The sequence below is a fragment of the Curtobacterium subtropicum genome (assembly GCF_030362975.1).
Lineage (GTDB): Bacteria > Actinomycetota > Actinomycetes > Actinomycetales > Microbacteriaceae > Curtobacterium > Curtobacterium subtropicum.
In genome coordinates, this window is record NZ_JAUCMM010000001.1 from 399,925 (window position 1) to 515,267 (window position 115,343).

96 protein-coding genes and 1 tRNA gene (1 of these 97 running past the window's edge) are annotated in these 115,343 nt (G+C 72.3%); 34 read left to right on the forward strand and 63 right to left on the reverse strand.

The genetic code is table 11. The features are described 5' to 3' along the window. Window positions 1-87: 87 nt before the first annotated feature. From phoH2 to QUG98_RS01845, 3 genes are all read right to left on the reverse strand, one after another. Window positions 88-1,449, reverse strand: a complete 1,362-nt coding sequence (gene phoH2, locus QUG98_RS01835; RefSeq protein WP_209442861.1) for an RNA 5'-3' helicase PhoH2 — start codon at window positions 1,447-1,449, stop codon at window positions 88-90. A gap of 320 nt (window positions 1,450-1,769) precedes the next feature. Next, complete coding sequence (locus QUG98_RS01840; RefSeq protein ID WP_289468929.1) at window positions 1,770-2,879, reverse strand: aminotransferase class V-fold PLP-dependent enzyme; 1,110 nt, start codon at window positions 2,877-2,879, stop codon at window positions 1,770-1,772. A 173-nt stretch (window positions 2,880-3,052) separates the two neighbouring features. Further along, window positions 3,053-3,838, reverse strand: coding sequence for an isoprenyl transferase (locus QUG98_RS01845; RefSeq protein WP_289468930.1), 786 nt, complete (start codon window positions 3,836-3,838; stop codon window positions 3,053-3,055). 86 nt (window positions 3,839-3,924) lie between these two features. Here QUG98_RS01845 and trhA point away from each other — a divergent pair, with 86 nt between their 5' ends. Beyond that, the gene (trhA, locus tag QUG98_RS01850) at window positions 3,925-4,623 is read left to right on the forward strand and encodes a PAQR family membrane homeostasis protein TrhA (protein WP_289468931.1); all 699 of its coding nucleotides are present in this window, start codon (window positions 3,925-3,927) and stop codon (window positions 4,621-4,623) included. Window positions 4,624-4,754: 131 nt separating this feature from the next. Here trhA and QUG98_RS01855 read toward each other — a convergent pair whose 3' ends face one another. Further along, window positions 4,755-5,045 carry a hypothetical protein gene (locus QUG98_RS01855; protein ID WP_289468932.1) on the reverse strand — a complete coding sequence of 97 codons (291 nt, stop codon included), beginning with the start codon at window positions 5,043-5,045 and terminating at the stop codon, window positions 4,755-4,757. After that, window positions 5,042-5,932 (reverse strand): mycothiol conjugate amidase Mca, encoded by an 891-nt coding sequence (mca, locus tag QUG98_RS01860; RefSeq protein ID WP_289468933.1) that lies wholly within the window; start codon window positions 5,930-5,932, stop codon window positions 5,042-5,044. The genes QUG98_RS01855 and mca overlap by 4 nt, the downstream gene beginning before the upstream one ends. A gap of 251 nt (window positions 5,933-6,183) precedes the next feature. Here mca and QUG98_RS01865 point away from each other — a divergent pair, with 251 nt between their 5' ends. After that, window positions 6,184-6,498 carry a DUF4307 domain-containing protein gene (locus QUG98_RS01865; protein ID WP_289469183.1) on the forward strand — a complete coding sequence of 105 codons (315 nt, stop codon included), beginning with the start codon at window positions 6,184-6,186 and terminating at the stop codon, window positions 6,496-6,498. 67 nt (window positions 6,499-6,565) lie between these two features. Beyond that, the gene (gene greA, locus QUG98_RS01870; protein WP_289468934.1) at window positions 6,566-7,054 is read left to right on the forward strand and encodes a transcription elongation factor GreA; all 489 of its coding nucleotides are present in this window, start codon (window positions 6,566-6,568) and stop codon (window positions 7,052-7,054) included. Between the two features lie 124 nt (window positions 7,055-7,178). On the opposite strand, the gene QUG98_RS01875 is transcribed toward greA, so the two are convergent. From QUG98_RS01875 to QUG98_RS01885, 3 genes are all read right to left on the reverse strand, one after another. Then, window positions 7,179-7,670, reverse strand: a complete 492-nt coding sequence (locus QUG98_RS01875) for a hypothetical protein (protein WP_289468935.1) — start codon at window positions 7,668-7,670, stop codon at window positions 7,179-7,181. A gap of 167 nt (window positions 7,671-7,837) precedes the next feature. Next, entirely contained in the window at window positions 7,838-9,097 is a 1,260-nt protein-coding gene (ilvA, locus tag QUG98_RS01880) for a threonine ammonia-lyase (protein ID WP_289468936.1), read from the reverse strand. Between the two features lie 65 nt (window positions 9,098-9,162). Further along, the gene (locus QUG98_RS01885) at window positions 9,163-10,401 is read right to left on the reverse strand and encodes an AI-2E family transporter (RefSeq protein ID WP_289468937.1); all 1,239 of its coding nucleotides are present in this window, start codon (window positions 10,399-10,401) and stop codon (window positions 9,163-9,165) included. 93 nt (window positions 10,402-10,494) lie between these two features. Between QUG98_RS01885 and QUG98_RS01890 the strand changes: the two genes are divergently transcribed. Next, entirely contained in the window at window positions 10,495-11,763 is a 1,269-nt protein-coding gene (locus tag QUG98_RS01890) for a winged helix-turn-helix domain-containing protein (protein WP_289468938.1), read from the forward strand. Between the two features lie 266 nt (window positions 11,764-12,029). Here the strand turns inward: QUG98_RS01890 and QUG98_RS01895 are convergent, their stop codons facing one another. Together QUG98_RS01895 and QUG98_RS01900 are read right to left on the reverse strand one after the other, a co-directional pair. Continuing rightward, entirely contained in the window at window positions 12,030-12,929 is a 900-nt protein-coding gene (locus QUG98_RS01895) for a M48 family metalloprotease (protein WP_289468939.1), read from the reverse strand. Window positions 12,930-12,952: 23 nt separating this feature from the next. Then, on the reverse strand, window positions 12,953-13,534 hold the full coding sequence (locus QUG98_RS01900; protein WP_137766643.1) for a LemA family protein: 582 nt from the start codon (window positions 13,532-13,534) through the stop codon (window positions 12,953-12,955). A gap of 249 nt (window positions 13,535-13,783) precedes the next feature. Here QUG98_RS01900 and QUG98_RS01905 point away from each other — a divergent pair, with 249 nt between their 5' ends. Next, window positions 13,784-16,228 carry an Ig-like domain-containing protein gene (locus QUG98_RS01905; protein ID WP_289468940.1) on the forward strand — a complete coding sequence of 815 codons (2,445 nt, stop codon included), beginning with the start codon at window positions 13,784-13,786 and terminating at the stop codon, window positions 16,226-16,228. 449 nt (window positions 16,229-16,677) lie between these two features. On the opposite strand, the gene QUG98_RS01910 is transcribed toward QUG98_RS01905, so the two are convergent. The 8 genes from QUG98_RS01910 to QUG98_RS01945 all read right to left on the reverse strand — a co-directional run bounded on the left by QUG98_RS01910 (window position 16,678) and on the right by QUG98_RS01945 (window position 25,022). Continuing rightward, window positions 16,678-18,006 (reverse strand): threonine/serine exporter family protein, encoded by a 1,329-nt coding sequence (locus QUG98_RS01910; RefSeq protein WP_289468941.1) that lies wholly within the window; start codon window positions 18,004-18,006, stop codon window positions 16,678-16,680. Window positions 18,007-18,110: 104 nt separating this feature from the next. Next, window positions 18,111-18,184, reverse strand: a tRNA-Leu gene (locus tag QUG98_RS01915). A gap of 85 nt (window positions 18,185-18,269) precedes the next feature. Continuing rightward, window positions 18,270-19,745: an NAD(P)/FAD-dependent oxidoreductase gene (locus tag QUG98_RS01920; protein ID WP_289468942.1), complete on the reverse strand. Its 1,476-nt coding sequence runs from the start codon at window positions 19,743-19,745 to the stop codon at window positions 18,270-18,272. 47 nt (window positions 19,746-19,792) lie between these two features. Further along, window positions 19,793-20,341 carry a DUF501 domain-containing protein gene (locus QUG98_RS01925; protein WP_126890965.1) on the reverse strand — a complete coding sequence of 183 codons (549 nt, stop codon included), beginning with the start codon at window positions 20,339-20,341 and terminating at the stop codon, window positions 19,793-19,795. A gap of 85 nt (window positions 20,342-20,426) precedes the next feature. After that, window positions 20,427-20,984 (reverse strand): FtsB family cell division protein, encoded by a 558-nt coding sequence (locus QUG98_RS01930; RefSeq protein WP_289468943.1) that lies wholly within the window; start codon window positions 20,982-20,984, stop codon window positions 20,427-20,429. Window positions 20,985-21,421: 437 nt separating this feature from the next. Beyond that, window positions 21,422-22,705 (reverse strand): phosphopyruvate hydratase, encoded by a 1,284-nt coding sequence (gene eno / locus QUG98_RS01935; protein ID WP_289468944.1) that lies wholly within the window; start codon window positions 22,703-22,705, stop codon window positions 21,422-21,424. A gap of 98 nt (window positions 22,706-22,803) precedes the next feature. Next, window positions 22,804-24,048 carry a histidine--tRNA ligase gene (hisS, locus tag QUG98_RS01940; RefSeq protein WP_289468945.1) on the reverse strand — a complete coding sequence of 415 codons (1,245 nt, stop codon included), beginning with the start codon at window positions 24,046-24,048 and terminating at the stop codon, window positions 22,804-22,806. A gap of 278 nt (window positions 24,049-24,326) precedes the next feature. Continuing rightward, entirely contained in the window at window positions 24,327-25,022 is a 696-nt protein-coding gene (locus QUG98_RS01945; RefSeq protein WP_289468946.1) for a MazG family protein, read from the reverse strand. Window positions 25,023-25,125: 103 nt separating this feature from the next. Here QUG98_RS01945 and nhaA point away from each other — a divergent pair, with 103 nt between their 5' ends. Further along, the gene (gene nhaA / locus QUG98_RS01950) at window positions 25,126-26,304 is read left to right on the forward strand and encodes a Na+/H+ antiporter NhaA (protein ID WP_289468947.1); all 1,179 of its coding nucleotides are present in this window, start codon (window positions 25,126-25,128) and stop codon (window positions 26,302-26,304) included. Window positions 26,305-26,457: 153 nt separating this feature from the next. On the opposite strand, the gene mfd is transcribed toward nhaA, so the two are convergent. The 13 genes from mfd to QUG98_RS02015 all read right to left on the reverse strand — a co-directional run bounded on the left by mfd (window position 26,458) and on the right by QUG98_RS02015 (window position 43,003). Continuing rightward, window positions 26,458-30,069, reverse strand: coding sequence for a transcription-repair coupling factor (gene mfd / locus QUG98_RS01955; protein ID WP_289468948.1), 3,612 nt, complete (start codon window positions 30,067-30,069; stop codon window positions 26,458-26,460). Window positions 30,070-30,131: 62 nt separating this feature from the next. Next, a complete protein-coding gene (locus tag QUG98_RS01960) occupies window positions 30,132-31,523 on the reverse strand; it encodes a PT domain-containing protein (RefSeq protein WP_289468949.1) in 1,392 nt (463 codons plus the stop codon). A 177-nt stretch (window positions 31,524-31,700) separates the two neighbouring features. Then, window positions 31,701-32,285, reverse strand: coding sequence for an aminoacyl-tRNA hydrolase (pth, locus tag QUG98_RS01965; RefSeq protein ID WP_058730119.1), 585 nt, complete (start codon window positions 32,283-32,285; stop codon window positions 31,701-31,703). 32 nt (window positions 32,286-32,317) lie between these two features. Beyond that, a complete protein-coding gene (locus QUG98_RS01970) occupies window positions 32,318-32,950 on the reverse strand; it encodes a 50S ribosomal protein L25/general stress protein Ctc (protein WP_289468951.1) in 633 nt (210 codons plus the stop codon). A 205-nt stretch (window positions 32,951-33,155) separates the two neighbouring features. Beyond that, the gene (locus QUG98_RS01975) at window positions 33,156-34,046 is read right to left on the reverse strand and encodes a hypothetical protein (RefSeq protein WP_289468952.1); all 891 of its coding nucleotides are present in this window, start codon (window positions 34,044-34,046) and stop codon (window positions 33,156-33,158) included. Between the two features lie 31 nt (window positions 34,047-34,077). Further along, a complete protein-coding gene (gene manD / locus QUG98_RS01980) occupies window positions 34,078-35,433 on the reverse strand; it encodes a D-mannonate dehydratase ManD (RefSeq protein ID WP_289468953.1) in 1,356 nt (451 codons plus the stop codon). Continuing rightward, window positions 35,430-36,710 carry a mannitol dehydrogenase family protein gene (locus QUG98_RS01985; protein WP_289468954.1) on the reverse strand — a complete coding sequence of 427 codons (1,281 nt, stop codon included), beginning with the start codon at window positions 36,708-36,710 and terminating at the stop codon, window positions 35,430-35,432. Before QUG98_RS01985 ends, manD begins: the two co-directional genes overlap by 4 nt. Beyond that, on the reverse strand, window positions 36,707-37,579 hold the full coding sequence (locus QUG98_RS01990) for a sugar phosphate isomerase/epimerase family protein (protein ID WP_289468955.1): 873 nt from the start codon (window positions 37,577-37,579) through the stop codon (window positions 36,707-36,709). The genes QUG98_RS01985 and QUG98_RS01990 overlap by 4 nt, the downstream gene beginning before the upstream one ends. Further along, a complete protein-coding gene (locus tag QUG98_RS01995; RefSeq protein WP_289468956.1) occupies window positions 37,576-38,778 on the reverse strand; it encodes a Gfo/Idh/MocA family protein in 1,203 nt (400 codons plus the stop codon). The genes QUG98_RS01990 and QUG98_RS01995 overlap by 4 nt, the downstream gene beginning before the upstream one ends. After that, window positions 38,775-39,614, reverse strand: a complete 840-nt coding sequence (locus QUG98_RS02000) for a sugar phosphate isomerase/epimerase family protein (RefSeq protein ID WP_289468957.1) — start codon at window positions 39,612-39,614, stop codon at window positions 38,775-38,777. The genes QUG98_RS01995 and QUG98_RS02000 overlap by 4 nt, the downstream gene beginning before the upstream one ends. Before the next feature lie 79 nt (window positions 39,615-39,693). Further along, a complete protein-coding gene (locus tag QUG98_RS02005; protein ID WP_058728941.1) occupies window positions 39,694-40,641 on the reverse strand; it encodes a carbohydrate ABC transporter permease in 948 nt (315 codons plus the stop codon). After that, window positions 40,638-41,651 carry a carbohydrate ABC transporter permease gene (locus QUG98_RS02010; RefSeq protein ID WP_289468958.1) on the reverse strand — a complete coding sequence of 338 codons (1,014 nt, stop codon included), beginning with the start codon at window positions 41,649-41,651 and terminating at the stop codon, window positions 40,638-40,640. The genes QUG98_RS02005 and QUG98_RS02010 overlap by 4 nt, the downstream gene beginning before the upstream one ends. Next, a complete protein-coding gene (locus QUG98_RS02015) occupies window positions 41,651-43,003 on the reverse strand; it encodes an ABC transporter substrate-binding protein (RefSeq protein ID WP_289468959.1) in 1,353 nt (450 codons plus the stop codon). The genes QUG98_RS02010 and QUG98_RS02015 overlap by 1 nt, the downstream gene beginning before the upstream one ends. A 143-nt stretch (window positions 43,004-43,146) precedes the next feature. Between QUG98_RS02015 and QUG98_RS02020 the strand changes: the two genes are divergently transcribed. From QUG98_RS02020 to QUG98_RS02035, 4 genes are all read left to right on the forward strand, one after another. After that, window positions 43,147-44,187 carry a LacI family DNA-binding transcriptional regulator gene (locus QUG98_RS02020; RefSeq protein WP_289468960.1) on the forward strand — a complete coding sequence of 347 codons (1,041 nt, stop codon included), beginning with the start codon at window positions 43,147-43,149 and terminating at the stop codon, window positions 44,185-44,187. A gap of 55 nt (window positions 44,188-44,242) precedes the next feature. Next, window positions 44,243-45,682, forward strand: a complete 1,440-nt coding sequence (gene uxaC / locus QUG98_RS02025; RefSeq protein WP_289468961.1) for a glucuronate isomerase — start codon at window positions 44,243-44,245, stop codon at window positions 45,680-45,682. 294 nt (window positions 45,683-45,976) lie between these two features. Beyond that, window positions 45,977-49,327: an SdrD B-like domain-containing protein gene (locus tag QUG98_RS02030; protein WP_289468962.1), complete on the forward strand. Its 3,351-nt coding sequence runs from the start codon at window positions 45,977-45,979 to the stop codon at window positions 49,325-49,327. A gap of 562 nt (window positions 49,328-49,889) precedes the next feature. Continuing rightward, complete coding sequence (locus QUG98_RS02035) at window positions 49,890-50,471, forward strand: class I SAM-dependent methyltransferase (RefSeq protein ID WP_289468963.1); 582 nt, start codon at window positions 49,890-49,892, stop codon at window positions 50,469-50,471. Here QUG98_RS02035 and QUG98_RS02040 read toward each other — a convergent pair whose 3' ends face one another. Both QUG98_RS02040 and QUG98_RS02045 read right to left on the reverse strand, forming a co-directional pair. After that, window positions 50,472-51,155 (reverse strand): response regulator, encoded by a 684-nt coding sequence (locus QUG98_RS02040; RefSeq protein ID WP_289468964.1) that lies wholly within the window; start codon window positions 51,153-51,155, stop codon window positions 50,472-50,474. It abuts the gene before it with no gap. Further along, window positions 51,152-52,612: a sensor histidine kinase gene (locus QUG98_RS02045; protein ID WP_289468965.1), complete on the reverse strand. Its 1,461-nt coding sequence runs from the start codon at window positions 52,610-52,612 to the stop codon at window positions 51,152-51,154. The genes QUG98_RS02040 and QUG98_RS02045 overlap by 4 nt, the downstream gene beginning before the upstream one ends. Window positions 52,613-52,828: 216 nt before the next feature. Here QUG98_RS02045 and QUG98_RS02050 point away from each other — a divergent pair, with 216 nt between their 5' ends. Next, window positions 52,829-53,074 (forward strand): SHOCT domain-containing protein, encoded by a 246-nt coding sequence (locus QUG98_RS02050; protein WP_289468966.1) that lies wholly within the window; start codon window positions 52,829-52,831, stop codon window positions 53,072-53,074. Here QUG98_RS02050 and QUG98_RS02055 read toward each other — a convergent pair. Next, entirely contained in the window at window positions 53,061-53,600 is a 540-nt protein-coding gene (locus QUG98_RS02055) for a gluconokinase (RefSeq protein ID WP_289468967.1), read from the reverse strand. The two genes, QUG98_RS02050 and QUG98_RS02055, sit on opposite strands and share 14 nt — an antisense overlap. A 113-nt stretch (window positions 53,601-53,713) precedes the next feature. On the opposite strand from QUG98_RS02055, the gene gnd reads away from it, so the two are divergent. After that, on the forward strand, window positions 53,714-55,183 hold the full coding sequence (gnd, locus tag QUG98_RS02060; RefSeq protein ID WP_289468968.1) for an NADP-dependent phosphogluconate dehydrogenase: 1,470 nt from the start codon (window positions 53,714-53,716) through the stop codon (window positions 55,181-55,183). A gap of 128 nt (window positions 55,184-55,311) precedes the next feature. Here gnd and QUG98_RS02065 read toward each other — a convergent pair whose 3' ends face one another. Next, window positions 55,312-55,998: a hypothetical protein gene (locus QUG98_RS02065; RefSeq protein ID WP_289468969.1), complete on the reverse strand. Its 687-nt coding sequence runs from the start codon at window positions 55,996-55,998 to the stop codon at window positions 55,312-55,314. A gap of 167 nt (window positions 55,999-56,165) precedes the next feature. Between QUG98_RS02065 and QUG98_RS02070 the strand changes: the two genes are divergently transcribed. After that, the gene (locus QUG98_RS02070) at window positions 56,166-57,767 is read left to right on the forward strand and encodes a molybdopterin-dependent oxidoreductase (RefSeq protein ID WP_289468970.1); all 1,602 of its coding nucleotides are present in this window, start codon (window positions 56,166-56,168) and stop codon (window positions 57,765-57,767) included. Here the strand turns inward: QUG98_RS02070 and QUG98_RS02075 are convergent. The 11 genes from QUG98_RS02075 to QUG98_RS02125 all read right to left on the reverse strand — a co-directional run bounded on the left by QUG98_RS02075 (window position 57,754) and on the right by QUG98_RS02125 (window position 69,951). Then, on the reverse strand, window positions 57,754-58,260 hold the full coding sequence (locus QUG98_RS02075) for a GNAT family N-acetyltransferase (protein WP_289468971.1): 507 nt from the start codon (window positions 58,258-58,260) through the stop codon (window positions 57,754-57,756). The two genes, QUG98_RS02070 and QUG98_RS02075, sit on opposite strands and share 14 nt — an antisense overlap. Window positions 58,261-58,286: 26 nt before the next feature. Beyond that, a complete protein-coding gene (locus QUG98_RS02080) occupies window positions 58,287-59,072 on the reverse strand; it encodes a putative protein N(5)-glutamine methyltransferase (RefSeq protein WP_289468972.1) in 786 nt (261 codons plus the stop codon). A gap of 46 nt (window positions 59,073-59,118) precedes the next feature. Next, the gene (locus QUG98_RS02085; RefSeq protein WP_137766617.1) at window positions 59,119-60,096 is read right to left on the reverse strand and encodes a ribose-phosphate diphosphokinase; all 978 of its coding nucleotides are present in this window, start codon (window positions 60,094-60,096) and stop codon (window positions 59,119-59,121) included. Between the two features lie 55 nt (window positions 60,097-60,151). Beyond that, on the reverse strand, window positions 60,152-61,579 hold the full coding sequence (gene glmU / locus QUG98_RS02090) for a bifunctional UDP-N-acetylglucosamine diphosphorylase/glucosamine-1-phosphate N-acetyltransferase GlmU (RefSeq protein ID WP_289468973.1): 1,428 nt from the start codon (window positions 61,577-61,579) through the stop codon (window positions 60,152-60,154). Between the two features lie 90 nt (window positions 61,580-61,669). Next, a complete protein-coding gene (locus QUG98_RS02095) occupies window positions 61,670-63,049 on the reverse strand; it encodes an MFS transporter (protein WP_289468974.1) in 1,380 nt (459 codons plus the stop codon). Between the two features lie 225 nt (window positions 63,050-63,274). Further along, the gene (locus QUG98_RS02100) at window positions 63,275-64,321 is read right to left on the reverse strand and encodes an NAD(P)-dependent alcohol dehydrogenase (protein WP_289468975.1); all 1,047 of its coding nucleotides are present in this window, start codon (window positions 64,319-64,321) and stop codon (window positions 63,275-63,277) included. After that, complete coding sequence (locus QUG98_RS02105; protein WP_289468976.1) at window positions 64,318-65,646, reverse strand: ROK family transcriptional regulator; 1,329 nt, start codon at window positions 65,644-65,646, stop codon at window positions 64,318-64,320. Before QUG98_RS02105 ends, QUG98_RS02100 begins: the two co-directional genes overlap by 4 nt. Before the next feature lie 130 nt (window positions 65,647-65,776). Continuing rightward, window positions 65,777-66,853: a sugar phosphate isomerase/epimerase family protein gene (locus QUG98_RS02110; protein ID WP_289468977.1), complete on the reverse strand. Its 1,077-nt coding sequence runs from the start codon at window positions 66,851-66,853 to the stop codon at window positions 65,777-65,779. A 109-nt stretch (window positions 66,854-66,962) separates the two neighbouring features. Further along, entirely contained in the window at window positions 66,963-68,075 is a 1,113-nt protein-coding gene (locus tag QUG98_RS02115; protein ID WP_289468978.1) for a Gfo/Idh/MocA family protein, read from the reverse strand. After that, window positions 68,060-68,758 (reverse strand): ThuA domain-containing protein, encoded by a 699-nt coding sequence (locus tag QUG98_RS02120; RefSeq protein WP_289468979.1) that lies wholly within the window; start codon window positions 68,756-68,758, stop codon window positions 68,060-68,062. Before QUG98_RS02120 ends, QUG98_RS02115 begins: the two co-directional genes overlap by 16 nt. Next, window positions 68,758-69,951, reverse strand: a complete 1,194-nt coding sequence (locus tag QUG98_RS02125) for a Gfo/Idh/MocA family protein (protein WP_289468980.1) — start codon at window positions 69,949-69,951, stop codon at window positions 68,758-68,760. The genes QUG98_RS02120 and QUG98_RS02125 overlap by 1 nt, the downstream gene beginning before the upstream one ends. A gap of 97 nt (window positions 69,952-70,048) precedes the next feature. On the opposite strand from QUG98_RS02125, the gene xylA reads away from it, so the two are divergent. The 5 genes from xylA to QUG98_RS02150 all read left to right on the forward strand — a co-directional run bounded on the left by xylA (window position 70,049) and on the right by QUG98_RS02150 (window position 76,326). Then, window positions 70,049-71,242, forward strand: coding sequence for a xylose isomerase (gene xylA, locus QUG98_RS02130; RefSeq protein WP_289468981.1), 1,194 nt, complete (start codon window positions 70,049-70,051; stop codon window positions 71,240-71,242). Window positions 71,243-71,274: 32 nt separating this feature from the next. Continuing rightward, window positions 71,275-72,840 carry a xylulokinase gene (locus QUG98_RS02135; protein ID WP_289469184.1) on the forward strand — a complete coding sequence of 522 codons (1,566 nt, stop codon included), beginning with the start codon at window positions 71,275-71,277 and terminating at the stop codon, window positions 72,838-72,840. A gap of 118 nt (window positions 72,841-72,958) precedes the next feature. Continuing rightward, window positions 72,959-73,948: an acetylxylan esterase gene (locus QUG98_RS02140; protein WP_289468982.1), complete on the forward strand. Its 990-nt coding sequence runs from the start codon at window positions 72,959-72,961 to the stop codon at window positions 73,946-73,948. A 54-nt stretch (window positions 73,949-74,002) separates the two neighbouring features. Further along, window positions 74,003-75,235, forward strand: a complete 1,233-nt coding sequence (locus QUG98_RS02145) for an ATP-binding protein (RefSeq protein WP_289468983.1) — start codon at window positions 74,003-74,005, stop codon at window positions 75,233-75,235. Between the two features lie 77 nt (window positions 75,236-75,312). Further along, window positions 75,313-76,326: a helix-turn-helix domain-containing protein gene (locus QUG98_RS02150; RefSeq protein ID WP_289468984.1), complete on the forward strand. Its 1,014-nt coding sequence runs from the start codon at window positions 75,313-75,315 to the stop codon at window positions 76,324-76,326. Here the strand turns inward: QUG98_RS02150 and QUG98_RS02155 are convergent. Together QUG98_RS02155 and QUG98_RS02160 are read right to left on the reverse strand one after the other, a co-directional pair. Further along, on the reverse strand, window positions 76,284-76,856 hold the full coding sequence (locus QUG98_RS02155) for a TetR/AcrR family transcriptional regulator (protein ID WP_289468985.1): 573 nt from the start codon (window positions 76,854-76,856) through the stop codon (window positions 76,284-76,286). The two genes, QUG98_RS02150 and QUG98_RS02155, sit on opposite strands and share 43 nt — an antisense overlap. Before the next feature lie 116 nt (window positions 76,857-76,972). Further along, window positions 76,973-77,146 carry a hypothetical protein gene (locus QUG98_RS02160; RefSeq protein WP_289468986.1) on the reverse strand — a complete coding sequence of 58 codons (174 nt, stop codon included), beginning with the start codon at window positions 77,144-77,146 and terminating at the stop codon, window positions 76,973-76,975. Between the two features lie 138 nt (window positions 77,147-77,284). Between QUG98_RS02160 and QUG98_RS02165 the strand changes: the two genes are divergently transcribed. The 3 genes from QUG98_RS02165 to katG all read left to right on the forward strand — a co-directional run bounded on the left by QUG98_RS02165 (window position 77,285) and on the right by katG (window position 80,639). After that, a complete protein-coding gene (locus QUG98_RS02165; RefSeq protein ID WP_289468987.1) occupies window positions 77,285-77,479 on the forward strand; it encodes a hypothetical protein in 195 nt (64 codons plus the stop codon). Between the two features lie 174 nt (window positions 77,480-77,653). Beyond that, on the forward strand, window positions 77,654-78,118 hold the full coding sequence (locus QUG98_RS02170) for a DUF2231 domain-containing protein (RefSeq protein ID WP_289468988.1): 465 nt from the start codon (window positions 77,654-77,656) through the stop codon (window positions 78,116-78,118). A gap of 109 nt (window positions 78,119-78,227) precedes the next feature. Next, window positions 78,228-80,639, forward strand: coding sequence for a catalase/peroxidase HPI (gene katG, locus QUG98_RS02175; protein ID WP_289468989.1), 2,412 nt, complete (start codon window positions 78,228-78,230; stop codon window positions 80,637-80,639). A gap of 21 nt (window positions 80,640-80,660) precedes the next feature. On the opposite strand, the gene QUG98_RS02180 is transcribed toward katG, so the two are convergent. The 5 genes from QUG98_RS02180 to QUG98_RS02200 all read right to left on the reverse strand — a co-directional run bounded on the left by QUG98_RS02180 (window position 80,661) and on the right by QUG98_RS02200 (window position 87,895). Then, the gene (locus QUG98_RS02180; RefSeq protein WP_289468990.1) at window positions 80,661-81,818 is read right to left on the reverse strand and encodes a PP2C family protein-serine/threonine phosphatase; all 1,158 of its coding nucleotides are present in this window, start codon (window positions 81,816-81,818) and stop codon (window positions 80,661-80,663) included. A 255-nt stretch (window positions 81,819-82,073) separates the two neighbouring features. After that, complete coding sequence (locus tag QUG98_RS02185; RefSeq protein WP_289469185.1) at window positions 82,074-84,509, reverse strand: beta-glucosidase family protein; 2,436 nt, start codon at window positions 84,507-84,509, stop codon at window positions 82,074-82,076. Between the two features lie 173 nt (window positions 84,510-84,682). Further along, window positions 84,683-85,561: a carbohydrate ABC transporter permease gene (locus QUG98_RS02190; protein WP_058748956.1), complete on the reverse strand. Its 879-nt coding sequence runs from the start codon at window positions 85,559-85,561 to the stop codon at window positions 84,683-84,685. Then, window positions 85,558-86,586 carry a carbohydrate ABC transporter permease gene (locus QUG98_RS02195; protein ID WP_058748955.1) on the reverse strand — a complete coding sequence of 343 codons (1,029 nt, stop codon included), beginning with the start codon at window positions 86,584-86,586 and terminating at the stop codon, window positions 85,558-85,560. Before QUG98_RS02195 ends, QUG98_RS02190 begins: the two co-directional genes overlap by 4 nt. Window positions 86,587-86,593: 7 nt before the next feature. Further along, on the reverse strand, window positions 86,594-87,895 hold the full coding sequence (locus QUG98_RS02200) for an ABC transporter substrate-binding protein (RefSeq protein ID WP_224442503.1): 1,302 nt from the start codon (window positions 87,893-87,895) through the stop codon (window positions 86,594-86,596). Window positions 87,896-88,053: 158 nt separating this feature from the next. Between QUG98_RS02200 and QUG98_RS02205 the strand changes: the two genes are divergently transcribed. Continuing rightward, window positions 88,054-89,082: a LacI family DNA-binding transcriptional regulator gene (locus QUG98_RS02205; protein ID WP_289468991.1), complete on the forward strand. Its 1,029-nt coding sequence runs from the start codon at window positions 88,054-88,056 to the stop codon at window positions 89,080-89,082. A 176-nt stretch (window positions 89,083-89,258) separates the two neighbouring features. On the opposite strand, the gene QUG98_RS02210 is transcribed toward QUG98_RS02205, so the two are convergent. Next, entirely contained in the window at window positions 89,259-90,245 is a 987-nt protein-coding gene (locus tag QUG98_RS02210) for an AraC family transcriptional regulator (protein WP_289468992.1), read from the reverse strand. Between the two features lie 121 nt (window positions 90,246-90,366). Here QUG98_RS02210 and QUG98_RS02215 point away from each other — a divergent pair, with 121 nt between their 5' ends. After that, the gene (locus QUG98_RS02215; RefSeq protein WP_289468993.1) at window positions 90,367-90,813 is read left to right on the forward strand and encodes a MarR family winged helix-turn-helix transcriptional regulator; all 447 of its coding nucleotides are present in this window, start codon (window positions 90,367-90,369) and stop codon (window positions 90,811-90,813) included. Window positions 90,814-90,973: 160 nt separating this feature from the next. Next, the gene (locus tag QUG98_RS02220) at window positions 90,974-91,126 is read left to right on the forward strand and encodes a hypothetical protein (RefSeq protein ID WP_175415895.1); all 153 of its coding nucleotides are present in this window, start codon (window positions 90,974-90,976) and stop codon (window positions 91,124-91,126) included. Window positions 91,127-91,270: 144 nt separating this feature from the next. Here the strand turns inward: QUG98_RS02220 and QUG98_RS02225 are convergent, their stop codons facing one another. The 4 genes from QUG98_RS02225 to QUG98_RS02240 form a co-directional block, all read right to left on the reverse strand. Continuing rightward, window positions 91,271-92,119 carry a carbohydrate ABC transporter permease gene (locus QUG98_RS02225; RefSeq protein ID WP_289468994.1) on the reverse strand — a complete coding sequence of 283 codons (849 nt, stop codon included), beginning with the start codon at window positions 92,117-92,119 and terminating at the stop codon, window positions 91,271-91,273. After that, the gene (locus QUG98_RS02230) at window positions 92,119-93,090 is read right to left on the reverse strand and encodes a carbohydrate ABC transporter permease (protein ID WP_289468995.1); all 972 of its coding nucleotides are present in this window, start codon (window positions 93,088-93,090) and stop codon (window positions 92,119-92,121) included. Before QUG98_RS02230 ends, QUG98_RS02225 begins: the two co-directional genes overlap by 1 nt. Continuing rightward, window positions 93,087-94,406 carry an ABC transporter substrate-binding protein gene (locus QUG98_RS02235; protein ID WP_289468996.1) on the reverse strand — a complete coding sequence of 440 codons (1,320 nt, stop codon included), beginning with the start codon at window positions 94,404-94,406 and terminating at the stop codon, window positions 93,087-93,089. Before QUG98_RS02235 ends, QUG98_RS02230 begins: the two co-directional genes overlap by 4 nt. 252 nt (window positions 94,407-94,658) lie before the next feature. Further along, window positions 94,659-95,678, reverse strand: a complete 1,020-nt coding sequence (locus QUG98_RS02240; RefSeq protein ID WP_289468997.1) for a LacI family DNA-binding transcriptional regulator — start codon at window positions 95,676-95,678, stop codon at window positions 94,659-94,661. A gap of 249 nt (window positions 95,679-95,927) precedes the next feature. On the opposite strand from QUG98_RS02240, the gene QUG98_RS02245 reads away from it, so the two are divergent. The 8 genes from QUG98_RS02245 to QUG98_RS02280 all read left to right on the forward strand — a co-directional run bounded on the left by QUG98_RS02245 (window position 95,928) and on the right by QUG98_RS02280 (window position 104,362). Continuing rightward, window positions 95,928-97,166 (forward strand): sugar ABC transporter substrate-binding protein, encoded by a 1,239-nt coding sequence (locus QUG98_RS02245; protein WP_289468998.1) that lies wholly within the window; start codon window positions 95,928-95,930, stop codon window positions 97,164-97,166. Window positions 97,167-97,223: 57 nt separating this feature from the next. Next, window positions 97,224-98,174 carry a carbohydrate ABC transporter permease gene (locus tag QUG98_RS02250; RefSeq protein WP_289468999.1) on the forward strand — a complete coding sequence of 317 codons (951 nt, stop codon included), beginning with the start codon at window positions 97,224-97,226 and terminating at the stop codon, window positions 98,172-98,174. Beyond that, window positions 98,171-99,061 carry a carbohydrate ABC transporter permease gene (locus tag QUG98_RS02255; protein ID WP_289469000.1) on the forward strand — a complete coding sequence of 297 codons (891 nt, stop codon included), beginning with the start codon at window positions 98,171-98,173 and terminating at the stop codon, window positions 99,059-99,061. The genes QUG98_RS02250 and QUG98_RS02255 overlap by 4 nt, the downstream gene beginning before the upstream one ends. 49 nt (window positions 99,062-99,110) lie before the next feature. Next, window positions 99,111-99,950, forward strand: coding sequence for a ThuA domain-containing protein (locus tag QUG98_RS02260; RefSeq protein WP_289469001.1), 840 nt, complete (start codon window positions 99,111-99,113; stop codon window positions 99,948-99,950). Continuing rightward, a complete protein-coding gene (locus QUG98_RS02265; RefSeq protein ID WP_289469002.1) occupies window positions 99,947-101,068 on the forward strand; it encodes a Gfo/Idh/MocA family protein in 1,122 nt (373 codons plus the stop codon). Before QUG98_RS02260 ends, QUG98_RS02265 begins: the two co-directional genes overlap by 4 nt. A 298-nt stretch (window positions 101,069-101,366) precedes the next feature. Next, the gene (locus tag QUG98_RS02270) at window positions 101,367-102,731 is read left to right on the forward strand and encodes a sensor histidine kinase (RefSeq protein ID WP_289469003.1); all 1,365 of its coding nucleotides are present in this window, start codon (window positions 101,367-101,369) and stop codon (window positions 102,729-102,731) included. Beyond that, complete coding sequence (locus QUG98_RS02275; RefSeq protein WP_289469004.1) at window positions 102,728-103,348, forward strand: response regulator; 621 nt, start codon at window positions 102,728-102,730, stop codon at window positions 103,346-103,348. The genes QUG98_RS02270 and QUG98_RS02275 overlap by 4 nt, the downstream gene beginning before the upstream one ends. Before the next feature lie 135 nt (window positions 103,349-103,483). Then, entirely contained in the window at window positions 103,484-104,362 is an 879-nt protein-coding gene (locus tag QUG98_RS02280) for a hypothetical protein (RefSeq protein WP_289469005.1), read from the forward strand. A 204-nt stretch (window positions 104,363-104,566) separates the two neighbouring features. On the opposite strand, the gene opgC is transcribed toward QUG98_RS02280, so the two are convergent. The 4 genes from opgC to QUG98_RS02300 form a co-directional block, all read right to left on the reverse strand. Beyond that, window positions 104,567-107,083, reverse strand: a complete 2,517-nt coding sequence (gene opgC / locus QUG98_RS02285; protein ID WP_289469006.1) for an OpgC domain-containing protein — start codon at window positions 107,081-107,083, stop codon at window positions 104,567-104,569. Continuing rightward, a complete protein-coding gene (locus tag QUG98_RS02290; protein WP_289469007.1) occupies window positions 107,071-107,481 on the reverse strand; it encodes an ATP-binding protein in 411 nt (136 codons plus the stop codon). Before QUG98_RS02290 ends, opgC begins: the two co-directional genes overlap by 13 nt. Beyond that, window positions 107,478-109,505, reverse strand: a complete 2,028-nt coding sequence (locus QUG98_RS02295; protein WP_289469008.1) for a glycosyltransferase — start codon at window positions 109,503-109,505, stop codon at window positions 107,478-107,480. The genes QUG98_RS02290 and QUG98_RS02295 overlap by 4 nt, the downstream gene beginning before the upstream one ends. Before the next feature lie 114 nt (window positions 109,506-109,619). Next, on the reverse strand, window positions 109,620-110,369 hold the full coding sequence (locus QUG98_RS02300; protein WP_289469009.1) for a TetR/AcrR family transcriptional regulator: 750 nt from the start codon (window positions 110,367-110,369) through the stop codon (window positions 109,620-109,622). A gap of 119 nt (window positions 110,370-110,488) precedes the next feature. Here QUG98_RS02300 and QUG98_RS02305 point away from each other — a divergent pair, with 119 nt between their 5' ends. Continuing rightward, entirely contained in the window at window positions 110,489-111,418 is a 930-nt protein-coding gene (locus QUG98_RS02305; RefSeq protein WP_289469010.1) for an NAD-dependent epimerase/dehydratase family protein, read from the forward strand. Between the two features lie 245 nt (window positions 111,419-111,663). On the opposite strand, the gene QUG98_RS02310 is transcribed toward QUG98_RS02305, so the two are convergent. Continuing rightward, complete coding sequence (locus QUG98_RS02310; protein ID WP_289469011.1) at window positions 111,664-113,550, reverse strand: DEAD/DEAH box helicase; 1,887 nt, start codon at window positions 113,548-113,550, stop codon at window positions 111,664-111,666. 183 nt (window positions 113,551-113,733) lie between these two features. Between QUG98_RS02310 and QUG98_RS02315 the strand changes: the two genes are divergently transcribed. Beyond that, on the forward strand, window positions 113,734-115,343 hold the 5' portion of the coding sequence (locus QUG98_RS02315) for an MDR family MFS transporter (protein WP_434533407.1). It continues 598 nt past the right edge of the window; 1,610 of the gene's 2,208 nt are visible here — the first part of the coding sequence; its start codon is at window positions 113,734-113,736; its stop codon lies beyond the right edge, outside the window.

The following is a 115,343-nucleotide window of genomic DNA, read 5'->3' on the forward strand; positions in this document are numbered from 1 at the left end:
GACCGGCCCTCGCCCGCGCCCCGCGCCCGCGCAGGCGCGCCCGCGCGCCCGCGCCCGGGCGCAGGCGCGCCCGCGCAGGCGCGCGCGCTACCCCAGGTCGGGCGAGTCGAGCAGCTCGGTCACGAGCGCCGCGATCGCGGACCGCTCCGAGCGGGTCAGCGTCACGTGGGCGAACAGCGGGTGCCCCTTGAGCCGCTCGATCACCGAGGCGACCCCGTCGTGCCGCCCCACCCGCAGGTTGTCCCGCTGCGCGACGTCGTGCGTGAGCACCACGCGCGAGTTCTGCCCGATGCGCGACAGCATGGTGAGCAGGACGTTCCGTTCGAGGGACTGCGCCTCGTCGACGATGACGAAGGCGTCGTGCAGGGAACGCCCGCGGATGTGCGTCAACGGCAGGACCTCGAGCATCCCGCGTTCGACCACCTCGTCGAGGACGTTGTCGGACACCAGCGCACCGAGGGTGTCGAACACGGCCTGTGCCCACGGGTTCATCTTCTCGGAAGCGTCACCCGGCAGGTACCCGAGCTCCTGACCGCCCACGGCGTAGAGCGGTCGGAACACCATGATCTTCTTGTGCTGCTGCCGTTCGAGCACCGCCTCGAGGCCGGCGCACAGCGCGAGCGCCGACTTGCCGGTCCCCGCGGAGCCCCCGAGCGACACGATGCCGATCTCGGGGTCGAGCAGGGCGTCGATGGCGAGCCGCTGCTCGGCGGAGCGGCCGCGCAGACCGAAGACCTCGCGGTCACCGCGGACGAGCGACACGGCACCCGCTTCGTGCACGCGTCCGAGGGCCGAACCGCGCTCCGAGTGGATGACGACACCGGTGTTCACCGGGACGCCGTCGAGCCGCGACGACCGGATCTCCTCGTGCTCGTACAGGTCGCTCATCTGCTCGCCGGACACCTGCAGGTCGGTGATGCCCGTGTAGCCCGAGTCGACGGCGAGTTCGGCGCGGTACTCCTCGGCCGCCATGCCGATCGACGAGGCCTTCACCCGCAGGGGCAGGTCCTTCGACACGACGACGACGTCGAGCCCGTCGTTCGCCAGGTTCGACGCGACCGCCAGGATGCGCGAGTCGTTGTCGCCGAGCTGCAGCCCGGACGGCAGGACGGACTGGTTCGAGTGGTTCAGTTCGACGCGGAACGACCCGCCGTCGTCGAGTGCGATGGGGAAGTCGAGTCGCTCGTGCTCGATGCGCAGTTCGTCGAGCAGCCGCAGGGCCTGCCGCGCGAAGTACCCGATCTCCGGGTCGTTGCGCTTGGACTCGAGCTCGCTGACGACGACCACGGGCAGCACGACGGCGTGCTCGGCGAAGCGGAACAGTGCCCGCGGATCGCTGAGGAGCACCGAGGTGTCGAGCACGTACGTGCGTTGGGCGACCGATGTGGACGAGTCCGCGGTGGGCCGCTGGGCGGGTTCGCGAGAGACGTTACGAGAGGTCACGACCACTCCATCCCCGGGCCGCGCTCGGCCCGGTCACTGTCCTCGACGCGGCCGTTGAGCGGTCCCGAAGCACCGTTGCCTGGCCGCTTCGACCGGGCACTGTGCCCGATGGGGCCAAGGTACGACCGGCCCCCGACAGGCGTGCCGCGACACGCGGTTCCGCAGGTTACGGTCGCGTGAACGCGCACCGGCCGTCACGCAGTGCCGAGTCTCGCGCTGACGGACACTTCTCGGGCTCCCGACCGCGAGTACTGTCGCTCGACCCGAGACTCGCCGCGCGCTGCGCGGCGCGGCCCACGCGGCCAGCGGTGCAGGGCGCGCGGGCGCTACTGCATCGTGGCGTACGACAGGCAGGCGTCGCGGAACATGTCGAGCGTCGCGTCCGTGGTGGAGGCGAACACCGACACCCGTGCGACCCCGAGCCGCGTCGTCGCGGTGACCCCGTGGTTGTGCAGCGCGGCGGACAGCGCGGTGAGCCGGCCCTGCGGCGGACGCAGCACGACGATGCCGGCCCGCTCGCGCGGGTCGCGGCTCGACTCGACCGACAGCCCGAACTCGTCCGCGATGTCGAGCACCCGCTCGACCCGGTCGGCGACCCGCTCCTGCACGGCCCCGACCCCGACGGACACGAGGCGTTCGAGCGACACGGCCATCCGGGCCTGTGCGACCGGGTCGACGCGGGTCATCTGGTAGCCCGCGGCTCCCGGCTTCACCGACGGCACCTCGGTCGGCCACCCGGTCGTGCCGTGCGGGCCGGACAGCGCCGGACGCAGGCGGTTCAGGGCCCGGTCGCTGAACGCGACGAAGCCCGTGCCCCACCCCGCGTGCAGCCACTTCTGCCCGCCGGTGGCGACGACGTCGGCGACCTCGTACGGGGCATCGACGACCCCGAAGCCCTGGATGGCGTCGACGACGAGCAGGCGGTCGCCGATGACCTCGCGGATCGCGGCGAGGTCGGCGAGGTACCCGGTCTGCCAGTCGACCAGCGACACGGCGACCGCGGTGACGTCGTCGGTCAGGCGCTCCCGGACGAGCGACGGCGTCATCCAGCCGGCACCGGACTCGACCACGACGGGCTGCACGCGACCGCCGGTGGCCGATGCGGCGCTCGCGAGTGCGAGCGGCAGGGACGGGTACTCGTCGGCGGCGACGAGGACGCCGCCGGTCAGGCCGAACGCGGTGTGCAGCAGACCGGGGGTCGTCGCGGTCTGCGAGACGACCTGGTCCTCGCGGCGGCCGACGAGCCGCGCGGCGACGGTGCGCACCCGGGCGTCCTGCTCGTCGAGCGTCTCCATGGCGCCGAAGCGCATGCGCTCCTGGATCGTGCCGAGGACGCGCTGTTCCTCGAGCACGGCGGTCTGCACCGGCCCGAAGGCGGCGTGGTCGAGGTAGCCGGACTCCTCGTCGAAGCCCGCCGTGTACTCGGCGATGTTCACAGGCGCAACCTTCCGTGGGACGAAAACCCTGTGAGCCTACTGGGACCGACCCTGCGCGAGCGAACCTGGGCCACTCGACGCACTCCCGGGGGCCATCCGCGGCAGCCCGACACGAGGTGAGCCGACACCGAACGACCCGACACGACGCGCTGCAGTGTCGGAGCGGGTGACGATCAGCCGCCGAAGCGCCGTGACCGCAGCCCGAAGTCGCGGACGGCGCGGAGGAAGTCGACCTCGCGCAGGTCCGGGTAGAAGGCCTCGACGAAGTAGAACTCGCTGTGCGCGCTCTGCCACAGCATGAAGTCCGAGAGCCGCTGCTCCCCCGAGGTCCGGATCACCAGGTCGGGGTCCGGCTGGCCCTGCGTGTACAGGTGGTCCCCGATGAGCTCGGGCGTCAGCACCTCGGCCAGGGTGTCGAGCGTGCCGCCGCCCTCGCCGTGCGCCCGGACGATGCTGCGCATGGCGTCCGCGATCTCCCGTCGGCCGCCGTAGCCCACCGCGAGGTTGACGTGCAGGCCGGTGTGGGCCGCGCTCCGTGCCTCGGCCTCGGCGAGTGCGCCGAGCAGCCCCGCGGGCAGCCCCTCGTCGGAACCGACGTGCTGCACCCGCCAGTCGCGGTGCCCGGCGAGCGTCCCGGCGAGGTCGCCGATGATCCCGACGAGCTGCTCGAGCTCCTCGCCCCCGCGTCCGGTCAGGTTGTCGGCGGACAGCAGGTACAGCGTCACGACCTCGATGCCGAGGTCGTCGCACCAGTCGAGGAACTCCGGGATCTTCGCGGCGCCCGCCCGGTGCCCGTGGGCGGCCGACTCGAGCCCGAGCTGCTTCGCCCAGCGACGGTTGCCGTCCACGATCATCGCGACGTGCTTCGGGATCGCCTGGCCGTCGATCTGCCGGCGGATACGACGCTGGTAGGCACGGTAGAGGACGCCGCGCCCTGCCCATCCCACCCTGCCGGTCACGCCACGACTGTAGTGCACCGCAGCCCCGAGGGTGCCGACCCGTGCACTCCCTGCTCCCGTTCGGCCAGGGCCCCTACTGTCACCCCATGCAGGACGAGACCGCCACGCTCCCCCACGTCCCGTTCACCGAGGAAGCCGCCACCACCGAGCCGCCGCGCCCCGCCTGGCGCGGGTGGATCCACCTCGGCACGTTCCCGTTCGCCGTCGCCATGGGCGTCGTGCTGATCTGCCTCGCCGACAGCGCGGCCGCGAAGGCCGGCAGCGCCGTGTTCATGGCGTCCTCACTGCTGTTGTTCGGGGTCTCGGCGACCTACCACCGCTTCCCGTGGGGCCCGACGGTCAAGAGGATCCTCAAGCGGATCGACCACACGAACATCCTGCTGCTCATCGCCGGCACCTACACGCCGATCGCGATCTGTGCCCTGCCGCACACGCTCATGGTCGTCGTGCTCTGGGTGATGTGGTCGGGTGCCGCGCTCGGCATCGCCTTCCGCGTCCTGTGGATCGGCGCGCCGCGCTGGCTCTACGTGCCGATCTACCTGGTGCTCGGCTGCGCCGCGCTCGGCCTGCTCCCGCAGTTCTTCGCCGCGAGCATCCCGATGACGGTCCTCGTGCTCTCCGGCGGGCTGGCGTACATCCTCGGCGCGCTGGTCTACGGCTTCAAGCGCCCGGACCCCGCCCCCTCGGTGTTCGGCTTCCACGAGGTCTTCCACGCCCTGACCGTCGTCGCGTTCGCCGCGCAGTGGGTCGGCGTGCTCATCGTGGCGCTGCACCCGGTGCGCTGACCGCGGCTGCCGCGGACGGCCGCACCGGACGGTCGACGTGACCGGACGACGGACGGGAGGCCCGTGGCGCGCTCGCCACGGGCCTCCCGTCCGTCTGCTGGTTCCGTCTCGGCGCTGGTGCCGTCCGGCCGTCAGCCGCGTTCGGTGTCGTCGCCCACGTCGGTCCGGCCGTCCTCGTCGGCGCGACGCGCCGGCACGTCCGTCGTCGCGCCGCCGGCGTCGGACTCGAGCCGCTGGCGGATCTCCGCGCGGTAGCGGGTGCGACGGATGCGTCGGGTCATGTCGACCACGAGCAGGATCGTCACGACCGCGACCACCGCGATCGCCACGAAGCCGGCGACCCCGGGGGTGACGTCGACGTCGGGCACGACGGACGGGCTCGGGCTGGGGGCGGCGGCGATGGCCGTCAGGATGGTGCTCACGCGGTGGTGTCCTCGTCGTCAGGGAGCCCCGCGAACAGGTCGGACTCCGGCAGGTCGGTGGGCACGCGGGCCTCGACGAGCTGGTAGTCCTCGGTGGGCCACACCGTCGCGAGGAGGTCGTTCGGCCAGGAGAAGAAGAAGCTGTCCGGCGGCACCTGACTCGCGTGCGCGTGCAGGGCGGCGTCGCGCGCGTCGAAGTACGCGCTGACGTCGACGTGCGTCGTCGCGAGGTCGGGTCGGTCGGAGAACCGCTCGACCCACTCTCGGAGCTGCTCGATCGCCGGGCTGTCCGGGTCGCGCTCACGCAGTGCCTCGTAGATCGTGCGGAAGCGGCGGGGGTTCATGGTCCGCTCGTAGTAGAGCTTGCTGACCGCCCACGGCTCCCCCGCGGCCGGGTACTTCGTCGGGTCGGCGGCGTCGCGCCACGCGGCCACGGAGACCTCGTGCGTGCGGATGTGGTCGGGGTGCGGGTAGCCGCCGTTCTCGTCGTAGGTGACGAGCACGTGCGGGCGGAAGCGGCGGACCACGCGGACGAGCGCCTCGGTCGAGTACTCCAGCGGGACGGTCGAGAACGTGCCCGGCCGGACCGTCTCGCCCTGCTCGGCGTCCGGCAGCCCGGAGTCGTGGTAGCCGAGCCACACGTGCTCGATGCCGAGTGCCGCCTGCGCCGCGGCCATCTCGGACCGGCGGTAGCCCGCCATGTCGCGGTGCGCGCGGCTCGTCGCGGGCTCGCCGAGCTGGTCGTTGAGGATGTCCCCGGCCTCGCCGCCCGTGCACGAGACGACCATGACCTGGTGGCCCTCGGCGACGTACCGGGCGGAGGTCCCGGCACCCTTGCTCGACTCGTCGTCGGGGTGGGCGTGGACGGCCAGCAGGCGGAACGGCACGAGGATCCTCACGGGAGCGGGTCGAGCGGGCGCGCACGCGTCGACCGCGTGCGTGGGGGCAGCGCACAGCGGGGCGTGAACTACCCTGGGACCAGGATAATCACCCCGGGAGCCCCCAACTGTCCGAACCGCTGCACCCCACCGTCACCGCTCCGACCGCTGCCCCGGGCACGGCCGCGTCGCTGGACGACCGGTACGGGCGCACCCCGGACCGCCGGCGCCGCAGCAGGCTGTTCGGCATCGTCGCCGCGATCGCCGTCGTGCTGGTCTTCGTCGCGTGGGTGGTCTGGGCCGGGCTCGACCAGGAGTCGCACGGCCTCGACAACACCGAGCTCGGCTACACCGTGGTGTCCGACCACCGCACGGTCGTGCACTCGCAGGTCTCGGCCGACCCGGGCACCGAGGTCCGCTGCGCCGTGCAGGTGCTCGACAAGTCGTACTCGATCGTCGGGTGGAAGGAGGTGACGCTGCCGGCATCCGAGCAGCGCACCCGCTCGATCTCGACCGCGGTGAACACCACGACCCGCGGCGTGACCGGCTTGATCCACGACTGCTGGGTTCCCTAGACTCGACTGATCCGCGGACGAGACCGGCCACACCGGCCGGTCTCGTCCGTTGTCGAAAGGGAGACCGATGAGCAACGACACGCAGACCACCTGGCTGACCCAGGAGGCGCACGACCGTCTCACGGCCGAGCTCGAGCAGCTGTCGGGCCCGGCCCGCAAGGAGATCGCGGACCGCATCGAGGCGGCGCGTGAAGAGGGCGACCTCAAGGAGAACGGCGGCTACCACGCCGCGAAGGACGAGCAGGGCAAGATCGAGGCCCGCATCCGCCAGCTCACCGAGCTGCTCAAGCACGCCACGGTGGGCGAGGCGGACTTCGACGGCACCGTCGAGCCGGGCACCGTCGTGACGGCGGTCATCGCCGGCGACGAGTCGACGTTCCTCGTGGGCAACCGCGAGATCGTGGCCGAGGGCTCGGACCTGACCGTGTACAGCCCGGTCAGCCCGGTCGGTGCCGCGATCCTCGGGCTGCGCGAGGGCGAGGAGACGACCTACACGGCGCCGAACGGCAAGGAGATCAGCGTCACGGTGACGAAGGTCGAGCGCTACCAGCCGTAGGCGCTGCGCCGCGCTGCGCTGCCGGGCTGCGCGCTGGATCGAACCACGAAGCCGACGTGGAACCAGGCACCGCTCCTGGTTCCACGTCGGTTTCCTGGTTCCACGACGACGGCTGCGGGCAGCGTCAGCGCGGGACGACGTCGCGGTGCGCGAGCGGCCGGACGCACGGGAAGCACACGAGGTCCCCGACCCGGACGTCTCCGGGCAGCAGCACCTCGTGCCCGGCCGTCCCGGTGGTGTTCGTCGCGAGCGTCACCTCGGCCACGGGAGCGACGCTGCGTCGGCCGATCAGGCGCACCTCGGTGAGCACGGCGCAGTCGGGCACCGCTGCGTCGAGCTCGACGAAGACGACCCCCCACGGTCGTCGGACACGCGTGACCGCGGCCACGGTGACGCAGACGTCGGCGGGGTGCCAGTCGCGCGGACGGTACCGCGGGGGTGCCTGCTCCGCGGTGTGCACGCACGGGGTCCCGGCCACTGCGGCCAAGCGCTGCATCGACACCGCGCGGACCCGGACGTCGTCGACGGTCGCCTCGGTGCGGGCTGGCCAGACGGTCGGGTCGAGCGGGTCGGGCAGCGAGGCGCGGAGCGAGGGCAGGATCGACGTGAGGGTCATGACGGGAGCATCACGCGCCTCCCGGCCGTCGTCGGTCTCGCTCACGCGACCCTGACGCCCGGGCGACGTTCCCGTGCGCCGCGCTGACACCAGCGGTCCGTGGATCGCGTCCGCGTTCGGCGGCGACGGCGTCCCCGACGGCACCGACGCGCGCCGGTGCACCCGGGTCAGTTCTCGAGCAGCTCCGGGCGGAAGCCGACCTCGTGGAGGCGCTGGATGACCTCCTGCGCGTGCTCCGGACCGCGGGCCTCGATCGACAGGTCGAGGGCGACCTCGTTGATGACGAGCCCCTGCCCGTGCCGGGTGTGCAGCACCTCGACGACGTTGGCGCCGGCGTCCGAGATGACCTGTGCGACGCGGGCGAGCTGGCCCGGGCGGTCGGGCAGCATGATCCGGATGCCGATGTAGCGCGACGCGGCGACGAGACCACGGGTGATGATGCGCTCCATCATCAGCGGGTCGATGTTCCCGCCGCTCAGCAGCACGACCGTCCGACCGGTGTCGCGGACGGCGCCGGACATGATCGCGGCGACACCGACGGCGCCGGCGGCCTCGACCACGAGCTTCGCGCGCTCGAGCAGCACGAGCAGGGCGCGGGCCGTGTCGTCGTCCGAGACGGTGACGATGTCGTCGACCAGGTCGCGGATGATCGGGAAGTTGAGGTCACCGGGTCGGGCGACGGCGATGCCGTCCGAGATCGTCGGCTTCGTCGTGATCGTGACCGGCTCGCCGGCGGTGATCGACGACGGGTAGGCCGCCGCGTTCTCCGCCTGCACCCCGATCACCCGGATCGGGCGGCCCAGGCGCTCGGCCATCCCCTTCACCGCGAGGGCGATGCCGGAGATGACCCCGCCGCCGCCGATCGGCACGACCACGGTGTCGACGTCCGGCACCTGGTCGATGATCTCGAGCCCGAGCGTGCCCTGTCCGGCGATGACGTCGGGGTGGTCGAAGGGCGGGATGAACACCGCTCCGGTGTGGGCGGCGAAGTCCTTGGCGGCACTCAGGGCCTCTTCCACGGAGTGGCCGCGCAGGACCACGTCGGCGCCGTAGTGGCGCGTCGCCTGGAGCTTCGGCAGCGCCACCCCCACGGGGGTGAAGATCGTCGCCGGGATGCCGAGCTCGCGGGCCGCCAGGGCGACACCCTGCGCGTGGTTGCCGGCGCTCGCTGCGACGACACCGGCCGCGCGCTGCTCGGGGCTCAGCGCGGCCAGGCGGTTGTAGGCGCCGCGCACCTTGTACGCGCCCGTGCGCTGCAGGTTCTCGCACTTCAGGTGCACCGGCGAGCCGAGCAGTTCGGCGAGGAACTGCGAGGTCTCCATCGGGGTGACGCGCGCGACGCCCGCGATGGTCCGCTGCGCGGCCTCGATGTCCGCCAGCGAGGGGAACGCCGCGGTCTGCTGCTGGGGCACGGAGGTGTCGGTCACGGTCCCATCATCGTCCGTCAGGGCCGCCACGGCGAACTCGTGACGATCTGTCGGTGAGCACCCGCTCAGCCCGCGGTGCCCCTGGTGGCGGTGGGCTGCTCGTCGCTGCCGGGTGCCGGTACGCCCTCGGGGTGGCGCTTCCGCCAGCGGCGGCGCTTCTTGGCCTCGACACTCGCGTGGTGGTCACGCTGCTTCGCCTCGAGCACGTGGTCGGAGTCGAGCCCCTTCCACCGGCCGCTGGCGATCGTCGTCACCATCGAGTTCACGGTCGCGATGAGCGGCACGGCGAAGAACGCTCCGGCGATGCCCGCGAGCCCGGACGCCGCGGTGACACCGAGCACGACCGCGAGCGGGTGCACCTTGACGGCGCTGCCCATGACCAGGGGCTGGAGGATGTGCCCCTCGACCTGCTGCACGACCAGGATCACGCCGAGCATGATGAGCGCGGCGACCCAGCCGTTGAAGATGAGCGCGATGAACACCGCGAGGAAGCCCGTCACGATGGCGCCGACGACCGGGATGAACGCGCCGAGGAAGACGAACACGGCGATCGGGATGACGAGCGGGAGCTGGAGCGCGGCAGCCCCGATGCCGATGCCAACGGCGTCGACGAAGGCCACGAAGATCTGCACGCGGATGAAGCTCGTCAGCGTCGTCCACCCGGCGACCCCGGCACCGTCGATGGCCGGCCGGGCCTTCTTCGGGAAGAGTCGGACCGTCCAGCGCCAGACGTTCTTGCCGTCGATGAGCAGGAAGATCACCGTGAAGATGACGACGAACAGCCCGGTGAGCAGGTGGGTCAGCGACGAGCCCGCGCTCGCGACGCCGGACAGGATCGAGCCGGAGTTGCTCGACAGCCAGTCGGTCGCCTGGTTCAGGTAGTTGTTGAGGTCGGACTGACTGATGCCGAGACCGGAGTTGAGCACGAAGTCCCGGATCGTGTCGTACTGCGAGAGCGTCCGGTCGCGCAGTGAGGGGTAGGCCGCCGCGATCTGGTCGACCACGAGCCAGATGAGTCCACCGACGGCCGCGAGCCCCCCGACCAGGCTGACCACGACGGCGATCCACTTCGGCACGTGGTGGCGCTGCATCCAGTTCGACAGCGGCACGAGCAGGGCGGCCACGACGATCCCGATGAGGAACGGGATGAGCACCTCGCTGAAGAGCGTGACGAGGTAGATGAACACCGCGACGACGCCGATGACGACGAGCACGCGCCACGACCAGGCACCCGCGATCCGCATCCCCGTCGGCACGACCTGCTCGACGACGGGATCCGGATGCGTCTTCTTTCCCCAGGCCATGCGGCGAGTGTACCGACGGGCACCGGAGCGTGTTCCAGATGCGGCATACGTCCGTCCGACGTCGGTGTCGGCGCGGATCGGTAGCGTCGTGCCATGGTCAGGTCCACGCTCTCCGCCGCCGAGGCCCGCCGCGTCACCCTGGCGGCCCAGGGCTTCGGCGCTCCCGCCCGTGACATCGTCGGTACCCGGACGCTGACGAGCACGATCGGCCGGCTCGGGCTGCTGCAGATCGACTCGGTGAACGTCTTCGAGCGGAGCCACTACCTGCCGCTCTTCGCCCGCCTCGGGTCCTACGACAAGCCCGCGCTGGACCGACTCACGATGCGGCGGGCCGGCCCGTACGCCGAGTACTGGGCGCACGAGGCCGCGTTCCTGCCGCGCGCCGACCTCCCCCTGTTCCGCTGGCGCATGGACGCGTACCGCGACCGCGACGCCCGACCGAACCGGATCGCGGGGGTCGAACGCACCGCGGGCGTCCGCCGGGAGCTCCGCGCCCTGCTCGCCGCCGAGGGTCCCCTGCCCGCGAGCGCCGTCGAGCACGAGGCGAACGTGCGCCGCGGGCCGTGGTGGGGCTGGAGCGACGTGAAGGCGGGGCTCGAGCAGATGTTCCGCTGGGGCGAGGTCGTCAGCGCCGGCCGCGCCGGGTTCGAGCGCGTGTACGCCCTGCCCGACCAGGTGCTGCCGCCGGGAACGCTCGAGGGCGCTCCGGACCGGCACACCGCCGTCACGGAGCTGGTCCGGCGCGCCGCACGCGCGTCCGGTGTCGGGACCCGCGCGGACCTCGCCGACTACTTCCGACTGCGCGCGGACGACACCGCTGCCGCGATCGCCGAGCTCGAGGAGCGCGGCGAGGTCGTTCCGGTCCGCGTGGAGGGGTGGCGCGACCGCGCGTGGATGCACGTCGACGCCCGGGTCCCGCGGCGGGTGACGGCCGACGCGGTGCTCAGTCCGTTCGACCCGGTCGTGTGGTTCCGTCGCCGCGCGGAGCGCATGTACGACTTCCACTACCGGATCGAGATCTACACGCCGGCGCCGAAGCGGGTGTTCGGCTACTACGTGCTGCCCGTGCTGCAGGACGACCGCCTGACCGGACGCGTCGACCTGAAGAGCGACCGGCAGCGGGGTGTGCTCCGGGTGCGGACCGCGTGGCAGGAGCCGGGCGAGCGCCTGGACGCGGAGCGCCTCGCCGAGACGCTGCGGCGGGCGGCGGCGTGGCAGGGACTCGACGGTGTCGAGGTCACCGACCGTGGCACCGCGGCCGCAGCGGTCGCCGCGGCGCTCAGGGTCGCGCTCGTTCCGCACGAGGCGGCGGACGACGCCGATGCGCCCGAGGCGGCTCCGGCCGACGACGCGGTCGCCTGAGGCCCGGCCGGGAGGCCCGGTGCACCTCCGCCGCGCAGGCCCGGCCCGGTGGTCGCGCTGGCACGCCGTGCTCGCGAAGCGCCGCGACGCAGGCGAGACGCCGCGATCCGCGCGAGACGCCGCGACTCCTGGGCACGTCTCGCCGCGACGCGGCCGTCCCGCACCGACACCGGCGTCTCGACGCGACGAGGTCGTTCGTCCGGACGCCGGCGTCTCGCCGCGACGAGGCCGTCCCGCACCGACGCCGGCGTCTCGACGCCCGCGGGTCAGAAGCGGTCCAGGCTCCCCCGCAGTCGAGCGACCCGGTCCGGCAGCGGCGGGTGCGTGGAGAACAGCCGGTCCATCACACCCGGACGCATCGGGTCGGCGATCCACAGGTGCGCCATGGACGAGTTCTGCGTGCGGGTCGGTCGCCCGTACGCCTGGAGCTTCTCGAGCGCACGCGCGAGGCCCTCGGGGTACCGCGTCGTCATCGCACCCGTGGCGTCCGCGAGGTACTCGCGCTGCCGGGAGACCGCTGCCTGCACCGCTGCGGCCGCGATCGGCGCGACGAGCACCGCCACGATCCCGGCGATGATCAGGATCGGGTTGCCGCCACCGCCGTTGTCGTTGTTCCGTCCGCGCCCGCTCAACCCGCTGAAGATCGAGATGCGCAGGAGCACGTCCGCCAGGAACCCGACCGCGACCACCAGGCCGAACACGATCGTCGAGACGCGGATGTCGTAGTTCTTGACGTGTCCGAGCTCGTGCGCCATGACGCCCTGCAGTTCGCTGTCGTCCATGATCGCCAGCAGCCCGGTCGTCGCCGCGACGATGGCGTGCTCCGGGTCACGGCCGGTGGCGAAGGCGTTGGGCGCGGGGTCCTCGATGACGAACACCCGGGGCATCGGCATGCCGTTCGTGATCGCCAGGTTCTCGACCGTCCGCCAGAGCCGCGGTTCCGTCGTGCGGTCGATCTCGATGCCGCCCGCGATCGCCGTCGCCTGTCGACCAGCGAGGAAGTACTGGAGCAGCGCGTACCCGAGCGCGACGACGAGGACGATCACCCCGACCGAGACGTTGCCCGCGAGGTAGCCGCCCAGGAACCCGAGCGCCCCGACGATGAGCAGGAAGACCAGGATGATGACGACGGTGTTGCGCTTGTTCCGCGCGATGGCGCTGTACACGGGTCAGGCCGCCCCCGCCACGGTCAGAACTGGACGCGCGGCGGTTCGGCGATCGCCGCGGGTTCTGCCGTCTCGAAGAACGACGCCTCGGTGAACCCCTTGCTCTTCGCGAAGGTCGAGTTCGGGAAGACGCGGATCTTGGTGTTCAGCTCGCGCACGCCGCCGTTGTAGAAGCGTCGCGCGGCCTGGATCTTGTCCTCGGTGTCGACGAGCTCGGACTGCAGCTGCAGGAAGTTCTGGCTCGACTGCAGCTGTGGGTAGCCCTCGGCGACGGCGAACACGCTCTTCAGGGCCTTCTGCATGTGCCCTTCGGCCACCGAGGCGCTCGAGGCGTCACCGGCACCGAGCGTCTCGGCCCGGGCACGCGTCACCGACTCGAACACGGACTTCTCGTGCGCGGCGTACCCCTTGACGGTGTCGACGATGGTGGGGATGAGGTCTGCGCGGCGCTTCAGCTGCACCGTGATGTCGCTCCACGCCTCGTCCACGCGCAGCTTCAGCGTGACGAGCGAGTTGTAGGTCACCCAGAGGTAGATCCCGATCACGACGAGCAGGACCACCACCACTCCGACGACGATGAGCGTCGTGACGAGTCCGGTGTCCATCTGGGCGTACTCCTTTGCGCGTCGGGTCCGGCGCGGTGGGACTGCGACCGGTGCGTGGCCGTGTGACGACCGTCCACGAGTGTACCGAGGCGCACCGGGACGACCCGTTCCCGCAGTGTGGTTCACGGGTGATTCCCGAGTGGCGTACACCCGCCGTGCGGTGACCGCTGCGGCAGGGAGACTGCGAACGCACGTCGTGGGACACATCATCCGGGTGGCGGATTGACCCAGGGCGGATCATCACGTGTGATGGAACCGGTGGACACGCTCGGGGACAACGTGGAGCAGGGGACCGTCGGCGACGGCGGTCCCGTCGGTCGACCCCGAACCCGCTCCGGACTGCTGACCGCGGGCGTGGCGATCGTGATGACGGCCGGAGCGTTCCTCCTGGGGGCGCCGCCGGCATCGGCGACGACGAGCACGACCACGACCACGACCACGACGAGCACCACCACGGCAGCTCCCCCCGAGCACATCGTCGAGACCCGGAGCGCGAGCGCCGCCGGCACCGCGAGCGCGACGACCGCCAGCACCGGCGGCGAGCCGCAGCAGGACGACGACGCGGCCCGGACGGCCTCCCCGACGCCCTTCCCCCAGTTCAGCACGCTGCCACCGGACACCGGTTCCCCCTCGCCGTCGCCGACCGAGCGCCCCGCCGTCCGTCCGACCATCGCCGACCCGGGCGACGTGACGACCGCGACCGTCCGGCTCCACGGCAGCGGCACCCCCGGGCACCGGGTGCGTGTCGCCGGACCCGCGGTGACCGGCTCGACCGGGTGCACGGCGACCGTGGCCGACGACGGGTCGTGGGCGTGCATCGCCACCGTCCGCTCGGGCCCGCAGCAGGTCTTCACGGTGGTCGACGAGACGGACACCACGCTCGGGTCGTCCCGCGCGCCGGCGTCCGACGTCGTCGTCCCCCCGGTCATCACCACCGACCGCCCGACCTCGGGCCCCGTGTCCGGCACCGGTCTGCCCGGTGCGACCGTCGCCGTGTCCGTCTCCGGCACGCCGGTCGACCGGACCGCGCGGGTGGACGCCAGCGGCCACTGGTCGGTCGCGCTCCCCGGCAGCACCCGGGACGGTCGCGCCACGGTCTCCGCGGCCCAGACCGCGAGCACCGGCAACGGCTTCCGCTCCGACCTCCGGAGTGCCCCCTCCGCCCCACGCACGGTCGTCGTCGACCGGACCGCCCCGGCAGCGCCGGTCGTCACGGCACCGGGAGCCGACGAGCGCGTGCGCTCCCAGCCGTTCACGGTGCGCGGCACCGGCGAGGCCGGCGCGGTCCTGACGGTGTACCTCGACCGCTCACCGGTGTGCCGGACCGACGTGGGTGCCGACGGCCGGTGGTCCTGCACGACGACCGGCACGACCGCGGCCGCCGGGACCCGGACCGTGAGCGCGATGCAGCAGGACGCCGCGGGCAACTCGTCGCCGTCGTCGACCGGCGTCCGGGTGGCGCTGTCCGGCTCGACGCCCAGCACCAGCTCGAGCACCTCCGGTCCGGCGGTCGGACCGACGTCGTCGTCCGCCACGCCGGGCTCGCCCGACGCAGCACCGGGGACGACCGCGGGTGGCGGCGGCGGTCCGACCGGCACCGACCCGACGGGCACCGGCGCGTCCGGCCCCGGCGCGGGTGGTGGCACGACCGGCGCGGCAGGAGACGGCCCGGCCAGCACCACGTCCGGCGTGCCCGACTGGTCCGGACCGGCCGGCGACTGGACCGCCGGCACGGCCTACGACCGCGGCGTGCGGCCCGTCCAGGCGTCGTTCTCGTGGGGCACCGTCCTGCTCGCGACGGGAGTGGCGGCCGGCTTCCTCGTGCTCGTCGCCGTCCCGCTCGCCGTGGTCGGCGCCGCCGTCCGCGGTCGCCTCCGGAACCCCTTCACCGCCCTGCTCGGTCGGAACCGCTCGCGGCGGGACCGCCGGCTCGGTGACGAGGTCCTGCCGACCTGGGCAGCGGCGGCCCTCGGCGTCGGGATCGTCGTCGTGACGACGCTCCTCGGGGTCGGCACCTCGCTCGAGGCCCGCTACGTCCGCCTCGCGCTCGCGGTGCTGCTCGGCTCCGCCGTCACGACCGCCGCCGTCGTCCTGGCCACCCGCTGGGCCGCAGGTCGGGACCGCACCGCCGTCGGCTTCCGCGTCTCGCCCTGGCTCGTGCTCGCCGCCGTCACGGGGTGCGCCCTGACCCGGGTCGCCGACCTCTCCCCCGCCCTGGTCGTCGGCGCCGTCCTCGTGCCCGTCGGACGACCGGGTGCCGACACCGCCGCCCTGCGGCTCGGGTCGAGCGTCGCCCGCGGGGTGCGGAGCGCCACCGCCCGCTCGGGCGCGCTGCTCGGGGTCGCTGCCACCGGCTGGATCCTGCACTCGCTCGTCGGCGGCTCGGGGTTCTGGACGACGCTCACGGCCGAGTTCGCCACCACACTGTGCGTCGGGGCGGTCGGCGCGCTCGTGGTCACCCTGCTGCCGTTCCCCGGGTCGGCGGGCGCCGCGCTCGTCACCGGGGCACGAGTCCGCTGGGTCGCGCTCACGGCCGGTGCGGTCGCGCTCGCTGCACTCACCACGGGCGCACCCGCCCCGGCTGTCCCGTCGCCGACGGAGACCGCGGTCGCCGCCGGCCTCTGTGCCCTCGCGGTCGCCTGCTGCTGGGTCTGGGTCCGCGGGACGCGCGCGGCGGCCGCGCCGCAGCGCTGACGGACGCGGACCCGCCGCCCGCACGGAACGCCCGGGACACGCGCGGTGCGCCCGTCACGCACCGCCGCGCTCGACACTCACCTGTCGGGAGCCCCGCGCCGGCCCGCGACGCTCTGCCAGCTCCGTGCACGCCGGACGGGAGGCACGTGACCGGCCCCGCCACGCGCGTCCCGGTCCACGCCCACCGGGGCCGGAGGCGCACGTCGGCCCGCCACGCGCCCGCCGGAGGGGAGGCTCGTCACCGGGCCACCCACGCGCCTCCCGGCTCACGCGTGTCGGACGGGAGGCACGTGCCCGGGCCCGCCATGCGCTTCACGGCCCGCACGTGCCGGACGGGAGGCACCCGACCGGGCTCGCCACGCGCCTCCCGGCCCGCACGTGCCGGAGACGGCGCGCACGACCGGCCCCAGCCTGTCTCCCGGCCGCCAGCCCCGGCCCGCCGGGCCGGATCAGGCCGCGTGGTGCGGGGCGTTCCGCCGGAACAGCCCGGGCAGCAGCCCGCCGATCTTCGTCCCGATGCAGAGGCTGACGAACGTCGCGAGCGGCGTACCGAGCGCGACCGGGTCGAAGGTGGTGACCGCGACGAGCCCCACGGTGCCGGGCACGAGGAGCAGGAACGCGGGGAAGAACGACACCGTCGCCGGGATGACCGGCACGAGGCGCTCGAGCAGGCGCGTCGCGACGAACAGCAGTGCGGCCGCAGCGCCCGTGGCGACGACGCTCCCCCAGAGGGGCGTGGTACCGCTGACGACCGCGTAGGCGCTCGTCATGACGGCGACGGACACCAGCGTGAGCCGCCAACCGGAGCGGAACACCAGTCCGAGCCCGACGGCCAGGCCGACGACCGCGACCCAGGACACCCAGTAGGACGGCACGGCCTCCCACCCACCACGGAGGGTACCCACGCCGGCGACCTCACCGACGAGCGCCGCAGACGACGGGTCCACCCGCAGCCCGGTCAGTGCGCTGCCCGCTGCGATGCCCGCGGCCATGAACCCGAGCGTGATGAGTCCTTGCACGAGCCGCGAGGCACCCGTCACGATGTCGGCCGCAGTGAGCTCGAGCAGCGCGTTGGTGATGAGCGCACCGGGCACGAACACCGCCACGGGTGCGCAGACGGCGAACAGCGGCACGTGGTCGAACCCGGTCCCGGCGGCGACGAGGCCGACGACGCTCGTCGACATGAAGGCGGCGAGGAACGGGATGATCGCGACGGCCTCGCGGAAGCGGCGGAGCACCAGGCTGAGCACGCCGACCAGGGCGCCGACGACGAGCGCCAGCACGATCGCCCACCAGGGGCAGCGGAACACGACCGCCAGCCCGACCGACGTCAGGGCGTTGCCGGCGATCCAGGGCAGCGCCGGCGGCGGGACGGTACCAGCACGGATGGCGCGCACCCGGGCGGGGATCTCGGCGAGGGCGATGGACCCGCGCTCCAGGCCGAGCACCAGGCGGTTCGCGCGTGCTGCCTGGCGGGAGGAGAGCTCGACGCCCTCGGCGTTCACGATCGTGGCGGCGCCGGTGGCGACCTCGCTGACCATGACGAGCGCGGGCAGGACCCCCACGGCGAGCGTCGGGCCGACCCCGGCGGCGTCGCGGGCCTTCTCGAGTGCGGAGCGGACGTCGGTCACGGAGCTGCCGGCGTCGAGCAGCAGCGCGCCGAGCGTGCCGAGCAGCATGCCGGTGGGGACCGTCTCGCCGTCGACGACCTCGACGTGCGCCTCGGGTCGGTTGAGTGCGTTGCGCAGGTTCGCGAGAGCGCTTCCGAGTCCGGCCACGGGACGATCGTAGGGGCCTCGCGAGGGGTCCGCGAAAGCGACAGGTTGCCCCCGACTGTCGGGCGGACACTGTCGCTCTGGGAGAACGATCGCACCGCCGTCGGTACCCCCGGTGGGACTCGAACCCACAACTCGGCGATTTTAAGTCGCGTGCCTCTACCGATTGGGCCACGGGGGCGGGCCGCAACAGCCTACCGATGCGACGACGGCCGCCACCCCACGCTGGGGCGACGGCCGTCGGTCGTCCGGTGCCGGTTCCGGTTCTACTTGGCGTCCGCCGGAGCGGCGACGGGCTCGGCGTCCTTCGAGACGTCCTCGGCGGGAGTGGCGTACGCGGGGCCGGCGGCGTCGGCGGGCTTGCCCTCCTCGGGAGCCGGGGCTGCGACGACCTTCGGCTCCTCGGCAGCAGCGGGCTTCGGACGCGACGCGAAGGCCTCGAACGCGGCACGCGGGGTCTCGCGGTCGTCGAGCGACGCGATGTCACGGCCCAGGAAGAAGCCGCCCACCCAGTCGCCGATGACGCGCCACTTGCGCTCCCACGACGGCATCGCGAGACCGTGGTAGCCACGGTGCGAACCCCAGGCCAGGAAGCCCTTCATTGCGAACTTGCCGGACTGGAAGACACCGGTACCGAGACCGAGGCCCGCGACGGCGCCGAGGTTCTCGTGCTTGTAGTCGTTCGTCGCCTCGCCGCGGATCACCGCGACCAGGTTCTTCGCGAGCTGCTTGGCCTGGCGCACGGCGTGCTGGGCGTTCGGCACGCAGAAGCCGCCGACACCGCCGCCGGTCAGGTCCGGCACGGCCGCGACGTCGCCGCAGGCCCACGCATCGGCGATCACGCCGTTGTCGTCGACCACGCGGAGGTCGGGCTGCACGCGGATGCGCCCGCGCTGCTCGAGCGGGAAGTCGGTGCCCTTGACCATCGGGTTCGCCATGACGCCGGCGGTCCAGATGATGAGGTCGGACTCGATCGTCTGGATCGACTCGTCCTTGGCCTTGAGCTGGCAGACGCCGCCCTCGGCCGAGGCCAGCTGGGTCTCGAGGTGCACCGTGGCACCGCGGGAAGCGAGGTTCTCGAGCACCCAGTGCGAGGTCTCGAGCGACACCTCGGGCATGATCCGGCCCATCGCCTCGACCAGGTGGAAGTGCGTGTCGTCGAAGGACAGCTGCGGGAAGCTCTTCAGCAGGTCGGACGCGAAGGAGCGGAGCTCGGCGAAGACCTCGATGCCGGCGAAGCCGCCGCCGACCACGACGACGGTGAGCAGGCGGTCACGCTCGGGACCGGCCGGCAGGTTCGCCGCCTTGTGGAAGTTCGTGAGGATCTTGTCGCGGATCGCCGCGGCCTCCTCGATGGTCTTCAGGCCGATGGCCTCGTCCGCGACACCCGGGATCGGGAAGGTGCGCGAGACGGCACCGGCGGTCATCACGATCTGGTCGTAGGACTCCTCCCACGCCTCGCCCTCGGCCGGGGTGATCGTCGCGGTCTTCGTGGCGTGGTCGACCTTCGTGACCTTCGCCGTGACGACGCGGGTCTTCTTCAGGTGACGACGGTGCGAGACGATCGCGTGACGCGGCTCGATCGAACCGGCCGCGACCTCGGGCAGGAACGGCTGGTACGTCATGTACGGGAGCGGGTCCACCATGGTGACCTCGGCTTCACCCTGACGCAGGTGCTTCTCGAGCTTCCAGGCGGTGTAGAAACCGGCGTAGCCGCCGCCGACGACGAGGATCTTGGGCACGGGGGATGATCTCCTTGGAGTGGGGTGGTTGCTTGCCGGGAGGCTGGTCAGACTTCGCCGCCACCCGCCCCGACTCCAGCGTCTGCGATGCCATCATACGCCCGGCACTCGCACCGGGAGGGCGACCAGTCCACGCGCTCGAGCGCGAGGTCGCCGATGGGGTTGACGCCGGGTCCGGCAGCGAGGGCGTGGCCGACGAGGGCGTGCAGGCACTTCACGCGGGTGGGCATGCCACCGGCGCTGATGCCGTCGATCTCGTCGACGTGCTCGATCGACTCGCGGTCCGCCAGGTAGGACTCGTGGGCCGCGCGGTACTGCGCCGCGACGGTCTCGTCCTCGAGCAGGGCGGCGAGCTCGGGCATGACGTGGTTCGCCTCGAGCGTGCTCACGGCCGCGGTGGCGGCGGGGTGGCACAAGTAGTAGAACGTCGGGAACGGGGTGCCGTTCGCGAGTCGGGGCTTCGTCGACACGACGGTGGGGTTGCCGCACACGCACCGCGCCGCGATCCCGACGACGTCGCGGGCCGGTCGCCCGAGCTGCGCCGAGACGACCTGGATGTCGCGGTCGGACGGCGGGTCGAAGGGAGGGGTCGTCACGGGCACGTGAGCCTACCCGAGTCCCGCTCGCCGTCCTACTCCGTGACGACGGCGGTGCCGGGCCTGCGCCGTGTCGGCGGTGGGCCTACTTCGTGTCGGCGGTGGCGGCGCCGGTCGGGTCCCCGGTGCCGGAGACGTCGGGAGCGACGAGCTCCTCGGTGGTCTTCTCCGTCAGGCCGGACTGCAGCACGCTGGAGAGCATCGCCTGCACCCAGTCGACCTTCGGGGTCTGCACGGTCGAGCTGACCGGGCTGCCGGAGTCCGTCTCGGCACGGTCGGACCCCTTCGCCTGCTCGGCGCCCATCACGAGGTAGCTCTCCTCGCCCGGGTAGACGTAGAGCAGCCGGTCACGGGCCTGCGCCTCGATGTAGGCCGGGTCGTCCCACCGGGCGACGTCCTGCTTCTTCTGGCTGACGTCCGCCTTCTGCGCCGCCACCTCGCGCTGCTGCTGCGCGATCTGCTCCTGCTGCTGGATCAGCGTGCGGAGCGAGGGCGCGAGCACGACGACGAACAACACGATGATCGCCAGCATGAGCAGGCTGAACCCCGAGAACCGGATCGAGCGGTACCAGGGCTGCTCGTGCGCGCCGGACTCCGGCACGGCCACGGGGATGCGGCGGACGCGGGGCTTCTGGCTGGGCACGGCTCGACGATAACCCGGCCCGCGTCGGTCGCGTGGCCCGGCACGCGGGCCGGCACGCGTCGCTCGGTACCCTCCCAGCGGACGGGAGGCGCGGCGCACGGCCGCCACGCGTCGCTCGGTACCCTCCCAGCGGACGGGAGGCGCGGCGCACGGCCGCCACGCGCCTCCCGTCCGCCGGTCGGTCCGGCCGCAGCGCCGTCCCGACCCCGTCGTCCCCGACCCCGACGGTTCGCGTCGCAGGACTCGCCGCCGGCTCACGCTCTTGTCGCACGACTTGCCGTCGCCGCCGGAGTCGAGCGGCAAGTCGTGCGACCGGAACCCGGGCCGCCGACCCCGGCGGCGACGGTGACTCGGCACCGGCGGCTGCAGTGCCCGGGAACGACGAGACGCCGCCCTTCCGCAAGGAGGACGGCGTCTCGAGCCGTTCGGTGTCCGACCTAGAGCGCGGCGGCGCGGGGGAACGCGGTGCGGCCGGCGTAGACGGCGGCGTCGCCCAGTTCCTCCTCGATGCGGAGCAGCTGGTTGTACTTCGCGACGCGGTCCGAACGGGCCGGGGCGCCGGTCTTGATCTGGCCACCGTCGACGGCCACCGCGATGTCGGCGATGGTGGTGTCCTCGGTCTCGCCCGAACGGTGCGACAGGATCGCGGTCATGCCGTGGCGGTGTGCCAGGGAGACGGCGTCGAGGGTCTCGGTCAGCGTGCCGATCTGGTTCACCTTGACCAGGATCGAGTTGCCGGCCTGCTCGTCGATGCCCCGCTGCAGACGCTTCGGGTTCGTGACGTACAGGTCGTCGCCGACGAGCTGGAGCTTCGAGCCGAGCTCGGCGGTGAGGTGCTTCCAGCCCTCCCAGTCGTCCTCGGCCAGGGCGTCCTCGATGGTGACGAGCGGGTAGTTCGCGACGAGGTCCGAGAAGTACCCGGTGAACTCCTCGCTCGAGAGCTGCTTGCCCTCGAACGCGTACTTGCCGTCGTGGAAGAACTCGGTCGCGGCGACGTCGAGGCCGAGCGCGATGTCCTTGCCGGGGGTGAAGCCGGCCTTCTCGATGGCGGCGAGCAGGAAGTCGAGCGCCGCGCGGTTCGAGGCGAGCTCGGGTGCGAAGCCACCCTCGTCGCCGAGGCCGGTCGCGAGACCCTGCTTCTTCAGCTCGCCCTTGAGGGCGTGGTAGGTCTCGACGCCCCAGCGCAGGGCCTCCGAGAAGCTCTCGGCGCCGTAGGGCACCAGGAAGAACTCCTGGATGTCGACGTTGGTGTCGGCGTGCGCGCCACCGTTGACGACGTTCATGAGCGGGACGGGCAGCGTGTGCGCGTTCGGGCCACCGAGGTAGCGGAACAGCGGCAGGTCGGCCGAGTCTGCAGCGGCGCGGGCGACGGCGAGGGACGCACCGAGGATCGCGTTGGCGCCCAGGCGGGACTTGTTCTCGGTGCCGTCGAGCTCGATGAGCGCGGCGTCGACGAGACGCTGGTCGGTGGCGTCGAAGCCCCCGAGTGCCGGGCCGATCTCATCGAGGACGGCGTCGACGGCCTTCAGGACACCCTTGCCGCCGTAGCGGTTCGCGTCGCCGTCGCGGAGCTCGTACGCCTCGAACGCACCGGTGGATGCACCGGACGGGACGAGCGCGCGCGAGACCACGCCGTCGTCGAGGAGGACCTCGACCTCGACCGTCGGGTTGCCTCGGGAATCGAGGACTTCGCGTGCGCCTACGGCATCGATCTGGGCCACGGGGTACTCCCTACGAGTTCGGTTGTGGTGGACAGCGGGTCGATCCTACCGAGGCGCGGTGGACGCCTCGCCGCGGATGACGTCGGGTGTGGAGGAGCTCACGCCAGCGGGCGGAACTCGACACCTTCCAGGGTCTCGGTGTCGGCCCGCACGCTGGCGAAGGCCGCGAAGCCCTGCTCGGCGAGTCCGGCGAGCAGGTTCTTGGTGTTCTTCGGCCGGCGCTCGAGGCGCACGCGGCGGTGCGACACCAGGGCCTCGGACTTGAGCGCCGCGAGACGGACCGGGTCGACGTCCTTGTCGTACAGGAGCACGACCGCATCGGACTCGGCCGACTCGGGCAGCGTGACGAGGTCGACGAGCCGCTCGAACCCGAGCGAGAAGCCGACTGCGGGGACGTCCTGCCCGAGGAAGCGCCCGATCATGCCGTCGTAGCGACCGCCGCCGCCCAGGCTGTAGCCGAAGTCCGGGTGGGCGACCTCGAAGATCGTCCCGGTGTAGTAGCCCATGCCGCGCACGAGCGTCGGGTCGAAGCGCAGGTCGACGCCCGGCAGGGCCTCGCGCAGCCGGAGCAGGTCGGCAAAGGCCTGGGCGTCGAGCCACTGAGCGCCCTCGACCGAGGTCCAGTTCGCTGCCTCGAGCGCGCGGATGGTGTCCTCGAGGCCGGGCAGGTCGGCACCGATCGTCGACCGGAGTTCGGCGGCCACACCGTCGGCACCGATCTTGTCGAGCTTGTCGACCGTGATCAGGGCCCGGTCCGCGGTGCCGGGGTCGGTGATCCCCCACGAGGCGAGCAGCGCCAGCAGGATCCGCCGGTCGTTGATGCGGATCGTGGTGTCCGCGATGCCGAGCGCGTCGAGCGCCGCGGTGGTCGCGCGGATGAGCTCGATCTCCGCGAGCTGCCCCGACTCCCCGAGGATGTCGATGTCGCACTGGACGAACTGACGGTAGCGCCCCTTCTGCGGACGCTCGGCACGCCAGACCGGAGCGATCTGCACGGCACGGAACACCGACGGCAGCTCGGCGCGGTGCGAGGCGTAGAAGCGCGCGAGCGGGACGGTCAGGTCGAAGCGGAGCCCGAGGTCCGCGAGGTCGAGCGGTGCACCGGCCTGCTGCAGGTCCTCGGTCGTGAGCCCGCGGCGCATCACCGCGAACGCGAGCTTCTCGTTGTCGCCACCCAGGCCCGAGTGCAGCCGTGCGGCGTCCTCGACGACGGGGGTCTCGATCTCGTCGAACCCGTGACGCGCGTAGACGTCACGGACGACCCCGAGGACGTGCTCGCGACGGGCCTTCTCCGCCGGGAGGAAGTCACGCATGCCACGGGGAGCCGTCACGGTCGTTGCCATGCGCCAATCCTGCCAGAGCGGGCGGAGGCGCTTGCACGCACTGTGGCCTACTGATACGCTACATCCAGAACCTCGGTCTGGTGGTCTCCTGATCCGACCACCAGATCGTTCGCGGGGACGGTGTGCTGCAACGGCGCCCCGCGGTTCGGGCGGGTGTCCCTGTCGACGCAACTTCCCTGGTGCGTCGTACCCGCTCGCGGGCACCCTCCTTTTTCGGGTTGGGAGGGTGCCCGCTCTCTCACTCGTCTGCCCGACCCGGTCCGGCCGGGAGGCACGACTCATTCCCCGACGCGCGCCTCGGCTTCCAGCCGGGTCACCGCTGCCCGCAGGCTCGCCACCACGTCGATGCCCGCCTCCCGTGCCGCCGCGACCTCGGCGAGCATCCCCGCACCCCACCGGTCGTCCACCACGTCTCCCGACCCGCTCGCACTCGCCGCGCCGTCCGCACCGTCCGCGCCGGTGCTCGCCTGCTCCGGCGCGCGCACGACGGCGGCGACGACCGCCGCGGCGTCCCCACGCTCCTCCAGGCGTTCGAGCAGCTTCACGGCGCGCTCCAGCGGCGGCATCGCCCGCGGGACCCCGTCGACCACGCTCGTCCGCGCAGCCTTCTCCGCTGCCTTCGCCGCCCGCCACACGCGGACGACCTCCGCCTCGGTGACCGCCCGCTCCGCACCGAACACGTGGGGGTGCCGGCGGACCATCTTGTCCCGGGCGCCCGCGGCGACGTCCTCGAGGTCGAACCGTCCCGCCGCCGCAGCGAGACCCGCGTGCAGGACGACCTGGTAGAGCACGTCGCCGAGCTCCTCGCGCAGTTCGACGTCGTCCCCGGAGTCGATCGCGTCGACGAGCTCGTACGACTCCTCGACGGCGTACCGCGCGAGCGAGGCATGGGTCTGCGCACGGTTCCACACGCAGCCACCCTCGGGTGCGAGCAGGCGGTCGACGACTTCGACGAGGTCCGAGACGGCGGTCATGGCGCCATGCTCGCACGCAGGGCACTCCGGTACGATCGGTCCTGGTGTGTCGGGAAGTCTGGTCGACGGTCACCCGCCCGTACCCGCACACCGTCGGAGATCCATGTCGGCACTCGTCCGCTCCCCCCGCTTCAGCGCCATCGCGCTCCTGACCGCCGCCGTGCTCGGCCTGCTCGTGGCGAACTCACCGCTCGGCCCCGGCCTCGAACGCGCCCTCGACGCGCACTCGCCGTGGGGAGCGATCGGCCTCGACCTGTCGGTGTCGCACTGGATCAGCGACGGGCTGCTGGCGGTCTTCTTCCTGCTCGTCGCGATCGAGCTGAAGCAGGAGCTCCTCGACGGCGAGCTCTCGAACCCGAAGACCGCGGTCATCCCGGCGATCGCGGCGGTCGGCGGTGTGCTCGTGCCGGCCGGGATCTTCCTCCTCGTCACCTCCGGAACGCCCTACCAGCACGGCTGGCCCATCCCGACGGCGACCGACATCGCCTTCGCGCTCGGCGTCCTCGCGATGTTCGGTCGGGGGCTGCCGTCGACGATCCGCGTGTTCCTGCTCGCGCTCGCGGTGCTCGACGACCTCATCGCGATCGTCATCATCGCCGTCGTCTTCGCGCACGGTACGGACTTCGTCGCACTGGCCGGCGCCGTCGTCGCGCTCGCGGTCTTCGCCGTGCTCGGTCGTCTGCTGCGCCCCGGCCGGACCGGTCAGGCGTGGATCATCGCCGCGATGGTGCTGGTCGGGCTCGTCACGTGGTGGCTCGTGTACCACTCGGGCGTGCACGCCACGATCGCCGGCGTCGCGCTCGGTCTCGTGCTGCCCCGTCGTCCGGGGCACACGCTGCACGAGGGTGTGGAGCCGTGGTCGAACGCGATCGTCCTGCCGGTGTTCGCGTTCGCGTCGGCCGCGGTCGTGATCCCGGCTGTCGGCATCGGCGAGCTCTCCCCCACGTTCTGGGCCGTCGTCCTGGCGCTGCCGGTGGGCAAGGTGATCGGCATCACGCTCTTCGGAGCCGTCGCGACGCGGATCTTCCGCGCGCCGGGTCGCTCGACGCTGTCGTTCTGGTCGATCGTGACGGTCGGTGTGCTCGGCGGCATCGGTTTCACGGTCTCGCTCCTCATGAACGAACTGGCGTTCGCCCGGAACGAGGAGATCCTCGACGAGGGCGTCCTCGCCGTGCTCGTCGGCTCGGGCATCGCGATCCTGGCCTCGGCCGTCGTCGCCAGTCTGCGTGCGCGTCGCTACCGTGCGCGGCGCGAGCTCTCCGAGGCCGAGGCGACCGAGTAGCGCGCGACGCCGCGCCGGTCGAACGACAGGTGCGATGTCGGACGACAGCGGTTCTGTCGTTCCGCAGCGACGCGGACGGGACCGCACCACGGCACGGACGGGAGGCGCGGTGCCAGCCGACACCGCGCCTCCAGACCGACAGCCCGTTGCGACTCAGCCCGCGGGCGTCTCCGCAGGCGCCTTCGAGGCCCCGTAGACCGCCGTCAGGATGCTCTCCACCCACTGGATGAGCCCGTCGTCGGGCAGTGTCTCGCCGTGCGGCTTCGGCAGCGGGATGCTCGCGGCGTCCTGCTGGGGGAACCAGCGCGCGCCGGGGAACATGCGCTTCAGCCGGACCTGGGCCGAGTCGGCGAGCTCCTTGCCCGCGATCCGGAGGTTCGAGCCCATCACGACGACGTCGGACAGACCGACCTGCTGCGCCATGCGGCGGAGGCGCGAGACCTCGACCAGGGTGAGCACCGGCTGCGGCGGCTGGCCGTAGCGGTCGGTCAGCTCGTCGAGCACCATGTCGATCGCCTCGGGCTGCGCCGCCGGGGCCGACGCCGCCGAGAGCTTCTGGTACGCCTCGAGCCGGAGCCGCTCGGACTCGACGTAGTCCTCCGGGATGTGCGCGTCGACCGGGATCTCGAGCCGGAGCTCGGTCTGTCCCTCGGCGACGTCACCGCGGAACTGGGACACGGCCTCGCCGATCATGCGCAGGTACAGGTCGAACCCGACGCCGGCGATGTGACCGGACTGCTCGCCTCCGAGCAGGTTGCCGGCGCCGCGGATCTCGAGGTCCTTCATCGCGACCTGCATGCCCGCGCCGAGCTCGTTGTTCGCGGCGATGGTCTCGAGGCGGTCCTGCGCGGTCTCGGACAGCGGCTTGTCGGCGTCGTAGAGGAAGTACGCGTACCCGCGCTCGCGCCCGCGCCCGACCCGACCGCGGAGCTGGTGGAGCTGCGACAGCCCGTACTTGTCGGCCTTGTCGATGATGAGCGTGTTGGCGTTCGCGATGTCGAGGCCGGTCTCGACGATGGTCGTCGACACGAGCACGTCGAACTTGCGCTCCCAGAAGTCGACCATGACCTGCTCGAGGGTGCCCTCGGACATCTGCCCGTGCGCGACCTGGATCCGGGCCTCGGGCACGATCTCGGCGAGGTGCGACGCCACCGACTGGATGTCCTTCACGCGGTTGTGCACGTAGAACACCTGACCCTCGCGCAGGAGCTCCCGCCGGATCGCGGCGGCGACCTGCAGGTCGGACTGCGGCCCGACGAACGTCAGGATCGGGTGGCGGTCCTCCGGCGGAGTCGCGAGCGTGGACATCTCGCGGATGCCCGTGACCGCCATCTCGAGGGAACGCGGGATCGGCGTCGCGGACATCGCCAGGACGTCGACGTTCGTCTTGAGCTTCTTGAGCTGGTCCTTGTGCTCGACGCCGAAGCGCTGCTCCTCGTCGATGATGACGAGCCCGACGTCCTTGAACTGGATGTTCTGCGACAGGATGCGGTGCGTCCCGATGACGATGTCGACCGTGCCGTCGGCCAGGCCGGCGATGGTCTCCTTCGACTCCTTCTCGGTCTGGAACCGGCTCAGGGCGCGCAGGTGGACGGGGAAGCCGGCGAAGCGCTCCTGGAACGTCTCCATGTGCTGGCGCACGAGCAGTGTCGTCGGCACGAGCACGGCGACCTGCTTGCCGTCCTGCACCGCCTTGAACGCCGCACGGATCGCGACCTCGGTCTTGCCGTAGCCGACGTCACCGGAGAGCAACCGGTCCATCGGGATCGGGCTCTCCATGTCGCGCTTGATCTCGTCGATCGTGGTGAGCTGGTCGGCGGTCTCCGCGAACGGGAAGGCCTCTTCCAGCTCACGCTGCCACGGGGTGTCCGGGCCGAACGCGTGCCCCTTCGACGCCATGCGCGCCGAGTACAGCTTCACCAGGTCGACGGCGATGTCGCGGACGGCCTTGCGGGCCTTGGACTTCGCCGCGGACCAGTCCGAGCCGCCCATCTTCGACAGCGTCGGGTTCTCGCCGCCGACGTACCGCGACAGCTGGTCGAGCTGGTCGGTGGGCACGAAGAGCTTGTCGCCCGGGTAGTTCCGCTTCGACGGCGCGTACTCGAGCACGAGGTACTCGCGCTGCGTCTTCACGGCGTTGCGACCGCCGGAGCTGACCTCGCGCGAGACGAGCTCGACGAACTTGCCGATGCCGTGGGTGTTGTGCACGACGACGTCGCCCGGCTTGAGCTGCAGCGGGTCGACGACGTTCTTGCGGCGCCCGGCCAGCTTCTTCACGGTGCGCGCACCCTGCTGCACGCTGCGGCCGTAGAACTCGGCTTCGCTCAGGACGGCGATCCGCGGGTCGGCGATCGCGAAGCCGGCCTCGACGGTGGCGGTCGTGACGATCGTCATCCCCGGTTCCGGCGGGGCGGTGAGGTCGTCAGACCGAGCGGCGACCCCGGCGTCGGCCAGGACCTGCACCGCGCGCTCCACGAGGCCCTTGCCCTGCGCGGTGACGACCACGGCCCAGCCGTCGTCGACCAGCTGCTTGACGTGCGCCACGGCACCGTCGGCGCTGCCCGCGAAGCTCGGGATCGACTCGGCTCGGACGCGGATGTACTCGCCGGCCTCGGCAGCTGCCTCGGCGTCGGTGAGGACACGCTCGCGGTCGCCCTCGTCGAGCCCGGAGTCGAACGGCGTGACGGTCCACCACGTGCGCTGGCCGCGACCGTTCTTCAGCTGCTGCACGGTCAGGAAGTTGCCGGCGTCGAGGTCGATCGGCGCCTGGGCTCCGGCGACCGCGGCGCTCCAGGCTGCCTGCAGGAACTCGGTGTTCGTCTCGGCCAGGCTGTGCGCGCGGCCGGCGACCCGCTCCGGGGAGAGCACGGCGATCGTCGCGGCGTCGGGCAGGTAGCTCGTGATCGGGACGAGGTCCTGCACGAGGGCCGGTGCGAGGGACTCCATGCCCTCGACCGGGATGCCCTCGGCGATCTTCGCGAGCATCTGCGAGAGGTTCGGGAACTCGTGCAGCATCTCGCGCGCACGCTGCCGCACGTCGTCGCTCAGCAGGAGTTCACGCGAGGCCGTGAGCTCGATCGACCCGAGGTCGTCGTCGGTGGTGCGCTGGTCGGCGACCGAGAAGGCCTTGATCGCCTCGATCTCGTCGCCGAAGAAGTCGACGCGCACCGGGTGATCGGCCCCTGGCGGGAAGACGTCGAGGATGCCACCGCGCACCGCGAACTCGCCGCGGCGGGTGACGAGGTCCACCCGGGCGTACGCCAGGTCGACGAGTTGCGACGCGATGGCCGCGAGGTCGTTGCCCCGCGAGCCGGTGACGAGCGTGACCGGTGCGAGCGAGGTCAGGTTCCCCGCGATCGGCTGCAGCGCGGCGCGGACGCTCGCCACGACGACGGTCGTGCGACGGTCGGCAGGGTCGGCGTCCTGCCACGCCGCGAGCTTCCGGAGCGTCGCGATGCGGGTGCCGACCGTCTGGGCGCTCGGGCTCAGGCGCTCGTGCGGCAGGGTCTCCCACGCGGGGAACTCGAGCACCTCGGCGTCGGGCACGGTGCAGGTGAAGGCACCGCGGACCGCCTCGGCCTCGCGCCCGGTGGCGGTGACGACGAAGAGGCACTGGGGACCGTTGCGCTCGGCGAGCAGGGCACCGAGCAGCGGGACGCGCAGGCCGTCGACGACGGAGAAGTCCGCGTCACGCCCGGCAGCGCGGAGGACGCGATCGAACGCGGAGGCGCGCGAGAGCGCAGGGATGATGCCCGAGATCGTCACTCAGACGATGGTACCGGCGGCGTCCGACACCCGCCCCGGCGTGCGCGGGCGGCGAACACGGGTCAGCTCCGGCGACGACCCGCGTGACCGCTGAGGAGCAGTCCGCCCGCGACGAGGGCCGCGGCGGTGAGGAGCGCGGGCAGGACCGGACCGGCACCGGTCCATGCGAGGGTCCGCTGCCGCCCCGCGGCCCGAGCGTCGGACAGCGGCGGGTCGGTCAGCGGCGCGTCGGTCAGCGACGCGTCGGTCAACGACGGGCCGGGAGGCGCGGTGCCGTCACCCGGTACCGCCGCTGTCATCGAGGGGGTCGCCTTCGCCCCCGGGGCCGTCGTCGGCACAGCCGTCGGCTCGGACGTCGGCGGACTCGTCGGCTCGACGGTCGGTTCGGCTGTCGGCTCGGCGGTCGGTTCGACGGTCGGCTCGACGGTCGGCTCGCTCGTCGGCTCGCTCGTCGGCTCGACGGTGGGTTCGACTGTCGGCTCGCTCGTCGGCGTCGGTCCGGGGACGACCACCGCACGTCCCGACGACGCGGCCGTCACGACACGCTGACGGTTGTAGTCCGCCACGACGAGGCTCCGCCCGGGCCCGACCGACACCGCCGTCGGGTTCACCAGGGGCGAGCCGTCCGGAGCGCTCGAGAAGGCCTCCGTCCATGCACCTCCGGTCAGCGCCCAGACCGCTCCGCGCCCGTTGTCCACCACGAAGACGTCCCCGTCGTCGACGGCGACTCCCCGGGGCCGGGTCTGCGCATCGCCCGGGAACCCGAGCGACGTCACCGCCCCCGAGGAGCGGTCGACCTGCCACACCTGGTCGGCGCCGGCGTCGGACACCGTGAGCGTCCCGCCGTCGGCGGACAGCGCGACACCGCTCGGGTCCGTCCAGGGGCCGGGCACCGCCGTCCAGTCCCCGCTCCCGAGCTCGGTCGTGAACAGCGCGCCGCTACCCGGGACCGCCGCGTAGACGGTCGAACCGGCGACGGCGAGCTCGGACACCGCGCGTCGTGCCGGCGGAGCGGTGCGCGAGAGGACGGTGCCGTCCGCGTCGAGGACGGTGACGGACGGGCGACCCGCCTCGGCCACCAGGATCCGGCCGTCGCCGGTGGTGGTCACCGCCGACGGGTTCCACACGTCGCCGGGCCCGGTACCGAACGGTGCGACCACGCTCCAGCGACCGTCGACCGCCCGCCGCAGCAGACCGTTCGCCGAGAAGTCGGCCACGAGCAGCGCACCGTCGGACTCGTGGTGGACATCGTTCGGCGCGCCGAAGGTCGAGGCGACCGGAGGCGCGGAGGACTCGGCGGCCGTCGGCGTCCACGTCTCGGTCGCGGCGACGGCGCCGTCCTGCGTGAGGAGCGACCCGAGCCCCACCGCGATCACCACGACCGCTGCGGGGACGACGGCGACCGCCGTCCGGAGCCCACCCGTCCGTCGTGCTCGGTGTGCTGCTCGTCCCACGGTCGTCCCCCTCGTCGTCGGGGATGGTCACCCCGTGGCGAACGTACCCGCGACCGGGGGACGTGATGGTCCCCCAGTTCGGGGACCGGACGCCTTCCGGACAGCGACGAGGCGGACGCGGGTCGCGCCTCCAGGCCGGGGCCGAGGCCGGAGCGCCCGCGCGACGCGCTCGACGGGTCAGGACGGAGCGTGCACGCGCTGCTGCGCGGCGAGGAGCCCGAGCTCCGCGATCGCCTCGACCGCGTCGGCGCCGTCGGCGAGCAGGTTCGGCAGCGTCTTCTTCTCGGTCGGCGAGAAGTCACGCAGCACGTAGTCGGCGGGGTCCTGGCGTCCCGGGGGTCGGCCGATGCCGATCCGCACCCGGGTGAACTCGTTCGTGCCGGTCGCCTTGATGATGTCGCGGAGGCCGTTGTGGCCGCCGTGCCCGCCGCTGCCCTTGAGCCGGACGGTGTCGTACGGCAGATCGAGCTCGTCGTGCACGACGATGAGGTCCTCCGGCGTCGCACTGTAGAACCCGAGCACGCTCGAGACCGGGCCACCGGAGGTGTTCATGAAGGATCCCGGCTTCGCCAGGACCAGCTTCGGTCCGCCGGGCACCAGGCGCCCCTCGGCGACCTGGTTCGGCGTCTTGTGCTTCTTGAACGTCGCGCCCATGCGGGCGGCGAGTTCGTCGAGGACCATCTGGCCGACGTTGTGACGGTTGCCCGCGTAGCCGGGCCCGGGGTTCCCGAGCCCGACCACGACGAGGGTCGTCCCTGTCATCAGCGTCGGCCAGACGATCCGCGAGCGGGGTGTTACTCGGAGTCGACCGGGGCGGAGCCGCCCTCGGTGCCGGCCTCGGCGCCCGCCTCGGCAGCGGCCTCGTCGGCGGCGTCGTCGTCAGCCGTGCCACGCGGGGTGACGATCTGGACGACGAGCGCCTCACCGTCGGTCTCGAGCTCGGCACCGGCCGGCAGCTCGAGCTGCGAGGCCAGGACCTGTGCGCCGTCCTCGAGGCCCTCGACGTCGACGGTCACGTGCTCCGGGATGTCGGTCGCCTCGACGAGGAGCGAGACGGACGCGAGGTCCTGGACGTGGATCGTGCCGGAGAAGGACTCGCCCTCGACGACGACGGGGACGTCGACGGTGACCTTCTCGCCACGGCGCACGACGACGAGGTCGATGTGCTCGATGATCTGGCGCACCGGGTCGCGCTGGACGTCCTTGACGAGGGCGAGCTGGGCCGCACCCTCGATGTCGAGGTCGACGACCGCGTTGGCGGTACGGACGAGCAGCATCGTCTCGTGGCCCGGGAGGGTGATGTGCTGCGGCTCGGTGCCGTGACCGTAGACGACCGCGGGGATCTTGTCGGCGGCGCGGAGCTTGCGCGCAGCGCCCTTGCCGAACTTGGTGCGGGTCTCCGCTGCGAGCTTGGTGTAGTCGGCCATGGTGCCTCCTGGTGTCGGGGTCGACGCCGGGGTGCCGGCATCGGGGGGTCTGTGGTGTTGCAACTCGAACGCGTGCACGCGTGAGGAACGCTCCCAGGACTGGGCCGGGTCTCCCTACCGCGTCGATCACGGCCGCGCGCAGCGCGGCCCTCGCCGAAGTCGGTTTGTGAGTCTAGCAGGGGTGGTCGGGCGTGTTGCACCGGCCTCAGCGACCGACGTCGCGGCGGTGGTGCTGTGCGGCGCGCAGGAGGTCCCGTGCGCGGTCGCTCGCCTCCTCTGCCTGGTCGCGCGCGTACTCTGCCCGCTCGACCGCGGCGCTGGCCTCGGCGAGCTGCCGTTCGAGGTCGGCTCGGCGGCCCTCGGCGGCCTCGAGGTCCTGCTCCGCGGTGTCCAGTGCCGCGTCGGCGTCGCGTGATCCGGCGCGCGCCGCGGCCTCCGCCTCGCGAGCGGTACGGCGCTCGGCAGCCGGGTCGACGCGAGGCTCAGGCTCCTGCTCCGGCTCCGGCTCCGGCCTGGAGGCGCGGCGCCCCTTCCGCGATCGGCGCGCGCTGGTGATCGGGATGGGTTCTGCGTCGGTGCCGGACCACGCGTCCGGCACGGCATCGGGGTCTGCCAGCGCTCCGTCGAGGTCGACGGTGTCGAACCCGGCGCTCTCCAGTGGTCGGACGAGCAGCCCCGATCGGACGGCGGCGCCAGCGTGCTCGTCCGCCATCGCGGCCTCGATCGTCGCGCGGACCTGGTCGAGCGCCGCCGGCGTCACCGGGTGCCCGGCATCGGAGGCGAGGTCCGCTCCGGCCTGCGCCAGCGCCGCGACCACCTCCGACCGCTGGCGGCGCAGTCGCTTGATCTCGTCCGGGTCCGCGTCCGCCTGGGCCCGACGGATCGCCGGCCCGAGGTCGACCGCCTCGTCCAGGGCACCCTCGTGCGCGAGCAGGTCGACCACCCACGCGGCGGGCGCGGGCTTCCGCAGACCGCCGATCCGGGTCGCGAGCGCTCGGTCGTCCTTCCGGACCGACCGCTGCCGCGCGGTGCGTTCCCGCACGAAGTCCGGGGGCGCGACGAGGAGCAGTTCCCTCGCCACGTCCGCGAACTCCACGCCCCCAGCATGCCCGTGCTGCGACGCGGGCCTACCAGTCGTGGACGGTGCCGTCGGCCAGGCGGTTGAACGGCAGGTACGCCTGCTCGTACGGGTACTTCCCCGCCTCGTCGAGGTCGAGCGTCACGCCGAGGCCCGGCTCGTCGCCCGGGTGCAGGTAGCCGTCCGTGAAGGTGAAGGTCTGCCGGAACACCTGGTTCGTCCGCGGTCCGTGCTGCATGTACTCCTGGATGCCGAAGTTGTGGATCGCCAAGCCGAGGTGCATCTGCGCCGCGAGGCCGACGGGCGAGATGTCGGTCGGCCCGTGGAACCCGGACTTGATCTGGTACATCGCCGCGTAGTCCATCGTCTTCCGCAGCGGGGTGACGCCACCCATGTGGGTCACGGCTCCACGCACGTAGTCGATGAGCTGGTCGCGGATGATGTCCTTGAAGTCCCAGATCGTGTTGAAGACCTCGCCGATCGCGAGCGGCGTGGTGGTGTGCTGCCGGACGAGCTTCAGCGCCTCTTGGTTCTCGGCGGGGGTGCAGTCCTCGAGCCAGAACAGGTCGTAGGGCTCCAGGCTCTTGCCGAGCTTGGCGGCCTGCAGCGGGGTCATCCGGTGGTGGCCGTCGTGCAGGAGCGGCAGCTCGGGGCCGAACTCGTTGCGGACGGCCTCGAACACGGTGGGCACGTGCCGCAGGTAGGCCCGGGTGTCCCAGTCCTCCATCGCCGGGAACGCTCCGCGCTGCGCGGGCTCGAAGTCGTACCGGACGCCGGCGTTGCCCTCGGTCGTCTTGTTCGACGCGATGCCGTAGATGCTCTCGAGCCCGGGCACGCCGGTCTGCACGCGGATCGACCGGTACCCCTCGGCCTGGTGCTCGCGGATCGAGTCGAACAGCTCGGGCAACTCCTTGCCGGAGGCGTGCCCGTACGCCATCAGTCCGGTGCGCGACGCCCCGCCGAGCAGCTGGTAGAGCGGCATCCCGGCAACCTTGGCCTTGATGTCCCACAGCGCCATGTCGACGGCGGCAATCGCGGCCATCGTGACCGGTCCGCGGCGCCAGTACGACGACCGGTAGAGGAACTGCCAGGCGTCCTCGATGCGGCTGGCGTCGCGCCCTGCGAGCAACGGGACGACGTGCTCGGACAGGAACGCGGCGACGGCGAGCTCGCGGCCGTTGAGCGTGGCGTCGCCGAGCCCCGTGACGCCGTCCACGGTGGTGATCCTCAGGGTGACGAAGTTCCGGTCCGGGCTCGTGACGACGACCTCGGCCCGGTCGATGAGCTGCCCGCGGTCCGCCGACGCCCAGGTGTCCGGGCGGCCGGCGGTCGGGTCCGTCGCCGCGCCGCCGTCGGCCGCGCCGGGGACGGGCGCTGCCAGGTTCGTGGTGTCGGTGTCGGTCATGCGTGGACTCCTTCGTCGACGGTGCCGCGTGCGGATGCCACAGCGGCGCGGATGCGGTCGGCGGCCGCGGTGACGGCGGCCACCACGGGGGTGGTGTCGAGGTCGGGCGCGACGAACCCCAGGACGTCGTGCACGTCCGAGTCTGGCCCGGGCGCTCCGGCGTCGTCCACCAGCTCGGGCTGCGTGGTGCAGTGCAGCCACCAGGCGGCGAGCAGGGTCGCGGCTCCCGGACCGACGCCGGCACCCGGGTCGCGCTCGAGTCGCCGACGCAGGACGTCGACGACGCGGACGGGCAGCTTCTGCGAGCCGCCGGACGCGATCTGGCGCAGCGTGTGCCGGATGCGCGGGTTCGCGAACCGCTCGACGAGTGCGGCCCGGGAGGCGGCGACCTCGTCGTCGGGCAGCGGGAGCTCGGCGGCGGCCTCGTCCCAGAGCTGCTCGACGGCGCTCCGGCACCGGGGGTCGTCCATCGCAGCGGCGACGGTCTCGTGGCCGAGGAGCAGCCCGAGGTACGCCAGGAGCGAGTGCGAGCCGTTGAGCAGCCAGAGCTTCCGCCGCTCGTACGGGGTGACGTCGGGCACCAGTCGGACGCCGGCGGTCTCCCACGCAGGCCGGTCGATGCCGTCGAAGGCGTCCTCGAGCACCCACTCGGCGAAGGGCTCGGTGACGACGGGGACGCGGTCCCCAGCCAGTGCACCGGGCAGGTCGGCGAGCTCCTCGACGTCGTCGTCCGTGGTGGCGGGGGTGATCCGGTCGACCATCGACGACGGGAACGCGACCGTCGACCCGATCCACGCCGCGAGCTCCGGGTCCTCCGTCGCCCCGAGCACGGCATCGCGGAGCACCTCGCCGTTGTGCGTCAGGTTGTCGAGCGACGCCAGGGCGATCCGGCCGCCGCCGGCGGCCCGTCGGGCGGCGAGCCCGTCGACCAGCCGGGCCGGCACGTCCGAGCCGGCGCGGTAGCCGGCCTCGGTGACCGTCAGCGTGACGACGGTCGTCCCCGGGGACGCGACCAGGTGCCTCCAGGCCGTGTCGTCGCTGCCGGGGTGGGCCGCCACGATCGTGTCGACCACCTCGGCGGTGTCGCCGTCGGCCGCGCGGGTCACCAGCGTGTACCGGCAGTCCTGCGCCGACAGGGCCTCGGCCGCCGACGGCGACCGACCGGTGAAGGCCGTGATGCCCCAGGTCTCGCCGTCGACGCGGTGGGTGTACCAGGCGAGGTGGGCGCGCGCGAACGCCCCGATGCCGAGGTGCACGATCCCGGGACGACGGCTCATGCCGCCACCGGGGCCAGCGAGCGCAGGTAGGCGAGGTTGTCGGCGGTGCGCTCGGCGAGCGGCAGGTCGGTGGAGAAGTCCTCGATGGTGACCCAGCCGTCGTAGCCGTGCTGCCGCAGGGCGTCGAGGTACTCGGACACTGATGCCTGACCGTCACGGAGCGGTGCCCACTCGTTCCGCCAGATCCGGCTGCCGTCGGCACGGGTCTCGCCGGTGTCGACCCAGCGGGCGTTCTTGACGTGCGCGTGGGCGAGGTACGGGCCGAGGAGCTCGAAGGCGGCCAGGTGGTCCTCCTGCCCCTCGATCACGAGGTTGCCGAGGTCGTGGATGACGCCGACGTGCTCGGGGTCGAGGCCGTCCACCAGCCGGAGCGCGGCCGACGCCGACGGGGTGATCGTCATGTGGTGCAGCTCGACGAGCGCCTTGACCCCGAGGTCGGCAGCGCGTCCGGCGGCCCACTCGAGGTCGGCGCGCGTGCGGTCTAAGAGCTCGCCGTACGTGGCTCCCGTCCGCTCCCGCTCGCGCCGGTACCAGGGCATGGTGACCCGCACCTGGCGGGCCCCCAGCTCGCTCGTCACGCGGAGCATCGTCTCGACGCCCGCTCGGTCGGACACCGGCTGGTACCCGCCGACGCCGGAGTACTCGAGACCGGCCGCCTCGGTGGTGCGGGCGATCTCGCCGACCCGGTCCGCGATGCCGGTGTACTGCCAGGTCGACCGGTTGCCGGCCCAGAAGCCGGATGAACCGTCCTCGGTGCGGTCGTCGACGATCCGCCACTCGATGCCGTCCCAGCCCTGCTCGGCGAGCGTGGATGCTGCCTGTGACGGGGTCCAGTCGGGTGTGGACGCGGTGAACACGGAGAACTTCATCGGGTGGCTCCTTCGGTGACGGCGGCGGTGGACGGGGCCGCGACGACCGGTTCGACGTCGTCGTACTCCCCCGCGATGACGTCGTCGATCCGGACCGGACGCCCGAGCGTCGCGCTGACGTAGAGCCCGCGCACGGTGGCGAGCGACACGAGGGCGTCGTCGACGGTCACGCCGGGGTCGCGGCCCTGCCGGATCGCGGCGACGACGTCCGTGTACTGACGTGCGTGCCCGGCGGCGAAGTGGTCGGGCTCCGCCGGGCCGCCGACGACGTGCTCCGGTGGGACGACGTCGTGCTTCTGGTCGACGGCGTCGGCGACCGCGGTGGCGTTGGCCGTCGTCGAGGCCGACTCGAGCGTCGTGGCGTCCGGCGCGACGTGGAAGTACGCGAGCCGGTCGTCGTCGACGATCGCCGAGCCGTGCGTGCCGTACACCGCGTAGCGCGCCGAGAGTCCCGGGTACGCGGCGGTCGTGCAGTGGATCACCCCGAGGGCGCCGTTCCGGAACCGGACCGTCGCGACGGCGGTGTCCTCGACCTCGATGCGGTCGTGCGCCAGGAGCCCGACCTGCGCCGAGATCTCCTCCGGACGGCCGAGCGCCCAGACGAGCAGGTCGACGGTGTGCACGCCCTGGTTCATCACCGCGCCGCCGCCGTCGAGCGCCCAGGTGCCGCGCCAGTCACCCGAGTCGTAGTAGCCCTGCGAGCGGTACCAGGCGACGCTCGCGACACCGGAGGTCACCGTGCCGAAGTCGCCCCCGTGCGCAGCCCCCGCGACGGCGACCGACGCCGGGTCGAAACGGTGCTGGCTGATCACGCTCGTGACGAGCCCCCGCGATCGGGCGGCCGCGGCGAGCGCCGCGATCTGGCGGGCCCGGGGCATCGTGGTGTCGAGCGGCTTCTCGATGACGACGTGCTTGCCGGCGGCGAGCGCCGCCTCGGCCAGCTGGACGTGCATGCCGGACGGGGAGCAGATCGCGACGACGTCGATGTCGGTCTGCGCGATGGCTTCCTCGATGGTCGCGGTGGTGATCGGGCGGTCGGCGCCCGCGGCCTCGAGCTCGTCGGCGGCGCCGGTGGCGGCCGCAGGGACGGCGTCGACGAGGGCGACGACCCGCAGGTCCGGGTGCTGCAGCGCGACGCGGGCGTGGTGGCGTCCGATGACGCCGGCGCCGACGACCGCCAACTTCAGTGGGGTGCTCATCGCAGGGTGACTCCGATCTGGTCGGTGAGGGAGCGGAGGGCCCGTCCGGCACGGCCGAAGGCCGCGGGACCGGAGAACCCGCCGAGGGAGGTGAAGTCGCTGAGGTGCGGTTCGAGGGAGGCGTACCCGGAGTACCCGGCATCGCGCAGCGCGGTGAGGGTCTCGAGGAGTTCGCCGTCGCCCTCCCCCGCCGGGACCACCGAGGCGTCCGCGGTGAGGGCGTCCTTGACCTGCAGGTAGTCGACGTACGGTGCGAGCTGCGCCCATCCGTCGGTGAAGGGTCGGACGCCGCACTGCACGTAGTTCGCGTTGTCCCAGGCGAGCCGGAGCGCGCTCGACCCGACGCTCTCGACGATGTCGAGCACACGCTCGGGCACGTCGCCGTAGATGTCCTTCTCGTTCTCGTGCAGCAGCGTGACGCCCTCACGCTCGGCGAGGTCGGCGAGCGCCCGCATCCGGACCATGACGTCGTCGCGCACCTCGTCGGCGGTGCGGCCGTCGAAGTAGAACGAGAAGATCCGGATGTTCGTCGTGCCGAGGGCGTGGGCGGCGGCGATCGCGCGGCCGAGCCGCTCGACCTCGTGCTCGACGGGCCGGTCGACGACGACCTTGCCGATCGGCGAGGCGATGGCGGAGACGGTCTGTCCGCGCTCCTCGAACAGGCGGTGCAGCCCGGCGAGCTGGTCGTCGTCGAGGTCGACGACGTTCGTCCCCCAGGCGCTCCGCACCTCGATCGCGCTGGCGCCGAGCGCCTGCAGCACCGCGACCTGGACGACCGGGTCGGCGTCGATCTCGTCGCCGAAGCCGGAGAGCTCCCACGTTGGCTGGTCGGTCATGGCATCCCCTTCGTGGGACGGACTGGAGGCGCGGGGCGGGCTGGCACCGCGCCTCCCGTCCGTCGTCTGGTTGCGATCGCTACTTGACGGAACCGGCGGTGAGCCCGCCGACCAGGTAGCGCTGGAAGATCAGGTAGAGCGCGACGACGGGGACGGCGCAGACGATCGAGGCGGCCATCATCTGGCCGTAGATCGGGACGGCGCCGCCCTCCTGGGCGGTGCCGAGCACCTGCAGCACCACGGCGACCGTGCGGGTGTTCGGGGTCGTCATGATCGTGCTGAAGAGCACGTCGTTCCAGCCGAGCAGGAAGGCGAAGATCGCCGAGACGACGATGCCCGGCCACGAGAGCGGCAGCACGACGCTCCGCAGGATGCGGGTGCTCGACGCGCCGTCGATGCGGGCCGCCTCCTCGAGCTCCTTCGGGAGACCGCGCAGGTACGTGACCATCACCCACGTCGAGAAGGGCAGGGCGAAGGTCAGGTAGGTGACGAAGAGGCCCCAGCGGGTCCCGATCACCTGCACGCCGGTGGCGCTGGCGATGTTGGCGAACACGACGAAGACGGGCAGGAGCAGCAGGGTGCCGGGGATGGACTGCAGGGCGAGGAGCCCCCGGAGGATCGTCAGGCGGCCGAGGAACCGGAACCGGACGAGCACGTAGGCGGTGGACACGGCGAGCGCGGCACTCGCGACGGCGACCGCACCGGCGGTGAGCAACGAGTTCACCAGCCCCTGCCCGAGCGCCACCGTGTCCCAGATCGCCACGTAGTTCGACAGCGTGAACTCGGAGGGGAAGTACTCGCCGCGGGCGACCGCGACGTCGGAGTTCACCGAGCCGAACAGGATGTACAGCACCGGGACGGCGATGAACGCGACGAGGAGCACGATCACGGTGACCAGCAGCCACCGGGGCAGCAGCCGGGTGACGTCGGTGTCGTACGGACGCTTCGGGCGCTTCGCGCCGCCGGCGGTGATGCTCTCGGTGAGCGTCGCGGTGGGGCGGGTGCGGGTCTGGCTGAAGGCGCTCATGCGCGGGCTCCCTCGATGTCGGCGGCGGCCGGAGCGGCGAGTACGGCGCGGTCGGCGCGGCGCTGCTTCCGGGTGGGGCCCGCGTCGTCACCGGTGTCGAGCCGGACGGCCCGCAGGTAGACGAAGAGCGGGATCGCGACGATCACCAGCGAGCAGATCGCCATCGCCGCGGACAGGCCGAAGCGGAACGACTGGAAGCTCGCGATGTACGTCAGGACGGGCATCACCTCGACGCTCGACGGCAGGGGGTTCCCGAACAGCACGAACGGCAGCGTGAAGTTGTTGATGTTGTGCAGGATCGAGATGATGACCGCCAGGCTGAGCGGGCCGCGCAGGTACGGGAACACGATGTAGCGGAGCTTCGCCCACCACGTCACGCCGTCCAGTGCTGCGGCCTCGTGCACCTCGTTGTCGACCGCCTGCAGCCCGGCGAGCGAGAGCAGGTAGACGAACGGCCAGCTCGTCCAGACCATGACACCGGCGAGTGCCCAGTAGGACGCGGAGCCGTTCAACCAGAGGACGTCGGTGCCGAGCACGGTGTTCACCACGCCCTGCGGCTGGAGCATCGTCCGGAAGAACGTCCCGACGACGAAGGCCGGCAGCACGTAGGGCACCAGGTAGATCGACCGGACGAGCCCGCGACCGGGGAACCGGTTCTGCGTGGACACCGCCGCGGCGACCCCGATCGGCACGGTGACCGCGGTGACGAGCACGGACAGCGACACCGAGATCCAGATCGAGTGCAGGAGCGGCGAGTCGGTGAAGGCCTCTGCGAAGTTCGCGAACCCGACGAAGGGGGCGCTGAACCACTGGCGGAGGGTGTACTGGTCGAGGTCGAGCATCGCGATGTACACGCCGACGAGCAGCGGGACGACGATGACGGCGAGCATGAGGACGCCGCCGGGCAGGAGCATCCACAGCGGACGCTCGCGCTTGACCAGCGGGGTCGTCCCGTGCGGGCGGACCGCGCGCGGGGTCTCCCGGGGGGGCCGGGCCTGCGTGGTGGTCATCACAGCCCTCCGTTCTTCTGGCGGTCGAGCGTTGCCTGGGCGTCCCGCTGCGCCGCTGCGAGGCGCTTCCGGAGCTGGTCGTCGCTGACCTCGCCGCTCTTCAGCGACGGGATCGACTGCACGACGACGTCGACGAGCGAGAGCTGCACGTCCGACCACGCGCCGGTGAAGGCGGTGGGCTTCGACAGTTCGCCGGCGCGGACGATGGGGGCGAGGTCGGGGTTCTGCTCGGCGATGCGGTCGGCGGCGACGGAGTTCGTCGGCAGCTGCCCGAAGAGCTCGAAGTAGCGTTCCTGCGCCTGGGGCGACGACACCTGCTTGACGAACGCGAACGACAGGTCCTGCTTGGAGCCGTAGTCGGCGACGACGAGGTTGTCCCCGGACAGGATGCTCGCCGCCTCGATGCCGTCGGCGGGGCGCTCGGATGCACCCGGCGGCACGGTCGGCAGCAGGGCGTACTCGTACTTGCCGTCCACCGCGGAGCCCTTCAGCGAGTTGAGCGACGTCGTCGTCGTCATCGGGAAGAACGCGGCCTTGCCGTCGGCGAACTGCGCGAGGGCCTGCGGGTTGTTCCAGCCGATCGCCGCGGGGTCGACCACGCCGTCCTTCGTCACCCAGTCGAAGTAGGTGCGGTAGGCCTGCTCGACCGCGGGGGCGTCGATCTCGGCCGTGCCACCGTCGACGATCGTGTTGCCGGCGTTCTGCGCCATGCCCCACACGAACTTCCACGGGTCGAACCCGTCGGCGTAGGCGATCGCCATGCCGTAGGTCCCGTCACCGGTGGTCTTCCGGGCGTCCTCGGTGAGCTGGTCCCATGACGTCGGCAGGTCCGTGATCCCGGCGCGAGCGAGGAGCTCGGTGTTCACCGCCATCACGAACGGCCGACTGGCGAACGGGATCCCGATCTGCTTCGACGTGCTCGGTCCGGAGATGCCGAGCGACGCCGGCGCGAACTGGTCCTTGCCGCCGACCGCCTCCCACTGCTCCGCACCCATCTCGACGAAGGCGCCGGTGGCGTAGGCCGTCGGGGTGAAGGTCGTCCCGATCGCGTACACGTCGGGACCCTGTCCGGAGATGACGCTGGTCTGGATCGCGGTGAGTTCCTCCTGCGGGGTCGAGTAGGTCTCCCACTGGATGTCGGCGCCCGTGGTCCGCTCGAACTCGGCGGCGGTCTCCCGCTGCCACTGCGCCCGTTCCTTCGGGTAGGTCGTGTCCGCGCCCATCATCACGCGGAGGGTGTCCGGGTCGTCGCCGCTGCCGTCCACGATCGCGCAGCCCTGCAGCGAGAGGGCGGCGACGGCGACGACGGCGGCACCGACCAGGACGCGGGTCCTGCGTCTTCCTGTGCTCATGCGGGGGTGTCCTCCTCGACATCTCCCCCGGGCGACGGTGCCCGGGACGGCGGCTGCGCTGCCGACGTGCCACCACTGTCCCGTTCGTGGCAACAAACGGCAACCGGTTGCCACTTGTTGCCAACCCGGCCTAGCTTCGCCTCGTGAGCAGCGCAGACACGGACACCTCGCGGCGGGTGACCATCCGGGACATCGCCGATGCGACCGGGGTGGCACCGTCCACCGTGTCGCGCGCGCTGTCGCTGCCGGACCGCGTGAACCACGCGACGCAGCAGCGGATCCAGCAGGCGGCGCGGGAGCTCGGCTACGTCCCGAACTCGCAGGCCCGGGCGCTCACGTCCGGCCGGACCCGGGCGGTCGCCGTCCTGGTGTCGGACATCACGAACCCGTTCTACTTCGACGTCATCCGGGGCACGCAGCACCAGCTCGCCGCCGCCGGCTGGACGCAGCTGCTCGTCGACACCGAGGAGTCCGCCGAGGCCGAGGTCGCCGCGCTGAGCGCCGTCGCCGGCAAGGCCGACGGTGCCGTACTCACCGCCTCCCGCCTGTCCGACGCGCAGATCGCCCGGTTCGCCGAGCGCACGCCGCTCGTCGTCGTGAACCGACGTCCGGCCGGGGTGCCGTCGGTGCTCATCGACACCCCTGGCGGGGTCGAGCAGGCCGTGCAGCACCTCGTCTCCCTCGGGCACCGCGACGTGCTGTACGTCGCCGGGCCGGACAGCTCGTGGTCGAACGAGCGCCGCTGGCGTGCACTCGTGCGCGTCGCGAAGCATCTCGGGGTGCGGGTCGCACGGATCGGTCCGCACGCGCCGTTCGTGGACTCGGGAGCAGCGGCCGCCGACGCCGCCGTGCACGCCGGAGCGACCGCCTGCATCGCGTTCAACGACCTCATCGCGATCGGGATGCTCACCCGGCTCCGGGAGCGCGGCATCCGGGTGCCGGAGGACATGAGCGTCGTCGGCTGCGACGACATCTTCGGCGCCGACTTCTGCAACCCGCCGCTCACGACGATGACCTCGCCGATCGAGCGTGCCGGACGGGTGGCGATCCGGATGCTGCTCGGACGGCTGGATGCCCTGCCCGCCGACGAGCTGCCGGGCGAGCACGCCTCCGGCGCCGTCGCACTGCCCACCCACCTGACCGTCCGGGGGTCCACGGGTCCGGCACCCGCGCGTCCCCGCTGACCTCGACCGGTCCCGTCCCGTCCCGCCCAGCCCGCCTCGCCCGAAGGAGCCGATGATGTCCTCCACCAGCACCACCACGCCGCTCGCGCCGCACCCCGACCGGCTGTTCCCGGCCGACCCGGGCGCCCGTGCCGTCGCGCGCACGGTGTACGACGCGGTCCGCGACCTGCCGATCATCTCGCCGCACGGGCACGTCGACGCGGCGCTCATCGCGGACGACCAACCGTTCCCGGACCCCGCTGCGCTGCTGGTGACACCCGACCACTACGTCCTGCGCCTCCTGCACGCCAACGGCGTCGGGCTGCAGGACCTCGGACGCCCCGACCACTCGGGCGCGCACCCGCTCCCCGACGGCCGCGAGGTCTGGCGCCGCCTCGCCGAGCACTGGGACGACTTCACCGGCACGCCGGTCCGCTACTGGTTCGAGACGGAGCTCCACGACGTCTTCGGCCTGACCGAGCACCCGTCGGCCACCAACGCCGACGAGCAGTACGACCGCATCGCAGCGGCGCTGGCGACGCCAGCACTCCGCCCTCGCGCACTGTTCGACTCCTTCGGCATCGAGGTCCTCGCCACCACCGACGGTCCCGCCGACGACCTCGCCGCGCACGCGCGGCTCGCTGCCGACCCGTCCTTCACCGGGCGGGTGCTCCCCACGTTCCGCGCCGACGCCGTGTTCGACCCGTCGCGTCCGGACTGGAGGCACGTGGTCGCGTCGATCGGCGAGGCGTCCGGCATCGACACGGGTACCCACGACGGGCTGCTGGCGGCACTGCGGGACCGGCGTCGGTACTTCATCGAGCACGGTGCGACCGCGACCGACACGGGGGTGCTCGACGCGGGGTCGACGCCGCTGTCCGCGGCGGAGCGCGCGCGCATCCACGCGGCGGCGCAGCAAGGGCCGTCGGGTGTCACCGCGGCCGAGGCCGTCGCCTACCGTCACGACATGCTCTTCCGGTGGGCCGAGATGAGCGTCGAGGACGGCCTCGTCATGCAGCTGCACCCGGGGGTGGTCCGGAACCACCACGCGCCCACGCTCGAGCGCTTCGGCCCGGACACCGGACACGACCTGCCCGCGGTGGGCGCGTTCACCGAGCCGCTCCGCCCGTTGCTCGAGGCGTTCGGGACCACACCGGGCTTCCACCTCGTGCTCTTCACGGTGGACGAGACGGTGTTCTCGCGGGAGATCGGGCCGCTCGCCGGCTTCTACCCGGCGGTGTACGCGGGAGCCCCGTGGTGGTTCATCGACACCCCGGCGGCGATCGGACGCTACCGGGCGGCGGTGACGGACTCGGCCGGGTTCACGAAGACCTCGGGGTTCATCGACGACACCAGGGCCTACTGCTCGATCCCGGCCCGGCACGACATGGCCCGTCGGGCGGACGCGGCGTACCTGGCGTCGCTCGTGGTGACGCACCAGCTCAGCGAGGAGGACGCGGTGCACACCGCGCGGCGGATCGTGTCGGACGTCCCGAGGGCGACCTTCAAGCTCTGATCGGAGTCAGGTTCGTATGTGACATGCAGAGTGTTCGGCGCTGCGGTCCTCGCCGTCACAGGGTGGGGCGTCCGTCGTCCACCCTGATCCCGATCGAGGAGCGCCATGTCCCGTCGCCCGTCGCCCGAACGTCACCCTTCGCCGACCCCTCGCCCTCCGACCCCTCGCCCTCCGTCCGCTCGTCGTGTCCCGTCGGTCCGTCACGACCGAACCCGCCGCGCGGGCGGTGCGCTGGGCGCGGTCGCCCTGGCGGTCCCCGCCGTCCTGCTCGGGCCGACCGGTGCTGTCGCTGCGGTGCCCGCGCCGGAGTCGGTGGTCGGCCTGGCCGTCGAGGTCGCCGCCGACGGCCACGGCCCCTTCACCCCCGGGGACGGTCCCGGCGCCGACCGGGGTCCCGCGAACGGCGTGGTCCGGACCCGTGACGCCGTGACCTACCGCGTCACCGTGAACGCCGGCGACGGCACCGCGCACCACGAGCGCTTCGTGCTCGACGCCCCGGCGGGCACGAGCTGGGCAGGCGTACCGCTCGCGTGCAGCGGCTCCGGGTCCGGGTCCGGGGTCGAGGGCCAGCGGCTCACCTGTGACCTCGGCGACGTCGCCTCCGGGCACGCCGTCGCCGTCCCCGCCGTGCTCGACGTCTCCGGTGACCTGCGGGACGGCGACCGGATCGCCGTGACCGGCACCGCCTCCGCGGACGACGCCGGACCGACCGCACCGGTCACCTCGGCGACGACCGTGGTGTCGGCAGCACCGCGGTACAACCTCAGCAAGGCCGTGGTCGGCTCGACCCTGCGCACCGACGTCCCCGGCCCGGACGGCAGCCCAGGGGTGCAGCTGATCTACCCGATGACCGTCGACTGGCAGTCCCCCGTCCCCGGACAGGGCCTGCTCGGCTTCGAACGGAGCACCGGCGCCATGCACTTCACCGACGACCTGTCCCGCCTGCTCGGTGACCGCCCCTCGCACGCGGTGCTGTGGAACGGCGGTCGACCCGCCTGCGGTCGGAACGGCGAGGACGGTGTGCGGTTCGGCGGCCTGCCGGGTGGCCGCGGCGGGGGCGACCGTGCCGTGGTCGACTCCGGCACCGTCACGTGCACGCAGGCGGAGCCGGGCGGGGACGTCGACGTGACGATCGACGGCGCCGTGACGGACGCCGCGCGGATGCCCGGGCGGAACATCGGCGGCGGTCCGATCAGCGGCGGCGCGAAGCCGTACGTCGTGAGCGGGTGGATCGCGCTGTGGATGCCCACGCCGTCCGCGCCGACGTCCGTCGAGTCGGTGAACACCTTCACGCCGCTGCAGACGACGTCCGTCGGCGGGACGCCGAACTTCCCGGGCGCCACGGAACCGACGGCTGACAACAGCGCGCGACGGAACCTCGTCGAGCTCGGACCGGGCACCGCGGGGAAGCGACTGTGGCGTCTCGGCAGCGACGGCACGAGCGTGGTCGCGGGATCGGCGAAGGACGGCGACCCCTGGGCCACAGCCGGCACGCGGCTCCGCAGCGACGTCACGATGTCGAACCCCGGGCTCGCACCCTTCCGCAACGCGGCCCTGTGCGACACGTTCGACCGTCGCACGCAGCACCTGACGGCGATCGACGGGCGGGCACCCGCCTGGACGAGCGGCTTCGCAGACGCCCACGTGCAGTACGCCGCCTACGACATGGTGTCGCCCGCCGCGGGACAGGTGCGCACGTGCGACGACGGCGACGGCCCCTGGTACGACGACCCGACGGACGTCCCGGGCGGAGCCGCCGCGGTCGGTGCGGTCCGCGTGACCGGTGACCTGGCCGGCGGGGCCTCCGCCGGGCTGTACTCCACCGTGACGACCGAGCGGGCTCCCGACGGCACCCGGGCGCGGGACTTCGGACACGCCCGCTTCGGAGACCACCAGCCCGGGTGGGTGCACGACCAGCAGGACCCCGAGCTCGCCGCCGGCGGGCTGGCCGACAGCGTGGTGCTCACCGAGGACCTGGTCCGTGTCGGCAAGGTGGTCGTCGACCCTGGACACGACGCCGCGGACACCCCCGACCGGACGAGTTCCGTCGTGCCCGGCAACACCGTCGACTACGCACTCCGCCCGACCCTGACCAACGGCTTCGCCGACGGACGTCCGACCACCGTCACGGTCCGCGACGTCCTGCCGGCGCACACGTCCTACGTCGAGGACAGCGCATCCGTGACGCCGGAGGTCGACACCGTGCAGGGCGACGACGGCCAGCAGCACCAGCGCCTGACCTGGACCCTGCACGACGTCGACCCCAACAGCCGCATCGCCCCGATCACCTACTCGGCGCGGGTCGACCGCTCAGCTCCAGGAGGGCGCATCACCAACACCGTGACCGTCGCGTCACCGGCCGACCGGTCGGACGGACGCTGGCGCACCGCCCAGCGCGGACTCGAGGTCGTGACCACCGGTGGTGTCGGGGTCGAGAAGCGCACACCGGCTCCGGTCGTCGTGACCGGCGACCACCCCGAGTGGGACCTCGACGTCACGAACACCGACGACACCCCGATCAGCGACCTCGACCTGATCGACGTGCTGCCGCACCGGGGTGACACACGGGGCTCGGACTTCCACGGCAGCGTCGGTCTCGCAGAGCCGGTCGCCACCGACACCGCCGGGGACGAGGTCGTGCGGTACACCGGCGCCGATCCCGCCGATGTCTCCCTGGACGGCGCAGACCCGAGCAACCAGCCAGGCGGAGCGACCCGCTGGTGCGCCGAGGACGAGTTCGGCGCGGACGGCTGCCCGGACGCACTCGCGCAGGTGACCGCGGTCCGGGTCGAACGGCGCACCCCGGTCGCGGCCGGTGACACGGTCACGCACCGGCTCACCCTCGCGACGAGCGGCGAGCAGGACGGCGACCGCTACATGAACCGCTTCGGGCTCAGGACGGCCGACCTGGCGCTGCCGGTGCAGTCCAACCCCTCGACCGTCCGCGTGGTCGCCGGGGCGATCGGTGACCGGGTGTGGGACGACCGGAACGACGATGGTCTGCAGGACGACGACGAGCCCGGTGTCGGCGGTGTGCCCGTCGCGCTCACCGGAACGGACGACCGCGGCGACGAGGTCGAACGCCGGACGACCACCGACGAGCAGGGCGGGTACCGGTTCGACGGGCTGCGGCCGGGCGACTACCGCGTGCACTTCACGGCGCCCGACGGCACGCACTTCACCGAGGAGCACGTCGGGGACGATCCGGCGCTCGACTCCGACGCCGGACCGGACGGCGAGACCGCGCCGGTCGCGATCGACCGGGTCTCGAGCGCGACCGGTGCACTCGAAGGGGTGCGCCGGGACACGACCGTCGACGCCGGACTGGTCGCAGCAGGTCCCGGGGACGGGGGCGACGACGGGGGCGATGACGGAGGCGACGGCGGGACGGACCCCGGACCCGGCGGTGACCCGGGCGGTCCGGGCAGTCCGGACGACGGTGCCGGCGGCAGCCCCGGAAGCGGAGGCGACACGTCGACGGGCAGTGGAGACGCACCTCACGCAGCGGCGGACGCCCCGACGGCCGAGCGACTCGCCTGGACGGGCACGACCATCGGCGCCGCAGTGGCCCTGGCTCTCGCGCTCCTCGTACCCGGGCTGACCCTGCTCGTGGGTCGTCGTCGGCCCCGGGATTCGTCCGACTGACATCGGTCGGACACCCCGTGCGGTGGGGTCGGGTCGCTGCCGGGCGGCCCGACCCCACCGTCCCGCGTCCGGCCCGCGTCCGGCCCGAGGTCGAGCGCAGTCTCGACAGGTCGGGACGGACCGGACGGCGCGGCCTCGTCGGTGCGGTCATGTCGGTGCGGCCACGTCGGTGCGGCCTCGTCGGTGCGGCCACGTCGGTGCGGCCACGTCGGTGCGGCCACGTCGGTGCGGTCACGTCGGTGCGGTCACGTCGGTGCGGTCACGTCGGTGCGGTCACGCGAGTGGGGCCTCGTCACGACGTTCGCGGCGGTGCGCTCACGTCACTGCGTGCACGTCGCGCGATCATGTCGGTGCGGCCACGTCGGTGCGGCCACGTCGGTGCGGCCACGTCGGTGCCCGTCGGTACCGTCGAGCTGTGCAGCACCCCCGGAAGACCGCGGCAAGCGCAGCGAACGCGGCGAGCGCGGAAGGTACCCCGAGCGCGGGAAGTGTCCCCGGCGCGGTGAGTGCAACGAACGCGGCCAGCGCAACGGGCGCACCGCCCCACGGCGTCGATCACGTCGTGGCCGCCTACGGAGATCGGGCGGACGAGTACGCCGAGGTCCTCGGATCGATGAGCGCCGTCCACGCCGAGGACCGGGCGCTCGTCGAGGCATGGGCGGAGGCGATACCCGGGCCGCTGCTCGACGTGGGGTGCGGCCCCGGACACTGGACCGCGCACCTCCACCGTCGCGGCCACCCGGTCACGGGCATCGAACCCGTCCCACGGTTCGTCGCACTCGCTCGTGCTGCTGCTCCCGGGGTCGACTTCCGAGCCGCGACGATGGAGTCGACCGGCCTGCCCGACGGCGGTGTCGGCGGTGTGCTCTCCTGGTACTCGCTCGTGCACCACGAACCGACCGAGGTACCGGCGGCGCTCGCCGAGGTCCACCGCATCCTCGCACCGGGCGGAGCGCTGCTCGTCGGGTTCTTCGAGGGCCCGACCCTCGAGTCGTTCGACCACGCGGTGACGACGGCGTACCGCTGGCCCGTCGAGCGGATGGTCGACGTGCTGCAGGACGCCCGCTTCACGGTCGACGTGGTGCACCGACGATCCGACCTCGGCGCACGACCCCACGCTGCCCTCATCGCGCACCGATCCTGATCACGGCTGCCAACCCGGCGTGACCAGCCCCGTCTCGTAGGCGAAGACCACGAGTTGGGCGCGGTCCCGGGCGCCGAGCTTGATCATGGCCCGCGAGACGTGGGTCTTCGTGGTCATCGGACTGACGAAGAGTCGCTCGGCGATCTCCGTGTTGGTGAGGCCGAGGGCGACGAGCTGCATCACCTGACGCTCGCGTTCGGTGAGCACGTCGAGCGCGGGGGCCAGTGCCGACGGCTTGGCGTGCGTCGCGTAGGCGGCGACCAGGGACCTGGTCGGCCCCGGCGACAGCAGGGACTCCCCCGCGCGCACGGTGCGGACCGCGCGGAGCAGTTCGGCGGGTTCGGTGTCCTTGACGAGGAACCCGGCCGCACCGCCGCGGATCGCCTCGAACACGTACGAGTCCTCCTCGAAGGTCGTCAGGATCACCACGTGCACGCCGTCGAGGTCCGGGTCTGCCGAGATGCGCTGCGTCGCGACGAGTCCGTCCGTCCCCGGCATGCGGATGTCCATCAGCACGACGTCGGGGCGTTCCCGTCGGACGATCGCAACGGCTTCGTCGCCGTCACCGGCCTCACCCACCACGGTCATGCCGGGTTCGGCGTCGACCAGTGCCCGCAACCCGGCGCGGATGAGCACCTGGTCATCCACGAGCACGACGCGGATCGGGTCATCGGTGCGGGTCACGGGCGCTCCTCGGTCTCGGCCAGACGGGACGGCGACGCAGCCGAAGCCGCAGCCGCAGCCGCGGGCGCGGGCGCGGCCGACGGCAGTCGAGCGGCGACGCGCCACCCCCGGTCGGGCGTCGGTCCGGCGGACAGGGTGCCGCCGACAGACGTCGCTCGCTCGCGCATCCCGATGATGCCGTTGCCCGACGGGCCGAGCAGCGGCGTCGGCCGGTCCGCGGTCGCGGTGCGGCCCGGGGATGGAGTGTCCTGCACCGTCAGCTCGAGGACGTCCGGCTCGACCCGCACGGCGATGCGCGCGCGGTGCTCGGGAGCGTGCTTCATCACGTTCGTCAGGGACTCCTGCACGATGCGGAACGCCGAGCGGTCGACGGTGCGGTCCAGCTGCGCGAGGTCCCCCTCGACGTCGGCCGTGACGTCCACCCCGGCTGCGCGTGCCCGTTCGACCAGGTCTGCCAGGCGGTCGAGCCCGGGCACGGGGTTGCGCTCCGGAGCGCCGGGAGGTGTCACCCCGCCGACGGATCCGCGGTCGGACGACGCATCCTGCAGCGACCCACCGCCGTGCGACCCGCTCTCCGGGCCGCCCGACTCGCCGGTGTCGACGTCTCCGGGTCCGTCGACCGACCGCAGGACCCCGAGGATCGTCCGCAGCTCGACCAGGGCCTCGCGGCTGGTGTCACGGATGTCGGCGAGCGCGCTGCGCGTCTGCTCGGGGAGCTCGGACCCCAGGTGGAGCGCCACGCCCGCCTGCAGGTTGATGAGCGACATGCTGTGCGCGACGGAGTCGTGGAGTTCACGGGCGATGCGGACGCGCTCGTCCCGCGCACGGTCCCGCTCCGCAGCCGCACGTCGGCGACGACGTTCCGCAACGCGCTCGAGTCGCACCCGGACGAGCTCTGCGACGGCCAGCGTCACCACGGCCCACGCCACGGCGAGGAACACCGCGTCGAGGTCCCGCGCGGGTGTCCGTCCGAGGAACTCGTCGGCGGTCGGCAGCACGGCGACCGCCACCCCGAGCGCGATCCCCGTGGTGGTGCGGCGCCCACGGAGCCAGGCGTTCACCGCGGCCATCGTCAGCGCGGCCACGAACGGTCCCCGCGGGCTGACCAGCAGGGCGTAGCCGATCGTCGTCGCGAGGGTGACCAGCAGGACGGCCGTCGGCCACCGCCACCGCCAGGGGAGGACGAGCACCCCGGCGACGAGCAGCACGATCGCGAGCGGCCCCGGGACCGCCGGGTCCGCGACCGAGGACCCGAGGACGTGGGACGCCCACGGCGGGCCGCCGCGAGGGCCGACGGTGGAACCGTCGGCCGGACCGCTCGGGAAGCGCGCCACCAGCAACGTCCCCGCGACCTGCACGAGTGCGACCGGCAGCACTCGACCGACCCGGGCGAAGCGGCGGACGCCATCCCGCTCGTCGTCGGTCGCCTCGGCGGAGGCGGTGTGAGTCCGGTGCATGAGTCCGAGCCTAGGGTCGGCCGGACACCACGGCATCGGGCCGTGGCAGGAGCTGTGGACTACTCCCCGGGGAGTAGCCGGATGTGCAGGAAGGACGGCACTACGGCTGCGGGAGCAGGCGGGAGTGGGCCCTCGTGGCGGACGCGGGACGAGCCTCCAGGCCGGACGCTTGGAACGTCGCCCGACCGGGCGGCACGACCCGCACAGGAGGCAACCGTGCACACCGCTCTCTCGACCATCGCCGCCGTCGGCCCGTACGGGCACGGCGGGCCGCCCTTCTTCCTGTTCCCGGCGTTCCTCCTGCTCGTGCTGCTGGCCGTCGCCGTCGTGTTCGGCGTCCTGCGCCGCGGCGGCTGGCGCGCGCGGTCCGACGCCAGGGCGGTCCTCGCCGACCGGTTCGCGCGCGGCGACATCGACGCGGACGAGTACCGTTCGCGGCTCGCGGAGCTCAGCCGGAAGTGACCGACAGCGCCGACGTGATCGTCGCCACGGTGTCGTCGACCGATCCCTCGATCGACACGGCGACGGCGGTCTCGTCGGGCTGCGGCCGCTCGAGGGTGGCGAACTGCGAGTCGAGCAGCGATGACGGCATGTACTCGTGGTGACGGTGCGACTGGCGCTCGGCGATCAGGTCGAACGACCCGTCGAGGAACGCGATGACCAGGTCGGGCGCCGAACTGCGGAGCCGGTCGCGGTAGACCCGCTTGAGCGCGGAGTTCGCCATCACGCACCGGTGCCCGGACGCCTGCACATCGGCGATGCGCGCCGCGCAGGCGTCCAGCCAGGGCCAGCGGTCCTCGTCCGTCAGCGGCGTGCCCTGCCGCATCTTCTCCTTGTTGGCGGCCGGGTGCAGGTCGTCGGCGTCCACGAACGTGCTCGGCTGGCCCTGCTCGGCGAGCGCGTCGGCGAGCGCCTGGCCGATCGTGGACTTGCCCGAGCCGGAGACACCCATCACGAGCACGGGCGGGAGGACGTCGTGGTCGGTCATCCCTCCACAGTACGGGTCGTCCGCTTCCCGTCCCCAGTTGCCGGCACACCCGTGCCGGCCCAAGGTGTCGGTCGTACCGTGGGCCGCGACACGTCAGGACGAAGGAGACTCAGGTGGCGGACAACGAACAGCACGACGGCGGCACGGCGAACATCGGTGTCGTCGGTCTGGCGGTGATGGGCTCGAACCTGGCCCGCAACCTCGCATCGCGCGAGGGCAACACGGTCGCGGTCTACAACCGCACCTACGCACGGACCCAGGAGCTCATGGACGAGCACGGTGACATGGGGTTCATCGCGTCGGAGGACATCGACGGCTTCGTCGCCTCGCTGTCGAAGCCGCGTACCGCGATCATCATGGTGCAGGCCGGCAAGGGTACCGACGCCGTCATCGAGCAGCTCGCCGACCGGTTCGAGGAAGGCGACATCATCGTCGACGGCGGCAACGCGAACTTCCACGACACCATCCGCCGCGAGCACGACCTGCGCGAGAAGGGTCTCAACTTCGTCGGCACCGGCATCTCGGGTGGCGAGGAGGGCGCGCTGAAGGGCCCGTCGATCATGCCCGGCGGTTCGGACGAGGCGTGGGAGACCCTCGGACCGATCCTGAAGTCGATCGCCGCGGTGGCGGAGGGCGAGCCGTGCGTGACGCACATCGGCACCGACGGTGCCGGCCACTTCGTCAAGATGGTGCACAACGGCATCGAGTACGCCGACATGCAGCTCATCGCCGAGTCCTACGACCTGCTCCGTCGCGCCGGCGGGCACTCGGTCGACGAGCTCGTGCAGATCTACGAGAAGTGGAACGAGGGCGACCTCGAGTCGTACCTGATCGAGATCACCGGCGAGGTCCTCAAGCAGCAGGACGCCGAAACCGGCAAGCCGCTCGTCGACGTCATCCGTGACGAGGCCGGCTCCAAGGGCACCGGCGTGTGGACCGTGCAGAACGCGGTCGGCCTCGGGATCCCCGTCTCCGGCATCGGCGAGGCGGTCTTCGCCCGCGCGGTGTCCTCGAAGCCCACGCAGCGCGCCGCCGTGCAGCGCTCGGTCACGGGCCGTCCGGACGTCGTCGACGTGCCCGACACCTTCGAGGACGACGTCCGCGCGGCGCTGTACGCGTCGAAGGTCGTCGCGTACGCGCAGGGCTTCGACCTCATCATCGCCGGGGCGAAGGAGTACGACTGGGACATCGACCTGGGCGACATCGCGAAGATCTGGCGCGGCGGCTGCATCATCCGCGCCCAGTTCCTCAACCGCATCGTCGAGGCCTACGACAAGAACCCCTCGCTCGAGAGCCTGCTGGTCGACCCGTACTTCGCCGACGCCGTCGCCGAGGGCGAAGCGGCCTGGCGACGCATCGTCGGGATCGCCGCGGCGTCGGGCATCCCCGCCCCGGGGTTCTCGTCCGCGCTCGCGTACTTCGACTCGCTCGCCTCGGACCGCCTGCCGGCGGCGCTCATCCAGGGCCAGCGCGACTTCTTCGGCGCGCACACCTACCAGCGCGTCGACAAGGACGGCACCTTCCACACGCTGTGGTCGGAGGACGGCCGCCGCGAGGTCGAGCAGGAACCCTCCACGCACTGACCCGAACACGCACTGACCCGAACACGCACTGACCCGACCACACAGCAGGCCCCGTCGGTCGACGGGGCCTGCTGCGTACCCGGTGGTCGCCCCCACCCGCGCTCCCGCTGGCGGACGTCCGCCGCGGGTCAGGCGACGATGCGCTCCCGCGCCAGGTCCGCGACGAGCCGCTCGAGCCGAGGGCCCCGTCCGAGCAGTCGACGGGACCCGGCAGCCGAGCGGACGAAGAAGGTGGCGACTGCGGCGGTGTCGTCCGGGCGGACGTAGTGCACGGCCACGGCGCTGGCGTTCCGCTCCCCCAGGACGTCCTCGATACCGATGTGCACCATCCGACTCCAGCGGATCACGAGCAGCCGGGTCGCCCGGCGCTCCTCGAGTTCCCACAGTGACGCCTCGGTCGCTCCGAACGCCCAGGTCACACGCTCGCCCAGGACCGCCTCTGGCCGGGCACGCTGTACGTCCTGGCGCAGCTCCGGTGTCGGCGCTGCCGGGACCAGCCAGACGGTCGGGTCGATGCGACGGATCGCGAGCGCGAGCGCCTCGTCCGCACGACGACGCCGGATCGCCCGGGCGCGAACGACGGCGACGACGACGCCCGCCACCCCGACGGTGATCGCGACGAGCTCGGCGATGCCGAAGAACGTCAGGTCGGTCTGCGGCGCCGTCGAGACCACGACGATCCGACCGACCAGGAGCGCGGTCCAGACACCGACGATGCTCCAGCGCAGGACCGCGAAGCGCCGTTCGACCGTCCAAGCGGTTCGCGACCGCCGCGCGCGCCCGCGGCGGGGCACGCGGTCTGGTCGGTCCAACACGCTCCCGATCCTCGCACGGGTCCGGTCGGCCGCGCTGTCCGTGAGCAGTGAACGGTCGACGAACCCGTCGGGATGACGATCCCTGCACAGCCCCGGCGCGGACGCCCGTCGTCCACGAGCAGGCGGTTGTCAGCCCCTCCGCGGTCAGGTCGACCTACGCTGCACGGGTGAGCACGACAGCGACACCGACCGCCGAGCAGGCACCGACTCCGACACGGATCCGGCGTCCGGCCCTGCTCGCGGCCGTGTGCGGTGTGATCGCGATCGCCGCGTTCCTGGCGGTCGCCGAGTTCGGTGCGCTGCTGCTCGGCGGGGCGGGCAGTCCGCTCGTGGCCGTCGGTTCCGCCGTGATCGACCTCGCTCCCCCGGCAGCGAAGGACGTGATGGTCGGGCTGTTCGGCACCGGGGACAAGATCGCCCTCTTCGTGCTGATGGCCGTCATCACGGCAGCGGTCAGCGCGGGTGCGGGCGTGCTCGAGCGCGCCCGGCCGCCGTTCGGGGCGCTCGTCCTCGCGGCCGGTGCGGTCCTCGCGCTCGTCGCCGTGACCACCCGCTCGGGCAGCGGCACCTGGGACGGCGCCCCGACGGTGCTCGGCGTCGCCGCAGCGATCGTCGTGCTCCGCGTGCTCCTGCGTCGACTCCGCCGGTGGGAGGCCGCGGCCGCCGTACCGTCGGCCTCACCGCGCCCCGCGGCGACCGAGCGACGCGCCTTCCTGGTGTGGAGCGCGACGGCCGCCGCGGCGGCGATCGTCCTCGGCGGCGCGTCGCGAGCCGGAACGGCGGCGATGCAGGCTGCGGCGGCCGCACGACGCGCTGTCCGGCTCCCCCGCGCCGCGACGACCGCTCCGGCCGTCCCCTCCGGCGCGTCGCTCGACGTCGACGGGATCACGCCCTACGTCACCCCGAACACCGACTTCTACCGCATCGACACGGCGCTCCGGGTCCCGTCGATCGATCCGGCCGACTGGACGCTCCGCATCCACGGCGCCGTCGACCGCGAGGTCGAGCTGACCTGGGACGAGCTCCTCGCGCTTCCCCTGCAGGAGCACATGGCCACGCTCAGCTGTGTGTCGAACGAGGTCGGCGGCGACCTCATCGGCAACGCGCTGTGGCTGGGCTACCCGATCCGGGAACTGCTCGCCCGAGCGGGGGTGCAGGACGGCGCCGACATGGTGCTCTCGCGCAGCATCGACGGGTTCTCCGCGGGGACACCGCTCGACGTGCTGCAGGACGAGGGCACGGCCGCGCTGCTGGCGATCGGGATGAACGGGGAGCCGCTCCCCGCCGAGCACGGTTTCCCGGTGCGGATGGTGGTCCCCGGACTCTTCGGCTACGTCTCCGCGACGAAGTGGGTCACCGAGCTCGAGGTCACTCGCTTCGCCGACGCCCAGGGGTACTGGACCCCACGGGGCTGGTCGGAACGCGGACCGGTGAAGCTCGAGTCACGCATCGACACTCCTCGGGGCGGCACCTCGCTGACCGCCGGACAGCAGGTCGCCGTCGCCGGCGTCGCGTGGCAGCCGCACACCGGGGTGAAGGCGGTGCAGGTGCGCTTCGACGACGGCGAGTGGCAGGACGCAGAGCTCGCGGACTCCGTCTCGGCAGACACCTGGCGGCAGTGGGTGCTCCGCTGGACGCCGGAGGCGGGCTCGCACACCATCCGGGTCCGGGCGGTCAGCGCCGACGGCCAGGTGCAGACGAGCGTGGAGCGGCAGCCGGCCCCGAACGGCGCCACCGGATGGCACACGGTGCAGGTCAGCGCCGGCTGACCGGGCCATCGCCGTTGCGGCCGCCGTCGCCGCTGCCACCACCGCCGACACCGCTCGCGTCACCGTCGCCCCACCCGCCGGTCGCGGACGTCGCGAGGGCCGTGTCGAGGTCCATGCCCGGTCCGTCCTCGTGCCGGCGGACGAAGCCGTGCTGTTCGGAGAAGGTGGCTCGGCCCCGCGCTGCGAAGAGCTGCACGTCCTCGACACCGCGTCGTCGCGCCTCGGCGACGAGCCGGGCGAGGACCTCGCCGCCGACGCCCTTCCCGCGGACGCCCTCCGACACGATCATCTCGGTGACGAAGGCGTGCAGGGCGCCGTCGCTGATGAGACGCTCGATCCCGACCAGACGACCCACCTCGTCCCGCGCGCTGCACACCACCCAGCTGCCCGCCAGGGCCCGGTCGAACCGCTCGAGGTCCCACGCACCCCACCCGGTCTCGTCGTACAGGGCCCGGAACTCCGCTGCGGTCGGTGGTGTGGACGAGTACTGCACGCCGAGACGGTACCGCGGCGCGGGCGTCAGACGGGCAGCTCCGCGACGATGCACGTGCCGTCGACCTGTGCGTCGGACTCGATCGTCACGATGAAGCCGGCACCCTCGAACACCGCCGCCGACACCGGCGCCTGGTCGGACGACACCTCGATGACGACCGCGCCGCCCGGCCGGAGCCACTCCCCCGCTCCCGCCGCCACCCGTCGGTGCACGTCGAGCCCGTCGGGCCCGCCGTCCAGTGCGACGAGCCGCTCGTGCTCCCGCGCCTCGGCCGGCATGGTCGACAGTGCCCCGGACGGCACGTACGGCGCGTTCACCGCGACGACGTCGACGGCTCCGCGGAGGCGCTCCGGCAACGGCGCGAACAGGTCGCCCAGGACGACGATCCCCCGGTCACCGATGTTCTCCGCGGCGACGTCCACCGCATCCGGGTCGACGTCCGCTGCGACCAGGTCAAGCGCGCCGACGCGGCCGAGCAGCGCGACCGAGATCGCGCCGACCCCACAGCACAGGTCGACGACCCGGTCGTAGCGGTGCAGCCGCCGCGCGGCCTGCTCCACGACGACCGTGGTCCGGGTCCGTGGCACGAACACGCCCGGTGCGACCCGCACACGGTGCCCGTCGAAGGCTGCCCAGCCGAGCACGACCTCGAGCGGCTCGCCGCCGAGCCGTCGCTGCACGAGCCCGCGCAGCTTCACGGGGTCGCCGTCACCGGCCTCGAGCAGCAGGTCCGCTTCGTCCTCGGCGAAGACGCTGCCCGCCGACCGGAGTCGAGCGGCCAGTGCGGCTCGGGCCGGATGGACGCCAGGCACGGCTCAGCGCACCGGACGGGTCACGGTGCGCACGTGGCCGGTCCGGCTACGCGGCACCGTCGAACATCGACGTCACGGAACCGTCGTCGAAGACCTCGTGGATCGCGCGCGCGATGAGCGGTGCGATCGGCAGGACCTCGAGACGGTCCCACCGCTTGTCCTCGGGCAGCGGCAGGGTGTCGGTGACGACGACGCGGTCGATGAACTCGCTCTGCAGCAGCTCGGTCGCCGGGTCGGAGAACACGGCGTGGGTGGCCGCGACGACGACGCCGGTCGCGCCGTTCGCCTTGAGGGCCTCGGCCGCCTTGGCGATGGTGCGGCCGGTGTCGATGAGGTCGTCGACGAGCAGGCAGACGCGACCGGAGACGTCGCCGACGATCTCGTGCACGGACACCTGGTTCGGCACGAGCGGGTCACGGCGCTTGTGGATGATCGCCAGCGGAGCGCCGAGCTTCTCGGACCAGATGTCGGCGACCCGCACGCGGCCCATGTCGGGCGACACGACGGTCAGGGTCGCCGGGTCGAGGATCTGCTGGAAGCGCTCGAGCAGGACGGGCATCGCGAACAGGTGGTCGACCGGGCCGTCGAAGAAGCCCTGGATCTGTGCGGCGTGCAGGTCGACGCTCATGATGCGGTGAGCGCCGGCGGCCTTGAACAGGTCGGCGACGAGCCGGGCCGAGATCGGCTCGCGGCCGCGGCCCTTCTTGTCCTGGCGGGCGTAGGGGTAGAAGGGCGCGACGACGGTGATGCGCTTCGCCGACGCGCGCTTGAGGGCGTCGACCATGATGAGCTGCTCCATGAGCCACTCGTTGATCGGCGCGGTGTGCGACTGGATGACGAACGCGTCGCAGCCGCGGACCGACTCGTCGAAGCGGGCGTAGAGCTCACCGTTCGCGAAGGTCCTGGCGTCGGTGGGGACGAGATCGACCCCGAGCTCCTCGGCGATCTGCGCCGAGAGCTCCGGGTGTGCCCGGCCGGACACGAGGACGAGTCGTTTCTGGCCCGTGGTCTTGATTCCGGACAAGTGCGGTGCTCACTCCCTGACCCGCTCGGGGTCGTCTCGATCGACCCGACCGCCGTCAGATCTGTTCGCCGTGCGCGCGCCGAGCCGCCTCGGCCGCCGGCGAACCGGGTCGGTGTTCCTCGACCCATCCGTCGGTGTTGCGCTGCGGGGCGTAGCTGATCGCCAGCGACCCGGCCGGTACGTCCTTGCGGACGGTCGTACCCGCGCCGGTGTACGCCCCGTCACCAATCCTAACCGGGGCGACGAAGACGTTGTGCGAGCCGGTGCGGACGTGCGACCCGACCTCGGTGCGGTGCTTGTGCACGCCGTCGTAGTTCGCCGTGATCGTGTTGGCCCCGATGTTCGAGTCCTCGCCGACCTCGGCGTCGCCGATGTACGACAGGTGCGGGACCTTGCTGCCGCGGCCGATCACCGCGTTCTTCGTCTCGACGAAGGTGCCGATCTTGCCCCGCTCGCCCAGGACCGTGCCCGGTCGCAGGTAGGCGAAGGGTCCGACCGTGGCACCGTCCCCGACGACCGCCAGGGTGGCGTCCACCCGGTTCACGACCGCGCCGGCACCGACCTCGGTGTCCCGGAGCGTGGTGTCCGGTCCGACCACCGCGCCCGCGGCGATGGCCGTCGCCCCGACGAGCTGCGTGCCGGGCAGGATCTCCGCGTCGGGCTCGATCGTGACGTCCACGTCGATCCAGGTGGTCGCCGGGTCCTGCACGGTGACGCCGGCGACCTGGTGCCGACGGACGATGCGGGCGTTGAGCTCCCGCGCGGCGTCGGCGAGCTGGGCGCGGTCGTTGATGCCGGCGACGAGCCAGGGGTCGGTCAGCGTGACGACGTCCACCGCTCCCCCGCGTTCCATGACGAGCGCCGGGACGTCGGTCACGTACTTCTCCGCCTGCGCGTTGGCGGTGGTGAGCGAGGGCAGCACCGCGCGGAGGTGGGTCACGTCGAAGGCGTAGATGCCGGCGTTGTACTCGGTGATCGTGCGCTGCTCGTCGGTGGCGTCCTTGTGCTCGACGATCTCGACGAACGCGCCGGATGCGTCGCGGACGATGCGGCCGAGGCCGGTCGGGTCGTCGGCGATCGCGCTCACGAGCGTGACCGCCTTGCCGGCGTGCGCGTCCACGAGCGCCCGGACCGAGACCGCATCGAGCAGCGGGACGTCACCGGAGAGCACGACCACGGTGCCGTCGAAGTCCGCCGGCAGCGCCTGCACGGCGACCTCGACGGCACGCCCGGTGCCGGGGACCTCGTCCTGGTCGACCACGATCGCGTCGGGGGCGCGCTCGGCGACCTCGGCCGCGACACGATCGCGCTCGTGCCGCACGACGACGGCGACGTGCTCCGGCTCGATCGAGGACGCCGTGCCCAGCACGTGCGCCAGCAGGGGCAGGCCGGCGAGGCGGTGCAGCACCTTCGGCGTGGACGACTTCATGCGCGTGCCCTGCCCGGCGGCGAGGACGACGACGGCGATCCGCTGGTCGGTCATGCACCCATCCTGGCGCATGCGGGCCGACCGGGCGCTCCGCGCACTCCGGGCGCGCGGACCCGGAGCTCCCCGGCCGCTCCGACCGGAGCACTACGCGCGTGCGGGCTCCCGCTGCACGAACGCCATGAGCACGAGCCCCGCGACGAGCACCACGACCACACCGATGATCCCGAACCGCGTCGACCCGCCGATCGTCACCGCGATGCCGAACAGCGCCGGCGCCAGGAACGACGCTGCCCGCCCCGTCGTCGCGTACAGGCCGAAGAGCTCGCCCTCGCGCCCCGGGGTGGCGAGCCGCGCCAGGTACGCCCTGGACGACGACTGCACGGGCCCGACGAAGATCGCGAGCGTGAGGCCGAGCACCCAGAACCCGGCCGTGGCGTTCCCGATGAGGAACACCCCGATGCCGGTGAGCGCGAGCCCGACGAGCGACACGGTGATGACCGCCCGCGAGCCGAACCGGTCGTCGAGTCGCCCGGACGCGAAGGTCGCGACGCCGGCCACGACGTTCGCCGCGATTGCGAAGAGGATCACCTGCGACGGGCTGAACCCGAAGACCTGCGCGGCGACGATGCCGCCGAAGGTGAACACCGCGCCGACGCCGTCGCGGAACACGGCGCTCGCGAGCAGGAAGACCAGGACGTTCCGACGCTCGCGCCAGAGCCGGGCGACGTGCCGGCCGAGGTCGCGGTAGGCGCCGAGCAGCCCGCCGGTGCGGGAACGGTCCGGCGCTGCCTCGGGCACGGTCAGGAAGAGCGGGACCGAGCTGACCGCGAGCCACACCGCGGCGATGCCGATCGCGACCCGGACGTCCCACGACCCGTCCGCGACGGTCGACGGCAGCTGCAGGAGTCCGGCGACCCCCGGGGAACCGAAGTCCTGGATGCAGAGCAGGAGCAGGACGACGAGCAGCACGATCCCGCCGAAGTACCCGGCCGCCCACCCGACCGCCGACACCCGCCCGGTCTGCGGCCCGGACGCCACCTGGCCGAGCATCGCGTTGTAGCCGACGGTGGCGACCTCGTACGCGACGGTCCCGATGCCGAGGAGCGCCGCGCCGAGCACCAGGTACGGCTGCTGCGGCGCGACGAACACCATCGCCCCGATCGACAGGGCGACGCCGATCGTGCCGATGAGCACCGACCGACGGCGGTGGCCGGAGGAGTCCGCGAGCCGGCCCACCGCGGGCGCGACGAGCGCGACGACGATCCCGGCGAACGTCAACGCCGTCGAGACGGTCGCCGCGTTGTGCGCGAGCTCCCGCTCGACCGCCTGCGCCGCGGCCGACGACGAGTCCTCGGCCGCGACGAGCCGTGGGTCGACGAACGCACGGCTCGCCAGGTACGTGCTGAAGACGAACGTGGTGACGACCGCGGTGAACGCCGAGGACCCCCAGTCCCAGAGCGCCCAGGACACGAGTGCCCGCCGGTCGGTGCGCTGCGGCACTGCCGCCGCCGGTGTCGCGGTCATGGCCGAACCGTAGCGCGTCCCGGTGACCGGGCGGTGGCGCCGTCCCGTCCCGTGCTCGCTGCCCCGGTCCGGCTGGGATCGCCGCGGCCTGCGCGCGGTCCCGACGCGACGCCGGTGGGGACCACGTGACGGACGGGAGGCTCGGCACCCGCCGGCACCGCGCCTCCCGTCCGTCGACCGGTCGCCCGACGGCGCGACCCGCGTCGCGCACGTCGGCCGACGGCATCACTCGCCCGCGGGGACCCCGTTCGGGTAGACCACCGACTTGAGCGAGGCCGGGTCGGTGTCGCTCTCGAGCGCCTCGCGGACGTCGTCGAGGCCGAAGCGCCCGGTGACGAGCGCGTCGAGGTCGACCTGGCCGGACGCGACCAGACCGATCGCGACCGGCCACGTGTTCGTGTAGCGGAAGATGCCGGTGACCGTCACCTCGAGGTTCTGGATGTGCTCGACCGGCAGCACCATCTCGGAGTTGCCGAGCCCGACGAGCACGGCGGCACCCGCCGGTCCGACCGCCTTGATGCCGTCGGACACGGCGCGGGGCGCACCGCTGGCGTCGATGAACGCGTCGACGGGGACGATGTCCGACGTGACGTCCACCGCGACGGGGTCGACGGCCTCGGTCGCACCGAAGGACAGCGCCCGTTCCCGGCGCTCGGGGACGAGGTCGCTGACGACGACACGGGTGGCACCGAACGCGCGGGCGACCTGCGCGCAGATGACGCCGATCGGACCGGCGCCGGCGATGAGGACGCTGGAGCCGGGGACGATGCCGGCCTTCCGCGCGGCGGCGATGCCGACGGACAGCGGTTCGAGCAGCGCGCCGGCCTCGAAGGACACCGTGTCGGGCAGGGTGTGCGCGAACTCGGCCTCGATCGTGACGTACTCGGCGAACGCGCCGTCGACCGGGGGCGTCGCGTAGAAGCGCATGTGCGGGCAGAGGTTGTAGCGGCCGGCCAGGCACTGCGCGCAGCGGTGGCAGGGGCGCTGGGGCTCGACGGCGACGCGCTCCCCGACCCGGCCGGGGTCGACGCCCTCGCCGACGGCGGCGATCGTCCCTGAGAGCTCGTGGCCGAGGACGAGGGGCTCCTCGACGACGAAGTCGCCGATGCGGCCGTGGCGGTAGTAGTGCACGTCGGAGCCGCACACGCCGACGGCGGCGACGCGGACGAGGACGTCACCCGGATCGACCTCGGGGACCGGGCGGTCCTCGATCGTCAGGTCCTCGGTGCCGAGCAGGACGCTCGCGCGCTGGGTGTCGGAGGTGGTGCTCATGCGGTTCTCGCTTCCTCGACCGCGTCGTCGCGGTCGGTCGTGGAGTGGTCGGTGTCGGTCGCGGGCGTCGCCGTGTCGGTCGTGCCGGCTGCGGTCGCGCCGATCGCGGTCGCGCCGATCGCGGTCGCGCCGGTCGCGGTGGTCGGGATCGCGGTGGGGACCGCGCCGTCGCGGAGCAGGTCGGCGAACCCGAGCTCGGCGGCACCCCGCACCAGGACGTCCCGCCCGAGTTCGGCGGGCACGATGCGCAGTCGGTCGGTCATCGCCGCCATCGTCTGCGCTCGCACGTCGTCCTCGACGCGGCCCCCGACGTGCCCGAGCAGCACCCCGAGGAACCCGCCGAGCACGACCACCTCGGGGTCGACGGTGTGGATGGCGTTCCGGATCGCCGTCGCGAGCGCGGTCACCTGCCGGTCGACGACCCGCTCGACCGCGTCGTGCCCCTCGGCGAGCGCCGCGGCGAGGGCGTCGAGGTCGTCGGGCGCGGTGCCGGTCACGGCGGTCAGGGCATCGCGGGACGCCTCGGTCTCCAGGCACCCGACGGCACCGCAGTGGCAGCGGACGCCGTTCGCCGCGACGAAGGTGTGTCCGAGCTCGCCCGCGTAGCCGTCGGCCCCGCTGAACGGTCGGCCGGCGCTGACGATCCCGCCGCCGATGCCGCTCGCGCCGCCGTTCAGGTACACGAGGTCGTCGACGCCGCGCGCGCTGCCGTAGAGCCGCTCCGCCCACGCGCCGAGGTTCGCGTCGTTCGCGGCGCGGACCGGCAGCCCGAGGTGCTCGGCGAGGGGGCCGGCGAAGGGCTCGTCCCGCCACCCGAGGTGCGGGGCGTCACGGACGACCCCGTCCTCGACCCGGACGATGCCCGGGACGGCGACGCCGACCCCGACGAGCCGCAGCTCCGGAGCTGCCCGCGCGGTCAGGACGCCGAGCAGCCGGGCGACGGCGTCGATCGCCACGACCGCGGTCGGGACGCTCGGCTGCGGCTCGACGAGCCGGTCGCGCACCGTGCCGTCGAGGGCGACGAGCACCACCGCGACGGTGTCGATCTCGACCGTGACCGCGGCGGCCACGACGTCGCCGGAGGCCCGGACGACGGCGCTCGGCCGACCGACCCCGGCGGGACGGTCGGCAGCCGCGGCTCCGGCGGCGGGGAACTCCTCGTGCACGAGCCCCCGTTCGACGAGCTCCCCGACGAGGGCGAGCACCGTCGAGCGGTTGAGCCCGGTGCTCCTGGTGAGTTCGGCGCGGGTGACGGGTCCGTCCTCGTGCACGATGCGGAGGACGCGCGCGACGTTGCCGGGCGTGGTCGTGGCCGGTCGGGCCATGGGTCCTCCTGTCGGTGGGGGGGGGTGGTGGTGGGTGGTCGGGCCCGAGTCTCGGGGCCAGCGACGTTCCTCGCGCTGATCAGGCCGAGGAACGTCGCTGGGTCCGAGTCTCGCGCACGCGCGGGGCCGCTCAGCGCGAGCGGGAGAACGCGGCGTCGAAGGCGGCGTCGGGCGGCGCGATCGTGCCGAGCCGGCGGACGAACGCCAGCGCCTCGGGGCCGCCGACGAGCCGGTCCATGCCGGCGTCCTCCCACTCGACGCTCGTCGGGCCGTCGTACCCGATGTGGTTCAGCACGCGGAACACGCGCTCCCACGGCACGTCCCCGTGCCCGGCGGACACGAAGTCCCACCCGCGGCGGGGATCGCCCCACGGCAGGTGCGACCCGAGTCGGCCGTTCCGCCCGTCGAGCTGCTTCACCGACTCCTTGCAGTGCACGTGGTACACCCGGTCGGCGAAGTCGAGCAGGAACGCGGCGGGGTCGAGGTCCTGCCAGACGAAGTGCGACGGGTCGAAGTTGAAGCCGAACGACGGCCGGTCCGCGAACACGTCGAGTGCTCGACGAGCCGTCCAGTAGTCGTAGGCGATCTCGGACGGGTGCACCTCGAGCGCGAAGCGGACGCCGACCTCCTCGAACACGTCGAGGATCGGCGACCAGCGGTCGTGGAAGTCCTGGTACCCGGCGTCGATCATGCTCGCCGGGACCGGCGGGAACCCGGCGACGGTCTTCCAGATCGACGACCCGGAGAAGCCCGTCACGGTGTCGACGCCGAGTGCCCTGGCCGCCCGCGCGGTCCACTGCAGCTCCTCGGCCGCCCGCTGCCGGACGCCCTCGGGATCGCCGTCACCCCACACGTGCGGCGCGAGGATGTCCTCGTGCCGCTGGTCGATCGGGTCGTCGCACACGGCCTGGCCGGTCAGGTGGTTCGCGATCGTCCAGACCTGCAGCCCGTTCCGTTCGAGGACGGCCTTCCGGTCCGCCACGTACTCCGGGTCCGTGGCGGCGCGGCGCACGTCCAGGTGGTCGCCCCAGCAGGCGATCTCCAGGCCGTCGTAGCCCCACTCGCCCGCCAGGCGTGCAACCTCCTCGAAGGGCAGGTCCGCCCACTGCCCGGTGAACAGGGTCACCGGCCTGGTCGACCGGGCACCGCCGTCCGGCCTGGAGGCGCTGCTCACCTCGGTCTCGCCGGTTCCGTCCGTCGTCGTCATCGTCGTCGTCCTTCCTCGCCTGTCGTGTCTCGTCCCGCGTCGTGCTGCTGCCGGGCCCGGTTGCTGCCGGGTCGTGCTGCTGCCGACTCGCGCTGCTGCCGAGTCTGGCTCACCAGGACCCGGGTGTGGCACCCGCCGGGACGGTGTCGGGCCGCTCGACCCGCGACCGGACCTCGACCACCGTGTGCTCACGGGCCGCGGTCGACACCGCCTCCATCACCTCGAGCACGTGGAACGCGAGCTCCCCGGACGCGCGGTGCGGACGGTCGGTCGCGATCGCGTGCGCCATGTCGGCGAGGCCGTACCCGCGCCCGGCGTCGGCGTACCCGGCGCCCGTCGGCAGGTCCCGCCACTCGCGGGTGGCGGCGTCGGCGACGGACACCGTGTCGGAGAACCGGTTCGGGTCGGGGACGCCGAGCGTGCCCGCGGTGCCGTACACCTCGAACAGCGGCGCACGGGTCGCCCAGACCTCGAACGACACCGTGACCGTGGAGACGACGCCGTCCGCGTGCTCGAGGACGGCGACCACGTGCGTGTCGATGTCCACCCGGAGCGGGGTGCCCGCCGCCGGCCCCGTCGCGATGGTGCGCGCACGGTCCGACCGGGTCGAGGAACCGCTGACCCGGACGACCGGACCGAAGAACGACACGAGGCTCGTCAGGTAGTACGGCCCCATGTCGAGCAGCGGGCCGCCGCCCGGCTGGTAGTAGAACGCGGGAGCCGGGTGCCAGAGTTCGTGCCCGGGTGCCGACCACGACACCGCGGCCCCGACCGGGGTGCCGATCGCGCCGCTGTCGAGCGCCTGGCGGGCGGTCTGGATCCCGGTCCCGAGCACGGTGTCCGGCGCGCTGCCGATCCGCAGGCCCGCGCGGCGGGCGAGGTCGAGCACGGGCTGCGCCTCGGCCGTCGACATCGCCAGCGGCTTCTCGCCGTAGACGTGCTTGCCGGCCTCGAGCGCCCGCGTGGCGATCTCGGCGTGCGCGGCCGGGATCGTCAGGTTGAGCACGACGTCGACGTCGTCCGCCGCGATGAGCTCGTCGACGCTCGTCCCCCGCACGCCCTGGGTCTCGCCCACGGCACGCGCCCGGTCGACGTCGATGTCCGCGACGGCGGTGAGCTCGAGCCCGGGCAGCGCCGGGAAGTGCTCGAAGTACTGCTGGCTGATGACGCCGACGCCGACGACCCCCACCCGCAACGGTCGGTCGTTCACCGGGCTGCCCACAGGAGTCCCCTCTCGATGATCGTGCGGAGCGGCTGCGACTCGACGACCTCGAGCCGGTGCCCGGGCGCCGAGACGAAGACGCGCCCCTGCCCCCACTGCCGGGTCCAGATCGCGGGCGCGGTGACCGGGCGGTTCCAGGCGTCGAAGTCCCGGGCCTCCTGCGTGGTCGTCGCCAGCACGTCGTTGTACTCGTCGGAGAGCACCCAGTACTGCTCGGTCACGAGGTCGAAGTCCTCGACGCCCTGCGTGATCGGGTGCTCGTGCCCCGCGTCGGTGATGTGCACCGTGTACGGGATGTAGTTGTCGGACTGCTCGCCGGTGCGCTCCGACGGGTGCTTGCCCGCGTGGTGCGCGAACTGCCCGCCGATCATGTGCAGGTAGTCGGCGGTGTTCCGGAAGGCGTCCGCGATCCCGCCGTGCCACCCGGCGAGCCCGGCGCCGCCGAGCACCGCCCGCTGCAGTCCGGCGAACTCGTCGTCCGCGATGGTCGACATCGTGACGATCTGCACGATCAGGTCGACGTCGGCCATCGCTGCCTCGTCGGCGTACACCGCCGTTGAGTCCGACACGTGGACGTCGAAGCCGTGGTCCCGCAGGAACGGGACGAACAGGTCGGTGGTCTCGACGGGCATGTGTCCGTCCCACCCGCCACGCACGACGAGGGCCTTCTTGTCCGGGGCCATCAGATCACCGTCCAGGCGCTGCCGTCGGCCGCACTGCGCTCGACCGCGTCGAGGACCCGCTGCACGTGGAGGCCGTCTGCGAACGACGGCTGCGGGTCGGTGCCCGCGACGATCGCCCGTACGAAGTCGGTGACCTGGTGGCTGAAGGTGTGCTCGTAGCCGATGAGGTGCCCGGTCGGCCACCACGCAGCCATCCACGGGTGCTCCGGCTCGGTGACGAGGATGCGCCGGAAGCCCTGCTCCCCCGCGGGCGCCGACGACTCGTACAGGCGCAGCTCGTTCATCGACTCGAGGTCGAACTGGATCGCACCCTCGGACCCGCTGACCTCGAGCGTCAGACCGTTCTTCCGGCCGGTCGCGTAGCGCGTGGCCTCGAAGGTGCCGATCGCACCCTCGGCAGCGCCGCCGGTCAGCCGACCGAGGAAGAACGCAGCGTCGTCGACGGTGACCTGCCCGCGTTCGCTCGACGCGGTGCCGGAGAGTCCGACGCCCTCGGCCATGAGCGGGCGCTCGTGCACGAAGGTCTCGAGCGTGCCGGACACGGTCGAGAGCTGTGCGCCCGTGACGTGCTCGACGAGGTCGATCGCGTGCGCGCCGATGTCGCCGAGCGAGCCCGAGCCGGCGAGCGCCTTGTCCAGGCGCCACGTCATCGGTCCGTCCTCGTCGGCCAACCAGTCCTGCAGGTAGAGCGCGCGGACCTGGCGGACCGTCCCGATCCTCCCGTCCGCGACCAGCTGCCGGGCGAACGCGACGGCGGGGACGCGGCGGTAGCTGAAGCCGACCATCGCGCGGACGCCGCGCTCGGCGGCGGCGGTGGCCGCAGCGGTCATCGCCTCGGCCTCGTCCACGGTGTTGGCGAGCGGCTTCTCGCACAGGACGTGCTTGCCGGCCTCCAGTGCGGCGATCGCGACCTCGACGTGCGAGGACCCGGGCGACACGATGTCGACGACGTCGATGTCGGGGTCCGCCACCACCTGCCGCCAGTCGGTCGACGCGGCCTGCCAGCCGTACTGTCGGCGCGCCGCCTCGGTGCGCTCGGCGTCACGGCCGACGACCACGGCCATCTCGGGCTCCACGCCGAGGTCGAAGAACCGCGGGGCGGTCCGCCACGCCTGGGAGTGCGCCGCTCCCATGAAGCCGTGCCCGACCATGGCGACGCGCAGTCGTCCCGGTCCGTGTCCGTCCTGTGCCATCCACTCGCTCCTTTGCGATCCGGTGTTGCCAGGATCCACCCTACCGCTTATGTTGGGCGCGGCAACATTTTGTTTCGACGACGAACGGTGATCCACCATGGCAACGACGCCCACCCGCGACGACAAGTTCTCCTTCGGTCTCTGGACCATCGGCTACAACGGCTCCGACCCGTTCGGCGGCCCGACCCGTCCCGCGCTGGACGTGGTCGAGGCGGTCGAGAAGCTCGACGAGCTCGGCGCCTACGGCCTGACCTTCCACGACGACGACCTGTTCGCGTTCGGCTCGACCGACGCCGAGCGCCAGGCGCAGATCGACCGCCTCAAGGGTGCGCTCGACTCCACCGGCATCATCGTGCCGATGGTCACGACGAACCTGTTCTCGGCGCCCGTCTTCAAGGACGGCGGCTTCACCTCGAACGACCGCGCCGTCCGTCGCTTCGCGCTCCGCAAGGTGCTCCGCAACCTCGACCTGGCCGCCGAGCTCGGTGCGAAGACATTCGTCATGTGGGGTGGCCGCGAGGGCTCGGAGTACGACTCCGCGAAGGACGTGCAGGCCGCGCTCGAGCGCTACCGCGAGGCCGTCAACCTGCTCGCCCAGTACGTCACCGACAAGGGCTACGACATCCGCTTCGCCATCGAGCCGAAGCCGAACGAGCCCCGCGGCGACATCCTCCTGCCGACCCTCGGCCACGCGATCGCCTTCACCGAGACGCTCGAGCGTCCGGAGCTGTTCGGCATCAACCCCGAGGTCGGCCACGAGCAGATGGCGGGCCTGAACTTCACGGCCGGCATCGCCCAGGCGCTCTACCAGGGCAAGCTCTTCCACATCGACCTCAACGGCCAGCGCGGCATCAAGTACGACCAGGACCTGGTGTTCGGCCACGGCGACCTGCAGAACGCCTTCTCGCTCGTCGACCTGCTCGAGCACGGCGCCCCGCAGGGTGGCCCGGCGTACGACGGCCCCCGTCACTTCGACTACAAGCCGAGCCGCACCGAGGACATCACCGGCGTCTGGGACTCGGCGCAGGCGAACATGCGCATGTACCTGCTCCTCAAGGAGCGCGCGCAGGCGTTCCGCGCCGACCCCGAGGTGCAGGAGGCCCTGTCCGCCGCCAAGGTCGACGAGCTGAGCACCCCGACGCTGAACAGCGGCGAGTCGTACGACGACTTCCTCGCCGACCGCTCGGCGTACGAGGACTTCGACGCCGACGCGTACTTCGGCGGCAAGGGCTTCGGCTTCGTGCGCCTGCAGCAGCTCGCGATCGAGCACCTCATGGGCGCGCGGAATTGAAGGCAGACGCGCCAGCGGCTGCATTCCGCGCGCTGAGGCGGCCTGCCGCCGAAGGGGCTGACGTCGTCGAGCGCCAGCTCGTCGCGGGCGTCGACTCGTCGACGCAGTCCTGCAAGGTCACCATCCGTGACGCGTCGACCGGCGCGGTCGTCCGGGAGGGCCGAACGGCCCACCCGGACGGCACGTCCGTCGACCCCCGCCACTGGTGGGACGCGCTCGGCTCGGCGATCGCGGACGCCGGCGGGCTCGACGACGTCGCCGCCGTCGCGGTCGCCGGGCAGCAGCACGGCATGGTCGCGCTCGACGCCGACGGTCGCGTGGTCCGCGACGCGCTCCTGTGGAACGACGTCCGCAGCGCCGACGCGGCCGCGCAGATGGTCGAGGAGCTCGGCCGGGAGGCATGGGTCGCCCGCACGGGTCTGGTCCCGGTGGCGTCGTTCACCGGCACCAAGCTGCGGTGGCTCCGCGACGCCGAGCCCGAGAACGCGGCACGCGTCGCCGCCGTCGCGCTCCCCCACGACTGGCTGTCGTGGCGACTGCGCGGGTACGGCCCGGCGGACGAGAGCCCGCTCGGCCCCGACCTCGACGCCCTGGCGACGGACGGCTCGGACGCCAGCGGTACCGGCTACTGGGACCCGGTGCGCCGGGAGTACGACGCGGAGCTGTTCGAGGCCGCGCTCGGTCGTCGCGCACGGGTCGCTGGGAACCAGGTTCCGGACGAGGAACCACGGCAGAGCGCGGTGCAGCGTCCGGAACCTGGTTCCGCGGGCTCCTCGGACGCGGTCGTGGTGCCGCGGGTCGTGGCCCCGGACGAGGCGATGGGCGCGCTCGAGGGCGACGTCGAGCTGCCCGGCGGTGCCGTCGCTCGTGCCGGACTCGTCGTCGGGCCGGGGCTCGGCGACAACGCCGGCGCGGCACTCGGCCTCGGGCTCGGCCCGGGCGACGTCGCGGTGTCCCTCGGTACCAGCGGGACGGTCTTCGGCGTCACCGACACCGAGGTGACGGACCCGAGCGGGACCGTGGCGGGCTTCGCCGACGGGACCGGGTCGCGCCTCCCGATCGTCACCACGCTCAACGCGGCCCGCGTGCTCGAGGTGATCGGCGGGCTCCTCTCCGTCGACCACGGCGAGCTCGGCGAGCTCGCGCTGCAGGCGCCGGCGGGGGCGGACGGGCTCGTGCTCGTGCCGTACTTCGTCGGCGAGCGCACGCCGAACCGGCCGGACGCGACCGCCTCGCTCGTGGGCATGACGCCCGCGACGACGGACCGGGCACACCTGGCCCGCGCCGCCGTCGAGGGCATGCTCTGCGCCCTGGCCGACGGGCTCGCCGCGGTCGAGGACACCGGCGTGCACGTGTCGCGGCTGCTGCTCATCGGTGGCGCGGCGCGGAACGAGGCCGTCCGGGCCGTCGCCGCGCAGGTGTTCGGCCGCGACGTGTCGATCCCGGAGCCCGGCGAGTACGTCGCCTCGGGTGCCGCGCGACAGGCCGCGTGGGTGCTGACCGGGAGCCTGCCGTCGTGGGAGGTCTCCGCGACGGTCGTGCCCGCGGACCCGCACCCCGAGGTGCTCGAGCAGTACCGCGCCGCCGCCCGCCAGTAGGACGAACCGCTCGTAGGAAGACGAACCGCTCGTAGGGTGCAGGAAGAACCGGCACCCTACGAGCGGTTCGACATCCCACGCGCGGAACAGCCCACGTCTCCCATCCCGGAAGGACCCCATGCCGCTCACCGACCTGCCCCTCGACCAGCTCCGCGCGTACCGCCCGACGGTCCGGCAGCCCGACGACCTCGACGCGTTCTGGGCGGACACGATCGCCGAGGCTCGGGCGGCCGGCGCCGGGACCGAGCCCGTGCTCGTCCCCGCCACCACGCCGGTCACCGCGCTCGACGTGCAGGACCTGACGTTCCCGGGCTTCGCCGGCGACCCGGTCCGTGCCTGGGTCTCGCGTCCGGTCGGCGCGACGGGTGACCTGCCCGCCGTCGTCGAGTTCATCGGGTACGGCGGCGGCCGGGGCCTGCCGGGCGAGCGGGTGTCGTGGGCCCTCGCCGGGTACGTGCACGTCGTGATGGACACCCGCGGTCAGGGCAGCGGCTGGGGTTCCGGCGGCGACACCCCGGACCCGCACGGCTCCGGCCCGAACGGCGGCGGGTGGATGGCGAGCGGCGTCGCCTCGCCCGCCGAGCACTACTACCGCCGCGTCTACACGGACGCCGTCCGGCTCGTCGACGCGGTCCGAGCGCTGCCCGGCGTCGACCGGGACCGCATCGCGCTGACCGGCGGCAGCCAGGGCGGGGGCATCGCGATCGCCGCTGCCGCCCTGGTCGAGGCGCACACCGCACCGCTCGTCGCCGTGATGCCCGACGTGGCGTTCCTGTCCGACTGGGAGCACGGCACCGACGTCGCCGTGGGCGGCCCCTACCGCGAGCTCGCCCAGTACCTGGCCGTGCACCGGGACGCGGTCGACACCGTGTGGGACACCACGGCCTACTTCGACGGCGTGAACCTGGCCGAGCGGATCACGGCCCCCGCGCTGTTCTCCGTCGCGCTCATGGACGACGTGGTGCCCCCGCGCACGACCTTCGCGGCGTACAACGCGCTCGCCTCGGCGGACAAGCACATCGAGGTCTACCCGTACAACGGCCACGAGGGCGGCGGCCACCGGCACTGGGAACGGCAGGCGGCGTTCCTGGCCGAGCGGCTGATCTAGGGGCTTACCTTGTTAACTTTATCAAGCCACAGATGGTCTTGATAAAGTTAACGCATGCGCTCCCCGGTCACGAACCCATTCCAGCCCGGTTCCGACATCGTCCCCGATGTGTGGGCCGGACGGGTCGAGCAGCTCTCCGACTGGCGTGACGTCGTCCGTCCACGTCGGCACGTCGGCCTCTACGAGACCGGGCGGACGATCCTCGGCGAGCCGGGGACGGGCAAGTCCAGTCTCGTTCGTCGGATCGCCCGTCACGCCATCGATGCCGGTGACTGGGTCACACCGCAGCTCCGGATGCCCGCGGGAGCCGATCCGCTCCGCATCGTCGCTGCGGCGCTCCTCCGTCTCGCGGACTCCGCCGGACTCCGGTCCTCGGCGCGGCAAGGCCTGCTCGACCTCTTCGCGCGGGTCGAGCAGCTCGCCGTCTCGGGGTTCTCGGTCACCGTCCGCCAGGGTCAGGGCCCGGAGGCGTTCACCAGTCTCTTCGAGCTGCTCGTCGAGATCGGGCAGGCAGCGATCGAGCAGGACAAGGTCGTCCTCGTCCACATCGACGAGGTGCAGAACATCTCGGACGAGGCGGCCCTCTCGCAGCTGCTCATCGCGCTCGGCGACGCCCTCGCCCACCAGGTCGACGTCGTCGCTCCCGGTGGGGTGGTGATCGAACGTTTCCTCCCGATCGCGGTCTACCTGACCGGGCTGCCCGACTTCGAGGACATGGCCGGGGCGCGGAAGGGCGCCACCTTCGCGCGACGCTTCCGCACCGTCACCCTCACCTCCATCGACGAGCCCGACCTCGCCCAGGCGCTCCAGCCGTTCGTGATCGACGGGTGGACGACACCGGCCGCAGACGGGTCGACCGAGGTCGTCCACATGACCCCGGACGCGGTCCGCGCCCTCATCGCGCTGTGCTGCGGTGAACCGTTCCTCTTCCAGCTCGCGGGCCAGCGGGCGTGGAACGCAAGCACCTCCCCGGTGATCACGGACGACGACGTCCGGAGCGGCTGGCAGGGGGCAGAGGGCGAGGCCTCCGCTCACGTCGAGCGCATCCTCAACCGGTTGCCGTCGCGGGAGCGGGAGTTCGTGGAGGCGATGGCCGCACTCGATCCCTCGGAACGGACACTGACCACCATCGCCGAACGGATGGGCCTCCCGTCGGCCGCGAACGTCGGCCCGTTCTCGCAGCGGTTGGACACGGTGCGGGGCATCATCGTCCGCGGCAAGCCCTACTCGTTCCGCAACCGTGCCGTCGAGGCCTACCTGTCCACGGACTGGCCGCACGTGCGCTGATCCGCGACGGCCGCCGGAACGCCGCGACGCGCACTGCACCACGGATTCCCGGCGGTGAGGCGCAGACTGGCTCTCGCATGCGTACCGATCCCCGAACACCCACCGCTACTGCGACCGCGCAGCACGGCGCCGTCGTCGACGACGCGGTCGAGCTGTTCGAGGGCGTCTACAGCAGTCACGACATCAACGTCGGGCAACCGGTGTCCGACGGGTTCTCCTACCGCTACCGCGCGGTCGGCGACGACCGGGTCACCATCGCGACGTCGGCGGTCGCCGCGCACCGGTGGGGCACGATCAACCCCGGACGGCAGTACACCCTGGCCTGGGCCACCGGACCGGGCATGGTGCTCGACGCCGACCGCCGCGACCCGATCACGATGCACCCGAACGTCCCCGTCACGTATCCGGTGGGGCGCCCCTTCGTGTTCGACGCCGCGCCGGCGGTCCAGCACGTGGTCCGCTTCGACGCCGACTTCCTCGAGTCGGTCTCGGGCGCGCTCCGCGGTGACCTCCCCGGCCCGCTCGACCTCCGGACGACCGCCGACCAGGCCGCCCTGCCCGCGCTGCGCCGCACGATCGCCGGTGCCGCGGCGACGCTGTGGGACCCGTCCGCCCTGCCGTCCGTCCGGGACACGCAGCACCGGAGGATCGCCGAGGCCGTCCTCGCGGCCTTCGACCAGACCCCGCCGTCGGGCGTCGCGGCGGCCGGGCACGGAGCGGTCCGGGCCGCCCAGGAGTGGATCGCCGCGAACGCCCACCGCCCGCTGACGACCGCCGACGTCTGCCGCGTGACCGGTCTCAGTGCCAGGGGCCTGCAGGCGGCCTTCCACCGGGCGGGTGCGACGAGCCCGATGCAGTTCCTGCGCGACGTCCGCCTGCACCGCATCCGCACCGCGCTCGAGGCCGCGGACCCGACGTCCACCACGGTCGCCGAGGTCGCGAGAGCGTGGGGTTTCGCCCACCTCGGCCGGTTCGCGGGCACCTACGCCGGCGTCTTCGGCGAGCGCCCCTCGAGCACCCTGCAGCGACGCGTGACGCCGCCGACGGGTCAGTCCCCGAGCAGCGCTCCGACGGCGTCCACCACGACCTGACGGCGACGCTGCGGCACCACCGCGGCGACCGAGGCGGCGGCCTCCGGCGGGAGCGTCGGCCAGACCCGGGCGAGCTGGACGACGAGTCCGTACAGCACCGCGGGACGGAAGCGTCGCGGGAGCACCCCGGCGCGCTGGGCCCGTTCGATCTCGGCGACCGCGTCGGCGTACTGCTCGGCGAGCGCCTCGACCGGCACGTCCGGCCGCTCGAGTCGGTGCCAGGTCGCGAGACGTTCCACCCACGGACGCTCGACGAGGACGTCGTGCAGGCGCCCGGCCCACGCGGCCAGGTCGGCGGTGTCGAGCGGCGCAGCGTCGTGCACCGCCGTCAGCTCGCTCGTCAGCAGCGCGTCGAAGAGCCCGTCCTTGCCGCCGAAGTAGTGGAAGACCTGCGCCTTGGTGCTGCCGACCCCGGCCGCGAGGCGCTCGACCCGCGCCCCGGCCAACCCGTGGGCGGCGAACTCGTCGCGGGCGGCGGCGAGCAGGGTCGCGCGCATCGCGTCGGCAGCGGGGGGCGTGAAGCGGGCCATGCCGGACACGGTACCGACCCACGGTGCGGTCCCGACGACGACGCGGCGATCCGGGACGGACGGGAGGCCCGTGGCGGCGTCGCCACGGGCCTCCCGTCCGTCCGTGCTCGGGTCGGCTACTCCGCCGTCTCGTCGTCCTCTTCGGGGTTGAAGTGCGAGTCGTCCCCGGCGAAGCCGGCGGCGACGCCCTCGGGGTGCGCGGGGATGGTGCCGTCCTCGCCGAGGCCGTCGGGCTTCTCGGTGCCTTCGGGGTCGTTGGTGGTGTCGCGCGGGTCGTGTGCGTCGGACATGGCGTGCTCCTTCACGGTGTGAGGAGGGCCACGGTACCCACGCTCCCCCGGGGTTCCCGGGACGGTGTCGGATCCCGGACCTCCCGGTGCGGTCACCGGCCGTGTAGCCTCACGACCACCGAGACCAGGAGGGGTGTCATGGGGGAACAGGACCGCGACCGACCGTGGGGCGACGACGCGTTCGAGCACCCGCGGAAGCGGGGCTGGTTCGCGACGGCCGTGCGCATCGTGACGCGCTCCGTCACCGCCGTGGGTGCAGCGCGGAACGGCGGGCAGGCACCGCGGCAGCTGCCGCTCGACCCGCCGCCGGGTCGGTACGACCACCGCCCCTGACGGCGTCGCGTCCGGCTCCGTCCGTGGTCGGAGCCGCGTCCCGCTCCGTCCGTGTGAGGTTTCGAGTGATCGCGGAGTGCGCCGAGCGGCCTGCCGGACGAGCGCGGCGCGATCCGGGCAGGTTGGCTGATCGCAGGTCGCCGGAACCACCGGCGCGCGACCCGAGAGGCCACGATGGACTGGCAGTTCGACGGCATCCCCCTGCACCCGCTCCTCGTGCACCTGACCACGGTCAGCGTCCCGGTGGCGGCCCTCACCGCGATCGTGACCGCGGCGTGGCCGGCGGCCCGACGGTGGCTCGCGGTCGGCGCACCGGTCATCGCCCTGGTGGCGCTCGTCTCGGTGCCGCTCGCGACGTCGTCCGGTGAGTGGCTCGAGCACCGCGAGAAGGAGACCGCGCTGCTCGAGCGGCACACCGAGCTCGCCGACGGGCTGCTGCCGTGGTCGATCGCCGTCTTCGTGCTGCTGACGCTGTGGTGGGGCTGGCACCGCTTCGCCGCCCCGCGGGTGACGAACGACGGAGTGGCGCGTGCGGTCGGCATCGTCGGCCCGGTGCTGCTCGTCGCCGCCGGCATCGGTTCGCTCGTCGAGGTCGTCGTCATCGGCCACGCCGGCGCCGTCTCGGTCTGGAAGGGCTGACAGGACCCTCCGCCGTGTTGCGCACCGTTCCCGCCGTCCTCACAGCGGCGAGGCGGAGCGTGACGGGCGACCCCCGCGTTCCGCGGACAGTCATCGAACAGGAGCAGCGTTGAGCGACGACAGCACGACCGGCACGGACGACACCGGCCAGCAGCACGACGGCCACCACGACACCGCGACCCCGCAGGGGTCCTCCTTCCACGGCAGCCACGCCCGTGACGCCGACGGCACGGACACCTGCAGCTTCCACATGGCCGGCTCGTTGCCGGCCGGGGGCGACCACCTCGGCGGCACGTTCGGCCAGGCGCCGTCGTCGCTGGAGGGCTGGTACCCGCAGCGGCTCCGCGTCGAGCTGCTGCACCGCAACGGGATCGACGCCGACCCGCTCGGCGCGGACTTCGACTACGCGGCGGCCTTCGCCACGATCGACCTCGAGGAGCTCAAGCGCGACATCAAGCAGCTGCTCACGACCTCGGTCGACTGGTGGCCCGCCGACTACGGCAACTACGGCCCGCAGATGATCCGCATGGCCTGGCACGCCGCCGGCACCTACCGGATCGCGGACGGCCGCGGCGGCGCGGGCACCGCGATGCAGCGCTTCGCCCCGATCAGCAGCTGGTGGGACAACGGCAACACCGACAAGTCGCGCCGCCTGCTCCAGCCGATCAAGCACAAGTACGGCAACGCGCTCTCGTGGGCCGACCTCATGGTCCTCACCGGCAACTGCGCGCTCGAGCTGATGGGCCTGCCGACGTACGGCTTCGGCGGCGGTCGCCTCGACGCTTGGGAGCCGGACGAGGGCACCTGGTGGGGTCCGGAGGTCTGGGACCCGCACCACGTCGAGAGCCAGGACGACATGGTGCAGCGCGACGAGCGGTGGACCGGCGAGAACGGCGACGCCGACTACGACCTGCAGAGCCCCCTCGCCGCGTCCCACCAGGCCCTCATCTACGTCAACCCCGAGGGCCCGTACGCGAACGGCGACCCGATGGGCTCGGCGCGGGACATCCGCATCACCTTCAGCCGGATGGCGATGAACGACGAGGAGACCGTCGCCCTGATCGCCGGCGGCCACGCGTTCGGCAAGAGCCACGGCCAAGTACCGGCCGCCGAGATCGGCCCGCCGCCGGAGATCGCCCCGATCGAGGCGATGGGCCTCGGCTGGCACAACCCGCAGGGTGCCGGCAACGGCAAGGACACCATGACGAACGGCATCGAGGGCAGCTGGACCCAGGACCCGACCCGCTGGGACAACAGCTACCTCGAGAACCTGTTCGGCCACGAGTGGGAGCAGACGAAGAGCCCCGCGGGCGCCCTGCAGTGGACGCCGAAGGACCCCGACGCCCCGCGCACCCCGGACGCCCACGTGCCCGGCGAGACGCACGCGCTCATGATGATGACCTCGGACATCGCGCTGAAGGTCGACCCGGCCTACCGCGAGGTGTGCGAGCGCTTCCTCGCCGACTTCGACCTGTTCACGACGGCGTTCTCGAAGGCCTGGTACAAGCTGACGCACCGCGACATGGGGCCGAAGCACCGCTACCTCGGCCCGGAGACGACGATCTCGGACGACCTGCTCTGGCAGGACCCGCTGCCCGACGCGGTCGGCGCGCCGCTGACCGACGCGGACGTCGACGCGCTCCGGCAGGCGATCCGCGCGACCGGCACCGCGGTGTCCGACCTGGTCGTCACCGCGTACTCGGCTGCCTCGACCTACCGCGACAGCGACAAGCGCGGCGGCGCGAACGGCGGGCGGATCGCGCTCGCCCCGCAGAAGGACTGGCCGATCAACCAGCGCACCGTCCCCGTCGTCGAGACGCTGCGCGGCGTCAAGGCGACGTTCGAGCAGGGCGGCAAGCACGTCTCCCTCGCCGACCTCGTGGTCCTGGCGGGCTGCGTCGGGGTCGAGGACGCCGCGCGCGCCGCCGGCGTCGATGTCTCGGTGCCGTTCACACCGGGCCGCGTCGACGCCTCGCAGGAGCAGACCGACATCGAGATGTTCGAGTGGCTCCGGCCGATCGCCGACGGGTTCCGGAACCACGTGTCCGAGCGCTTCGCGGACTTCGCCCCCGGTGTCGCTCCGGAGGCCGTGTTCCTGGACCGGGCGAACCTCATGACACTGACCGCCCCGGAGTGGACGGTGCTCACCGGCGGGCTGCGGGTGCTCGGTGCGAACTGGGACGGCTCGTCGACGGGTGTCCTGACCGACCGGGTCGGCGCGCTGACGACGGACTTCTTCGTCAACCTGACGGACACCGACCTGGTGTGGAAGAAGACCGACGACACCGAGACGACCTTCACCGGGACCGTGCAGGCCACCGGTGAGGAGCGCTGGACGGCGTCGCGGAACGACCTGGTGTTCGGCTCGAACGCACAGCTCCGCTCGATCGTCGACGTCTACGCCGGCAGCGACGGCCAGGAGCGCTTCGTGCGGGACTTCGTCGCCGCGTGGGACAAGGTCATGATGCTCGACCGCTACGACGTGAAGGGGCACCGCCGGTACGGCCCGATGGCCGCCTGACCCGGACGGCTCCTCGCGCGGTCAGGCGCGGCCGAGGACGACGACCGTGACGTCGTCCTCGGCCCGTTCGGCCGCGCGCAGCCGAACCGTCTCGAGGAAGGCGTCGACACCGGGCGCAGCGCGCAGGGTGCGCGCGAGGTCGAGGAGCGTGTCGATCGTGCCGTCGCCCAGGTCCAGGGCGCCGTCGCTCACGACGACGAGGGCGTCGCCGGGTGCCAGGACCGTGCTCGACGCGTGCCGCGGGGTCCCCTCGGGGTGCAGCCCGAGCGGCAGACCGCGCGACCGGAGCACCCTCGGCGCCCCGTCCGCCGGGACGTGCACCGCCAGACCGTGGCCGGCGTCCAGCACGTCGACGACCCCGCTGTCCGGGTCGAGCCTGGCGTGGAACAGGGTGGCGAAGGCGCTCGCTCGGCCGAGGTCCTCGGCGAGGGCGGGTTCGACGGCGGCGACCGCGGCCACGGGCGCGACGGTCCGGTGCTGGCGGAGGGCGGCGCGGATGCCCGCCGCGAGCAGCGCCGCCGGCTGCTCCTTGCCCATCACGTCGGCGAGGGTCAGCACGAGGTCGCCGTCGACCACGGACCAGTCGTGCAGGTCACCGCTGAGGTCCCCGTAGGGCACCGTGACCGCCGCGATGCGGTACCCCGCGGGTGCGACGGTGCTCGGCGCGAGTGCGGTGGCGACCTCGAGCAGACGGTCGTGGTGCAGCCCCTGCCCGAGGGCACGCTCAGCCCAGTGCCCGAGGTCGATGAGCGCGGCGGTGTCCTGCGGGGAGAACGCCCGCGGTCGGGTGTCCATCAGGCAGAGGGTCCCGACGGGCTCCCCGCCGGCGATGGTCAGCGGCACACCCGCGTAGAACCGGATGCCGCGCCGCGTGACACCCGGCAGGTCGACGGTCCGGGGGTCGGCCGTGGTGTCCGGCACGATCGTCGGCTCCGCCTGCTGCACCGTCAGCTGGCAGAAGGACCACCCGACCGGCCCGGAGACGATCTCGTCGGGCACGTTCGGGGTGAGGGTGTGCAGCAGGTCGTCGTCGAGCACGTTGACGTAGGACAGCGGCACGTCGAAGACCTCGCGCGCGACCCGGACGATGCGCTCGAACCGCTCCGACGGCGCCGCGTCGACGACGTCGAGCGCCGCCACGAGCGCGCTGCGCACGCGTGCCTGGTCGTCGGTGCTCACGGGTGTCGTCCTCCTCCTGGTCCACCGGGGCCGCGGTGCGTGGTGGCACACCGTGGGACGCGGTCCCCGTGGAAGACTCGTTCCACCGTACCGGCCCGACGTCGGCGGGCTCACGGGCGCCGCCGCGGAGGACCCTGATCCGGTCACTCCGCGGCGGCGCCCGCCGCTCAGCCCGTCGTCCCGGCGACGACCCGTCGGTCGGCCGGACCGCTCAGCCCGTCGTCCAGGCGACGACCCGCCGGGCGGCCGGACCGCTCAGCTCGTCGTCCAGGTGACGACCCGCCGGTCGGTCAGTGTGACCTCGTGCACCGCACCGGTCACCCGCACGACCGCGCGGTCCGTCGCGGACCGGGGGAACTCGTGCCGGACCGGCCCGTCGCCGGACGCGACGATCCCGCCGGTCTCGAGCGGGCCTCCCGGCCGGGACGCCCCCGCGTCCGACGCGACCCACACCTCGACGTCACCCGGCTCGACCACCTTCCGCATCGCGCGGTCGGTGAAGGCGAACCGCGCCAGCGGCACGTCGAACCGGACCGTGACGGACTCCCCCGCCGTCACGGCGACCCGCGCGTACCCGAGCAGCTGCGCGACCGGTCGGGTGACGGACGCGTGCGGGTCGTGCCCGTAGAGCTGGACGACCTCGACGCCGTCACGGTCGCCCGTGTTCCGGACGGTGACCGACGCCGTCAGCGCCCCGTCGGTGGTCGCGGTCCCGTCCACGGACAGCCCCTCGTACGCGAAGGACGTCCACGTCAGGCCGAAGCCGAACGGTCGGACCGGGGTGGAGTCCGTCGCCGTGACGTCGGACGGACCACCGAGGCGCGGGTGCAGGTACGAGTACGGCTGCGCCCCGGCGGCCCGCGGCAGCGAGACCGGCAGGCGACCAGATGGTGCGGCGGCACCGGTGAGCAGGTCCGCGATCGCGGTACCGCCCTCCTCACCCGGGAAGAACGCCTGCACGACGGCCGCGGGCTTCGGGCCGTCGCCGTCGAGCGCCCAGCCGATCGCGTACGGACGACCGGTGAGCAGCACCACGACGGTCGGGGTGCCGGTGGCGACGACGGCCTCGACGAGCTCGCGCTGTACGCCCGGCAGGTCGAGGGACTCGGAGTCGTTGCCCTCGCCGACGGTGCCACGGCCGAACAGACCGGCCTGGTCGCCGACCACGACGACCGCGACGGCCGACCCCTGCGCGGCATCGACGGCCTCGGCGAAGCCCGAGCGGTCGTCGCCCTCGACCTCGGCGCCGCGGGCGTACCGGACGGCGTCGGGGCCGAGCGACTCCTGCAGCGCCTCGAGCACGGTCGGGATGGCGAAGCCGAGGTCCAGGCCCGGGTGGGTGGCGAGCACGTGGTTCGCGAACGAGTAGCAGCCCTGCAGGGCCTCGGCGCGGTGGGCGTTCGGGCCGATCACCGCGACCGGGCCCTGCAGGACGGCGCCCGGGGTCCGGGGGACGACGGCAGCGGCGCTGCCCTCGCCGACGGCGCCAGCAGCGGCACCGTCGCGAGCAGCAGAGCCGCCAGCAGCAGCGCCGCCGCCGAGCGGCAGCACGCCGTCGTTCGACAGCAGCACCAGGGACTCGGCCGCCAGCCGCTTCGCGAGCGCCCGGTGCTCCGGCGAGTCGAGGTCGATGCCCGTCGGTGGCTCGTCCTCGAAGACGTCCGGGTCGAGCAGGCCGAGCCGCTCCTTCTGTCGGAGCACCCGGAGCACGGCGCGGTCCACGAGGGCCTCGTCGACCAGCCCGCTGCGGACCCGCTCGACGAGCGGCGACAGGTACGCGTCGCCGGTCGGCAGCTCGACGTCGACGCCGGCCGCGAGCGCGGTCGCCGCCGCCTCACCTCGGTCGCGGGCGACGCCGTGCATCACCTCGAGGAACGCGACGGAGAAGTAGTCCGCCACGACGGTGCCGTCGAACCCGAGGCGGTCGCGCAGCAGGTCGGTCAGCAGCGCCGGGTCCGCCGCGACGGGCACGCCGTCGATCTCGGCGTACGAGTTCATGACGCTCCGGGCACCGCCGTCGACGAGCGCCATCTCGAACGGCGGCAGGAAGACGTCGGCGACCTCGCGCGGCCCGGCGTGCACCGGCGCGTGGTTGCGTCCGGCCCGCGAGGCCGAGTAGCCGAGGAAGTGCTTGAGCGTCGCGTCGACGCCGGCGCTCTGCACGCCGCGCACGTAGGCGGTGCCGACCGTGCCCACCAGGTACGGGTCCTCGCCGATGCACTCGTCGACCCGGCCCCAGCGGGGGTCACGGACGACGTCGAGCACGGGCGCGAGGCCCTGGTGCACGCCGAGCTCCCGCATCGAGCGTCCGATGACCGCACCGACCTGCTCGACGAGCTCGGGGTCGAACGACGCACCCCACGCCAGCGGCGTCGGGAACGTCGCCGCCTTCCACGCCGCGAGGCCGGTGAGGCACTCCTCGTGCACGAGCGCCGGGATGCCGAGCCGCGTCTCGCGCTTCAGCCGGCGCTGCTCCGTCCACAGCCAGGCGGCACGCTCGTCGGGCTCGACGGGTCGCGTGCCGTAGACGCGGGTGTACTGGCCGAGGCCGTGCCGCGTGACGTCGGCGAGCGTCGTCCCCTGCTGGGCCGCGACCATCTCGCCCTGCATCGGGGCGACGACGCCGTTCTGGTCGAGCCAGTAGCCGACCAGCTGCGCGGTCTTCTCCTCGAGGGTCATCGCAGCCAGCAGCGCGGTGACGCGGTCCGGTGCGGTCCCCTCGGTGACGTGCCCCGGGTCGGACGGGAGGCCCGTGGCGGCGCCGCCACCCGCCTGGCGTCCGTCACGAGCGGCGGACGGGACCGGTGCTGCGGACGCGCCACGCGCCTCCTGGCCGTCGGTGGTGACGGCGTGGTCGAGCGTGGTCACCCCTTCACCGCCCCGGTCAGGCCGCCCACGATGCGCTTCTGGAAGATCGCGAAGAACACGAGGGCGGGGATCATCGACAGCGAGGTGAACGCGAGCACCCGCGCGGTGTCCACGGAGTACTGCGACGAGAACGCCTGCACGCCGAGCGGCAGGGTGTAGGCCGACGCGTCGTTGAGGATGAAGAGCGGGAGGATGTAGCTGTTCCAGCTGCCGATGAACGCGAGGATGCCGACGGTGACGACACCGGGCAGCGACAGCGGCACGACCATGCGGAAGAAGAAGCCGAGCCGGCTCGCGCCGTCGATCGCCGCGGCCTCCTCGAGCTCGTCGGGGATGGCCCGGAGGAACGGCACGAGGATGATGACGGTCGTCGGCAGGGCGAACGCGATCTGCGGCAGGATCACACCGGCCAGGCTGTTCGTGAGTCCGAGGTCCTTGACGAGCAGGTACAGCGGCGTGATGGCCACCGTGATCGGGAACATCAGACCGGCGGCGAACAGGGAGTAGAGCGCGCCCTGGCCGCGGAACCGGTAGCGGGCGAGCACGAAGCTCACCATGAGTCCGAGCACGACGACACCGACGGTGGTGGTCACGCCCGCGATCACGGAGTTGCCGAGCTGCTGCCAGAAGACACCGCTCGTCAGGACCGAGACGTAGTTGCCGATCTGCCACGGGTTCGGCAGGCCCGCCGGGCTCGCGGTGATCTGCGAGTTCGTGCGGAAGCCGCCCAGGATGATGTACGCGACCGGCGCGACGCAGACCGCGATGAAGACCAGCGCGATGAAGTACGTGCCGAGGTTGCGTTCCTTGCGGACCGGCCCGCGGTCACGGGACCGGCGCCGGTTCGGCGCGACGATGGAGGCGGTGGCGGTCATCGGTCGCCCTTCTCGGTGAGTGCGCCGGCGGTGTCGCGGCGCAGGACGAACCGCTGGTAGACGAGGGCGACGACCAGCGAGATGAGGAAGATGACCACGGCGACGGCGTTGCCGTACCCGTAGTTGCCGGAGAGTCGACCGTTGGCGACCATGTACGTCGCCATCGTCGAGGTGCCGGCGGTCGCGGCGATGTACTGACCCCAGATGATGTAGACGAGGTCGAACAGCTGGAGCGACCCGATGATGGACAGGAACGCCCAGATCCGGATGGTCGGGCCCAGCAGCGGCAGCGTGATGCGCCGCTGGATCTGCCAGTAGCTCGCACCGTCGAGCTGCGCGGCCTCGAACAGCTCCTCCGGGATGCTCTGCAGACCGGCGAGGAACAGGATCACCGCGAAGCCGATGTACTTCCACGAGATGATCGCGAGGAGCGTCCAGATCGCGATGTCGGGGTTCGACAGCCAGTCGTTGCGCAGCGCCCCGAGCCCGACCGCCTGCAGCAGGTCGTTCACGGCGCCGCTCGACTGGAGCATGAGGCTCCAGCCCGTGCCGACGATGACCTCGGAGATCACGTACGGCACGAAGATGAGGACGCGGATCAGGCCGCGTCCGCGGATGCGCTGGTTGAGCAGCAGCGCGAGGACGATCGCGATCGGCCCCTGCACGACGAGCGACCCGACGACGATGAACAGGTTGTGCCAGAGCACGCCCCGGAAGTCCGGGTCGGTGAAGATGATCGTGTAGTTCTGCAGACCGACGAAGTCGGTCGGGGTGCCGTACCCCTGCCACTTGTAGAAGCCGTAGTACGCGGCCAGCACGACGGGCAGGATGACGAACCCGACGAACATGATCGTGGCGGGGCCGGCGAGGACGGCGATCTCGACCCGGGTGCGGACGTCGTTGCCCTTGCGGGCCCGACGGGCCGGGGCCGACGGCGAACCGTCGGCCCCGCCCGTGCGACGCGACGCCCCGGACCGCGCTGCCCCGGACTGGTCCGTGGAGCGACTGGTGACGGAGGTGGTCATGGGTTCGTCAGCCCTTCGCTGCTGCCTGGTTGACGGTCGAGACGATGTCCGACACCGACCCCTTGCCGGCGAGCAGGTTGACGACGCTCGTGTTGAGGGCGTTGCCGACGTTCTGGCCGTAGACCGTGTCGAGGTAGTTCGAGACGAACGGCGCCTTGTTGTACGCCTCGAGGACGCTCTTCAGGTAGGGCTCCGTGACGACCGACTGGGCCGACTTGTTCGCGGGGATGGCGTTGAAGGCCTTGTAGTAGGCCTCCTGGACGGGCTTCTCAGTCATGTAGTTGAGGAAGTCGGTGCACGCCTTCTTCGGGGCCTTCGCCGAGCAGGAGTACCCGTCGACGGCGCCCATCATCGAGCCCGGTGCGCCCTTGCCGCCGGAGACCTCCGGGAAGGGGAAGAAGCCGAGGTCGGACAGCGGCTTGCCGTCCGGGGTCAGCGAGGAGATCACGCCCGGGTCCCACGCGCCCATGAGTTCCATGGCCGCCTTGTGGTTCGCGACGAGACCGGCCGAGCTGCCGGCGCCCTGCTGCGCGGCGGTGGTCAGGTAGCCGTCGTTGAAGGGCTTCGTGTCGAAGAAGGCCTTGGTGTCCTCGCCGGCCTGCTTCCAGCACGAGTTGTCGAACTTCAGGTCCTGCGCGGTCTTGTTGAGCACGCTCTCGGGGCAGGCGCGGAGCGCGAAGTTGTAGTACCAGTGCGCGGCCGGCCAGGCGTCCTTCGCGCCCACGGCGACCGGCTGGATGCCGGCGTCCTTGAGCTTCTGGATGTCGGCGTTGAGCTCCTCCATCGTGGTGGGCGTGCCCTCGATGCCGGCCTGCTCGAACAGGTCCTGGCTGTACCAGATGCCCTCGGGGTTGACGTCGACCGGCATGGCCCACGTCTTGCCGTCCTGCTGGTAGCCCTTGAACGACCCCTCGCTGATCTCGGACTTCGCGGTCGAGCCGATCGAGTCGGAGATGTCCAGCAGTTGGCCGGCGTTGACCATCGCGGCCATCTTGCCGCCACCGCGCTGCAGGAACACGTCCGGCGCGGAACCCGAGTTGAGCGCGGTCTGGAGCTTGCCGTCCAGGTCCTCGTTCTGGATCGCCTGCACCTTGATGGTGACGTTCGGGTTCTTCGCCTCGAAGTCCTTGACCGTCTGGTCCCAGAACGCCTTGCCGGGTCCGGTGGTCGAGTTGTGCCAGAAGGTCATCGTGACCTTCCCGCCGTCGCTCGAAGGGTCGGCGTTGCCGCCGGCTGAGCAGCCCGCCGCGGTCAGGGCGGTCGCCCCGATCAGCGCGATGGCCGCCGCGGCACGGATCTTCCTCGTCATCGTGGAACTCCTCGGTGTCGTCGTTGACGTGCGCGGCAGTCGATGCCGCTGCGGAGAGCGTGCCAGGTGCCCCGCAGGGTTGTCAATCGTTATCGATAACGTTTTCTATCCGGGGTGTACAGGCTGGCGGAATGCGGCTCCGGCGGTACGGTGAGCACATGCAGACCGCCGTCGACCCCGTGCCCGGACCGGGGCGGGTCACGATCGCGGACGTTGCACGCGCCGCGGGCGTCTCGATCCCGACCGTGTCGAAGGTGGTCAACAACCGCGACGGTGTCGCACCGGCGACCATGCTGCGCGTGCAGGAGGTCGTCGAGCGCCTGGGCTACGAGACGTCCCTGGTCGCCAGGAGTCTGCGGAGCTCCCGGACCAACGTGATCGGCATCCTGGTCACCGAGTTCGAGCCGTTCTCGACCGAGCTGCTGCGCGGCATCTCCGCCGCGACGACGGGCACCGGGTACGAGCTGCTCGCCTACGCGGGCCTGCTCACCGGGTCGAGCCGACCGGGGTGGGAGCGGCGGTCGCTCTCCCGGCTGTCCGGCACCCTCATCGACGGTGCGATCGTCGTGACCCCGTCCGAGGCGATGTCCGCCGCGTCGATCCCGGTCGTGGCGATCGACCCGCACACCGGGCCGGAGGGCCACGCCACCGTCGACACGGACAACGTCGCCGGCGCCCGGGACGCCGTGGAGCACCTGCTCGGTCTCGGGCACACGCGCATCGCCCACGTGCAGGGCCGGGGGGACCTGGCGTCGTCGCAGCTCCGCGAGACCGGGTACCGGGACGCCCTCGCCGCCGCGGGCATCGCGGTCGACGAGCGCCTCGTGCGGGCCGGTGACTACCAGGAGGAGCGCTCGGCGGCCGTGGCGCACGACCTCCTGACGCTGCCGGACCGGCCGACGGCGGTCTTCGCGGCGAACGACTCGTCGGCCATCGGCGTGCTGCACGCCGCCGAGGCGCTGGGCCTCCGCGTCCCCGAGGACCTGTCGGTGGTCGGGTTCGACGACGTCCCGCAGGCGTCGACGACCACCCCGCCGCTCACCACCGTGGCCCAGCCGCTCGCCGACCTCGGCGCGAGCGCGGTCACGATGCTCCTCGCGATGCTGCGCGGCGAGCCCACGAGCGACCACGTCCGGCTGCGCTCGACGCTGCGCGTGCGCAGCAGCACGGCGCCGGCGCGCGCCTGACGCCCGGGGCGCCCGCGGCGCCGGCGCGCCCGCCGCGTGGTCGAACCACGTTCCCGACGTCGAACCAGCCGAGCCGCCTGGTTCGACGTCGGGAACCTGGTTCGACACCGGACGCCGCCCCGGCGCGCCGCGCCCCGCCGCCGCGCCCCGCCCGCCGGGCCGCACCGCGCCGCGCGTCAGCGCCGCAGCGTCTGCTTCGGGTACTCGCCGAACCGCTCCGCGTACGACGCCGAGAACCGCCCGAGGTGCGCGAACCCCCACCGCCGCGCGATGTCCCCCACGGCACCGGCCTGCGGCCCCGCCTCGAGCAGCTCCTCGTGCACGCGGTCGAGCCGCACCTGGCGCAGGTAGGTCAGTGGGGAGACGTCGAACACCCGGCGGAAGGACTCCTGGACCGACCGGACACTGAGCCCGGCGGCCTCGGACAGGTCGACGATCGTCACCGACTCGGCGGCGTGCGCGTGGATGTACTCCACGGCGGCACGGAGCCTGGCGTTCCGCGGCTGTTCGAGCACGTCGGGCAGGCTGTCGCCCTGCGGCGGGAACACGTCGAGGAAGACCTCGGCGGCGGTCACCTTGGCGTCCTGCCAGACGTCGGAGTCGGGGCCGCCGACGCGGAGCGCGCGGGACAGCGCCGTCAGGGCGCCCTGCCACCGGTGCCCGATGGACTCGCCGGCGCCCCGCCGCTCGTCGAACCGCAGCGGCCGGTCCGTGACCTCCGCCCGCGTCGCCGCCACGCGCCGGACGAACTCGCGGTCGAAGTGCACGAGCCGCTGGTCGTAGTCCGCGGTGACGAAGCTGAACGGCTCGTCGGCGGGGAACATCACCGGGGTCTCGTGCAGCATCGGCCAGCGCTCCCCGCGCATCTCGAGCTCGCCCGTGCCCGTGGTGATCCAGGTGACGACGTAGTCGGCGGACCCGGCGGGCATCCACCCCCGGATCTCGCCGTGCATCTGCGAGCGACGGATCGTGACCTCGCTGTCGCCGATCGCCGTGTAGCGGTAGTCGAACCGCCCCTGCGACGGGACAGCGCTCCACCGCTCCCCCGCGTAGATGCCGCCCAGGTCGCGGACGGCGGCGTCCGGCCGCGTCCCGGAGACCTCGAACCGCACGGGGGCGATCGTCTCCTCGGCGCCGAACGCCTCGATCAGGGGATCAGCCACGGCGATCCTGTCCGCGACCACCTGTCCACATGGCGCATGCTTCCTCGTTATCCGGATACTGTTCTGGGGTGGGTGCGGCGTAGTGTCGCGCTCGACCGGCGCGCACGGAAGGGGCGACCACGTGAGTGAGATCGACCTGACCGCCGCCATCACGCGGCTCGAGGCCGCCATGGGCGCGCTGCGCGGTCGACTGCGAGAACGGCTCTCCGTGTCCGGCTCCGACCTGACGGTCCTGCAGTTCGTCGCGCGGGCCGCTGCCGCCGACCGCAGGGTCCGGGTGAAGGACCTCGTGGCACACCTCGGACTCACCAGCCCGGCGGTGACCGGGACGGTCGACCGGCTCGAGCGCGCGGGCCACCTGTGCCGCGTCCCGAACCCGGAGGACGGCCGCAGCCGGTACATCGAACTGACCCCGGAGACCCAGCGCGCCTACGCCGCCGCGATGGACAGCACGAACGAGCACCTGCACGAACTCCTGTCCTCCTTCTCCGAGCGAGAGACCAAGCGGTACGTCCGCGTGATCGACCGTGTGATCGAGGCGCTCGAGTACGGCGCTCCGACCCCCTGACGGCAGGCTACGGGCGGCTGAGGACCCTCCTCGAACATTTGTCCAACAAGCGCAGTTAGGTAACTTCCCTACCTACATCGGCGGACGTGGGACAGCGTGCCACGTACCGTCACCCCTGGGTACCCCCGCACGGGGGTGGATCAGGGAAGCGGGAGGGACCATGGGTTCGTACCAGTCCGAGCCGGGCATCGACCCGGTGCGCATCGAGACGTTCCGCCGGATGCGCAAGCGTTGGAAGTACGGCGAGCTGCAGGACGTCAACGGCCTGTACGCCGACTTCTTCACCGACACCGCCCGCGACCGACGTCGCTGACGGCACGACACCGGTCCGGCCCGCGCCGTGCGCGCACCGGACCACAGACGGACGGGAGGCCCGTGGCGGGATCGCCACGGGCCTCCCGTCCGTCACGGGGCCGGTGACCGGTCGGTGGTCACCGACGCCGCGGAGGTCGCCCCGTCACCCCTTCACCGCGCCGCTCGTGAGGCCGGAGACGATCGACCGGCGGAAGACCAGCACGAGGATGACGATCGGGATCGTCGCCGCCACGCTCGCCGCGAAGATCTGCGCGAACGGCACGGTGAACTGCGTGCCGAACAGGGCGATGCCGACCGGGATGGTCCGGAACGAGTTCTCGCTGTTGAACGTCAGCGCCATGAGGAACTCGCTCCACGAGGCCGTGAAGGTGAAGACGCCGACCGTGAACAACCCGGGCTTCGCCATCGGCAGGATCACCGACAGGACGGTGCGCCAGGCCCCGGCGCCGTCGATCTCGGAGGCCTCCTCGATCGTCGACGGGATCCCCTGCAGGTAGTTGCGCATGATCCAGATGGCGAACGGCAGGTTGAACGCGACGTACGGCACGATCAGGCCCGGGTACGAGTTGAGCAGCCCGAGGTTGCGCTCGAGCAGGTACAGCGGCGTCAGGACCGCGATCGCCGGGAACACCGACAGCATGAGCAGCGACGTCATGATCGCCGTCCGGCCCCTGATCCACCGACCCGCCAGCGCGTAGCCGGCGAGGAACGACAGCGCGAGCACGATCACCGTGGTGGACACCGCGACCACGACGCTGTTCACCATGTACTGCCCGAGCGCGTTGTCCCGGAACGCCACGACGAAGTTGTCGAACGTCAGCGCCCGCGGGAACGCGGTCGGCGGTGACTGCGCGATCTCCGACGACGGCTTGAGCGACGTGGAGACGAGCCAGTACAGCGGCAGCGCGGTGAGCACGGCGATGACGACACCGCTGACGTTGACGGTGTTGACCCACTTCCGCCAGCCCTTGCGGACACGTTGACGGGGCATCAGGCATCCCCTCCCTTCGCCTGGTTCCGGAACGCCCGCAGGAAGAGCAGGCACCCGACGGCCACGATGACCGCGGTGCTGGTCGCGATCGCGGCGCCCGGTCCGATGTTGATGTCCTGGAAGAGCACCTTGTAGCCCATGATCGCGAGCGACTGGGTGGCGGTGCCCGGGCCGCCGTTGGTCAGCACGAACGGCAGGTCGAAGACGCCGAACGCCTGCAGGATGCGGAAGAGCACCGCGATCGTCAGGGTCGGCGTGAGCTGCGGGAGCACCACGCGCCAGAACGTCTGCCACGTGCTCGCGCCGTCGAGCTCGGCCGCCTCGTAGTGGTCCTCGGAGATCTGCACGAGCCCGGCGAGCAGGATGATCGCGACGAACGGTGTCGTCTTCCAGATGTCAGCGACCATCAGCCCGGTGATCGCCGGGACCGGTTCGCCGAGGATCACCGGGGCGTCACCGAACAGGCCGAAGAACCACGTCGCGACGCCGTACGTCGAGTCGTAGATGTACTTCCACAGCTGTGCGTTCACGATCGTCACGAGCGACCACGGCACGAGGAGCAGCGCGAGCATCCACCCGCGGGTGACGCCGAGCCGTTTGAGCACCAGGGCGACGAGCATGCCGAGCACGAGCTCGACGAACACCGTGACGACCGTGTACAGCACCGTGAAGCCGAGCGCCCGGTACCAGTCGGCGCTCTGCAGCAGTGCCGCGTAGTTGCCGAGGCCGAAGCCCTGGATCGAGAAGCCGTCGTAGCCGATCTCGACGTCCGCGAAGCTCAGGACGATCGAGTACACGACCGGGAAGATCGTGACCGCCGCGACGACCAGGAGCGCCGGGGCCGCGAAGCCCCACGCGCCGCGGGCCCGCACGCGCTCCATCCGCGACCGGGCGCTCGTCGGGCGGTACCCGTCGGGCTTCCCCCGGCCCGGCGCGCGCGTCGCCGGGCGGGCGGCGGTGCCGGCGCTCACAGCGCGTCCCCGGTCAGGGCGAGCGCGATCGCCGACGCCATCGCGCGGGTGCCGCCGTCGACCGATGCCTGGCCGCCGAGGATGCTGTTGCCGTTCTGGTAGACGCCCTGCGAGACCTTCGGGTAGTAGGCCGTCGAGGTCGGTCGGGGCACGAGCGTGATGCCTGCCGCGGTGTCGTAGGTCGGCCGGTTCTGCCGCTTGGCGTCGTCGCTGACCAGGCTCGCGCTGCGGGCCGGCAGGACCCCGCCCTCGCGGGTCAGGAACTGCTGCGCCGACTCACTCGACATCCACGCCGCGAAGGTCAGCGCCGCGGCGGGCTGCTGGGTGTGCGGGTTGATGTAGTTCCCCCACCCGCCGATCGTCGAGTGGTGCTCGTCCATCCCGTCGAACGTGGGGCGGGCGGCGAGCCCGACCTTGCCGGCGACGGCCGAGTCCGGGCCGTTCGCGATGCCCCAGGCGTACGACCAGTTGCGCAGGAACGCGGCACGACCACCCGCGAAGGCGTCGTTCGTGTCCTGCTCCTGGTAGGTCAGGGTCGCGCGGGGAGCGGCGCCGTCGGTGATGAGGGAGCGCATGAACTCGAACGCACGCTTCGTCTCCGAGCTCGTCGTCGCGGGCTTCGTGAGGTCGTCGTTGAGCAGCGACCCGCCGGCGTCGGCCACGAACTCGGTCACGTTGCAGGTCAGGCCCTCGTACACGTCGCCCTGGAACGCGAGCCCGTAGTCGACGTCACCCGTGTCCACGAGCTTCGCCGCGGTGTCCTTGACCTCCTCCCACGAGCGCGGGACCTGGAGCCCGTGCTTGTCGAGCAGGTCCTGCCGGTACAGGAAGAACGACTCGTCGATGTAGAGCGGGAACATGTAGTAGGTCCCGTCGACGCTCGCGGCCAGGCGGAGGCCCTCCGGGAACTGCTCGAAGAAGTCCTCGCCGACCAGCCGGTTCACCGGGGTCGCGAGCTTGTTCTTCGCGAACTGCCCGGGCCACGCGACGTCGCCGAGGTACACGTCCGGCGTCGGGCTGCCCGCGGCGATCTGCGTCGTCAGGCTGGTGCGGTTCGTGTCCGTGTCGCTCGGGGCGCTGACGATCCGCACGCGGATGTTCGGGTGCTCCTTCTGGAACTCGGCGATGAGACGGCGGCGCAGGTCACCGCCGTCCTTCGAGGCCACCTGCCCCGCCCACCAGCTGATCGTGACGTCGCCCTCGGGCGGGTCGGTGGGCCACTCCTCGACGGTGGTGCGCTCCGGCCGGGTGGAGCAGCCGGCGAGCAGCAGCACCCCCGTGCCCCCGAGCAGGAAGAGCCTGCGGTCGATTGCCATCCGTCCTCCTCGACGAAGGGTGCGTACGCACCCGGCGATCACGTGGCCCCACAGAACCAAGCGCGCCTGAGCGACCCCACAGGGAACCTGAGTACGCGTCGGACGGGAGGCTCGGTGCGGGCCCGCCACGGTCCTCCCGTCCGGTGGATGGCGCGAGACCCGCGCTGCGCGACCGTCCTCGCGGCCTGCACCCCGAGGGGTGTCGCTGGGCGCGAGACTCGCCGGCGGCCGGCGGCCGGGGGTCAGCGCGGGTCAGCGCGTGGGCGCGGCGGCCACCGACTCGGCGGGGCGGAGCACGCAGGGCAGCAGGAAGTGCGGGAGCTCGGTCGACGTGCCGTCGAGGCGGTCGATCAGCGCGTCCGCGGCACGGACGCCGAGCTCACGACCGGGCGCGATCATCGTCGACAGCCGCGGGTGGTGCTGGTCCCCCGCGGCGGCGGACGACGCGATGCTCAGCACCGAGACGTCGTCCGGCACGCGTCGACCCGCGGCGTACAGCCCGACCAGCAGGCCGGCGGACGAGTCGTCCTTCATGACGAGCACCGCGGTGACGTCGGGGTCCGCCTCGAGCAGGCGCCGAGCGGCGTCACGGCCGCCCTCGCTGCCGGGTCCGGCGTACACGACGGTGCCCGCGCAGCCGCGGTCGACCACCGAGCGGCGGAAGGTGTCCTCCACCCGCAGGTGCGGCGCGTACCCGGCCATCGGCGTGCCCTCGAGGTTCTCGAGCACGAGTCCGAACCGCCGGTGCCCGAGGCCCTGCAGGTGGTCGAGGCCGTCCTCGATCGTGGTCTCGAAGTCGATGTCCACGTAGGGCAGCTCCGCAGCGTCGCGCGTCCGGCCGATCAGGGTGAACGGGACGCCGAGCTCCGACAGCTTGACCACGCGCGGGTCGTCCATCCGCACCTCCATGAGCACGACGCCGTCGACGAGGCCGCCGGAGACCAGGTCGTCGAGGTCGTCGCCTGCCGGGTCGACCGGCCAGAGCACCAGGTGGTACCCCCGCTCGGAGGCCCGCTCGGCCGCGTTCATGAAGAACTCCGACGTGGTCGGGCTGAACCGATTGCCCGTCGTCGGGAACAGCAGCGCGACGATCCTGGTCCGCCGACTCGCGAGCGCCCGCGCCACGACGTTGCCGCGGAACTTCAGCTCGCGCATCGCCGCGGTGACCTTCGCCGTGGTCGCCGGCGTGACGTACTTCGTGCCGTTCACCACGAACGACACCGTCGCGATGGAGACACCGGCACGGTCGGCGACCTGCTGCATCGTGGCCATCGGACCCTCCTGATCGATCGGTATCGCCCCGGGCCCGCGGCACACCCGAGAGCAGGACGACGACGCTGCCGACCTGCACCGCACGTGCTGCGGTGGTCACGAGCATAGACCCGCACCGGAACGAGAAAAGCGCTTTACAGGTAAAGCGCTTTCCTGCTAACTTCTCGCCCCAGGACCACCGCGACGACGACGTCAGTGGAGTCGACGCACCGTGTCCTTCCCCGCATCCGCGAAGAGAAGAGCAGTGCAATGAAGCCTGGTTTCCGCTCCACGTCCCGCCGGGGCCGCGCCCTCGTCGGCGCCGCCGCGATCGTCGCGACGGTCCCCCTCGTCCTGACCGGGTGCTCCGGCTCCGGCAACGCGTCGTCGTCCGGCGGCGGCGGGAAGACCCTCACGATCGAGGACTACTACGCCGAGAACTACGACCCGATCTACCAGCAGTGCGCGAAGGACGTCGGCGCCGAGGTGAAGATCAACCACGTCGCCGGTGCCGGCCTCATCTCGAAGGTCCTGCAGCAGGCGTCGTCGCGCACCCTCCCCGACGTCCTCATGCTCGACAACCCCGACGTGCAGCAGATCGCCGCCTCGGGCGCACTGTCCGACCTCGCTGACTACGGCCTCGACGCGGACGACGACGTCCCCGGCGTCAAGGGCGCGAACACCTACGAGGGCAAGCTCTACGGCCTGCAGCCGGTCACCAACTCGATCGCGCTGTACTACAACAAGAAGCTGCTCGCCGACGCCGGCGTCCAGCCGCCCAAGACGTGGGACGAGCTGAAGGAAGCGGCGAAGAAGCTCACCAGCGGGTCGACGTACGGCTTCGCGATGAGCAACATCAACACCTACGAGGGCACCTGGCAGTTCCTGCCCTTCTTCTGGTCGAACGGCGGTGACGAGAAGGACATCGCGACGCCCGAGGCAGCGCAGGCGCTGCAGCTCGTGCAGGACCTGCAGGACGACGGCTCGATGTCGAAGAGCTCGATCAACTGGGCGCAGGCCGACGTCAACAACCAGTTCATCGCCGGCAAGGCCGCGATGATGATCAACGGTCCGTGGCAGCTGCCCGCCCTCAAGGAGGCGAAGGACCTGGAGTTCGACAGCGTCCCGATCCCGACCCGTACCGGCTCCGAGACCGTCGCACCGCTCGGTGGCGAGGCCTTCACCGTCCCGCAGACGGGCGACAAGGAGAAGATGCAGCTCGCCGGCAAGTTCGTCGGGTGCCTGAACAGCGACAAGATGCAGTCCGTCATCGCGGGGGTCACCGGCAACGTGCCGACCAACGTCGAGGTCGGCAAGCAGTGGGCCGCCGACCACGCCGACGTCGCGTCCTTCGTCACCACGGTGCAGACCGCCCGCGCCCGCACCGGCGAGCTCGGACCGGAGTGGCCCAAGGCCGCCACGAAGATCTACACCGCCGTCCAGCTCGCGCTGACCGGCAAGGCCGACCCCGAGCAGGCGCTCGAGCAGGCGCAGTCGCAGAACCAGTAGCGGATCCGGGGAGCCGGTCGCGCGACCGGCTCCCCGCCCCCGACGGAAGGACCTGACATGAGCGCCTCCACACAGATCCGGCCCCGGGCGACGACGCCCGCGGCCCCCGCCCGCCCCGGACAGCGCCGCGCGCGCCTCCGGTCGTCGATCACCCGCTGGCTCTTCGTCGTGCCGGCCGCAGTGTTCGTCGCCGTGTTCTTCGGCTACCCCGTGGTGAAGAACGTCCTGATGTCGTTCCAGGACTACACGACGAAGACCTTCTTCACCGGCGAGGCCCCCTGGGTGGGTCTCGGCAACTACGTGTCGGTGTTCACGAGCGCCGTCTTCACCACGAGCGTCGTCAACACCGCGCTGTTCACCGCGGGCTCGATCGTCCTGCAGTTCGTGCTGGGCCTCGGCCTCGCGCTGTTCTTCCGGCGGCACTTCCCGCTGTCGGGCTTCCTGCGGGGCCTGCTCCTCCTGCCGTGGCTGCTCCCCCTCATCGCGTCGAGCGCGGTGTGGAAGTGGCTGCTCGACCAGGACAGCGGCGCCCTCAACCAGCTGCTCGGCGTCGTCGGCATCGGCCCGGTCCCGTGGCTGGTGAGCCCGAGCCTCGCGCTCATCGCGGTCATCGGCGTGAACGTCTGGCTCGGCATCCCCTTCAACACGACCATCCTGTACAGCGGGCTGCAGTCGGTCCCGCCGGAGCTCTACGAAGCGGGTGCCCTCGACGGCGCGACCGGCTTCAAGGCCTTCTGGTACATCACCTGGCCGAGCATCCGATCGGTCGTCAGCGTGGTCATCGTGCTCGGGGTGGTCTACACGCTGAAGGTCGTCGACATCATCCTCGGCCTGACCGGCGGCGGCCCGGCGAACTCGACGCAGACCCTCGCCACGAACGCCTACCACCAGTCGTTCATCAACTTCCAGTTCGGCATCGGAGCCGCGGTGAGCAACGTGCTCATCGTCGTCTCGTTCGTGTTCGCGATGGTCTACATCGCCATCTCCCGGAAGGCGGTCGACGAATGAGCGTCGGACTCGCGAACCAGACCGTCACCGTCACCCGCGCGATCACCACGAAGCGGAGCGCACGAGCACCCCGACCCCGCCGGACCGCCAAGGGCCTGCCGTTCACCGTCCTCGGGATCGTCTTCCTGGCGATCATGATCTTCCCCGTCTACTGGATGGTGAACACGAGCCTGCAGGCCACCTCCGGCGCCGCCACCGCGACGTGGTTCCCGTGGAACCCGACCTTCGCCGGGTACCGGGCCGCGTTCGCCCAGCAGGGGCAGAACTTCGTGTCGAGCATGATCATCGGGCTCGGCACCGTGGTCCTGACGCTGGCGATCGCGACCCCGGCGGCGTACGGCCTGGCGCGGTTCCGGATGCGCGGCACGAAGGTGTTCCTGCTCGTGCTGCTCATCACCCAGATGATCCCCGGCATCGTCATCGCGAACGCGCTCTACACGCTGTTCAACAACGTCGGCCTGCTCAACAGCTACGTCGGGCTGATCCTGGCCGACAGTGCCGTGCAGGTGCCGTTCGCGATCCTGCTCATGCGGGCGTTCATGGAGTCGATCCCGCCGAGCCTGGTCGAGGCCGCGCTCGTCGACGGCGCGAACGACCTGCGTGCGTTCATCTCGATCGTGCTCCCGATCAGCCGCAACGCGATCGTCACCGCGGCACTGTTCACGTTCCTCGGCGCGTGGGGCGACTTCCTCATCGCCCTCACGCTCACCTCGACCGACGCGGTCCGCCCGATCACGCTCGGCATCTACAACTACATCGGCTCGAACGTCACCGACTGGGGGCCCGTGATGGCCACGTCGGTCCTCGCGTCGCTGCCGGCGGCCGTGCTCCTCATCGTCGCCCAGCGCTACATCTCCGCCGGTGCCCTCGGCGGCGCGGTCAAGTGACGACCGTCCACGCCGAGCACCCCGCCACCCCTCCAGGAAGGCCCACACCATGACCACCACACCGCTGCGCATCACCGTCTGGGGCGAGAACGTCCACGAGCAGGTCGAGCAGCACGTCGCCGAGCGCTACCCCGACGGCATGCACGGCGCGATCGCCGACGGCATCCGCGAGAACCTGCCCGACGCCGTCGTCCGCACCGCCACCATGCAGGAGCCCGAGCACGGGCTGTCCGAGGCCGTGCTCGCCGAGACCGACGTCCTGACCTGGTGGGGGCACGCCGCCCACGCCGACGTCGACGACGCCGTGGTCGACCGCGTCCACAAGCACGTGCTGTCCGGCATGGGTCTGGTCGTCCTGCACTCCGGCCACTGGTCGAAGATCTTCGGCAAGCTCATGGGCACCACGTGCACCCTGCGCTGGCGGAGCGAGCACGACCAGGAGCTCGTCTGGACCGTCAACCCGCAGCACCCCATCACGCGGGGCGTGCCGAACCCGATCGTCATCCCCGAGCAGGAGATGTACGGCGAGTACTTCGACGTGCCGACGCCCGACGAACTGGTCTTCATCTCCGGGTTCACCGGCGGCGAGGTCTTCCGCAGCGGCATGACCTACCGCCGCGGCCTCGGGAAGATCTTCTACTTCTCCCCCGGCGACCAGGACTTCCCCGTGTACCACCACCCGGACGTGCGGCGCGTGGTCGCGAACGGGGCCGAGTGGGCGCGACCGGAGCGCGAGCGCGAGCTCCCGACCCTGCGCCGCTACGACCTCGGCGAGTACTTCGACGGCCAGCACTACCGCGGCCCGTTCGACGACGCCCCCGAGGACGAGGCGACGACCGACACCACCGAACCCGAGGCGACCGCCGAGCCCGCCGAGGCCCGCGCATGACCGACCACGCCCCGCTGCGGGTCGTGCAGGTCGGCGCCGGCGGGATGGGCCGCGCCTGGCTCGGCACCGTCGCTGCCGACCCGGACGTCGAACTCGTCGGCGTCGTCGACCTCGACCTCGACGCCGCGCGCGCCGGGGCCGAGCTCGCCGGCGCCCCGACCGTCCCCGTCGGTCGTGACCTGCCCGCGCTCCTGGCGGACACCGGTGCCGAGGCCGTGCTCGACATCACGGTGCCCGTCGCCCACCACCCGGTCACGATGGACGCCCTGCACGCCGGGCTGCCCGTCCTCGGTGAGAAGCCCGCGGCGCAGACCGTCGCCGAGGCGCTCTCCCTGGCCGCCGCCGCCGAGGCCACCGGGCAGCTGTTCATGGTGTCGCAGTCCCGTCGGTACAACGACCAGCTCGTCGCCTTCCGGCAGCACGTCCGTGCGCTCGGCGGGGTCGGCAGCCTGAACACCCGCTTCGCGAAGGCCCCGCACTTCGGCGGCTTCCGCGAGGAGATGGACGACGTGCTGCTCCTCGACATGGCGATCCACGCGTTCGACTCGGCCCGGTACGTGCTCGAGCGTGAACCGGTGTCGGTGTACTGCGAATCGTGGAACCCGGCGTGGTCCTGGTACCGCGGGGACGCGGACGCCGCCGCGGTCTTCACCTTCGAGGACGACGTCCGCTACGTCTACGACGGCTCGTGGTGCGCGCCCGGCGACGAGACCTCGTGGAACGGGGACTGGCGTGCGACCGGTGCGTCGGGCTCGGCGGCGTGGGACGGCGACCACGACCCGTCGAGCGTGATCGACGACGCACCCGGCACGCCGGCAGGTGCCGAGGGGGTCGGTACCGAGATCGCCGGGGCGCTCGCGTCCTTCGTCCGGGCGGTCCGCACCGGGACGACGCCCGACGGCGAGGTCCACGGCAACGTGATGAGCCTGGTGATGGTCGACGCGGCGATCGCCTCGGCGCGCTCGGGACAGCGGGTGGTGGTCGACGACGTGCTCGAGCAGGCGCACGCGACGGCGCTCGAGGTCGAGCGGGACGACGCGGTCCGCGAGCGGCTCGCCGCGTGGGGGTCGGTCCGGCAGGCGCTCGCCTCCGCGCCGGACCGGACGCCGGCGGGCTGACGCGAGCACGCGCCGGATCGCGACGCGGTACCGGACGGGAGGCGCGGTGCAAGCTGGCACCGCGCCTCCCGTCCGTCCCCTGGTCACGCCGCCCTGCCGGACGGATCCGCGCGTACCAGGCGGGTCCGCGCGTACCAGGCGGGTCCGCGCGTACCAGGTCGTTCGTTCCGACCAAGTACGCGCGGTTCCGCTTCCCACTCCACGCGTGATGGGAAGCAACGAGCACGCGGGTCGGACCCGCTCGTCCAGCAGCCGCGACCGGGACCCGAGTACAGCTCACGCCGGTTACGGTTGCTCCGTGCGTGGACAACGGGCGTCGACCAGCGGGCAGCCGGCCCCGGTCGTACTCGTCGCCGCCGATCCCCGTCGTCGTGCCGCACGGATCCCCTGGCGGCGGGTCCTCGTCGGGGTCGTCGTCGCCGCGCTGCTCGGCGGCGCCGTCGTCGCGACCGCGGGCACGCTCGTGTCGCAGCGCGTCGCCGAGTCCTTCGCCGTCCGGGACGCCACCGCCGACACGGCCGCGCTCGCCCGGGTGGTGGTGGAGCCCGCCCTCGTGGACGACGTCGCCGGTGGCGACCCGGACGCCCGAGCCGCCGCCCGCACACGACTCGACGACGCCCTGGCCGGCGAGTCCCGCGCCGGCTCGACGGTGCGCCTGAAGCTCTGGGCTGCGGACGGCACCGTGCTCTGGTCCGACGAACCCCGGCTGGTCGGCGAGCGCTTCCCGCTGTCCGACGAGGACCTCGCGGCGCTCCGGACCGACCGGTCCGACGCCGAGGTGTCCGACCTGGACGAGCCCGAGAACCGGTACGAACGCGGACACGGACCGCTGCTCGAGGCGTACCAGGCGGTGCACACGCCCTCGGGCGTGGCACTGCTGTTCGAGGCGTACCGGCCGTACGACCAGGTCCTCGCCCGAGCCGCCGACCTGCGCGCCGCGTTCGCCGCGCTGGCGTTCGGTACCGTCGGGGTCGTGCTCGTGCTGCTCGTGCCGCTGTTGCTCTGGCTGCTCGTGCGGATCCGCAGGGGCCAGCGGCTCCGTGAGCGGCTGCTCGGGCGCGCGCTCGACGCCGAGGCCGACGAACGACGTCGCCTCGCGGGCGAACTGCACGACGGGCCGGTCCAGGACGTCGCCGGACTGGCACTGTCGCTCGGTGCGGTGCCCGAGACGCGAGCGGCCGCCGAGACGCTCCGGCAGGCGGTGTCCGCGCTCCGGACCTCGATGACGACCATCCGCCCGGCCGATCCCGGGCGCGACGACCTCGGCGCGGCGCTCGACGACGCGTGTGCTCGGGCGCGAGCAGCCGGGGTGGTCGCCGATGTCGACGTCGCCGAGCCGCTCGACGCGTCGGCCGCCGCCCGGACCGCGGTCGTGCGCTTCGTGCGTGAAGCCGTGTGGAACGCCGCAAAGCACGCCGGGGCCACCCGGATCGACGTCGTGGCGCGCGCCGACGGAGGGGACCTGCTGGTGCGCGTGACCGACGACGGGGTGGGGTTCGACCCGGCGCTCCTCGACCGTCCGGCGCCGACGGGGCACCTCGGTACGACGCTCCTGCGCGAGGTCGCCGAGGACACCGGCGGCTCGCTGCTGCTCCGGACCGCACCGGGCGCAGGGACCACCTGGGAGCTGACCCTGCCCGCGCGGACGGAGTCGCTGCGGTGAGGGTGCTGCTCGTCGACGACCACGCCCTGGTCCGGCAGGGGCTCCGCGCCGTGCTCGCGACGACGACCGACTGCGACGTGGTCGGCGAGGCGGGAACGGGTGAGGAGGCCGTCGAGCGTGCCTCGTCCCTGCACCCGGACGTCGTCGTGATGGACCTCTCCATGCCCGGCGCGGGCGGGGTCGAGGCGACGCGGGTGATCCGCACCACGATGCCGGCGGTCCGGGTGCTCGTGCTCACCACCTTCTCCGACGACGAACGGGTGCGCGCAGCCCTGGCCGCCGGGGCGACCGGGTACCTGCTCAAGGACGCGGCCCCGGAGGAGGTCGTCGCCGCGGTCCGCTCGACGGCGCGCGACGAGGCGCCCGTCGACCCCCGCGTCGCGCGTGCCCTCCTGCCGGGTGCACCGGTTCCGGGACGGGACCGCGGACCGGCCCTGCCGCCCCGCGAGCGGGACGTGCTCGACCGCATCGCACGCGGCCTGTCGAACCGCCAGATCGCGACCGAGTTGGGGATCGCCGAGCGCACCGTGAAGGTGCACGTCGGCTCGCTGTTCCGCCGCATCGGCGTCGCCGACCGGACGAGTGCGGCGCTCTGGGCCCGCGACCACGGCTGGTGACGACCCGGCGGTGCACACGCCGGCGGGGCGGGTACTAGTACCAAGGTCCGATGGTGCCGTCTCCGTGACCCGGCGACGATCGTCACGAGGGACGCGACCACCGCGGGCGCGTCGGACCAGCTCAGGAGGCACCCCATGACCACCCCACGCACGCGACGCCGCACCACCGGCATCGCCATCGCGATCGCGCTCGGTGCCGTCGCCGCGGCAGCCCTCGTCGGGGTGTCCCCCGCGAACGCGTCCGGCAAGACGTCGACCGGCGGCGACTACGCCGTCACCGTGAACGGCACCACGACGAACCCCGCCGTCGGCAAGGACTTCAAGCTGAAGGACGTCGCCGTCTCCGGGACCATCGCGGTCCGCGGCAAGCACAACGGCTTCGACATACGCATCGCCGACCTCGGCGTGTACGACTACACGCTCACCGGCGCACCGGACACGCAGCGGATGGTGACGAAGCCGACCGTGGTGTTCGCCTCGAAGGTGCCCTCGCTCACCGCCGCGCAGCTCGCCGGCACGAAGCTGTCCTCGCTCGAGGTCCGCGACGACACGCTCGTGGCGATCTTCGGTACCGGCGCGGGCAAGTTCAAGATCCAGGCGAAGGACGGCGCCCAGGGCGGGGTCTTCCAGATGGAGACCGAGTTCGCCCAACCCGTGACCTTCACGCACACGCTCGGAGCCGGGCTCTTCTACTTCACCAACCCCTACACGGGGAAGATCAACTTCGGCGACGGCGTCGCGGCGGTGTCCTCGGGCAGCGACGCGCACCAGATGCTCCTCGGCAAGGACAGCCCGCAGGTCGCGACGAAGACCTCGCAGACCGCGACCACCACGACGTGGACGGTCCAGCCCGGCGGACGCATGGGTGGTGTCCTCGGCGAGGACGCGGTCGAGCTGTCGCAGGGCGCAACGAACTGCACGAGCGACTGCCAGGCGCAGAACCAGGTCCACGGCTCCCTGCCGGTCCCGCCGGACCCGGTCGACCCGCAGCCGCTGCGCGTCACCACGCGCTGACGCAACCACGCGACCATGCGACGGACGGGAGGCGCGGTGCCAGCCGGCACCGCGCCTCCCGTCCGTCGTTCCGTCCCGGCCCGTCCGCCCGGGGCCCAGTCCGAGACTCGGGCTCAACGACAGTCCTCGTGCCGCCGACCGCGAGGACCGTCGGTCAGGACGAGACTCGGAGCCGGCTGGGCCGAACCACGCCGGCCACGCGGGTCAGCGCGGGATGACCGAGAACATGAACCGCTTCCGGATCATGTACCAGACGAGCAGGATGAGGGCCGTGTGCGCCGCGAAGCCGATCCACCCGTTGAACCAGTCGACGCCCGGGATGGACGCGATGGCCAGCGCGAAGAACACCTGCCAGACGAAGACGTAGAGGCTCGCCTGGCCGATCGGGATCCACAGCCACCCGATGACGGCGTTGATCGGCTTCCAGAACACGGTGAGAATCGCGTACGACACGATCGCGAAGAACGCGATGTCGACCAGACGCCCCCACTGCAGGTCGACGCGTTGGTAGGCCGTGTTGTACAGGTCGTCGTACATCGATGCCGGGAAGGGCACCGGGGTGAACCCGAAGTGGTTCCCCGCCCACACGTAGACCAGGAAGAGCGCGTACCCGGTGACGCCGATGCCGATCAGGACCTTGCCGAGCCGGCCGGTCAGCGCGCCGATGACCTGCCGCCGGTAGTAGCCGAGGACGAGCCCGTGCGTGAAGACGACCTGCCAGGTGAGCAGTGGGAACACCGACTCGAACTGCGAGTTCAGCGGCCGGAGCTCGGGCACGAGGGCCTGCAGCACGTACAGCGCCCAGCTCACCACGAGCAGCGCCCACCAGAAGCCCCGCTTGATCACCCACATGCACAGCGGGATGAACAGGCTGAGCACCACGAAGAGACCCATGATGTTGAACGGCCACGGCCCCATCTCGAGCAGCAGGAACTGCCGGATCGCGAACCAGGGCGGCGGGTAGGCCAGGAGCTGCATCGCGTTGGGGTACAGGTCGTAGACGCGACCCTCGGCACCGACGCCCCCGGTGCCGGTCCCCCGGTCGGTGAAGGTCGTGATCGCGTCCGTGTTCAGGAACGGCACGAAGCTCAGCGCGAAGACGACCAGGATCACCGCGAGGGTGACGAGGTACTGCTTCCGTGCTCGCTTCCACGCGCCGACCGCAGCGACCCACTCGCCGAACTTCTTGATCGCGAAGGGGTAGGTCATGCCGAGGACCATGCCGGACAGGAACACGAACATCTCCGCGCCCGTGATCGCCCCCGTGGCGTGCAGCGTGATGTACGAGTACGGCCCGCCGATCTCGATGTGCGTGATCACGACGGCCAGGATGATGAAGCCGCGGAACAGGTCGAGGCGCAGGTCGCGGCCGGGCTTGCCGTCGTCGGGGTACCGCCAGCTCGGCAGCAACCGCCCGACGAGTCCGCTGAGCAGGAACGCCGCCGCGAGACCGAACGCGCACCAGACGATCCACGCCATCTGGTCGCCGCCGGTCTCGTACTGCTGACTGATCGCCGCGGCGCCCTCCTGCTGCGTGACACGCTCGGTCACGGGCCCGAAGACGAAGTCCCCGGCCTGTTCGAGGTCCGTGCGGAACGACCCCGCGATGCCGGGGTCGGCCGTGTCGCGCCAGTCGGCGACGCGGTTGCCGGCCTCGGGCTCGCGGCGGTTCGTCTCGAGGAACGTCACGCCGCGGACCTCGGGGTGGTCCTGCACCGCGGCGAGGACCTGCCGCCACCACGCCTGCTTCACCGACAGCTCGGCGGCACCGCGCAGCGAGTGGTCGTACAGGGCGCCGGTGTCGAGCAGCATCGGGCGGTCCTCGCCCTGCGCGAAGCGCTCGGTGAACGTGCCCTCGGTCTGCGCCTGCTCGTAGCCCCAGGTCTCGTCGAAGCGCGCGGCGACCTCGCCGTCCTCCGGGACCTCGTTGCTCGTCAGCGGGACGTCACGGCCGGCGGCCTCGGTCGCCTTGCCCTTGCCGAAGGAGAACATCGACAACCCGACCCAGTCGACGCTCGCGGCGCCCGGCCAGTACGGACCGTAGGGGTCGTCGGCCGCGGTGAGTCGACCGTCGCCGTTCGTGTCGAGCTTCGCGACGTCGGTGTCCGACAGGTCCTGCAGCCGTCCGGCGGACTCACCGAACGGGTAGCCGGCGCCGTACGAGGGCGACCAGACCATCGCGGCCTCGGAGTCGCCGGCGTGCACGGCTGCGGCGAGCGTCCGGAACGCCGGGACGAACGCGGTCGGCTGCTGCCCCCACCGCACCCACGTGCCGTTCATCTGCGGCGCGAAGCGCACGAGCAGCTGGGTGTCGTACTGCCGGTGGACCTCCTCGAACAGCCGGTTCGCCGCGGTGGCGTCGGCCTCCGTGAGGGAGCGCAGCGAGCGCGAGGGCTCCAGGCTCACGGCGAGCACCGCCCCCTGGGTCGCGGCGGCCCGGGTCGCGCGGAGGAACTCGTCCCGCGCGCTGCGGTCGAACGGGTACTCGACCTCGACACCGTAGACCGACGGCGTCGCGCCGAGTCGGCCCTCGTAGCCGTCCGGGGCGTCACTCCCCCAGTCCAGGTCGGGGCCGAACCAGACGCGCCCGTCGGGCGGCGTCTCGCCGGCGCGGCCCGGGGCGGAGACGGCCGATGCCGGCAGCGCACCTCCGAGCAGCAGCGTCCCCACGACGACGAGGAACGCGAGGGCCTTCGCCAGCGCGCCCCTCACCGGTTGCACGCCAGGGTCCAGACGTTCCGTCCGCCGGTGTGCTCGTGCTCGAGGCGGTCGAGCGCGGCGATCGCGAGCGCGAGACCGCGACCGCTCTCCTCGTCGGGGTCGGCCATGGTCACCGCGGACAGGTCGACGTCCGCGGGGCGCCCGTTGTCGGCGAGCACCGCGACGAGTTCGCGGTCCGTCGCCGAGAGCGTGACCGAGTAGCCCCGCCCCGCCTCGACGTCGGTGCGGCGCGTGTGCTCGACGATGTTCGCGGCGATCTCGGCCAGGGCGGTCTCGAGCGAGAAGCGGAGCCGGACGTCGTCGATCCCGAGCGAGTCCCACCAGGCACCGAAGCGGTCCTGCACGACGTCGAGCGACTCCGCGACGGCCGGGACCTCGAAGGTCAGGTGGTCGGTCACAGGGGGCCTCCTGCCGTCGAGGACACGTGCTCGGACTGTGCCGTCCCCGCCTCGGGTCCGCGGTAGAGCACCGCGCGGACGACGATGCTGAAGATGAACAGGTCGAAGACCACCCACGCGGTGTTCACGAGCGGCGCGATGCCGTCGGCCTGTCCGGTCGCGTAGCGGATCGCGATCAGCACGAGGGCGGCGACGAGCGCGCCCATCGCGTACAGCTGCGGCTTCACGAGGTCCCACCGCGGTCGCTGGTCGGACTCCTCGCGCACCTTCGGCGTCACCCGGAAGCCGAGGGGCTTGCCGCGGAAGACGTTCTCGAACGCGCTCGTGACGGACTCGATCCAGACCGGGAAGAGCGCGAGCGAGTACTGCTGGCCGCGCCACGTGGGTCTCCCCGCCGCCACCACCCAGAACAGCAGCTGGTTGAGCACGAGGAACGGGATGAGCCGCACGAAGAAGTCGACGCTGTAGGCCTGCACCGGCACCACGCCGAACGACAGGCAGAGCACCGGGGCCGCGATGTAGACGATCGCCGCGAAGCCCGACAGGTAGCTCCACATCGTGGAGAAGTACATGAGGCGCTGGCCCCACGACAGGCCCTTCTGCACCAGGGGGTTCTCGCGGAAGAACACCTGCATGGTGCCCTGCGCCCAGCGGAGCCGCTGCACGAGCATGGTCGGCAGGTCCTCGGGCGCCAGGCCCTTCGCCAGGATCTCGTCGTGGTACGCCGACCGCCAGCCGAGCCCGTGCAGGCGCATGGCGGTGGCCATGTCCTCGGTCACGGAGATCGTGGCGAGCGGCATGATCGGCTGCGCCTCGTCGTCGCGGTTGACGTCGAGCGCGCGGGCCAGCACCGCGATCGACTCGATGGCGGCCACGGGCGAGGCCTCGCGGCGGCCCAACACGTCGAGGGCCGCGTCGTCGAGCCCCGCGAACGTGTCCGCCTCGGTCGACATCGCCGCGAGTTCCTGCAGGTCGCGACGCACCGACTCGAGGTCGGCTGCCGCGAACCGGTACGCGATCGCGTCGATGCCACGCTGGAAGTCGTAGGTGACGTCGCCGAGCGGTTCGCCGCGGTCGATCTGGTCGCGGGCCCGGTCGACGACCTGCTCGGCCCCGTCGAGCGCGTCGAGCACCCGCGGGTCGGTCTCGGTCTCGCGGGCGCGTGCGAGCAGCTTCCGCGACGTCCTGATCGTCCGCTCGACCGACTCCTCGACCTCGCGCACGTACCGGGTCACGCCGAGCTGCATGAGTGCCTCGCGCCGCAGGATCGCGTTGGAGCCGCAGAAGAACGCGGCGTTCCAACCGTCCTTCGACTGCTGGATCGGGCCGTAGAACAGGGGCGCCTGACTGCCGAGCAGGTCGGCCTCCGGCACGTTCTCGAACCACTGCGGCGTCTGGACGAGCGCCATCCGCTCGTCCTTGAAGTAGCCGAGGGTGCGGTCGAGGATCGACGGCTCGGGGACCTGGTCGGCGTCGAGGATGAGCAGGAACTCGCCCTGCGTGGCGAGCAGCGCGTTGTTGAGGTTGCCGGCCTTCGCGTGGCGCGGCCGGTCGACCCAGTCGGCGCCGCGCGTGATGACCCCGATGCCGAGCGACTCGGCGGCGGCACGCATCTCCGGCCGGTTGCCGTCGTCGAGGATCCAGGTCTGGTGCGGGTGCGTGATGGCCTTCGCGGCCCGGGCGGTGCGGACGACCAGGTCGACCGGCTCGTTGTAGGTCGTGATGAACACGTCGACGGTGACGTCACCGGCGGGCTTCGTCGGCGGTTCCCCGCGCTCGCGGAGCCGCCACGCCCCGAAGGCGAACAGCAGCGAGTCGATCACGCTGTAGGTCTCGGCGAGGATCAGCGGCACCGCGATCCACCACGAGTGCCAGTTCACCGACGCTGCCCACCGCCAGACGATGTAGTTCACGCCGGCGATCGACGCGAGGAGCGCGACGGTGCGCACGGTCACGAGCCGCCTGGTCGCGGTGCCGGTGGTGAGTCGGCGACGGTCCTGACGGCTGACGTCGAGCGCGGTCATCGGCGTCCTTCCTGCTGCGGCCGGACAGCGCTGGGTGAGTGCGCCGTACCGCCCTGTCTACCGCAGGCAGGCGTCGCTGTCAGCCAGACGCCCCGATCGGGGGATGAGAACGGCTCAGCGGGGGTCCGCCAGCCCCAGGTCGTGCGCCAGGCGGACGACCACCTCGTCGAAGTAGGCCTCCGGATCGGTCACGGAGCCGACCGCGTGGCCGAAGAGCTCGAACGACAGGACGCCGAACACCGTCGTCCAGGCCATCACGGTCCGCAGGACGACCTCGGGCGACGGGTCGCCGTGGAAGCCGCGCGCCCGCGTGTAGGTGACCGCGTCGGCGATGGAGGTCGGCGCCCCGGGCCGCGCGCCGATCGGCGGCCCCGCACCGAGCCTCCAGTCCGGCGGCAGCTCCGACCCGTCGACGTCCGCCCACGCGTCGGTGACCACGCGGACGAGCACGTGGGTCGTGCGCGAGGCTGGCTCGATCGTGTCCTGCGGCGCGACGTAGCCCGGGACGGGCGAGCCGTACAGGAGCGCGAAGTCGCCGGGGTGGCCGATCGCCCACTGCCGGACAGCCCGGCAGGCGGCGACCCACCGGCCGACGTGGTCGGCGCGGTCGACCGGCGCCTCGGCCGCCTCGACCGCGGCACCGAGCTCGTCGTAGTCGAGCACGAGCAGTGCGGTGAGCAGGTCGTCGCGGCTCGGGAAGTACCGGTACACGGCGGAGGACACGAGGCCGACGTCCCGCGCGACGGCACGCAGGCTCAGCTGCGCCGGCCCCTCCTCGGTGAGGCGGGCGCGCGCAGCCGCGAGGATGCTCGCGTGCACGGCCTCCCGCGCCAGGGACCGCGCGGTCCTCGCCTTCTCCGCCATGCCTCCAGCGTGCCATGAGAGAGCACCGACCACAAACGAGAGCACTGCTCTTGCAATTGTCACCGCAAGGCCGCATGATGAGTTCCGAGAGCACTGCTCTCCCGAATTCAGGAGGAACCATGTCCCGTCACCACGTCGTCGTCGGAGCCGGCCCGGTCGGCCGTCACACCGCGGCGCTGCTGTCCGAGCGCGGCGACGAGGTCGTCGTCGTCACCCGCTCCGGGCGCGACACCGGACTGCCCGGCGTCCGGCACGTCGGACTCGACGCCGCCGACGCGGACGCGCTGACCGCCGTCACGGACGGCGCTGCCGCGCTCCACAACTGCGCGAACCCGGGCGACTACACGCAGTGGGAGCGGGTGTGGCCACCGCTGGCGTCCTCGCTCCTGACCACCGCCGAGCGCACCGGCGCCGTGTACGCGATCACCGGGAACCTGTACCCGTACGGCCCGGTCGACGGTCCGATGCACGCGGACCTGCCCGATGCCGCGACCGACCACAAGGGCGTCCTGCGGGCGCGGATGTGGGCCGATGCCCTGGCCGCGCACGAGGACGGACGGATCCGCACGGTGGAGGTCCGCGGCTCGGACTACGTGGGACCGGGCATCGGGGCCAACGGGCACGTCACCCGCGTGCTGCCGACCGCGTTGCGCGGGAAGCCCGTCACCGTGCTCGGTCGATCCGACCAGCCGCACTCGTACACCGACGTCGGCGACGTCGCGCGCCTGCTCGTCGCCGCCGCGGACGACGAGCGGTCGCACGGTCGGACGTGGATCGTGCCGACCAACGCGCCGCGGACCCAGGAGCAGGTCCTGACCGACGTGCTCCGGGCGGCCGGACGCCCCGCCGTGCGGGTCCGCTCACTGCCGATGGGCCTGCTCCGCACCGTCGGCACGGTGGTCCCCTTCATGCGGGAGGTCGCGCAGCTCGGCTACCAGTGGTCGGCTCCCTACGTCGTCGACGATGCGGCGACACGCGCGCACTTCGGGTTCGGTCCGACGCCGTGGGACGAGGTCTGCCGGCGCACCGTCGACGGACTGGCTGCCTGAACGGGCCGGGCGGACGGCGCGGTCCGGACGGGCGGCACAGACCGGCCGGGAGGCACAGACCGGCCGGGAGGCGCGACCCGCCTCCGGCAGGTCGCCGCACTCGCACCTGTGGTCGACCTCGCGACCGCGCCGGTCACGCGGTCGGGGCGCGGACCCGCCGGGGGCAGCCTCCCCCGCGGACCTCAGTGGAGCGCCCTGCGCGCCAGGGGGGTCGTCAGTGGCGCGGCGTGCGCGCTGGGCGGCCGTCAGTGGCGCGGCTTGCGCGCCGGGCGGTCGTCGTCGTAGCGAGGACGGTCGTCGCGCCGGTCATCGCGCCAGTCATCACGCCGGTCGTCGCGGCGCGGACGGTCGTCGTCGCGGCGCGGACCACGGTCGTCACGACGCGGGCCACGCGGACCCCGGTCGTCACGGTCGTACCGACGGGCACCACCGCGGCGGTCCGGCTTGATCTCGATGAGCTTCCCGCTGATCCGGGTGTCCGACAGGCGGTCGAGCATACCGGGGTCCATGCTCTCGGGCAGCTCGACGATCGAGAAGTCCGGTCGGATCTGGATCGCGCCGAAGTCGTCGCGTCGCAGGCCGCCCTCGTTCGCGAGCGCACCGACGATCTGGCGCGGCTCGACCCGGTGCCGTCGGCCGACCTCGATGCGGTACGCGGTCATCGGCTGCGAACGGCGCGGCCCGCGGTCCTCACGGCCACCGCGGTCGTCGTCCCGGTCACGGCGCTCACCACGACGACCGTCGCGGTCGACCTGGTTGCGGAGCTGGTCCTCGTTCGGGTCGAGCAGCAGCGGCGAGTCACCCTGTGCCACCACCGCGAGCGCAGCCGAGACGTCCTCTGCCGGGACGTCGTGGTTGCGGACGTAGTGCGCGATGACGTCGCGGAACTTCTCGATGCGGTCGTGCTGCTCGAGCGCCGCGGTGATCGCGTCGTCGAAGCGGCTCAGGCGCGTCTCGTTGACGTCCTCGATCGTCGGGAGCTGCATCTGCGTGAGCGGCTGCTTGGTGTGGCGCTCGATGGCCGACAGCAGCCGACGCTCGCGCGGGGTGACGAAGCTGATCGAGTCGCCCTTGCGGCCCGCGCGACCGGTGCGGCCGATGCGGTGGACGTAGGACTCGATGTCGACGGGGATGTCGAAGTTCACGACGTGGGTGATGCGGTCGACGTCGAGACCACGGGCGGCGACGTCGGTGGCGACGAGGATGTCGAGCTTGCCCGACTTGAGCTGGTTGACCGTGCGCTCGCGCTGCGCCTGGGCGACGTCACCACTGATGGCCGCGGCGGCGTACCCGCGAGCGCGGAGCTTCTCGGCCAGGGTCTCGGTCTCGCTCTTCGTGCGGACGAAGATGATCATGCCCTCGAAGTCCTCGACCTCGAGGATGCGGGTGAGCGCGTCGACCTTCTGCGGGTAGGACACCATGAGGTACCGCTGGGTGATGTTCGCGGCGGTCTTGGTCTTGGTCTTGACCGTGATCTCGGACGGGTCGGTCAGGTACTGCTGCGAGATGCGACGGATCTGCGCGGGCATCGTCGCCGAGAAGAGCGCGACCTGCTTGTCGTCGGGCGTCTCGGCGAGGATCGTCTCGACGTCCTCGGCGAAGCCCATCTTGAGCATCTCGTCGGCCTCGTCGAGCACGAGGTACTTCAGCTCGGACAGGTCGAGCGTGCCCTTGGCGATGTGGTCCATGATGCGACCGGGCGTGCCGACGACGACGTCGACGCCACGACGCAGGGCCGACAGTTGGACGCCGTACGCCTGGCCGCCGTAGACGGGCAGGACGTGCACGTGCTTCATGTGCGACGCGAACTGCTCGAACGCCTCGCACACCTGCAGCGCGAGCTCGCGGGTGGGCGACAGCACGAGGGCCTGCGGCACCTTGCTGCCCGACTCCATGCGGGACAGGATCGGCAGCGCGAACGCCGCGGTCTTGCCGGTACCGGTCTGCGCGAGGCCGACGACGTCGCGCCCCTCGAGCAGCGTCGGGATCGTCGCTTCCTGGATGGCGGAGGGGGTCTCGTAGCCGATGTCCTTGACGGCCTTGAGCACCGGGTCGCTCAGGCCGAGGTCGGCGAAGGTCACCACGGGCCCCTCGTCGGTGGTCTCGGTGGTGGTGGCGGTGTCCGTGCTCATGCGGAAACGGTACCTCGGACGGCGGACGTCCGCTGACGCCGTCGGGTGCGCTGTGGACGGACGGGAGGTGCGTGACGGGGCCGCGACGCGCCTCCCGTCCGTCGCGTATTTAGTTGCACTCCGGAACCATCGGATGTATCGTTGCGCGGTCTGCAAAGTTACACAGTACGAAAAAGGAGTTCGATGACCGCCACCGCACCCGTCTCGGTGCAGCCCGGCCGCCTCGGCGCCGGGGCCGACGCGGCACCCGGAGTGTCCGGCACACCCGGCCAGCAGCCGCTCATGACGCACCGCCAGATCCTCCTGGTGATCTACGGCCTGATGGCGGGCATGTTCCTGTCGTCCCTCGGCCAGACGGTGTTCGGCACGGCGATCCGCACCATCGGCGACGACCTGCACGGTCTCGACCAGCAGGCGTGGGTGACCACCGCGTACCTGATCACGTCGACCATCGCGACGCCGATCTACGGCAAGCTCTCCGACATCTTCGGCCGTCGGCCGCTCTACATCTTCGGCATCGTCGTGTTCATCCTCGGCGCCGTGCTGTCCTCGATGTCCACCTCGATGCTCATGCTCGCGGCCTTCCGCGCCGTGCAGGGTGTCGGCGCCGGCGCGCTCATGTCGCTGCCGCTGGCGATCATGGGCGACATCCTCGCCCCGCGTGAGCGCGCGAAGTACCAGGGGTACTTCCTGGCCGTCTTCGGCATCTCGTCCGTCATCGGCCCGCTCATCGGTGGCCTGCTCGCCGGGTCGTCCGAGATCCTCTGGATCACCGGCTGGCGCTGGGTGCTCCTCATCAACGTCCCGATCGGCGTCGCCGCGCTCATCATGGTGATCGTCTTCCTGCACCTGCCGAAGGTGCACGGCACAGGCGACAAGCCGAAGGTCGACTGGTGGGGCGCCGCCGCGGTCATCGTCACCCTCGTGCCACTGCTGCTCGTCGCCGAGCAGGGCCGCACCTGGGGCTGGGGCTCCCCCGCCGCGATCGCGAGCTACGTGATCGGCGCGCTCGGACTCGTCGCACTGCTGCTCGTCGAGTCGAAGATGGGCGACGCGGCCATCATCCCGCTGAAGCTCTTCCGGTCGGGCACGTTCTCGATGGCGACCGTCATCGGGTTCCTGGTCGGCTTCGCGATGTTCGGCGCCATGCTGACCATCCCGCTCTACCTGCAGATCGTCGTCGGCCTGACCCCGACCGAGTCCGGCTTCGCCACGCTGCCGCTCGTCGGCGGCCTGATGATCGCGTCGATCACCTCGGGCCAGATCGTCGCCCGGATCGGCCGCTACCGGATCTTCCCGGTCATCGGCACCTTCCTGGTGTCGGCCGGCTACGTCGTCCTGACCTTCATGACGATCGACAAGCCCCTCTGGTTCCTCATGATCGGCATGTTCCTCATCGGGCTCGGGCTCGGCTCGGTCATGCAGTCCCTGACCCTGGCCTCCCAGGGTTCGGTCGAGGCCCGTGACATGGGCGTCGCCACGTCGTCGGCCACGTTCTTCCGCCAGATCGGCGGCACGCTCGGCACGGCCGTCCTGCTCTCGATCCTGTTCTCGGTGATGCCGAACAACATCCTGAGCGCCACCGCGAACCAGGCCGACCTGAAGCCGGCGCTGTCCGCGGCACTCGACCCGTCGGTCGCGAGCAAGCCGGCGAACCAGGGCGCGATCGAGAAGATCTGGGCGCCGATCACCACCCCGCTCCAGCAGACCGTGCAGTCGCAGCTCGACGACGCGTCGGCGCAGGCGAAGCAGGCGGCCGACCAGGCCGTCACGCAGCAGGTCACCGCAGCCGT

What these genes read in the sequence shown, in the direction of transcription:
- trhA (WP_289468931.1), top strand. Translation starts at nt 3,925, where the DNA reads ATGCAGGACGAGACCGCCACGCTCCCCCACGTCCCGTTCACCGAGGAA.
- greA (WP_289468934.1), top strand. Translation starts at nt 6,566, where the DNA reads ATGAGCAACGACACGCAGACCACCTGGCTGACCCAGGAGGCGCACGAC.
- QUG98_RS01875 (WP_289468935.1), bottom strand. Translation starts at nt 7,670, where the DNA reads ATGACCCTCACGTCGATCCTGCCCTCGCTCCGCGCCTCGCTGCCCGAC.
- QUG98_RS01885 (WP_289468937.1), bottom strand. Translation starts at nt 10,401, where the DNA reads ATGGCCTGGGGAAAGAAGACGCATCCGGATCCCGTCGTCGAGCAGGTC.
- QUG98_RS01890 (WP_289468938.1), top strand. Translation starts at nt 10,495, where the DNA reads ATGGTCAGGTCCACGCTCTCCGCCGCCGAGGCCCGCCGCGTCACCCTG.
- QUG98_RS01900 (WP_137766643.1), bottom strand. Translation starts at nt 13,534, where the DNA reads ATGGACACCGGACTCGTCACGACGCTCATCGTCGTCGGAGTGGTGGTG.
- QUG98_RS01905 (WP_289468940.1), top strand. Translation starts at nt 13,784, where the DNA reads ATGGAACCGGTGGACACGCTCGGGGACAACGTGGAGCAGGGGACCGTC.
- hisS (WP_289468945.1), bottom strand. Translation starts at nt 24,048, where the DNA reads ATGGCAACGACCGTGACGGCTCCCCGTGGCATGCGTGACTTCCTCCCG.
- QUG98_RS01945 (WP_289468946.1), bottom strand. Translation starts at nt 25,022, where the DNA reads ATGACCGCCGTCTCGGACCTCGTCGAAGTCGTCGACCGCCTGCTCGCA.
- nhaA (WP_289468947.1), top strand. Translation starts at nt 25,126, where the DNA reads ATGTCGGCACTCGTCCGCTCCCCCCGCTTCAGCGCCATCGCGCTCCTG.
- pth (WP_058730119.1), bottom strand. Translation starts at nt 32,285, where the DNA reads ATGACAGGGACGACCCTCGTCGTGGTCGGGCTCGGGAACCCCGGGCCC.
- QUG98_RS01970 (WP_289468951.1), bottom strand. Translation starts at nt 32,950, where the DNA reads ATGGCCGACTACACCAAGCTCGCAGCGGAGACCCGCACCAAGTTCGGC.
- manD (WP_289468953.1), bottom strand. Translation starts at nt 35,433, where the DNA reads ATGACCGACACCGACACCACGAACCTGGCAGCGCCCGTCCCCGGCGCG.
- QUG98_RS01985 (WP_289468954.1), bottom strand. Translation starts at nt 36,710, where the DNA reads ATGAGCCGTCGTCCCGGGATCGTGCACCTCGGCATCGGGGCGTTCGCG.
- QUG98_RS01990 (WP_289468955.1), bottom strand. Translation starts at nt 37,579, where the DNA reads ATGAAGTTCTCCGTGTTCACCGCGTCCACACCCGACTGGACCCCGTCA.
- QUG98_RS01995 (WP_289468956.1), bottom strand. Translation starts at nt 38,778, where the DNA reads ATGAGCACCCCACTGAAGTTGGCGGTCGTCGGCGCCGGCGTCATCGGA.
- QUG98_RS02000 (WP_289468957.1), bottom strand. Translation starts at nt 39,614, where the DNA reads ATGACCGACCAGCCAACGTGGGAGCTCTCCGGCTTCGGCGACGAGATC.
- QUG98_RS02005 (WP_058728941.1), bottom strand. Translation starts at nt 40,641, where the DNA reads ATGAGCGCCTTCAGCCAGACCCGCACCCGCCCCACCGCGACGCTCACC.
- QUG98_RS02010 (WP_289468958.1), bottom strand. Translation starts at nt 41,651, where the DNA reads ATGACCACCACGCAGGCCCGGCCCCCCCGGGAGACCCCGCGCGCGGTC.
- QUG98_RS02015 (WP_289468959.1), bottom strand. Translation starts at nt 43,003, where the DNA reads ATGAGCACAGGAAGACGCAGGACCCGCGTCCTGGTCGGTGCCGCCGTC.
- uxaC (WP_289468961.1), top strand. Translation starts at nt 44,243, where the DNA reads ATGTCCTCCACCAGCACCACCACGCCGCTCGCGCCGCACCCCGACCGG.
- QUG98_RS02045 (WP_289468965.1), bottom strand. Translation starts at nt 52,612, where the DNA reads ATGCACCGGACTCACACCGCCTCCGCCGAGGCGACCGACGACGAGCGG.
- QUG98_RS02055 (WP_289468967.1), bottom strand. Translation starts at nt 53,600, where the DNA reads ATGACCGACCACGACGTCCTCCCGCCCGTGCTCGTGATGGGTGTCTCC.
- glmU (WP_289468973.1), bottom strand. Translation starts at nt 61,579, where the DNA reads ATGACCGACCAGCGGATCGCCGTCGTCGTCCTCGCCGCCGGGCAGGGC.
- QUG98_RS02095 (WP_289468974.1), bottom strand. Translation starts at nt 63,049, where the DNA reads ATGACCGCGACACCGGCGGCGGCAGTGCCGCAGCGCACCGACCGGCGG.
- QUG98_RS02100 (WP_289468975.1), bottom strand. Translation starts at nt 64,321, where the DNA reads ATGAGCACCACCTCCGACACCCAGCGCGCGAGCGTCCTGCTCGGCACC.
- QUG98_RS02105 (WP_289468976.1), bottom strand. Translation starts at nt 65,646, where the DNA reads ATGGCCCGACCGGCCACGACCACGCCCGGCAACGTCGCGCGCGTCCTC.
- QUG98_RS02110 (WP_289468977.1), bottom strand. Translation starts at nt 66,853, where the DNA reads ATGACGACGACGGACGGAACCGGCGAGACCGAGGTGAGCAGCGCCTCC.
- QUG98_RS02120 (WP_289468979.1), bottom strand. Translation starts at nt 68,758, where the DNA reads ATGGCCCCGGACAAGAAGGCCCTCGTCGTGCGTGGCGGGTGGGACGGA.
- QUG98_RS02125 (WP_289468980.1), bottom strand. Translation starts at nt 69,951, where the DNA reads ATGGCACAGGACGGACACGGACCGGGACGACTGCGCGTCGCCATGGTC.
- xylA (WP_289468981.1), top strand. Translation starts at nt 70,049, where the DNA reads ATGGCAACGACGCCCACCCGCGACGACAAGTTCTCCTTCGGTCTCTGG.
- QUG98_RS02140 (WP_289468982.1), top strand. Translation starts at nt 72,959, where the DNA reads ATGCCGCTCACCGACCTGCCCCTCGACCAGCTCCGCGCGTACCGCCCG.
- QUG98_RS02145 (WP_289468983.1), top strand. Translation starts at nt 74,003, where the DNA reads ATGCGCTCCCCGGTCACGAACCCATTCCAGCCCGGTTCCGACATCGTC.
- QUG98_RS02150 (WP_289468984.1), top strand. Translation starts at nt 75,313, where the DNA reads ATGCGTACCGATCCCCGAACACCCACCGCTACTGCGACCGCGCAGCAC.
- QUG98_RS02155 (WP_289468985.1), bottom strand. Translation starts at nt 76,856, where the DNA reads ATGGCCCGCTTCACGCCCCCCGCTGCCGACGCGATGCGCGCGACCCTG.
- QUG98_RS02160 (WP_289468986.1), bottom strand. Translation starts at nt 77,146, where the DNA reads ATGTCCGACGCACACGACCCGCGCGACACCACCAACGACCCCGAAGGC.
- QUG98_RS02165 (WP_289468987.1), top strand. Translation starts at nt 77,285, where the DNA reads ATGGGGGAACAGGACCGCGACCGACCGTGGGGCGACGACGCGTTCGAG.
- QUG98_RS02170 (WP_289468988.1), top strand. Translation starts at nt 77,654, where the DNA reads ATGGACTGGCAGTTCGACGGCATCCCCCTGCACCCGCTCCTCGTGCAC.
- QUG98_RS02190 (WP_058748956.1), bottom strand. Translation starts at nt 85,561, where the DNA reads ATGACCGCCACCGCCTCCATCGTCGCGCCGAACCGGCGCCGGTCCCGT.
- QUG98_RS02195 (WP_058748955.1), bottom strand. Translation starts at nt 86,586, where the DNA reads ATGACCACCTCCGTCACCAGTCGCTCCACGGACCAGTCCGGGGCAGCG.
- QUG98_RS02200 (WP_224442503.1), bottom strand. Translation starts at nt 87,895, where the DNA reads ATGACGAGGAAGATCCGTGCCGCGGCGGCCATCGCGCTGATCGGGGCG.
- QUG98_RS02205 (WP_289468991.1), top strand. Translation starts at nt 88,054, where the DNA reads ATGCAGACCGCCGTCGACCCCGTGCCCGGACCGGGGCGGGTCACGATC.
- QUG98_RS02220 (WP_175415895.1), top strand. Translation starts at nt 90,974, where the DNA reads ATGGGTTCGTACCAGTCCGAGCCGGGCATCGACCCGGTGCGCATCGAG.
- QUG98_RS02225 (WP_289468994.1), bottom strand. Translation starts at nt 92,119, where the DNA reads ATGCCCCGTCAACGTGTCCGCAAGGGCTGGCGGAAGTGGGTCAACACC.
- QUG98_RS02235 (WP_289468996.1), bottom strand. Translation starts at nt 94,406, where the DNA reads ATGGCAATCGACCGCAGGCTCTTCCTGCTCGGGGGCACGGGGGTGCTG.
- QUG98_RS02240 (WP_289468997.1), bottom strand. Translation starts at nt 95,678, where the DNA reads ATGGCCACGATGCAGCAGGTCGCCGACCGTGCCGGTGTCTCCATCGCG.
- QUG98_RS02245 (WP_289468998.1), top strand. Translation starts at nt 95,928, where the DNA reads ATGAAGCCTGGTTTCCGCTCCACGTCCCGCCGGGGCCGCGCCCTCGTC.
- QUG98_RS02250 (WP_289468999.1), top strand. Translation starts at nt 97,224, where the DNA reads ATGAGCGCCTCCACACAGATCCGGCCCCGGGCGACGACGCCCGCGGCC.
- QUG98_RS02255 (WP_289469000.1), top strand. Translation starts at nt 98,171, where the DNA reads ATGAGCGTCGGACTCGCGAACCAGACCGTCACCGTCACCCGCGCGATC.
- QUG98_RS02260 (WP_289469001.1), top strand. Translation starts at nt 99,111, where the DNA reads ATGACCACCACACCGCTGCGCATCACCGTCTGGGGCGAGAACGTCCAC.
- QUG98_RS02265 (WP_289469002.1), top strand. Translation starts at nt 99,947, where the DNA reads ATGACCGACCACGCCCCGCTGCGGGTCGTGCAGGTCGGCGCCGGCGGG.
- QUG98_RS02280 (WP_289469005.1), top strand. Translation starts at nt 103,484, where the DNA reads ATGACCACCCCACGCACGCGACGCCGCACCACCGGCATCGCCATCGCG.
- QUG98_RS02295 (WP_289469008.1), bottom strand. Translation starts at nt 109,505, where the DNA reads ATGACCGCGCTCGACGTCAGCCGTCAGGACCGTCGCCGACTCACCACC.
- QUG98_RS02300 (WP_289469009.1), bottom strand. Translation starts at nt 110,369, where the DNA reads ATGGCGGAGAAGGCGAGGACCGCGCGGTCCCTGGCGCGGGAGGCCGTG.
- QUG98_RS02305 (WP_289469010.1), top strand. Translation starts at nt 110,489, where the DNA reads ATGTCCCGTCACCACGTCGTCGTCGGAGCCGGCCCGGTCGGCCGTCAC.
- QUG98_RS02310 (WP_289469011.1), bottom strand. Translation starts at nt 113,550, where the DNA reads ATGAGCACGGACACCGCCACCACCACCGAGACCACCGACGAGGGGCCC.